This is a genomic window from Pseudomonas sp. H1_F01, assembly GCF_054681425.1.
The window spans coordinates 3,951,770-4,067,112 of the sequence record NZ_CP162823.1 but is presented as its reverse complement, the minus strand read 5'-3'; the positions used below and the strand labels follow the sequence as shown (position 1 = coordinate 4,067,112).

Below are 115,343 nucleotides of genomic sequence, written 5' to 3'. Positions count from 1 at the left end.
GTCGTGGGCTTCGACATTGATCGGTTCGAAGGCGGGTGCTTGGGGCAGGGCGTCGAGGGTCCAGGCTTGATGCCCGACCGGGAGGCGCGACAGCCACTGCGCTTGGGTCAAGGTGACCCGGGCATCGGCGTCTTCGATCAGGAACGCCAGGCGCGCGGCAGGCAACTCCGGGTCCAGCGGCAGCCACGCGGCGCCGGCATGGACGATGCCGAGCAAGGCCACGACCATCTCCACCGAACGCTCCATGCACACCGGCACGATGCTGTCGGTGCCCACGCCAGCGGCGCGCAGGGCGCGGGCGACGGTTTGCGCCCGCTGGTCCAGCTCGGCATAGCTCAGGCGCTGGCCTTCGAACACCAGCGCCGGGGCGTTGGGGCTCAGGGCTGCTTGCTGGCTCAGGGCGGTGTGCAGGTTGGTTGGGCCGCTGTAGTGGCGCTCGGTGGCGTTCCAGCGGTCCAGTTGCTGCTGATCCTGCTGTTGCGGGAACAGTTCGACCAGGGTACGTCCAGGAGTGGCCACCAAGGCGTCAAGCAGCGCGCACCACTGCGCGCTCCAGCGTTGCATCGTCGCTTCGTCGTACAAGGCCGATTGGTATTCCAGCGCCAGCGTCATGTCGCTGCCGTCGTCCTGGATTTCCCAGCTCTGTTCAAACTTGGCGTCGATCACCGGCAGCATCTGTTCTTCGACGTTTAGCCCCGGCCATTGGCTGCTGTCGATGCGGCCGTAGTTGAGGGAGAACAGCACTTGGAACAGCGGCGTACGGTTCAAGTCGCGGTTTTGTGCGATAGCGCCGACCAGGGTGGCGAAGGGCAGGTCAGCATGGGCTTGGGCTGCACGCAGATCGGCCTCGAGGCTGGCCAGCAGTTGCTCGGCCGGGGCCCGTTGGTCGACGTCGCTGCGGATCACCAGGGTATTGACCAGGCAGGCCAGCAACGTCTGGGTTTGCCCATGGTCACGCTGGTCCGCCGGGGTGCCGAGACGAATCTCCCGCTGACCGCTGTAGCGGGCCAGCAGCGCGCTCAGGGCCGTGGCCAGCACCACGTAGGTGGTCGTGCCGCGCTGACGGGCAAACTGCCGGATGGCTTCGGCGCGCTGGGTTCCGAGGCGCACGGTGAGTTGCCGGGCGCGGCGATCGGCTTCGGCGCCGCGTGGGTGGTCGATGGGCAGGTCGAGTTGGTAGTCGTCCTGGCCCAGGTGGTTTTTCCAGTAGTCCAGGCTGTCATTGCGCCGGGCCTGGGTGTCCGGGTGCTGTTGCCACAGGGCGAAATCGACGTAGTCGATTTCCAGCGGAGCCCAGGCGGGCGACTGCCCGTTCAGGCCGGCGGCGTAGGCCTGGGTCAGTTCGTCGATGAGCAACTGCATGGCCCAGCCGTCGGTGGCGCTGTGATGCAGGCATACCAGCAACAGGTTCTCGTCACTGCCTTGGCGTTGCAGCAGGTGCGCCCGCCAAGGCGCCGCGGCGGCCAGGTCGAACGGCGTCATCAGTGCGTTCTGGGCATTGGCACAGGTCGCTGCCCAGTCCTGGGTTGCAACGCCAGTGACCGCGAGCGCCAGGCCGTGGTCGTCGATCAGCAATTGCGGCTCGCCGTCGACTTCGACGATACGGCTGCGCAGCACCAGGTGGCGCTGGCTGACCTGCGCAAAGGCCTCGCGCAAGACCTCGACCTGCAACTCGCCGCGCAAGGTCAGGGCGAATGGCATGTGGTACTCGCGGGACTCCGGTACCAGGCGGCTGAGCATCCAGAACCGGCGTTGAGCCAGGCCCAGGGGCAATTGCGCCGGGCGCGGTTGTGCGCTGATCGACTCACCGGGCATGGCCGCGCGCAGATGCTCGGCCAGGGCCGCGACCGTCGGTTGGGCGAACACCAGCGGCAAGGGCAGGGAAAACCCCAGGCGTTCACGAACCCGGCTGACCAGGCGGGTGGCCAGCAAGGAATGGCCGCCGAGTTGGAAAAAGTTGTCTTCGATGCCGACTTCCGCACCACCCAGCACTTCGCTGAACAGTTCGCAGAGCACGCTTTCAGTGACCGTGCGCGGCGCGGTGCGCGGCTGCTCGCTTTGGCTTTGTGGCAGCGGCGTGGCGGCCAATGCCTTGCGGTCGAGCTTGCCGTTGCTGTTGAGCGGCAGGTTATCGAGCTGCACGAACAGGCTTGGCTGCATGTGCGCGGGCAGGCTGTCACTCAAGTCGGCACGCAGGGTGACCTCATCGGCGTCACCGCACCAGAAACTCACCAGACGCTGGTCCAGCAACAAGGTGGCGGCGTCGCGAACACCGGCCTGTGCCAGCAGCGCAGCGTCGATTTCCCCCAGCTCGATGCGTTGACCGTGCAGTTTCACCTGATGGTCGAGACGCCCCAGGTACTCGATGTTGCCATCGGCCAGGAAGCGGCAACGGTCGCCGGTGCGGTACAGGCGATCACCGGCCACGAACGGGCTGGCGAGGAAGCGTTCCTCGGTCAGGTCCGGGCGTTTCAAGTAACCCCGGGCCACACCGACGCCGCCGATGTACAGCTCGCCGATGCTGCCAATCGGCAGCGGTTGCAGGGCCTCGTCGAGGATGTACAAGCGCAGGTTGGCGATGGGTTTGCCGATCGGCACGATTGCATCGTCCGCCGAGCAACGCCAGACCGAGACGTCGATGGCCGCTTCGGTCGGACCATACAGGTTGACCAGCGCTGCCGGGTGTTGGCCCATGAAGCGTCGCACCAGGTCCACCGGCAGGGCTTCGCCACTGGCGAACACCTGGCGCAGGCTCTGGCAATTGACCAGGCTCGGTTCCTCGACAAAGGCCCGCAGCATCGACGGGACGAAGTGCAACGTCGTGACCCGTTCCTGCTGGATCAACTGGCTGAGATAGGCCGGGTCGCGATGACCGTCCGGCCGGGCAACCACCAGGGTCGCGCCGGTGATCAGCGGCCAGAAGAACTCCCACACCGACACGTCGAAGCTGTACGGGGTTTTCTGCAGAACACGGTCGTTCGGGCCAATCGGGAAGGCGTCCTGCATCCAGTACAGACGGTTCATCAAGGCGCCGTGTTCGTTCATCACGCCCTTGGGTTGGCCGGTGGAACCGGAGGTGTAGAGCACGTAGGCCAGGTCGTGGGCCTCGACGTTGATGGGTTCGAACGCCGAGGCCTGGGGCAGGGCGTCGAGGGTCCAGGCTTTATGCCCGACCGGCAGGCGCGACAGCCACTGCGCTTGGGTCAAGGTGACCTTGGCATTGGCGTCTTCGATCAGGAACGCCAGGCGCGCGGCAGGCAGTTCCGGATCCAGCGGCAGCCACGCGGCGCCGGCATGGACGATGCCGAGCAAGGCCACGACCATTTCCACCGAACGCTCCATGCACAGCGGCACGATGCTGTCGGTGCCTATACCGGCGGCGCGCAGGGCACGGGCGACGGCTTGCGCCCGCTGGTCCAGCTCGGCATAACTCAGGCGCTGGCCTTCGAACACCAGCGCAGGTGCGTTGGGGCTCAGGGCTGCTTGTTGGCTCAGGGCGGTGTGCAGGTTGGTCGGGCCGCTGTAGTGGCGGTCGGTGGCGTTCCACTCGATCAGTTGGCGGTGACGCTCTGCCGCCGGCAGCGGTGTCCAATCGCCGAGGCGGGTCCGTGGCGCTTCGAGCATCGCCTCCAGCAGTTGTTGCCATTGTTCCAGCCAAAGCCGGGCCGTGGTTTCGCTGAACAGCGCGGCGCGGTACTCCAGCAACACCGACAGCACCTCGCCGTCATGCACTTCCCAGTTCAGGTCGTACTTGGTGGCCTGGGCGGTCACGGCGCGTTCGCTGACCCGCAACTGCGGCCATGGCTGGCTCGACGAGTCGGCGTTCTGCATGGCGAACAACACTTGGAACAGCGGCGTCTGGCCGAGGCTGCGCGAAGGCTTCAAATGCTCGACAACCTGGTCGAAGGGCACGTCCTGATGCTGCTGGGCATCCAGCACACGGTTGCGCACCTGGTTGAGCAAACCTTCGAAGTCCAGCGCCGGATCAAGGTCGGCACGCATGACCACGGTGTTGACGAAGCAGCCGATCAGCGGCTGCAGCTCGGCGAATGGACGCTGGGCCACCGGGCTGCCAACCCGTACATCGCGCTGGTTGGCGTAGCGGCCCAACAGCAATTGCGCGGCGCCGAGCATGAGCATGTACAGGGTGGCACCGCGGTGCTGGGCGAACTGTCGCAGGCGTTCCACCAGGACGGGCGGCAATTGCAGTTGGACCGCGCCGGCCGCCGGGGCGAGCTGGGTTGGCCGGCCCTGTTCGGTTGGCAGGTCCAGTAGGTAGTCGCCGTCCTCCAGTTGGTTGCGCCAGTATTCCAGTTGGCTGCTGAACGCGGTCTGTTGACCGGGTTCGCGCTGCCAGAGGGCGTAATCGGGGTATTGCAGCGCCAGCCCTGGCAGTGCTGCCGGGGCGCCCTGGCACTGGGCGGTGTAGCACTGTCGCAGTTCATCCAGCAGGTTCTGGCTGGAGGCGTCGTCGGTGGCGCAGTGGTGCACGTTGAGCAACAGCAGCGACTGGGCTGCGCCGCTGCGTTGCAATAGCGTGGCACGGACCGGCACTTCGGCGGCGAGGTCGAAGCGGCGGCCGGTTTCGGCGTGGATCACCGCGTCGGTCAGTTGCTGCCATTGCTCGTCGCTGGTCGCTTGCAGTGCCGTCACCTGCAGGCTGATATCGACCTGGGGTTCGATCACCAGCGCCAACTCGCCATCGCTATCGCGCACGATGCGGCTGCGCAGGATCTCGTGGCGCTGGACCACGCTGTTCAAGGCCGTGTGCAGGGCCTGGACGTTGAGTTCGCCGTCCAGTTGCACGGCGCTGACCACGTTGTACTCGCCACCGCCGGTGCTCAGTTGTTCAAGGAACCACAAGCGTTGCTGTTCGAACGACAGCGGCAGGCGCGCCGGACGCGCTGCCGGGACAAAGGTCGCCGCCGGGGCTTGCAGGGGATCGCCCAGCAGCGCGGCCAAGGCGTCGAGGGTCGGGTGTTCGAACACCGCCCGCAACGGCGGCACGCTGGCGAACTGTTGGCGCAGGCGGGCAAACAACGTCGCCGCCAGCAGCGAGTGGCCGCCGAGGTAGAAGAAATGGCTGTCACGGCCGATCTGCGACGACGGCACCTTCAGCAACTCGGCCCACAGGGCAGCCAGTTGCTGTTCGGCGGCGCTGCGGGGTGGATCGAGGGCGTCTGGCGCGGCTTGGATGTCCGGGGCCGGCAAGGCCTTGCGGTTGAGTTTGCCGTTGTCAGTCAGCGGCAGTTCATCGAGCAGTACGAATGCCGAGGGCACCATGTAGTCGGGCAGGGCGGCGCCAATGGCTTTGCGCCAGGCATGGATGTCGGCCTGCTGGTCGCACGTCACATAGGCGACCAGGCGCTTGTCGCCGGGCACGTCTTCACGGGCCAGCACCACGGCCTGGCGCACGCCCGGTTGGGCGCCGATCAAGGTTTCTATTTCCCCCAGCTCGACACGGAAACCACGGATCTTCACTTGATGATCCATGCGTCCCAGGTATTCGAGCTGGCCGTCGGGCAACCAGCGCACCAGGTCACCGGACTTGTACATCCGTGCCCCGGCCACGGTGGAGAACGGGTCTTCGATGAACACCTTCGCGGTCTGCTCGGCGCGGTTGAGGTAGCCCAGGGTCACGCCGGCACCGCCGATGTGCAGTTCCCCCGGGACGCCCACCGGCATCGGGTTGAGGAAGGCATCGAGCACGTAGGTGCGCACGTTGGCGATGGGCCGGCCGATGATTGGCCGCAGCGGGAAGTCATCCACCGCGCAACCAGTGGCATCCACCGTGCATTCGGTTGGGCCGTAGGTGTTGAAGAAGCGGCTGCCGGCAATCGACGGCAGGCGTTGCCACAGTTGTGCGTCCACCGCATCGCCACCGAACAGCACGAAGCGCGGCAGGTACACCTCGCCACGCCGAACACCGTCGCTTTCGAGCAGGGCCTTGAGCTGTGCCGGGGTACATTCGAAGGCGTCCAGGCGGGTGTCGCGGAAGAATCCAGCCAGGGCCTCAGGGTCGTAGCGCACGTCTTCCGGGGTCAGGTACAGGCTGTGGCCGTCGAGCAACAGGATCAGCTCGGCCACCGAACTGTCGAAGGCGAACGAGTAGTTGAAGCTGGTACGCATCGGCTGGTCGGTGTAGCGGCGATACAAGCCATGGATACGCGCCCAGGCCAGGTTGACCACCGAACCGTTGGTCACCAGGGTGCCCTTGGGCTTACCGGTCGAACCGGAGGTGTACATGATGTAGGCCAGGTCTTGCGGCCCGGCGAGCGGGGCAGGGTTGCTGTCCGGCTGGTTGGCGAACAGGGCTGCGTCGCTGTCCAGGCGCAAGCGCGGCAGTTCGGCGCCCAACTGTTCCAACAGGCCTTGCTGGCCGAGCAACAATGCCGGTTGCGCGTCTTCGAGCATGTACGCCAGGCGATCCACCGGGTAGGTCGGGTCCAGCGGCACATAGGCGCCACCGGACTTGAGAATGCCCAGCAGGCCGACCAGCAGTTCCAGCGAGCGCTCGACACACAGCGCCACCGGGCTGTTGGCGCCGACGCCCCGGCTGCGCAGGTAATGCGCCACCTGGTTGGCGCGCCGGTTGAGTTCGCCGTAGCTCAGGCTGCGGCCTTCGAAGCACAGGGCGTCACGCTCCGGGGTGCGTTCGGCCTGTTGTTCGAACAACTGGGCGAAGGTCAGGTGCGTTGGCACCGCCATCTCGGTGCGGTTCCACTCGACCACGGTGCGTTGCCATTCGACGTCCATCAGCAACGGCAAGGCGGCGACCGGGCGTTGGGGCTCGGCGAGCATGTGTTCGAGCAGATGTTCCAGGCGCGCCAGGGTCTGGCGGGCGCTGTCGGCGACGAACAGATCGAGGGCGAACATCAACTCCAGCTGGATCGGCGCATTGGCCGGGCACAGCACGTGCAGGTCCAAGTCGCATTCGGAATGTCGCAGCGGCGTGTCCAGCGCTTCGAATTCCAGCCCGGGGAAGCGCAACCGCGACTCCATGGCCAGTTGCTGGGCGACCATCACCTGGTACAGCGGCGCATGGCTGAGGCTGCGTGGCAGTTGCAGGCTGTCCACCAGTTGCTCGAAGGGCAGGTCCTGGTGCCGCAGGCCACTGCGCAGACGTTCGGCCACCTGTTTGACCAGGGCGCTGAAACCGACTTGCGGTTCGAAGTCCGCGCGGATCGCCAGGTTGTTCAACAGTATGCCCAGCAGGCCTTCAGTGCCCGGCTGTTCACGGTGGGTGACCGGGGTGCCGACCAGCACCGTGGCATCGCCGCTCAAACGGTGCATCAGCACGGCGAAACCGGCGAACAGGACGGTGAACGGCGTGGTGCCGAGGCGACTGGCAAAGGCCTGTACCCGGGAGCTGAGGTCGGCGCTGAGTTCACGCTGCACGATCCCGGCGCGGTAGCTTTGCACCGACGGCCGTGGATGATCGGTGGGCAAGGCCAGCAGCGGGCTGGCGTCGCTGTCGCGCCGGTCGAGGGTGGTGGTCCAGTAGTCGAGTTGGCGCTTGAGTTCGGCGCCTTGCAGGTGTTCGCGCTGCCAGAGGGCGAAGTCGGCGTATTGCAGCGGCAGGGCCGGCAGTTTGGCAGGGGCGCCGTTGCAACGGGCTTCATAACCCAGGGCCAGTTCGCGCAGGGCGATGGTGGCCGACCAGGCGTCCGAGACCAGGTGATGCAGGGCGATGCCGAGCACGTGCTCGCCCGGCGCCAGGCGTAGCAAGCGCGCACGCAGCAGCGGTGGGCAGGTCAGGTCGAACGGCTGCTCGAAGGTGTCTTGCAGGGCATTGAACTGCGCGCCGGCGCGAGCGGTGGTGGTCAGCCCCGACAAGTCTTCGAAGGGCAGCGCGATGTCCAGCGCTGGGCTGATGCGCTGGCACGGCACGCCGTCGGTGCTGTGGATGCCGGTGCGCAGGATTTCGTGGCGCAGCAGCAGGTCGTTCAGGCTGGCGTGCAGCGCCTCGACATTGAGTTCACCCTTGAGGTGCAGGGCGAACGGGATGTTGAACAGGGTGGTGCCCGGCGTCAGTTGCTCGATGAACCACAAGCGTTGTTGCGAGAACGACAGCGGTAGCAGCGCCGGGCGTGGCTGGGCCTTGGGCACGCTGATCGCGCTGGCTTGCGGCGCGGCGGCCTGGGCCTGGCGGGCGGCGATGGCCACGGCCAGCAAGGCCACGGTCGGCTGTTCGAACAGCACCCGCAACGGCAGGTCGAGCTTGAACTGGGTGCGCAGGCGGGCAACGATCTGGGTCGCCAGCAGCGAGTGTCCGCCGAGGGTGAAAAAGTTGTCTTCCACGCCAACGGTGTCGCGCCCCAGGACCTCGGCCCAAATCGACGCGACGGTGGTTTCCAGCGCGTTGCGCGGGGCGATGCTTTGCTGGGTGTCGGCCTGCCAGTCCAGCTCCCGGGCGGCCAGGGCCTTGCGATCGACCTTGCCGTTATTGTTCAGGGGCAGTTTGTCCAGGCAGACAAAGGCCGCCGGCACCATGTACGGCGGCAGTTGCGTGCGCAGGTGTTCGCTCAGGCCGTCGCTGCCCAGGGTTTCGTCATGGGCCGACCAGTACGCCACCAGCCAGGCTTCGCCGACGGTGTTTTCCCGCAGCAGGACGGCGGCTTCGCGTACGTTGGGGTGCTGGGCGAGACGGTGTTCGATTTCCGTCAGTTCGATCCGGTGCCCGCGCAGTTTGACCTGCTGGTCGCGGCGGCCGAGGTATTCGATCACCCCGTCTGCACGCCAGCGTCCCAGGTCACCGGTGCGGTACAGGCGACCTTCGAGTTGAGGGTGGTCGATAAACGCCTCAACGGTGCGCTGCGGGTCGTGCAGGTAACCGCGGCCAACGCCGACGCCGCCGACACAGATTTCCCCGGCCACGCCCACCGGCACCGGGCGCAGGGATTCGTCCAGCACATACAGGCGGTTGTTGGCGGTCGGCTGGCCGATGGGCATGTGGCTGACCTCGGCCCCCGGTGCTTTGAGGATCGGCTGGAAGGCCACGTCGTCGGCGCACTCGGCCGGCCCGTAGGCGTTCATCAGGGCAATGTCGGGGAACCGTGCGAACCAGTCACGGGCCACGGTCGGCGGCAGGGCTTCGCCGGTAGGCAACACCCAGCGCAGGTCCGGCAGTTGCAAGTCGCACGGGCACAGCGCGAGCAAGGTGCGCATCAGGCTCGGGACGATTTCCAGCACGTTCAGGCGCTCGCTGGCGAGCACCTGCAACAGGCGTTGCGGGTCGTGGGCAACTTCATCCGCAAGGATGTGCACGGTGGCACCGAGCACCGGTGCGGCAAGGAACTGCCACACCGAAATGTCGAACGCCACCGAGGCAGTCTGGGGAATCCGGTCGGCGGCGCTGAGCCCCAGGGCCGGTACTTTGCCGAAGATGTTGTTGAGCATGCCGCGCTGTTCGATCATCACGCCCTTGGGCGTACCGGTCGAACCCGAGGTGAACAGCACGTAGGCCAGGCTGTCGGGGCTGGCGAGCACCGGCAGTGGCGCGTCGTTGCCGGACGTCCAGCAGGCTTCGGCGAACAGCGCCTCGGGTGCCTGGTCGAGGCCGCTGAGCAGTTGATCGAGCAGGCCGCTGCAGGCTTCGCTGGCGACCAGGAGCGGGGCGCGGGACAGCCCGAGGATTTCCCGCAGGCGCTCGGGCGGGTGATTGACCTCAAGGGGCAGCATCGCCGCACCGGCCTTGAACACCGCCAGCATCATGCTCAACAGCGCCAGGCCACGGGGGGCCACCAGCGCGACCAGTTGGTCTTCAACTGCGCCGGCCTCGCGCAGAGCGTGGGCCAGGCGCGTGGAGCGCAGGTCCAGCTCGGCGTAGGTCAGCGACTCCCCGTCGCAGGTCGCGGCGATCTGTTCGCCGCGCTGAGCGACCTGGGCGGCAAACAGCTCGGCGTAGCTTTGCTCCAGCGGAAAATCGTGGGGGTTGAGCGCCCACTCGCCCAGCAACTGCTGACGTTCGTCGGCGGCCAGCAGCTCAAAGCTGGCCAACGGCGCCTCGGGTGCGGCGAGCATGTTGCGCACCAGGCTGGCGATGTGGCCCAGCAGGCGTTGCACGGTGGCGGCTTCGAAACGTTCGCGGTCATAGGAGACGCGGATGCCCAGCTGTTCGCCCGGCAGGATCACCACGGTCAAGCCGTAGTGGGTGTGCACGCTGTGGTCCATGCCTTCGAGGCTGAACTGGAAGCCGCCTTCGAGGATCTGTTCGTCGATGGGTGCGTTTTCAAATACCAGGATGCTGTCGAACAGGGTCTCGCCCCGGGGGAAATCGCTCCAGCCCTGGATGTCGGTCAAGGGCGTGTGTTCGAAGTCGCGCATGTCGACGTTGAGCTTTTGCAAGTCGCCCAGCCAACTGCCGAGCGAGGCGCTCGGGTCCACCGAAACCCGCAGCGGCAAGGTGTTGATGAACAGGCCGATCATTTCCGCGACACCGGTCAGGTCGGCCGGGCGCCCGGCCACGGTGACGCCGAAGACCACGTCCTGTTGCCCGCTGTAGCGTGATAGCAGCAGCGACCAGACGCCCTGGAAGAACGTGTTCGGGGTGATCCGGCGACTGCGGCAGAACGCCGCCAGTGCCTGGGTTTCCTGTTCGTCGAGGTGAATCAGTTGGTCGTCCACCAGCACCGCATCGGTGTAGCGGTCGCGGGTCACGCCGTTGTCCACGGTCAGCGGCGTGGGGGCATTGAGACCTTGCAGCTGGCCGCGCCAGAACTGCTCGGCCTCGCTCGCGTCCTGGCGTTGCAGCCACTGGATGTAATCGCGAAACGGCCGAGGGCTTTTCAGCTCCGGCGTGCGGTCGTTGCACAGCGCTTCGTAGACTTTGAGGAAGTCCACGGTCACCAGGGAAATGCACCAGGCGTCCATCAGGATGTGGTGGAAGCTGCGAATGAACTCGTAGGACTCATCGCCCAGGCGTACCAGCCGGAAGCGAATCAGCGGTGGCTTCGACAGGTTGAAGCCGACTTTCTGCTCGTCTTCCAGCAACGTGCGGATTCGCGCTTCCTGCTCATGGGGGGCGAGCCCGCGCAGGTCGAGGGTGTCCAGCGGTACCTTGACCTGGCGATGGATCACCTGCACCGGTTGCTTCTGGCTTTTCCATTGGAAACTGGCGCGCAGGGAAGGGTGCAGCGCCACCACCTGGCGCCACGATTCGAGGAACGCCCCTTCATCGATAGCCCCGCCGATGCGGTAGCGATCCTGCATCAGGTACACACCGGAGTCTTCGTGCAGCAGGGAGTGGAACAGCATCCCTTGTTGCAGCGGCGACAGCGGGTAAATGTCTTCGATCGGGTTACCGGTGGTTTTTTCGGTGGTCATTGAAAGCGTCCTGCGTAAAAAGGGGCAACGGTGATGGCGGGGCGACGGGACGAGCCACTCACAGGTCGGCCTCGTCCAGTTCGGCCATCAGCGCTTGCATTTCGTCATCGGACAGGCCCGAGGCGCTGAACTCGGTGCTGTCGGCTTGCGGCTCGGCGGCGCTCGGTGCCAGCGGTTGCGCGACCTCGGCCATGGCCGCGATGGTCTGGCGTTCGAAGACTTGCTTGGCCGAAAGCGCGATGCCTTGCTCGTGGGCCTGGGCCACCACTTGCAGGCTCAGGATCGAGTCGCCGCCGATGGCGAAAAAGTTGTCGGTGACACTCACCGTCGAGAGCTTCAAGACCTTGGCGACGATGGCTTGCAGGGCGGTTTCCATGGCGTTGCGCGGCGCCACGTGGGCGCTTTCGTCGAACGAGTCGGGGTCGGGCAATTGGCGGGTGTCGAGCTTGCCGTTGGGCGTGCGCGGAAAGCTTGCCAGGGTCAGCACCAGGGCCGGCACCATGTACGACGGCAGGCGCTCGCCGAGGAAACGCTTGATCGCCTCGGAGTCCGGTGCGTAGCCGTGAGCGGCCAGGATGTAGGCCAGCAGGCGCTTGCCGGCGGCGTGTTCCTGGACGATCACCGCGGCTTCGCGCACGTCGCTGTGGCTGCACAACTGGCGTTCGATTTCACCCAGCTCGATGCGGTAGCCGCGCACCTTGACCTGATGGTCCTTGCGCCCCAGGAACGCCAGGTGCCCGTCGGCCAACCAGCACGCCAGGTCGCCCGTACGGTAGGCGCGAGTGCCGTCGGCCAGGGTGACGAAGGCCTTGGCGGTTTCTTCGGGTTTGTGGCGATAGCCGCGGGCCAGGGTCGGGCCGGCGAGGACTATTTCCCCTGGCTCGCCAATGCCGCAGGCAGTGTCGAACTCGTTCAGCAGGCGCAGGTCCATGCCGGCGATGGGGCGGCCAATGCTGACGTTGCGGTTTGGCTCCAACACCTCATAGGTGGCCCAGACGGTGGCTTCGGTGGGACCGTATTCGTTCACCAGCCGGGCGTGGGGCAGGGTCTTGCTGTGTTGCGCGATCAGCGATGGCGGGCAGGCTTCACCGGCGACGATCCAGCAGGCAAGGCTGTCGGTGCCTGTGCTGCGCTGCAGTTGATCGAGCAGGGCCTGGTACAGCGACGGCAGCGACAGACCGTGGCTGACCTGATGCTGGGCAATCAGTTGCGCCAGGCGGGACATTTCCAGCTCTTCACCCGGGGCGGGCAAGACCAGGCGTCCGCCTTGGGCCAGGGTCCAGAAAATCCCGGCGACCGAACTGTCGAAGGCGAACGACGACAGCAGCAAGTAGGCGCGCACCGGAGTCTCATAGGCGGCCATGCGCACCTGGGTCGAGAAGCTCAGTGCGCCGTGGCTGATTTCCACGGCCTTCGGCGCACCGGTAGAGCCCGAGGTGTAGATCAAGTAGGCGAGGTCGATCGCGTCCGGCAACGGCAGCGCCGGCCAATCGCCGAGGTCCGGCGCTACCAGGTCATCCAGCACGAAGCGTTGCAGGGTGGCCGGCACGCTGTCGGCCAGTTCGCTGCTGACCACGATGTGGGCAATGGCGCTGTCGGCGAGCATGTAGGCGCGGCGGTCGGCCGGGTAGGTCGGGTCGATCGGCACGTAGGCGCCGCCGGCTTTCAACACGGCGAGCATGGCGACAATGGCCGCGTTGCTGCGGGCGAACAGGATGCCGACGGGCACGCCAGGAGCGATTCCGGCCGCGACCAGTCGATGGGCCAGTTGCGTGGCGCAGGCGTCGAGGTGGCTGTAGCTCAGGTCACCGTTCTGGTCGCTGAGGGCAATGGCGTCTGGCTGTTGGCGAACCTGACGGGCAATCAATTCCACCAGCGTCACCGGTTCGATGGCCGGCACGCTCGCGCCGGTGCCGATCAACTGCGATTGCAGCGTTCCACCCAGGGGCAGTTGGGCCCAGGCCCGTTGCGGTTCAGCCAGGGCGCCTTGCAGCAGTTGCAGCCATTGCTCGGCGAGGCAACCCGCGGCTTCGGCGCTGAGGGCATGGCGGTCGTAGACCAGTTGCGCGTGCAGGCTGGCGGGCAACTGGCGTACGTTCAGGCAGGCCTTCAGCGGGTTCATCACCGCGCCGGCATGACGCTCCCGGGCATCGCCCGAACGCCAGGCAAAGGCATAGCCGGCGTTGAGGTGGCCGGTGTAATAGTCTTGCCAGCCGACTGCCCGTCCCAGGGTGGCGGCCACTTGCGTGCTTTGTTCCAGCAGGGTCGCCTGGGCATCCAGTTCGATGCTCACGGGCAGGCACTGCTCGAACAGGCCCAGGGTGTTTTCCAGCTCCGCGCCGCGACTTTCATGGATCAGGGTGAGCGGCACCTGTTGCTGGCCGGCCAATCGTCCCAGCACCGCTGCCCATGCCGCCAGCAGCAGGTCCGGGGTCAGGGCCGAGTGACGGGCGAGGTCGCTCGGCAGAGTCAGGTCCAGCCGGGTCGGCGCGAACCCGCCATCGAGGGCCACTTCGAGCGGCAGCTGCAAGGCGGCCTGTTCGGTTTCGCCCGAGGGTTTCCAGAAGCTCACGCCCGGATGGTCCGGCGCGTCTTCAACCAGGCTCCAGCGCCATTCGGCGTAGTCGGCGTACTGCAAGGTGTCGGACAGGTCCGTGGGGTTGTCTTGCAGCAGTGCGCCGGCCAGCCATTTCAGGCTGGCGAGGTCGAAGTGGCTGCTGGCCGCCGCCAGGTCCAGGACCGCTTGTTCATCGGACAGGCGCACCAGGGTCACGCACAGTGGGGTTGCCCAGTCGCGGGGCTGGTTGGCGAGCCGGGCCAACGCGGCGTCCTGGTCGACGCGGCTGTGCTGGCGCAAGTCCTGGAGGTTCACCGCCAGCGAGCCGGCTTCGTCGATCACCTGCACCGGGTGGCGCAGGCCGGGCACGGGCATCAGGCGCGTGCGCAGGATTTCACTGCCGGCCACCAGGGCTTGCAGGCGGTTGTCCAGTGCAGCGACGTCCAGCGGCTGCGACAACGACCATTGCAAATGGCAGCCGAACGGGTGCTCCGCCGCGCCGTTGATGTGGGGGTAAACCGATGCCTGTTGCGGCGAAATACGAAAACCTTGAAGTCCGCTCATGTTCATCTCGACTGGAAAAGGGCTTGAGCCTGGATCACCGCACAGACGTCGGGGCTTGCTGGACACGTGTCAGGCAAGCCTCCTGCGAACGGCGGGTGGACCCGTTGAATGTCAGACGGCAACGTCGCTCGACAGCAGGGCTTCAGCCATGCCGGTCATGATTGCGCGCTTGCCGGTAAAGGGTTCGCGACCGTGCACGGCGAGCATGTTGTCGATGAACAACACGTCCCCCTGTTGCCAACTGAATCGCACCAGCGAATCGAGGTAGGCCGCACGCAGCGATTGCAGTACGTGTGGCTCGATCGGTTCGCCATCGCCATAAAAGGTGTTGGTGGGCAGGTCGAGGTCGTTGAAGTTGCTTTGCAGCGAATCGCGGATTCGCTCAGGCAGGGTGCTGATGTGGAAGAACGTGGCGTGATTGAACCAGACCTCTTCGCCGGTGCGCGGGTGGCGCACCACGGCCGGCCCGCGTTGGCGGGTGCGCAGGCGATTGTTGTCTTTCCATTCCACTTCGATGCCGACGCTGGCGCAGTAGGCCTCCACTTCGCGGCGGTCTTCGGACTGGAACACGGTCTGCCATGGCAGGCCGAAACCGTCGCCGTAGTTGCGCACGTACAGCACGCCTTTTTCCCGGAATCGCGCTTCGATCTGCGGGCTGATCCCGGCCTTCACGGCGCGGGTCGAGCCAATCGGTGTTTCACCACCGGTCTCGGACGGCAGTTGGCAGTAGAAGAACAGCCGCAGTGGAAAGCGCGGCGAGTAGGAGTGCTCGTTGTGGGGGAAAATCATCTGGTCGGCCGGGTAGTCGGTCGAGGTGTAGATGTTGCCGCCGACCCGTGTCCGGGGCGAGGCGCGGAACATGTATTCCAGAGCGCCGGGGGAAAGGGCGGCGATCACTTGGTCGAACTGCTCGACGGACGCGACGTTGAAGCCGCGAAACAGCAGGGCGCCGTACTCCAGCAGTTTCTTTTCCAGCGACTCGCGTTCCCGGGTGGCCCAGGCGATCAGGTCGACGCCGCTGACCGCCGGCTCGATCACCAGGGGCAGGGCGTGGTCCGGGCTGAGCAGGCGCTCGGTGACCAACTGTTGTTCCGAGACGTTCATGGCTTTGCGACGCACGGCGCCGAGGGCGCGTGGCGATGGGGGCACGATAGACATAACGGCATCCGACTCGGTTAAAGGGACAAGGAGCGACGTTTGGCTTGCATCATCTGGCTGCGACCGGCCAGCGCCTGTGACTGTTGTCGCTCACGGGCAAAGGCCTGGTCCCAGTTATCGATGCGCTCGGCCAATGCCGGCAGCGGCTCGTCCAACAGGGTGTGTAGCTGTTCCAGCAGGCCCGTCCACAGGTGTTGCAGGCGCAGGGCACGCTGCTGGTCGAAGTATTCGCCGCGATACTTGAGGGTCGCGGCGAGGCCTTCGCTGCCGTGCACGAGGTCGAGCACCAGGTGGAAATCTCCCGGTGCCTGGGCCACGTCCAGCGCGGACAGCTGCGCGCCTGCGATGGCGGTCGGGGTCACCCGTGACGGTTGATAGTTGAGCTTGACCTGGAACAGCGGCGAGTGACCGGGGCGGCGTTGCGGCGCGAGGGCCGAGACCACCAGGTCGAAAGGCAGGCCTTGATGGGCATAGGCCAGGCGCGCTTCATCGCGAACCCGCTCAAGGAAACCGGCCAGGGTCGGTTCGCCACGCAAGTCGCAACGCAGGGTCAACTGGTTGACGAAGAAGCCGATGACGTCGCTGTGCTCGGCCAGTGGCCGGCCATTGACGTCGGTGCCCAGCAGGAATTGCTGCTGGCCGCCCAGTTGCTTGAGCACCAGTTGGTAGCTGGCCAGCAACAGCATGAACAAGGTCATGCCTTGCTCGCGGGCCAGTGCTGCCAGCCGTTCGCAGCGGGCCTGGGGCACGCTGAAGTCCAGGCTGTGTTCGCCCGGGGCCTGGCCGCTGCCACCGAGTTCCAATGTTTGCGGTATGCCGGCCAGGTGTGTGCGCCAGAAGTCCTGCTCGGTGGCGATCTGCTGTTCGCTCCAGTACCGGGCTTCCCATTGGGCGAAATCGAGGTATTGCCCCGGCAGCCCTACGTCCGTCGAACCAGCCAGCTCCGCCAGCAGCACTTGTGCCGAACGCCCGTCGAAGGCGATGTGGTGCAGGGTCAGCAGCAGGTCATGCTGTTGGCCATGTCGGCTAAGCAACTGCGCTCGCAGCAGCGGGCCGGCTTGCAAATCGACAGGGTTGGTGTGTTCGTGGGCCAGGTGCTCGCTCAGCGCCTGCTGTTGCTGCGCTTCATTCTGCTCGCGCAAATCATGATGGATCAGCGCTACCGCCGTGGCCGGCAACACCTGTTGTTGCGGGCCATCGACACCGTCGCGGTACACCGTGCGCAACACGCCATGCCGCTCGACCAGCGTGTTCAAGCGCAGGGCCAGGGCCTCGATGTCCAACGGCCCTTGCAGGCGCAGATGCAGCACCAGGTTGTGGCGGGTGTCGTCCGGGTTCAGTTGGCGCAGGAACCACAGGCGACGCTGGGCGAACGACTGATGGCCCTGGTTGAGGTTGGCTTGCTCGGTCGAGGCTTCGGCCGTGGGCGCCGGTTCATTCAGGAAACCTTGCAGGGCCAGCGCCCATTGTTCCAGGGTGATTTCCCCGAACAAGTCCTGGGTCTCGAGATTCCAGCCCAGGTCCCGGTGCAGGCGCGCAGCGAAGTCGGCCACGCCGATGGAGTCCAGGCCCTGGCCGATCAGGCTGCGTTCGAAATGGGCGGACAGATACGGGTTGACCGCGTGCAGCGTCTGTTCCAGCCATTGGCGGCAGGCGACCTGGGCCTGTTGCGGCGTCTCGGCCACCAGGCGCTTGAACTGGGCAAGGTCAAGGGTCTCGCCGTGCGAGGCATGCTGCCCACCGCTCTGGGCGATGATGCTCAATGTGCCGGCGGCCAGCTGCTTGCGTGCGCCTTGACGGGCGATCTTGCCGCTGGTGGTCATCGGGATGGTGCCGGCTTGCACCAGCACAATCTGGTCGATGCCACAGTCGGCGGCTTCGCGCACGGCGTTTTGCATCGACGCGAACAGCGCCGGATGATGCGCCGGGTCGACGAACTTGCGCTGCGGCTCGGCGACGATCACCAGTTTCTCGCGGCCCAGGGCCGGGTCCATTTCCGAGAAGGCGGCGATGCGTCCAGTGCGGATGCCCGGCTCGGCGTCGGTAATGGCGAATTCGATGTCGTGGGGATAGAGGTTGCGTCCGTTGAGAATCAGCAGGTCCTTGAGCCGTCCGCAGATCACCACCTGGCCTTCATGCATGAAGCCCAGGTCGCCGGAGCGCAGGTAATGCTCCGATGAGCCGGCAATCCGTGCTTCAAAGGCTTCGCGAGTGGCCTCGGGGTTCTTCCAATAGGACTCGGCGTTGCTCGGGCCCTTGAGCCAGACTTCGCCGATGCGGTCGGCGGCGCAGCGTTCGAAGGTGTGCGGGTCGACGATGGCGATGCCGTGCAAGGCTTGCGGGTAACCACAGGCGACGAACTCCACGGCGGCGGCATCGGCCGTCGCCAGGGCCACACGACCGGTCTCCAGCACGGTCTTGTCCAGGCGCAGCACCACTGGCAGCGCATCGGCCGGCGTGGCGCTGACGCACAGGGTCGCTTCGGCCTGGCCATACCCGGGGCTGATGGCCAACGGGTTCAGGCCACACGCGGCAAAGCGTTGGGCGAAGGCCTCCAGGGTGCCAGGGTGGATCGGTTCGGCGCCGTTGATCGCGTGTTTCCAGGCACTCAGGTCAAGCTGCGCGATCAGGTTGTCGCTGACCACGCGGTTGCACAGGGCATAGGCGAAGTTGGGGGCGAAACTGGCGGTGGCGCGGTAGCGGCTCAACGCCTGCAACCAGGTCGACGGCGCATTGACGAACGTCTGGGACGCCATCAGGTAGCAGGGCATGCCGCTGTAGAGCGGGGCCAGCATGCCGCCGATCAGGCCCATGTCGTGGTACAGCGGCAGCCAGTTGACCATGGCGCCGTGCTCGTCGAAAGCGTACGCCTGGCGCATCAGTTCGACGTTGGCGATCAGGTTGCGTTGACGCACCTCGACACCTTTTGGCGAACCGGTAGAGCCGGAGGTGTATTGCAGGAAGGCCACGGTAGAACCCTCGATGGCCGGGCGTTGCCACTGGCTGGCCGGTGGCGTGCCCAGGTCCTGGACGGTCAGCACATCGACGCGTCCTTCCACCAGTTCCAGCAAGCCTTCGCAATAATCTGCCGGTGCAAGAATCAGCGCCGGTTCGGCATCCACCACCACGTTACGGACGCGATCGAGGTGGCGCGGCTTGCGCGACGGCGGTGGAAACAACGGCACGGCAATCAGCCCCGCATACAGGCAGGCACAGAAAGTGCGGGCGTAGTCGAGGCTGCTGGGCAACATCAACAGCACCCGATCACCCGGTGCATAACGTGCTTGCAGCGCGGCCGCCAGGGATTGGGATTGCTCGTGCAGCTGGGCAAAGGTCAGGGTTTCGCCGATCTCTACGCCGTCCGGCAGAAAATGCAGGGCCGCACGATGAGGGAAGTGCTGGGCGTTGGCTTCCAGCACGTCGATCCAGTGTTCGAATGAAAACATGTGCAATTCACGCCATGGCCACGATGACTTTGCGGTCACCGGTGAAAGGATTGCGACCGTGTGCGACCAGTCGGTTATCGAGCATCAGGATATCGCCGGGCTGCCAGGGGAAACTGATGGCAGTCTCGCGGTAGACCTCGCGCACGGTGTCGAGCATGTCGTCGGCAATCGGCGAGCCGTCGCCGAAATAGACATGGCGCGGCAGGTTCTCTTCACCCACTGCCGCCAGCAGGCTGGCGCGTACGCTCGGTTCGATGGCCGAGACATGGAACAGGTGCGCCTGGTTGAACCAGACCCACTCACCGGTATCGGGATGCTGCTGCACAGCGGCGCAACGCTGGCGGGTGCGCAGGTCGCCATCGGCTTTCCATTCCCACTCGATGTCGTTGTCCTGGCAGTAGCGTTCGACCTGGGCGCGGTCCTGGGTGTTGAAGACTTTTTCCCAGGGCAGGTCCAGGGCGCCGCTGTAGTTGCGCACGTAGAGCAACTCGCGGCTGGCGAACAGCTCGCGAATCTCGGCAGGCATGCGCTGGTAGATCAGGCGGCTGTCGGCAATCGGGGTCTCGCCGCCGGTTTCACTGGCCTTGATGCAGTGGAACCAGATGCGCGAAGGCCAGGGGCGGGTGTAGGCCTGTTCGTTGTGCAGCGGGATGAATTGATGGGCCGGATACTCGGTGGAGCTATAGACCCCGGCGAAGACTTTGCTGCGCGGTGTGGAGCCGAACTCGTAACTGGCCAGCGGTGCACCAAAGCTGGCAGCGAAGCGCTTGAAATCAATGGGCGTGGCGACGGTGAAACCGCGAAACAACACGCCGCCAACGGTGCTCAGGACATGGGCCAGGCTGTCGCGGATCGAGGTGTCCAGATCGTGGATCGACTGCCCCGATGTCCCCTGCACCAGCACGGGGAGCGATTGGGCGCTTGCATCCGTGGGCGCCATTGAAAAAAGCTCGGAACGCCCGTTCAGGTGTTCGATTGAGGTCATCCTTGTGCATCCTCTTATAGCGTCTTCGACCAGTCACAAGACCTTGAAAGCAGGGCAGCGGTCAGCGATGTAGGACTCGTCTGTAATGTATGTAAGGCGATACAAGACGACATACTAGGTACAAATGAGATGGATTATCAATACTATTTATTTAATTTTTTTTTTGGATTAGACTCCGCTCCGCTGGCGCCAAACAGCCTTCGGCCAGCTCAAAAAACCTAAAAATATCTGTCGCAGGGGAGCGGGGCGTGAATTTCAAAAAGAACACAATTGCGTTGGCTGTAGGGTCGGCCATCGGCCTGAGCAACGGCGCATGGGCGGCCGAAGAAGCCGGCAAGATGGAGATCGCTCCGATCACCGTGACGGGTGAAAAAATCGACCGCCCCCTCGATAAGACCCAGTCCAGCGTCGTGGTCGTCACCGACAAGAACCTGCGTGAACACGGCGACAAGGACCTGGTGGATGTATTTGCCCGCACGCCCGGCGTCTATAGCCAGGCCGGCAATGAGAACTGGGGTATCCGTGGCGTGCCGGTGTCCGGTTTTGACGACCAGGGCCCGGCGGCCCTCAACGGGGCAGTATCGGTGTATGTCGACGGTGCCGTGCAGCCCAACCGCGCGCTGACCCTCAGCCCGGTCCCGCTCTGGGATGCCGAGCAGGTCGAGGTTTTTCTCGGGCCGCAATCCACCACCCAGGGCCGTAACTCCCTGGCCGGTGCGGTGGTTATCCGAACCAAGAACCCAACCTTCGAACCGAGCTTCTCGGCGCAGACCAGCGTGGGCAACTACGGTGAGCACGGTGCGGCCGTGGCGGGCGGCGGGGCCATCGTCGATGACAAGATCGCCGGGCGTATCGCCGTGGATTATTCCGACGGTGACGGCTACATCCGCAACACCACGCTCGATAAAGACGCCAACCCGCATCGCACCAGCAACGCCCGCGGTAAATTGCTGATCCTGCCCAATGACGACACTGACGTCTTGCTGACTTATGCCCATAACGAACATCGCCAGGGTGACCGCTCGACGATGCGCGGCGCCGATGGCAAACCGAGCTATTACGACATCGCGTCCAATACCGAGGCCTTCGACAACCTCAAGCAAGACACCCTCAGCGCCAAGGTGGATTATCGTCTGAACGATGCCTGGTCGCTGACGAGCATGACCGCCAATACCAATACGGACTACAGCAACCGTCTGGACTTTGACCAGAATGCCGTGGACAACGAGGTCGTTCTGCGTAAGCAGGACGGCAACCTGTTCAGTCAGGAACTGCGCCTGAATTACGACTCGGACACGGTGAAGAGTTTCGTCGGTGCCTACTATGGTCACAACACCAACAACTTCCACGACCGGTTGTTGTTCGATGATGTGCTGGTTCGTACCGTCAAAGGTGATACCAAGATTGAAAACAAGGCGGTGTTCGGTGAAGTCAACTGGACGTTCGCCCCGCGCTGGACCTTGATCACCGGCCTGCGTTACGACCACGAAACGAACGATACCGACATCGAAGCAGATGGCCGCTTCGTGCCCGAGAAAATCAAGAAGTCGTTTGATGCCGTGCTGCCGAAACTTGGCATCGACTACGAACTGGCAACGGACCAGTACCTCGGTTTCACGGTGCAGAAGGGCTATCGCGGTGGCGGTGTCAACCTGCGTTCCGGTAGCGGTCACCAAGCCTACGATCCGGAATACACCACCAACTACGAGCTGTCCTATCGCGGTTCGTTCTTCGACAAGACCCTGCGTACCCGCGCCAACCTGTACTACACCGACTGGAAAGATCAGCAGGTCAGCGTGCGGCAGCCCGGTAGCACCGTCATTGATATCTACAACGCTGGTCGCAGTGAGATCAAGGGCCTGGAAGTCTTCGTCGAAAAAGACATCACCGAGCAACTGACCCTGAACGTCGGCGGCGCCATTACCGATAGCAAATACAAGGACTTCGTCGCTGACAATGGTCAGGACAGGAGCGGTGAGGCGTTCCTCTACTCGCCTAAATACAAGGCCTCGGTGGGTGGTGTCTATCGTTTCGACGATCGCCTGATATTCGGTACGGACATTGTCTATCAGAGCACCGCGCCTTCGGAGTACGAGTTCGATTCAAACGGTAAAGTCACTGGTGAGCGTAAGAGCGACGCCTATGTGCTGGTGAATTTCAACACCGAGTACAAAGTCACCAAGAACGTCGCAGTGTCCGCCTACGTGAAGAATGCGTTCGACAAGGAGTACGTCACCAACAATCGCGACGACGACATCATCGACGTCGGCGCACCGCGCACGGTGGGGATGATCCTGCGCTACGACATGTAAACCCACGGGCGCGGGGAGGCAATCTCCTCGCGTCTGTCCTGCAACGTTTCGGATGTTTGTTTCCAGGCTGTTTGTTCCCTTCCAAACCCAGCCTCCATGGAGGAAATCATGAGTGCTTTTTCGAATGTCACAGCGGGTGGCGCGCAACAGCTACGCCTGTTGCACACCGGTCTGTCGAATCCTTACTGCCTCGATTCGACACCACTGCTGGAACGTCAGCAACAGCAGGAATCCAACGCCCGCAGTTACCCGCGACGCATTCCCCTGGTGCTTGAAAGGGCCCATGGCATTTATGTGCAGGACAGCCGAGGGCAAGTGTTCGTCGATTGCCTGGCCGGTGCCGGGACCCTCGCGCTGGGCCACAACCACCCGGTGATCATCGAAGCCATCACCCAGGTCATGGCGGCCGGTGTGCCGATGCATACCCTGGACCTCATGACGCCCGTGAAGGACGCATTCGTCCAAGAGATTTTCGCTTGCCTGCCCAGCGAGTTCGCTCGCCATGCACGCATCCAGTTCTGCGGCCCGAGTGGGGCCGATGCGGTCGAGGCCGCCCTCAAGTTGACCCGTACCGCCACGGGGCGGCATTCGGTCCTGGCGTTCGAAGGGGCCTATCACGGGATGACCCTGGGCACGCTGGCCATCAGCGGCAACCTGTCTCCGAAAAATGCCCTCGGTGCGTTGATGCCAGGCGTGCAGCGCCTGCCGTTCCCCCACGACTATCGTTGCCCGTTCGGGGTGGCCGGCGATCAGGCGGTCACGTTGAACGTTCGATACCTGGAACACTTGCTCAACGACCCGGAAAGCGGGGTGACAGCACCGGCGGCAATGATCCTGGAGCCGATCCAGGGCGAGGGTGGGGTGATCGCCGCGCCGGACCGCTGGCTGCAGGAGTTGCGCCGGTTGACCCAGGCCCACGGCATTCCGCTGATCGTCGACGAGATCCAGTGCGGCATTGCCCGCAGTGGACGGATGTTCGGCTTCGAGCAATCGGGCATCACGCCGGATGTCATCACCCTGTCCAAAGCCATCGGCGGCGGGTTGCCGCTATCGGTGATGGTCTACCACGAGTCGCTGGACGTCTGGCAGCCGGGTGCCCACGCCGGCACATTCCGCGGCAATCAACTGGCGATGGCGGCGGGTACCGCGACCTTGCGTTTTATCCGCGATCAAGGCCTGGTCCAGCACGCCGAAACGGTGGGCGTTCACCTGCAAAAACAATTGCAGGCGCTGCAAAACGAGTTCGCCTGGATCGGCGATGTGCGTGGACGCGGCCTGATGCTCGGCATGGAAATCGTCGACCCGCAAGGCACCCCAGACGTACAAGGCCATCCGCCGGTGGACACGGCCCGGGCCAAGGCGTTCCAGCAGGCTTGCCTGAAGCACGGCTTGATCGTTGAACTGGGCGGACGCCACGGCGCGACCGTACGCTTCCTGCCGCCGCTGATCATCACCGAACAGGAAATCGATTTCGTCGCGAAAATCCTGTTCCAGGCCGCGAGCACAATCAACGAGCGCCCCGCAGGCTGATCATCCAGGTTCGACCCCGGATCCAGATACAACACCCAACCCTGTGGGAGCGAGCTTGCTCGCGAAGGCGCCGGCACATTCAACATCACCACAAGCAGACCCACCGCTATCGCGAGCAGGCTCGCTCCCACAAGGGATTACGGGTGCCCACAGCATCCGGACCCAACACCAAACCCTGTGGGAGCGAGCTTGCTCGCGAAGGCGCCGGCACATTCAACATCACCACAAGCAGACCCACCGCTATCGCGAGCAAGCCCGCTCCCACAAAAGATTGCAGATGCCCACAGCACCTGGATTCAACACCAAACCCTGTGGGAGCGAGCTTGCTCGCGAAGACGCCGGCACATCCAACATCACCACAAGCAGACCCACCGCTATCGCGAGCAAGGGATTGCGGCTGCCCACAGCGTCCGGACTCAGCACCAAACCCTGTGGGAGCGAGCTTGCTCGCGAAGACGCCGGCACATCCAACATCACCACAAGCAGACCCACCGCTATCGCGAGCAAGGGATTACGGGTGCCCACAGCATCCGGACTCAACACCAAACCCTGTGGGAACGAGCCTGCTCGCGAAGACGCCGGCACATCCAACATCGATGCAAGCTGACCCACCGCTATCGCGAGCAGGCTCGCTCCCACAGGAGATTGCGGCTGCCCACAGCATCCGGATTCAACACCAAACCCTGCAACAGTTGCTCAAGCACTGGCGTGAGTCAGCCCCGTCAAGGTGTCCGCGATGGCCTTCGTGCGTTGTGCCGTACCTTCGGTGGTGCGGCTCGAGTCTTCCAGGGCATCGAGCATCTCGCGCAGGGCGCTGACGGCGACGGACTGGTCTTCGATCTGTTGGGCGACGCCTTGGATCTCCGTCGAGAGCAGGTCAATGTCCACGCCGATTTCCGCGGCATTCTTGCGGGTGATTTCCGCGAGCTTGCGGACCTCATCAGCCACCACCGCAAACCCTCTGCCCATCTCACCGGCGCGCGCTGCTTCGATGGCGGCGTTGAGGGCCAACAGGTTGGTCTGCCCGGCGATTTGCTGGATGACCTGTACGATCGACTGGATACGCAAGCTCGAACTGGCAAGCGCACGGGCGCCGACCACCGCTTCACCCGCTTGGGTGGCAAGCTGTTCGACGGTCGTGCCGGCCTGCTCGGCGACGCTGTTTTGCCGGTCGATCGTGCCCGTCAGGTCATCCATCGACAAGTGCAGTTCGCCAGAGTAGTGCTTGATTTGCGTCGCCATCAGCGCTTGTTGCTGGCTGGCCTGGGCCAATACCTGGCCCAGATCCGTCAGGCCGTCGAACACCGGCAGGATGGTGTTGTCCAGGCCGCGAGTGTCCAAGGCGCTGCTGAAGTCATTCATCTTGAACGCCATGATCTGCTTGACCACGACATGGTTCAGGCCCGCCAGCTTCTTGATCTGGCGGCGCAGGAAAAACGCCTTGAACTCGCCGTAGTGAGCAATGAAGTTATCGACGTACTCATCGACAAAACTGGCGCCCTTGGTGACTCTGAAGAAGAAAATCGCCGTGAGTGTCTGGTTGAGGTTCAAACCGAGGATTTCACCAAACGTCGAGAAGCCGGCCAGAGGCACATCCCCGAAAATACCGGCCATGCTGCCCAGGTCGCTGCTGTTGTTGAGCCGGCGCAGGATGCAGTCGTTGAGAATAGCGGCCACCGGACGGCCGCCTTTGCCCTTGAGGAATTTCTCGTAGTCGAGGCGGGTCGCCTCGCGAAGGGGCGTACGCTTGACCATCACCAGCTCTTCGCCGGGCGCCACGTCGCAGAACAGCTGGATGATCTGCTGCTGATAATCGATGCGGGCAATGGAGCGCACGAACAGCTCATCGCCCACACGGATGGCGAATGAATAATCGGCCAGCTTCTTTTCCAGTGCCTGGGCACTGCACTCGAATGCCTCGCACAGCGCCTGGACCATGCTCTTGATGTTGCCACGGCTGTCGATGACCTGATCGATGGTGCGGTCCTCGACCGACGCGGTCAGCACGCTGAACGTCAGCCCGGCCGGTTGGAAATTCTGGCTCTTGAACACCCCGAAGCGCACGTCCGCCGCGGTTTTCAGGAAGACAATCTGCGCGTGGTTCTGATAACTGCGTTGCCCGTCACTGATCAGGGTCTTCTTGAAGTCCGTCTTGCCACCGGCCGAGCCGCCGACGAACAGGCAAGGGAAACGTCCCGACTCATAGAGCGCCTCCATGAAGAACGACTCGGAAGCCGAAAGCCCATCGAACACCACGTAGGCCAAGGTATCGCGATGGTCAATCGGCGTGCTCACTTGCGCCTGCTTGATGTTACTCACCAACCGGGTGATTCGCTCACGCATGGCCAAGCGCTTGCCGCCACCGCGAATGTCCTCGCACTCCAGCGGCACCATCACCACCTCGGCCGACACAATTACACTGGCGTCAAACAGCTGCAGCACCACTCGATCCCAGGTTTCGCCGGTCTGGCAGTACAGCGTGTTCGCGCCGTTGCACAACTCACCTGACGTCGTGCACAGGCTGATGGCGCAGTGGGCAAAGCGCTTCTTGACCTTGGCGGCGACCTGGTCGATGTCCAGGTGCGGGGAGACGAACCCGGTGACCAACACTGGGGTGATACGTACGTTGGCCAGCGCCTGGTCAAGTTCAGCAGAGGTGCAGACCACGCTGACCGCGCCTTGAGTCTGGGCGCGGGCCTTGTTGAATAGATTCAGTAGGTTCATGGCTGGACTCGGTTGAGTGCGACGTGACGCGTATGAGGTATGCGTGCAGAGTTCTTTTTCTGTAGCGGTCACGGCTGGGTGTGCTGGTGAGGATTTGCTACGCAGGGGGGGCGGCGTTCAGGTAGTACAGGAAAGCAGTCTAGGACCATCTGCGTAGAACCCAGCCACAAAGTAGCTATTTCCAGCCTCAGTCCACAGGGGTTTTTGGTTTGGGTTTTCTACGTCTGTTGACCAGCGACTTTAGTATATGTCCAGGGATCCGGTGTATGACCCGGTGGGTGACGGATGTTGGCTCGCCGGATCCTTCAGTCAGGATTCAGGTGACACCATCCGATCAACAATCCCATAAATAGCCTTTTCCAGGTCCTGGTTTTCCAGCATGGTCTCAGCGACTTTTTTTGATATGTTGCCGAATTCGGGATGTTCCAGAATATTTTCACCAAATTCCCAGCGCAGGATTTCCTGCACCGTGATGACTGGGGCCGCCTCCTGGAAATCTTCTGTACTTTTCTTAAGATCTCGAAGACGACTTTGTAGATTTACACGCAGCACTTCGAGGTCTTTTTCGCCCTTTTTGACCTTGGCTGCACTGGTGTTGTTTGCTGCGCTCGATGTTACTCGCTCCTTGGGCTTGGCCAGCGCTGCCAGGACCTGGGAGAGGCGAGTCGAATCGATTTTACTCATCAGGAAGTCTCGAATGTGTTGCGGTAGGCGCCAAGAAACACTGCAGGTTCGGCAGTATCAGGACTTTGGGGGGCGGGCGAGTCCGAAAGACTTGCCAATACTCGCTCCATATCTGCCTTTAATGCCGGATTGGGGCAATCTGTCAGCCCCTGAGTGAGCCGGGTGATGGCGTTCGGTATGCGTTCGTCGAGCAGTTCCAGATAGGCACCGGAAAACTCCCTCAAGCTCATCTCCTGTGAAGTATTCAGCAGTGAGTTGAATGCATTGTGGGCGTCGTCCAATTTCGATAACTGAAGACTGAGCAAACCCAATTGAAAGCGCGCTATGTCCATCCCGGGATCCAGCTCAAGTGCCTCGATCATTTCCGCATGCGCACGCTCCAGCAGGCCGAGCTCGGCGTGTTCGGCGGCGCGAAAGTAATGGACCGCTGCGTTTTTCGGCTCTAGTTCAAGTGCTGCGTTCAGATAGTTCAGGGCGGCGTGATGGTCGCCGTTCTGACTGGCGTTGATCGCCAGGTGCAAATATTCCGATGCGTCCAGCATGTTGGGCTCCGTGTGCGATGGCTTAGTGTTGATCCGGATGACGGTCGGGGACTTTGTTCTGGTGTGTTTGCAACCAGTTCTCCATCAGGACCCTGCCGGTGTTGCTGCTATCGGGTCTCGTCCGGTCAAGCACCTGATCGATCAGTTGGGCTGCCTTTTCTGGATGTCCGGCTTGCCGAAGCAGGAGGGCTTCGGCGTAGTGAGCCGACAGGCCATCCGGTTTGAGTTTGAGTGCGCGACGAATACCTTTTTGGGCGCGTTCTGTCATCCCATCCATGACGTCGACGATTGCCAGCCCACCATGGGTTTCACCAAAGTTACGGTCCAGGGCATAAGAGCGGTCGAGCGCTTGGCGGGCTTGAATGCTGTCCCCGCGCAAAATGTAGATCCAGGCCAGAAGGTGCCAGGTGCCGATGTGGTCCGGCATGAACTGGACCGCTGTTTTGAGGTGTTCTTCAGCCGCGTCGAATTCCAGTTCGTTGAATTCCAGCCGAGCCAGCCCGGACCATGCCCGGCCGCATTCAGGATGCGTGGTGACGGTATGAAGCCAGGCGTTGCGTGATGCGCTGATGTTGTTTTGGTGGAAGTGGACCGAGGCGCAGGCGATCAATGCATCGAGTTGATCGGGGTTTTCCGCCAGCGTCTCGTGGGCAGTGATCAACGCCGGGGAATAGTTGTCATTTTCGTACTGCAGCAGGGCGAGCAGGCCGCGAATGTCGATGTTTTCCGGCTCTTGCAGCAATGCGCGCGCAACCAGCACCTCGGCCTCCTCGGTTTCTTCCAGTTGATGCAAGGCGCGTGCATGCATCATCAGCAGCGGCGCAGGGCTTTGCGGTTCATGGCTCAGGCGTGAAAGCAATGCATGGGCGGCAGCATAATCGCCGCTATAAAAATGGCCCTGGGCGGTGTTGAAGATAACGGCTGGATGCTTTATTCCACCTTCGATTGCCTTATCACCAAACGCGCCCGCTGCTGCATATTTGCCGGCCTGTAAGGAGACATGGGCCGCCAGCGCACAGACGTTGGGCTCTTCGATCGCCTGGGTCTTCATGTGATCGATCAATTGTTGGCCATGAATGACGTCGCCAAGATCGATGGCCAATGCCAACGCGTCGGCCAAAAGCGCCAGGTTGGTTGGATCATGCCCCAGGAAGGTGAGCAGGCGCGCCAAGCGATTCTGTTCAGCGGACGTATTATCAGTGGTCATGAATGGATTCTTTTCGGCGATCGGAAGAAGGGGGGAGCGGTTCTCCCGAGCGATTATTGCCTTGATGGCTGTGGCCTGTCATGCGCTAAACAGCCGATTTCAGTGCTTCATAAAATATTTTCCTTTCCCCCTAAACTTTTTTCAAAAACCAAGCATAAGCACTGACAGTAGCGCTGCTTGGTGGTCGGACGAGCAGCCGTTTTTTTGAGCCGCAGGTCGGCTGAGCTTCGTCGGGGGAGTTAGAAAAACATGGTCGCCATCGTCGCCGGTAATGGATTAGGGCTGTTCAACGCTTCGTTGAATTCGTTGGGGGGCAGCGGCCAAGGTAACCTGGGGCAGGCCGGGGGGCAGGCACTGGTCAACGTCAGCAACGGCAACCTGGTGCTGCGCTTTACCGACGAGCAACTGTCCGGCCTGGGCCAGGATTTGCTGCACACCCGCACCTATAACACCCAGGGCGGCTTGAGCGATGGCGATGCCGATGGCTGGCGCTGGGACGGCGAACGCAGCCTGGTGTTGACCGGCACCGTCAACACTGCCGGCAGCCAGGTAACCCGTACCACGGGCGACGGTCATCAGACGGTCTATCAATGGAACGGCAGTCGCTATCAATCGACCGAGGGCGATGGTGCCCATGACACCGTTACCTGGGACGCCGATGTCGGTCAGATGGTCTGGACGGACGGCTCTCGACGGACCGTCGAACGTTATGACGACAATGGCCGGTTGCTGTCGGTCACTGACGCCAACGGCACGCAGATCAGCTACGGCTACGATGCCAATGGGCGCTTGAACTCGGTCAAGGACAGCTCCGGCCAGGAATTGGTGCTGAGTTACAACGCGTCCGGCAAGCTGGAGCGCGTCGACACGCGTAACGCTGCGGGCGGTGCGTTGACCCAGCAGGTGTATTACGGCTACGACGCCCAAGGGCGGCTGATCAATGTCAGCACCGATCTGAGCCCGGAAGACAACAGTATTACCGATGGCAAGGTCTACCGTACCGACTATACCTACGACGGCGCCAGCTTCCGTATCGCCAGTGTCGCGCAAAGTGACGGCACTTCGGCCAGCTTCACTTACCAATTGCTGGATGGCGAGTACCGGGTCAAGACGGTGTCCGACAGTTCGGGGACCACCACCTTCAGCTATGACACAGCCAATAACCGTACGGATGTGCTCAATGGCTCAGGCCAGCAGTGGAGCTATTTCTACGATACCAACGACCGACTGATCGAAGTACAAACACCGGCGGTGAATGGACAGCGCCTGTCCACGCGTTATGCCTATGATTCGGACGGCAACGTGATCAGCGTCACGGACGGACGCGGCAACGCCGTCACCTACCAGTACGATGCGAACGGTAACGTGCTGTTGGAGCGCGATGCGACGGGGGCCACGGTTGCGCGTACTTACAGCGCTGACAACCAGTTGCTCAATGAGATCCGCTACACCGCGACAGCGACCCTGAACACCACCACCGGGGTTTGGACCGAGCCGTCGGCCAGCACCGCCCAGGTCACCCGATTGGCCTACGACAGTAACAATCGGGTGCGCTTCGTGGTCGATGGGCGTGGCCAGGTCACGGAGTATCGCTATAACGCCCAGGGGTTGAGAACCCAGGAAATCGCCTACGGTGATGCCTTGTTTGTGTTGACCGGGCTCACACCGGAGGATGTGTTGACCGAGTCGCAATTGGTGACTTGGGCCGGTTCGCGAGATCGCACCCGCTCGACCCTGACCGAGCTGAGTTATGACTACCGTGGCAATTTGAGTCGTCGGGTCGCTTACGGCTCAGTCGATGCCGCCGGTACAGGCGTCCAGGAGAGCAGCACCAGCGTCACCGAGTACGTTTATAGCCAGCATGGTCAGTTGCTGCAGACGCTCGTAGTCCGTGCGGCAGACCGTAGCCGGAAGATTACCCTCAGCTCGGTTGTCTACGATGGCCTGGGGCGCGTGATCAGCCAGACCGACTCGGCAGGCACACGAACGACCGCCTATAACGGTACCGGCCGGACGTTGGCGGTGACCAATAGCGCCGGCATGACCCTCACGCAAACCTATAACGACCGAGGCCAACTGCTTGGCCTGACGCAGACCGCTTCCGGCCTGGCATCGCGTTCCACTTCGTATGTCTATGATGATGCCGGTCGCCAGGTCATGGTCCAGGACGCGACAGGCGTTCGCAGTTACACGTTCTACGACGAGGCCGGGCGGATCAGTGCCCTGGTGGATGGCCTCGGTGCGGTGACCGAGTACAGCTACAACGCCGCCGGGCAGCGTGTGCAGGAAAAACGTTATGCGACGCTGGTTGATACTTCGGCCTGGTACAACGGCACTGTGGTGCTCAAGAAACAGGTTGATGAAGTCCGTCCGGCGAGTACCTCTGCGGATCGTCTTAGCGCTTTGTCTTACGACAATGCCGGCCGACTGAGTACCAGCACGGATGCCAGCGGTACGCTGACCACCTTCACTTATGATGGGAAAGGCCGGCTGATCCAGCAGCAGACCGGTGATCGCGCAACGCGATTTTTCTATGACGCCAGCGGACATCAGATCGGTCAGTTGGATGCTGAAGGCTATTTGCGTGAAGACCGTCACGACGCAACAGGTCGGCTGATACAGAGCATTCGTTATGCGAACGCGACAGTGCTCGCCAATCGGGCCACCGGCACTCTCGTTGGTTTGCGCCCACCTTCCGTGGGTGATCTGACGAGTTGGTATTTCTACGACACGGCCGGTCGCCAGATCGGCAGTGTCGATGAGAAACAGTTCGTCACTGAAACGGTGTACGACGAAGCGGGCAATACCCAGAAAACCATCCGTTATGCCACCGCATACACTGCCGCGATTTCCGCTGCGACCACCTTTGCAACGATCAAGAGCGGCGTGGTGGCGGGTGCGGTACAAACCGCGACCACGACGTTTGACGATCAAGGGCGTGTGGCCCTGCGTGTCGCCACCGATGGCACGGCCACTGCGTATGAATACGATTCGGCCGGGCGTTTGGTGCGTGAAACCCAAGCCCAGGGCACCACCGAAGAGCGCAGCACCCGCACCCGTTATGACGCCTTTGGGCAAACCATTGGCAAGCTGCTTGGTGAAGCGTCGGCTCGCATAACGACTGGCATGAGCGCCGCCGAAGTGGCTGCGATCTATGCGCAGTACGGTTTGACCTATCAATATGACGCGGCCGGACGGGTAGCCAGCGTCACTGACGCGTTGGGTAACCGGACGTTGTCCTACTATGACGCGGCAGGGCGCCTGTCTCATGTCGTCAATGCAATGGGCGAGGTCAGTGAGACGGTCTATAGCGCCTTCGGCGATGTGCGCGAGCGGACTGATTTCACTGGTCGGCTGGCGGCGGCGGACACTGCTGGCCTCTCGGGCGGTGTATTGAACGCTCAGTTGAAGACCCTGGTGCAAGCGATCCGTAACGCGGCCAATGACAATCGACGTGTGTATGACTATGACAACCGTGGCCTGCTGACTGCCACGACCGATGCCCTCGGTTACGTGACCCGCTATGGCTACAACGCTTTCGGCAATCAAACGTCTGTCACCCGCACCATCTCCACGGGGAACACGGTCGCCAGCAGCATCACCTACAACAAGCGTGGCGAGCAGATAAGCCGTATCGACGATGTCGGCGGTTTGGCACGCAGCAGCGCCACGGTCTATGACGCGTTCAGTCGGGTGATCAGCCAGACCGATGGTCGGGGTCTGGTCAGCACCACGACCTATGCCAGCAATGGCCGAGTCATCACGCTAAAGAATCCACTCAACCAGGGGCAGAGCAGCGAATACGACGCCTTCGGCCGGGTACTCAAACAAACCGATGCACTGGGCAAGGTCACCACCTACGCCTACAACGACAGTGCGCGCAGCCTGACCGTGACCACCCCCGACGGTGTCAGCGTGGTGACTATAAAGAACCGCCACGGCCAGACCCTGACGGTCACCAATGGCACCGGGGCGGTGACCCGCTATAGCTACAACAAGGAAGGTCAGCTCGTCACCACCCAGGATGCCTTGAACCGCTCCACTACCAATGCGTATGACGAGGCTGGGCGGCTGCTCACCGTGACCGACGCCTTGGGCCGGATCAGCCGCTATGGCTACGACGCCGCCAACCGTGTGCTGACCCGTACCGATGCCAACAACAGCGTGACCCGCTATAGCTTTGACGGCCAGGGGCGCCAGGTGCGGGTCGTTGATGCCGAAGGGAAAGCCGAACAACGCATCACCGACTACGCCTACGACCGCAAAGGCCAGTTGTTGCGGGTAACCCAGGACCCCAACGGCTTGAAGCTCACCACCAGCTACAGCTATGACGGCGTGGGCCAGCAAGTCCAGGTGATGCGCGGTACGGTGGCCAGTCCCAGCCAGCAAATCACCCTGTATGAATTCGACAAGCTGGGCCGGCGCATCAGTGAACGCCAAGACCCGACAGGGCTGAACCTGACCACCCGCTACAACTACAACGGCAACGATCAGGTCACGCGCAAGATCGATGCGGCGGGGAACAGCACCTGGTATGTCTATGATGCTGCCGGTCGTGTGAGTGCTACTGTCGACGCCCTTGGTTATGTCAGCGAGAACAAGTACGACGCCAATGGTCGGGTGGTGGAGACGGTACGTTATGCCAAGCCGGTTCAGGTGCCGACGGTGGGTAGTGGCGACGGCCGCACGCTGACCCTGACAGGTAACACTCGTGCAATGACCGCGCAGGGCAAAGTCGCCATTGATCCGGCCAAGACCTACACCGTGCGCATCAGGCTCCGTCAGGTGACGGGGGAAGGTCGCATCTACGCCGGCGTGGTGAGTTACGACAGTGCCGGGAACGCGCTCGCCAACCCCTACGGTGGTACTTACGTTTATAACGCAGCCGCAGCCGTGAAACTGACGCCGGAGATGGGGTGGCAGACCTTCGAAGGCACCATCAGCGGCACGAACCCGATCAATGCGAGCGCCAGCCGTAACAAGTTCTTCGAGGGCAGCGTCAGCGCGGTGCCCCTGTTGCTGTACAACTACGACGCTGACAGCAGCGGCGATCCCAGCCGCCTGGTTGAAGTCGATTCGCTGGAACTGATCGATACCGCGACCGGCCAAGTACTCAATGCCAATGCAAACGCTGGCGCCGATCAGGCGAACTGGTACTCAGCCGGCCTTGTTGGGGCAAATGCTGCCAGTGATAGCCTCAGCGCCGAACGTCTGCAAACGCTGCTGCGTCCAGACAGCGACGACCGGCGCACCCAATTCGCCTACGACGCGGTGGGTCGCCAGCGCTACGTGATCGATGCGCAGGGCGGTGTCACCGAAAATAAATACGATGCCAATGGGCGGCTTACCCAGACCATCCAGTATTCCACGCGTATTCAACTGCCGACCGATGGCAGCAGCGACGGCCGCACGCTGACCCTGTCAGGTAATACTCGTGCAATGACGGCACAGGGCAAAATCGCCATTGATCCGGCCAAGACCTACACCGTGCGCATCAAGCTGCGCCAAGTGACGGGAGAGGGGCAGGTTTATGCCGGTGTGGTTACTTACGACAGTGCCGGCAATCCGCTTTCCAATCCGTACGGAGGCTCCTACGCCTACAGCGCGGTGGGTGGGGTGAAGCTGACGCCGGAGATGGGTTGGCGGACCTTCGAAGGTACTATCAGTGGCACGAACCCGATCAATGCGAGCGCCAGCCCGAACAAGTTCTTTGAGGGCAGCGCCAGCGCGGTGCCTCTGTTGTTGTACAACTACGGCACTGACAGCAGCGGCGATCCCAGCCGCTTGATCGAAGTCGATTCGCTGGAACTGATCGATACCGCCACCGGCCAGGTACTCAATACCAATGCGAACGCTGGCGCCGGACTGGCGAATTGGGCCTCGGCGGGGCTTGTCGGTGCAAATACCGCGAGTGACGTCCTGAGCGTCGAACAACTGCAAACCCTACTGCGCCCCGAGAGCACCACTGACCGCACCACCACCTACACCTACGACGCCGTCGGTCAACAAAAAACCGTTACCGACGCAGCAGGCAAGATCGAGTCCTACACCTACGATGCGGTGGGCAACCGCAAGACCCTGACCAACAAAAACGGCCACGTCTGGACCTATAACTACGACGCGCTCAACCGTCTGGTGGAAGAGATCACGCCAGCGGTCGCGGTGGCCAGCATCACCGAGGCCGGCGTGGTATCGGCGGTGAACCGCTACCTGGTCACCAGCAATACCTACGATGCCCTGGGCAATGTCCTCAGCCGTACCGAGGGTCGCCTGCGAGCCAGCGTTGCCGCCGATCCCGCACTGGATGAGCTGACCGAGGCGCGCACCACCGCCTATGCCTACGACGCCGTCGGCCGGCAGATCCGCACCACCAGCCCGGGCTGGTACAACAAGCTCAGCGGCCGCTACCAACAGACCTCGGACGGCACCGCCAACACTTTCCAGGTCAACACCGAAGTCACCTACGACAGTCTCGGCAACGCGGTGCGCAACCGCGTGCGGGTCAACAACAGCGGGGTGGTCGGCACTGATTTTGTCGACAGCTACAAGGTCTACGATGTGCTGGGGCGAGTCAGTTACGACATCGATGGGCTCAAGGGTGTAACCGGCTATACCTATGATGGTATGGGCCAGACCACTCGTACCGTTCGCTATGCGAATGCGTTGACCCTGGCCGCGCCGGCCAGGGGTTATTACCTCACGACCGATGTCACCGCCACTACCCTGGTCCCCGATGCCACCCAGGACCGTACGCTGATCACCAGCTACGACGCCCTCGGGCGCAAGACCGCAGTGCAGAAGAATATCGTCAGCCTGTTCACCTTCACCGGTAACGTTGCGACCTCGACTCTGACTAACCTGGCGCCTACCACGCTTTACAGCTACGACGCCTTCGGGCAACTGGTGCGCGAGACCCAGGTGGCACGCAACGCCAGCGGCGCCACGGTGCAGACCGGCGCCAGCAGCGTGTATTACTACGACCTGGGCGGACAGCGCATCGGCAGTGTGGACGCCCTCGGTTACTACACCCGGATGGAGTACGACGCCCTCGGTCAGTTGACCCGACAGACCGACTACGCGACCAAGCTCGCCAGTTGGAACGAGAATGCTTTGCCAGCGGCCCCGACGGTCAGCGTTAACGACCGCCGCGTTCGTTTCAGCTATGACCCCATGGGGCGCCTCAGCCAGACCACCGTGGAAGGCGCGCGTTTCTGGCAGCAGAGCATCAACGCCACCACGGGAGCGGCCAGCGCCACGTTGGTGACCGCCGATCTGCTGCTCAGCCGCAGCACCTACGACGGCGTGGGTAACGTCAAGACCGTCACTGACGCCCAAGGCAACGTCGTCAGCACGGACTACAACGCCCTTGGCCAGGTGATCAAGGTCACCGAGCCCGCACGGGCCACCGCCAAGAACGGTGTTGTCGACCCTTTTGCCAATGCTGATGTCATCGCGTCCCCGACCACCACGCTCCTGCTCAACGCCTTCGGGCAGCAAATCCGCGAGATCCGCGCGGCCGGCACCGACAGCGCTGGCAACGTACAGGCCGGCCTGGGCCAGATCACCCGCACCCGTTACGACGCCGCCGGGCATGAGATCTTGGAGATCGATGCAGCGGGTTCTGCGCAGAACTACAAGGTCGATGTGGCGGGTCGGCGTATTGAGGAAACTCGGCAAATCAATGTCACGATGAGCGCCTGGATTACGGTGTTTGGCGTGCCGATGGCGATGAATCACACCACCCGCCGTACCTTCGAGTACGACGCGCTCGGCCAGCAGATCGCCACCGAGGATTGGTACACCGTGGGCTTGGACACCAAGGTGTCCGCGCGCGAAAGCGCACTCTATAACCGCTTCGGTGAAGTCGCCCGCAAGCAGGTCAATGGCGCCACTGTAGAAGTCTTCAACTATGACCAGGTCGGTCGGCTCGAATCCTACGGCAACGCGACCAATGTCACCGCGTTCAAGTATGACCTGTCCGAAAAAGTCAGCAAAAGCACGGTGCTGGGGGACTGGAGCATCACCACCGACGACCGCATCAACTACATGCGCAACGACTTGCTCGGTCGCACCTTCGAGCAACACCTGCCTGCGTTCGAGGCGAACCTCGGCGCCGACACCCTGAACAGCGCCACCCTGACCCTGAGCACGCCGATCATCCGGCAGACCATCGATCGCTGGGGCAACGTGCTCAGTCGTACCGATGCCCGGGGCTACGTCACCAGCTACACCTATAACCACGCGAATCAGGTGCTCACTGAAACCCTGCCGGTAACTGATATCTTGCGCGAGAACGGCACCGGCTACCGCGCCAGCCTGATCCACGAAAAGCGCTACGACATCCTCGGCCAACTGATCCAGGAAGCCGATCTGGTCGGGCCTTACACCGGCGTGGCCACCAACACCCTGCTGCGTACCCGTCAACACGTCTACAACCAGGTTGGTCAACTTACCCGTGATGTTGATGCTCTCGGCAACTCCCGGCGATACCGCTATGACGTCCATGGCAACCGCGTCGCCACTCAGGATGCCTTGGGCACTGTGTTGGTTGATGGTTACGATGCCATGGATCGGCAGATCAACCATGGCGTTATCCGTAGCGGGGCCAAGGTTACCTTGTTGACCAACAAGTACGACCAGGCTGGGCGTTTGTATGCCGAAATCAGTGGCACAGCGGAGACAGCGGAAACTCTGAAGAACGTGGAAGACGCTCGCCAAGGCGCGTCCTATTTGTCCGGTGTGGCGGGGAATACCCGATATACCGTTTATAACGAGCGCGGCAATATCACCCATAGCAATAACGAGTCAGGGGTGATGTTCAGCTATGAGTACGATGCCCTCAACCGTAAGACCCTTGAACAAGACGAGATGGGAAGCACCAAGACCTGGACATACTCGTCTGGGGATGTTTCTCGTCTGGTTGGGCATAAAGATTGGGGCGGACATACCTATACCTACACCTACAATGCTTTTGGTGAGGTGGCAAAAGAGCAGATCGCCGGAGGCCCTGACAAAATCTACCAATACTTTGCTAACGGCCTGACCAAGTTGGTGACCGAGGGTCCCACAGATAACTGGATGGCTACTGGGTCGGAATATGATCTGGCGGGGAATAAAGTACGTGAATTCAACTCCTCCAGCTTCACGGCGAACTCGAGTACCTTCAATACGCACTATGAAACGCTCTACAAATATGATGCGTTGGGAAGGCTGGCAGGGGTGAGAATGCCTGCCGGTATTGACCTTGCGAGCCCTGTAATCGCCCGTATTGATTATAGCTATGACGAGTTGGGCAATCGGCGTCGTGTCGTGCTGGATACCACCAATCAAGGCGGCGTACGCACGGTGATTGACAATTGGTTTAGATATGATCTGGAAGGGCGGGTGCTGGTCGAGGACGGCTTCCGGAACAGCGGCGGGCAAGTAGCCGCCGGTGTCGTTGGCGGCAAAGCCAAGGGTAAGGTCTATACCTACGATGCTGTGGGTAAACGGACATCTGCCGAAGAGTATGTAAAGACTATCGATTTCTTTGGTTATCCCAGTCATGAATATGTGCTGAATAACTACACCTATAATGACCTTGGTTCGCTGCTCACAACCACCAAGCGCGCTTCGATCCGTAATCTATCGACTAACCCCGATACCTCCTATGGGGCGCTGCTCGGCGAGGCCAGTCAGATCTTCAGTGCCCAATATGACGGGCGCAATAACCGCATCTTCCAAGAGGATGTCAACGGCAGTGAGCGCACCCGTACCACCTACACCTATCGTGGAGATGGGCAGCTCAATAATCAGTTGGTAACTCGCTGGAACGGCAGCAGCTGGTTGGCCTCTCAATACACGTTCTTCAACGAGACACGAAAGATCGGTGCTGATGGCGTGGAGCGTGATTCCCTTGTGGGATATAACGCTGCGGGACGTTCTGTTCACTATCGCTATAGCGTATACGACAAGAACGGTAGTCGGACCATGTGGGGGGAGAATTTCACGACTCTTGCAGGGTTCGAGACATGGAAGGAAAGCGAGGTCAAGGCAACTGTTAATAGAGGAACCAATGGCCTGACGATCATGTCCTACAGCGCTCGCGGCGAACTGCTTAGGGCAGAAGCGAGCGGGAAAGCGTATTTTTCTCGATATTTTACTGCGGACCGAAATGGTCAACTAACCACGCGCATGGACGGTTACGATTTCACCGCCCAGCGTTATGTCCTCCATAACGGCAACGTGCTAGCAAGCGTCGGCAATAACAGTGCACCGGAGATTTACGACACCATCGCATCTGTCTCACCCGATGAAGTACCGCGCACGCCTGGTAGTTACGTGATCGTTGAGGGCGACACTCTGCAGGGCATCGCCCAGAAAACTTGGGGCGACTCGAGCATGTGGTACCTCATCGCCGACGCTAATGGATTAGGCGTTGGTGATGCTTTGGATCGCGGCACAAGCTTGATCATCCCCAACGTTGCCGGCAGTAATGCCAACAACGCCGATACCTTCAAGGCCTACGATCCGAGCGAAGTGACCGGCGATTTGACCCCTGTTCCGATCTATCAGCCTCCTAAGCCTAAGAAAAAGAAAAGCAACGGGCTTGCCAGCGTCGTCATGGTGGTGGTGGCCGTGGTAGCAACGGTATTCACAGCGGGGGCCGCCACAGCGGTGATCAGCGGAGCAGCCACAACCTTTGGCGGTGCGGCCGCCGCGGGTACTGCTGCACTGTCTGCCGCCGCGGCAGGAACAGCTGCCACTATTAGTCTTGGCGGTGCAATCGTCGGGGCCGCCGTGGGTAGCGCGGCTTCCCAGTTGGTTGGCATGGGCATGGGCGCGGTGGATAAATTCTCTTGGGGGCAAGTAGCCGCCAGCGGGATTACCGGGGGGCTCACCTACGGAATCACCTCCGGCATTGGTACATTGGCACAAGGCACTCAGCCAGGTTCATGGGCTCAAACCGCGGCCAGTGCCGCCAAAACCTATTCGGCTCAAGGCGTTTTTAACTATGCCGCCAGCCAAGTGGCCAATCGCATCGCTGGCCTTGATACCTCCTTCAGTTGGAATCGCCTGGCATCCTCAGTGGTGGCTGCCAACGTCAGCGGCGAGTTGAATGGGCGCTTTGGCAGGCAACTGTCCGGTCAGATCGTGAGCGGCCAAATCGGCGCATACGCCTCGGCGGCGATAAGCGATAAGTGGTTAGGGGGCTCACGACCTGATCACGGTCAAATCGCGGCGGATGCTTTTGGTAATACGCTGGGCAACTTCTTTGTGGATCAATTCCGTGAATCTTCGGAGGAGGCAGTGCAGCGGACAATGAAGCTGGCTGGGCTGCCAGATGATGAGGTGTATAGGGACGACATCGGTCGGGGGCTGGCCAGTGGAGTCCCTCCTGAGCAACTGGGGGACTTCTATACTCATCCTGGAACGAGGCAGGTTGCGCTTCATCCAACGCGACCTGGCGAGAATGGCGGCTTCATGAGCTATGAAGGCGACGGTGTATGGGTAGGCGTCCCGCCTCCACAAGAGCCGATCACATACTCGGTGGGTGATCTGGAAGGTGTTCTGAGTCTCAACGGAAACAGCACGTTGGTAGATTGGGCGAACAACTTCACTCCGGTGGTCCATGAAAGGTTGGTCGGCTTTGGTAACTTCGCCGCTGAGCATGAGGGGGCAACCAAGCTGCTTGGCTATGCGGCACAGCTGGTCAGCTATGCGGTGATGGGGCCGTTCGCGGCTTCGCGCAGCATCGCGATCGAGGCGATCCTTGGGTCGGCGATCGGGCAGGTTCGAGATTATGCGATAGAGAAAGTCGGTGACTACTACCAGTCCAAGGGGGTGCGAGCCGATAATGCCGTTATTCTTGCTAATGGTACGGTGTTTGGTGGAGAGTTCGTCCTCGGCGAGGTGAGGTCCGCAGTGAATGGTGCCAAGCGGTATGCGATGCGGATGGATGGTGAAAATATTTCAGACGATGCATTGCGCGCCGAGATTCTGCGAGTTGGCCAGGAAGGCCATGCACTAGAGCGCCATGGTGGAGCGGTGACGGATGAGCAGCTATACATTCGTGCGACCACTGGTGTAGCTCCTGATGGATCGTCGGTCATCAGGAATGGACAAGTTGTGGTGCCTCCTTCGTCAACTGCATTTTATTCTGATGAGCTCCTAGCTCAGTCGGATGTTTTTATCAGACAGAACTATTTGGATCGAGCCGTAACTTTTAGCAACCCAGGGGCGCAACGGGTCATAATTGAGGGGGTTGATCTTAATGGTCCAGTCGGACGTGGTTATGATCGTGTATCCTCAACTCCTGGGACTGTCGGCCCGCTCCGTTTTCATCCGGAGCTGTCACGAGCTACAGGTGTTTATGAATACAATGTGTTAACCAATTCTTGGCATACAACAACTATCTATGTGGGAAAATAATGTACGAATACGTGGATTATGTATTGGCTAATTATTTAAATGTAGAGATTGGTCATTCTGAGGAGGAGGCAATTACAATTCTGTGCGCACACCTTGCCTCAAATGCTACTCTTTGTAGTGGAGTTAGAGCTCATATGAAAAATGCATTTTCGGATGAGAAATTTTCGTGGAAAGAGGCTCTCTCTAGCAACGGTGTGGCTACGTTTGAGAATGAGGCAGAGGCACGCGAGTATGCATATAACCTGCTTTGGAAACACTTGTTTAAGGAGTAAGCAGGAGGAAATGGGGGCAGACCCTGAGGGATCCCCCACAAATCTACTCCAATGCCTTTGCCGCTTAGATGAGGGAGAAACGGGGACAGACCACGTTTTCTTTGATGTATTTTGATTGACTGAAACAGCAGGAAATAGAAAGGGGTGATGTCTTTTCTTGAGTTGACTAAGCTTTGGTCCGACTTATATGAAAGGACTCTCCATATGCCACGCAGAGCACGCGTCTTGATACCGGGCGCACCCTTGCATTTAATTCAACGAGGAAATAATCGATCGGTTTGTTTTTTCTCGGATGATGATTATCTTTTTTATATGGAACTGCTTGCTGAACAAGCCAGCAAAAGCGGATGTGAAATTCACGCGTGGTGTTTAATGAGTAATCATGTTCATTTGTTAGTCAGCCCTCAAGAGTAAAGTAGTGCGGGTTCGCTTATGAAGGGGATAGGGCAGAGGTATGTGCAGTACGTGAATCGTACATATGGACGCAGTGGGACCCTGTGGGAGGGACGCTTTCGTTCATGCCTTGTTCAAAGTGAAAGCTATGTTTTAGCCTGCTATCGTTATATAGAAATGAATCCTGTCCGGGTAAAAATGGTAACGCATCCGGCGGAGTATCGTTGGTCGAGTTATCGTGCTAACGCACAATCAGAGCTTTCGTGTTTTATTACCCCGCATGCTCAGTACCTGTCGCTTGGAGGGCCAAATACATCGACTGCAGAAGCTTACAGGGAGCTTTTTAGAGACGAGCTGGGGGTAGGGTTGGTTGACCAAATTCGGGCCGCCACCAATGGTAACTATGTACTTGGTGGCTCGCGATTTGCTAATGAAATTGAAGCAATGATCGGACGGCGAGCTCAGCGAGGCCGCCCGGGGCGCCCGGGAAAACGATCGCTGTCTTAGTTAGAAAACGTGGTCTGTCCCCGTTTTCCCCCTGAGCGGTAATAGCACCTTCGTGGAGCGGGTAAACGACATCACGCCCGTGATCCATGACGGCCTGACCGGTGTTGCCAGCTTCGCCAAAGCGCACCCGGATGCAACGCTACTGGTTGGCTATGCAGCTCAAGCGGTCAGCTACGCGTGGATGGGGACGATGAAGGCCATGAGCAGCATCGCGACCGAGGCGATCCTTGGGACGGCGATCGAGCAGGCTCGTGATTACGCGATAGAGAAAATTGGCGACTACTATCAATCCAAAGGTATTAGCACCGATAATGCTGGCATTCTTGCCAATGGCACTGTGTTTGGTGTAGAGGTTGTTGCCGGTGAGGTCAGGTCCGCGGTGACTGGAGCCAAACATTATGCGATGCGGATGAGTGCCAAAGGTGCTCCAAGCAGTGTGGCTGGAACTGCGGCAAGTGGTGTCAGCGCAGTAAGTGACATTCCACAGTACACTTTCAGGGGGGATTCGAGGGGGCCTGATGTAATATTTAAAGAAGGTTTTCAACCGCGAGGGGATAGTACGGATCTAATGGCGCACGCACTGGATAATAAATCTCCACCAAGTATGTATGTTCCAACATCTAAATCGTTTGATATTGCAAATGATTTTGATAGTAATGTATATGTTGTAAGGCAGAAAGGTGGGATAGATGTAAATGCGGTTCTGGGTTCGAAAAGTCCATTTCCAGAGGAGTTAGAGATAGCTATGCCGGGCGGCGTCCATCCAAGCGATATTCGTGCCTTGACTCTTCCGAATCAAGGTGTTTCTATTCTTAATCCGAATTTCAAAAAATGAATGAAGTCAAGGAATTAGTAGTTCTTTTTAAAGATGGGTCGCTGCGAAAGTGCTTTGTAAAAGTCGCGGTGTCGGAGCCATGGGTGATTTCGTTCTCTCAATCGGATTTAGGCGAAATTCGCTATGAGTCTGACGACTTGTTTAAAGCGTTGCTTCTCTTGAGGTCTGCGCTTGAAGAGCAAGGCCATAGGTTGCTATGCAATGGCTCTCGTAAAAATGTAGTTGTATCAGGGATGTCGCGGCAAATGGGTGGTGGTCGTAAAGCTTATTTGGTAAGGCTTGGCAAGCCGGCGCGGCGAGATGATCTGGTGGATATATTTGATTGTATAGAACCTTCCTTCGTTGATACCGTTGGGCAACAGATCGAATTTTATAATGAATGGTTGAGGTCATTGTGTAATGAATGATGTAAAAATACTACCTGAGCCTCGCGAAGTTGAAGAGGCGGCGCGCAATCCAAATGGCTGGGTGTATCGAATATATGGTCACTATGGAGTAAATGATGCGGTCCCTCCGGAAGCTGTAGTCGGGGCTTGGAAAGTTAATGAGGAAGGACAGATTGTTGGTGATTTTATTTTGAATCCAAGGTTCTCTCCTGATGACAAAGTCACATAAGTAAACATGAAAACGGGGCCAGGCGCTGAGGGATCCCCCACAAATCTACCCCAATACCCGCGCCTGATAATGCACTTCGTCGCGCAGGGCATGCTCGAGTTTTTCGATGATCAGCCTGAACCTAACGACGAAATCGAGAAACCAGCAACTACGGCAACACCGGATCGGTCTTGTATGGCCCCATCACCTTGTTGATGTTCGGCCAGACCATATAGGCCTTCCAACTTTCATTGTCCCGAGAGCAGTAAACGAGGTATTCGCTATCGCTGCTGCGGCTGATGCGGTAACGATAGATCTCGCAACCTTTCACTTTGCCTGTGGGAAGGCGGGGGCAGGCCACGGTTATGGGGTGGGCAGATTACAGGTGAACTCAAATCGTGGTTTGTCCCCGGCTTCTCCCGGCGACAACACCATCTCCAATCCACGCATCCATTTCGTAACATTCTGTTGCATCCCCTAAACAGGCTTCGCTACCATAGTCAGGCAGATGGCCATCTGCTATGAGGTCCGGCCACGCGTGAGCTGTACGTGACGCTCGGCATGCAGCGAGCAAGTAACGCCAGGTAGATTTTAAACGTTCGATATCGTTTTAAATATTTTGATCCTCTGGATCATTAAAGGATTCGGAGTGTGCCTAGATAATCGCTGGTGATAATGCTGTGAAAAAATTCGTTCAGTTGCTTGACGCCGCACTCTCTATCGCCGAAAAAAATAAAATCGACACCAGGGATCCCTTTATTATTCAGGCTGCCGAAACGACGGTGAAAAACCTCAAGGGTTTTCGCAAGTTTGCACTTTCTGGCGGACTCCCAAGGCCATCAAGAGGTGAATTATCTCAGGGGGCAGACCTTGGGTTGAGCCGCGAAGTTGGCGAATGGGCGGTAAGTAGCAACTTGCGTGATGCTATTTTTAAGATCGAAGATCACTATAAAAACTCAATGTAAGTACGTTGGGCAACTCGCGCCCAATGCAGCATTGAGTTTCCTCGGGCGCCTCATCGCAGGCACGCGGCGCACGGGAAAGCCTGAGCTCTCCTGATTGGCGCAGGCCCTCCAGCAAGCCAACCACCACCATTCGTCCCCATCCCGTAACATCCTGTTGCATCTCCTGACACTATATCGCTACCATGGCAAAACAATGGCGAACTGCCATTCAGGCTGTGGCGCGCCCAAAGCGCACCTTAGGATCTAGTTCAGTTGGGGTTATGGATGACGCAGGACTTCATGCTCTACGCGCTCAAAGAAGCGCTTCTGACCTCCGCGATGGTGGCTGCTCCGCTGCTTCTGGCCATTTTGATCGTCGGCCTTCTGGTCAGCATCCTGCAAGTCGCGACCCAGATCCAGGAAATGACCCTGACCTTCATCCCCAAGCTGATCGTGACCGTCGTCATGCTGCTGGTTTTTGGTGGCTGGATGTTGACGGTCCTCAAACAATTCGCACTCAGTGCATTAACTCAGGCCGCTAGCTTCTAGCCGCGTTTTTTGGTGTGAGTGTGTGCTGACGTCCTTCTTCCTCAATGCGCTTCTCGTGTCGGTCAGGTTGATTCCGCTCGTGGTGGTTTCGCCGATCCTGTTTTTTTCGCGCATTCCATTGACCGTCCGGTTGATCCTGGCACTGGCGTTGTCCGGCGTGCTGGTGGGCAGCATGACGCTCACCCATGCCCCCGTCTTCACGCTGCCGGTGGTGTTGGGCGAGTTGCTGCTGGGTGTGCTGATGGCGTTCGGTTTTCATGCCGCCCATGCCGGTGTCGATATGGCCGGCAAGTTGATCGACACCCAGATCGGTTTGAATGCAGCCGGGGTGTTTGATCCGGGTACTTCGAACATGACGGGCCTGATGGCCGAGCTGTTGGTCTTGTCGTTGGGCGCGCTGTTTGTCGTGCTCAATTTGCATCACGACTTGCTCAGGGTGTTCGCTCAGTTGCTGGTGGCGGTTCCGCCCGGCAGTGTGTCGTTGAGCACGCTGTCCGTGTCTTTGGCAACGGTCATGACGCAACAGTTTTTACTGGCGTTCATGATTGTCGTGCCGGTGATCCTCGGGCTGTGGCTGATCGATGTGGCGTTTGCGTTCTTGTCCCGTTCCATGCCCCAGGCCAATGTCTATTTCCTGTCCTTGCCCCTCAAGTTGGGCGTGGGCATGTTTATTTTTATCCTGACCTTGCCAATGATCGTCCAGCGTTTGCCGCTGCTGATTGAAAGCGCCTTGCGGTTTGCCCTGTCACCGGCGGGTGTTCAATGAGCGATCAGCAGGACAAGAGCGAAGAGGCCACGCCCTACAAACTCGAAGAGGCCCGCAAGAAAGGGCAGGTGCCCCGCAGCCCGGACCTGTTGTCCTTCGTCATGCTGTTGACGTTCCTGATGGTTTTTTCGGCCATTGCTTATCCGTTGGCGAGCGTCATTGCCGCCCACACCCACTGGTGGTTGGGCAACGCCGGGCAATTGGGGCAAGGCTTTGGTTACCTGGGCGAGCAGGGCGGCTATAGCCTGCGGCAGGTGGTGTACGGGTTGTTGCCGTTGATTGGTGCGTTGGTGCTGATGGCGATCCTGACGAATCTGTTGTTCAGTGGCCCGGTGTTTTCAATGACGGCGCTGAAGCCTGACTTCAAGCGGCTCCATCCGATCCAGGGCCTCAAGAAGCTCTTTTCGCGACGCATGTTCGTTGAGCTGATCAAGGTGCTGGTCAAGGGCGCGTTGTTCTCGCTGGTTTTGTATTACCTGTTCCAAAGCGTGCTGCCGCAGTTGTTGGGCATGGCGACGATATCGCCCCTGGAGTTGCCGCAGGCCGGCAAGCAGTTGTTGATGCAGTTGGGCTTTACCGTGTTGGCGGTGATGGCCGCGGCCGCGCTGTTTGATATCTGGTATTCGCGGCGCGAGTTCGGCCGGCAGATGCGCATGAGTCGTCGGGAAACCAAGGACGAACATCGCCGCCGCGAGGGCGATCCTGAAGTGCGTGCCAAGCGCAAAGGCATCCAGCAGGCGCTGCTGAAAAAGGCCGCTGCGCTGGGTCAGGTCAAGGACGCCGACGTCATCATCACCAACCCGACCCATTACGCGGTGGCCTTGCAGTATCGGCCTTCCAGCATGCTCGCGCCCAAGGTGCTGGCCATGGGGCGCGGTCTGCACGCCCGGCGTATCTGTCATGTCGCCAGGAAGCACCAGGTACCGATTTTGCGTCGTCCGCCCTTGGCCCGGGCGCTGCATGCCCTGGCGCGGGTCGATTCAGCGATTCCGGATTCGACCCAGGCCGACGTGGCCCGCATTTATCGCTGGGTCATCGCACTGCCGGGCAATAAGGTGCTTGCGCCATGAAGCCATTGTTGTCGCGCATGCTGTCCGAGGGCAGTGACTTGCTGCTGGCCGTGGCGGTCATCGGCATTTTGCTGGTGTTGTTCACGCCGATTCCCACGTGGCTGTTGGACTTGCTGCTGCTGACCAACTTTGCCGTCGCGCTGATGGTGCTGCTGGTGACCTTCGACATCGATAAGCCGCTGAGCTTTTCGACCTTTCCGTCGCTGTTGTTGATGACCACGTTGTTTCGCCTGGCCCTGAATATCTCCGCAACGCGGCTGATCCTCACCGACGGCGATGCGGGGTTGGTCATCGCGGCGGTGGGCACCCACGTCGTGGGTGGCAACTACGTGATCGGTTTTGTGATTTTCCTGATCCTGGTGGTGGTGCAATACGTGGTCGTCACCAGCGGTGCCCAGCGCGTGGCCGAGGTTGCTGCGCGTTTTACCCTGGACTCCTTGCCGGGTAAGCAGATGAGCATCGACGCGGACCTGAACATGGGCATCATCGACCAGGAAGAAGCCAAGCGCCGCCGCAGCCAGTTGGAGCGTGAGTCGAACTTCTACGGGGCCATGGATGGCGCGTCCAAGTTCGTCAAGGGCGATGCGATTGCCGGCATTGTGATCATTGCGATCAACATCATTGGCGGCCTCTCGGTCGGCATCCTGCAGAAGGGCCAGAGCTGGGGCGATGCGTTGCATCACTACACGTTGCTGACGGTTGGCGACGGCATTGTGACGCAGATTCCGTCGCTGATTATCGCCGTGGCGGCGGGCATCATCATCACCCGCGCCGCGACCGATGCACGCCTGGGGCCGGAGCTGGGGCGGCAGGTGTCGGCTTATCCCAAGACTTTGGTGGTGGTGGCGCTCGTCACGCTGTTTCTGGCGACGATGCCAGGCTTGCCCTTGATTCCGTTGATGGTGCTGTTTTGCGCGTTTGCCGCGGCGGCGTGGTTTTCCTATCGCAAGTTGCGCGGCAAGACCAACGCAGACGAAGACTCGCAACAGGACTTGCTGAGCGGGCAAGACAGCGACTCCAACGACGTATACGCGTTGATGAACACCGATGCGTTTGAATTGCGTCTGAGCGCAGACCTTGCGGCTCACGTCCTGGCCGCCACCAGTACCTTGAGCCTGCGCATCGAAAACCTGCGCAAGCAGTTCGCCAAGGATTATGGCTTTGCCTTGCCCTCACTCAACGTGCACGCCGATAAGAAACTGGCCAGCGGCACCTACCAGGTCTGCGTACAGGGCGCGGTGATTGCCGCAGGGGAGTTGGAGTTCGACAAGTTACTGGCGATCAACCCCGGTGGCGCAACGCTGGTGCTCGAAGGGCGCGCCACCAAGGAACCTACCTACGGGCTCAAGGCGCTCTGGATCGAGGTGGCGCAACGGGCCCAGGCGCGCACGGCGGGCTACACCCTGGTCGAACCCGACACCGTGCTGCTGACCCATTTGTCCGAGCTGGCCCGCCGCTATGCGCCGGAGTTTCTGACCCGTGCCGAGACCGAGCGGTTGATCGAGAAAAAACGCGCCGGCTTGGGCAGCCTGGTGGATGAGCTGGTGCCTCAAGTCCTCAGCTACTCGGATATCCAGCGAGTGCTGCAACTGTTGCTGCGCGAGCAGGTGTCTATCCGCAACCTTGAGACCATTCTCGAAGTATTGGTGGACGCGGGACGTAGCAACAAGAACGCCGACGACCTCGTCGAGCGGGTACGCGAGCGCCTGGGTGCGGCCCTGTATGAGCGTCTGGTCGACAAGAACGGCGAGCTCAACGTGTTGACGATCGCACCGCAACTGGAAGGCTACATGCTGGCTGCCTCGCGTCCTCGCGAAGGCCTGCAATCAGCGTTGTTGCCGGCCCAGGAACTGGAGCGATTCGTCACCACCGTCGCCCGGGAAGCCGAACGGCAACTCAGTGGCAACAAGCAGCCGGTGCTGCTGTGCGCGGCACCGTTGCGCCGGGTCTTGCGGGCCTTTATGTCGCGCGCCGTGCCGCACATGGCGGTGCTGTCGGTCAATGAAGTGGGGCAGCACGCCCGCGTCACCTCGGCGGGCATGATTGACCTGCCCGGTTTCCCCAGCCTGGAGTCCCCATGAGCGACTTGATCATGCAACTGGCTGGGGTCATCCAGCGTGATATCGACAATCTAAAAGCGGTGTCGCAGAACGTCGCCAATGCCAATACCGTTGGCTATAAGGCCGAGCGCACTTTCAATGTCATGGCTTCCAACGTGGCCGGCCCTGGCGTAGCCGGCGGGCTGGATGACATCCAGGCGCAGACCTGGATCAGCACTGACGGTGGTGCATTGCAGCACACCGGGCGGGCTACGGACCTGGCGCTGTCGGGAGATGCCTGGTTTGCGATCAAGACACCGGGTGGTGTGTTGTTGAGTCGCGATGGTCGTTTCCAGGTCGACAAGAGCGGTTATCTGGTTAGCAGGGCGGGTTACCCAGTATTGGCCGACGACGGTCCGCTGCAGGTGGCGGATGGGGTACTCAAGATCGATGCGAGCGGGGAAGTCAGTGTCGATGATCGCCCGGTAGGGCGCCTGAGCATCGTGCGCGTCGACAATCCGCAGCAGTTACTTGCCGTTGGCGATGGGCTGTATGCGGCCAGTACCGGGATCACTCCCGCCAAAAGTTTCGTGGTGCATCAGGGGCTGCTGGAACGCTCGAATGCGGCCATGGGCACCGACATGGTGAAGATGATGGAAGTGTCGCGGCATGTCGAAACCATGCAGCGAGCGCTGTCGGCCTACGACGGCATGCTCAACAGCGGTATCAACCAAATTGGCAAGAACTGATCAAGGGATGTGCTTGTGATTGACTCATTAAGTATTGCCAGCTCCGGGCTGACCGCGAACCAGGCATGGATCGACAGTATTTCGAACAACGTCGCAAACATGCAGACCATTGGCTACAAGCGCAGCCAGGTGGACTTTCACGACATGGTTCGCGAAGTCGGGACACGCGACGATGGCGGTGGCATGACCGAGAGCCTGCTGACCGGTGCTGGCATCCAGGCTTCGCAGCCGAGCCAGGTCTTCAGCCCAGGCACGGTCCGAGAAAGCGGCAACGCGCTGGACCTGGCCATCCAGGGTGACGGGTTCTTTGAAGTGGCGTTGCCGACGGGCGAGCTGGCGTATACCCGCGCGGGGCGTTTTCATCTCGACAGCGAAGGTCAACTGGCGATGCCGGATGGGCAAACGCTGACGGCCGATCTGCGCGTACCGCCGGACGCACGCAACCTGGTGATCAAACAGAACGGGGAGGTCCAGGCGACCATCACCGAGACCGGAGAAATCATCAACGTCGGCCAGGTACAACTGGCCAAGTTCGCCAGTGCCGAGGCATTGACCAAACTCAGCGACGGCCTCTATCGACCGACGCAGGCCAGTGGCGAAGCGATCTATGCCGAGCCGGGTCGAGACGGTCAGGGTGTCCTGCTGCAAGGTTATGTCGAGATGTCCAACGTCAACCTGATCGACGAGATGAGCGGGCTGGTGCTGGCCCAACGTGCCTACCAGATGAATGCGCGATTGCTGCAAGCCAGCGATCAGATTCTGGAAACCATCAATAACCTGCGCCGTTGATCTTCATGAATATCCATCGGTTGGCCGGACTCGGGCTGTGGCTCGCCAGCGCGGGTTATGCCCAGGCGGCGCCCGATGCCGCTTGCGATACAGCGGCCAGTCATGCCTTGAACACGGCCACCCAACGTATCCAGGCACAGTTGGCCATGCCTGAGGTTGAGCTGCAGCTCACGCCCATAGGTGAGCTGCCGGCCATGGCGCATCCGCAGATCAGGCTGTTGAGCCAGGGCATTCGCAGCCGGGTGTCCGTTGCTTTGAGTGGCACGGTGTGCGGGCACGAGCGGCCTAGCGTGGTGACGGTGTGGTTCAAGATCCAGGCCTGGAAGCAGGCCTGGGTCTACGGTCGCAACGGGCGAGCGGACCAGGCCTTGGCCGATGCACAACCGCGCCTGGAGCGGGTGGACCTGGCGGCGGCGCAACTGTCGCCCGGCGATCTGCCCAATGACCTTGCAGGGCAATGGCTGACGCAATCGGTCAATGCCGGCATGCCGGTGCTCAAGCGTCATCTCAAGGCCGAGCCGTTGGTGTACCGCGACGCCCCGGTGACCGTGGTGGTCTATGGCCCGGGCCTGATGCTGCGCACCGAAGGCAAGGCACTGCGTCCGGGTGTGTTGGGAGAACGCGTACCGGTGATGCTGGACGGCGCCGAATCGAGCCTGTTGGCGGTGGTCGCCGGTAAAGGAGAGGTTCATGTGGACCAGTAACGTTCGCAAGGCAGGGCTGGTGATGCTGTTGCTGCCGGGGATGGCTTGCGCACAGAGCCTGATCAACCCCGATGGCTATCGCTCCCTGACGGGGGACCGTCGTGGTTACCATCTCGGCGACACCTTGACGGTGCTGGTGGTGGAGTCGACCTCGGCGCAGAGTGCGGCCGGCACCGGGGCCGAGAGCAATACCGACATTTCCGCGCGCACGGGCCTGGACAGCAATACCCATCAAGCGAACCTGGGCTTGCGAGGCGATACCAACGGCAATGGCCAGACCAACCGCAGCGGACAGATTCGTACCAACGTTTCGGTACGGATCATTGAACAACTGCCCGAGGGTTTGTTGCGCGTCAGCGGCGAGCAACGGGTGACGGTCAACGATGAAAAACAACAGGTGCGGATCACCGGTCTCGTTCGACCCGATGACATCGCCTACAACAACACGGTGCTTTCCTATCGCCTGGCAGACGCACAAATCGACATCGTCGGTGACGGTGTGGTGACCGACGCGCAAAAGCAGAACATCGTTTTTCGGGTGCTCAAGTGGCTGCGAGTCTTATGAAAAGTGTTGCTCGACTGCTCGCGGGCCTGCTGCTTGCCCTTTGGTTGCAGCCGACGTTGGCTGACGTGCGGATCAAGGAGCTGACGCGCATTCAGGGTGTGCGGGACTATTCCATCATCGGCTACGGCCTGGTGGTGGGTTTGGCCGGCACCGGGGATACCGACCGCAATCGGGCCACGCGCCAATCGTTGGTCAATACCTTGAAGAACTTCAACGTGAATGTCGCTGATGGAGACCTCAATACCCGCAACACGGCGGCGGTGATGGTCACTGGCAACCTGCGCTCGTTCAGCGAGTCGGGGGACAAGCTGGACGTCGAGGTTTCTTCCCTGGGCGATGCACGCAGTCTGCTCGGGGGCACCTTGTTGATGACCCCCCTGTATGGCCCGGATGAAAAGCTCTATGCCCTGGCCCAAGGGCCGATGTCAGTGGGTGGGTACGTCTTTGAGGCCAACCAAAATTCCGTGCAGAAGAACCATCCGACCGTCGGGCGTATACCACGGGGCGCCAGTGTCGAGCGTTCGGCCTTTTCGGAAAGTGATGAAGTATCGAGAAATCTGGTGCTGATTCTCAACGAGCCGGACTACACCACCGCGCAGCGTATCGCCGATGCCTTGAGTCGCGAGTTGGGCATACCCGGTGTGCGTGTCGTGCATGCCGCCAAAGTGGAGGTGCCTGTGACACCAGGCATGACCGTGCCTCGGTTGATTTCGCGGGTACAGAACGTTTCGGTCGCACCGGATTATGCCGCTCGGGTGGTGGTCAACGAACGCACCGGCACGGTAGTGGCGGGCGCCAATGTTCGATTGGGCGAGGTGAGCATTTCCCAGGGTTCGCTGAGTGTCGTGATCAGCACCAAGTTCCAGGTGTCGCAGCCCTCATGGGTTGCCCGCACCGGGCCGAGCGTCGGCACGGTGGTTGTCCCTGACACTGAGGTGACGGTGAATGAAGAAGAACACGGCCCGGTGAAATTGGCCGAAGGCGCGACGGTGGGCGATCTGGTGAAAGCCCTCAATCAGGTTCGATTGAGCACCCGAGAAGTCATCACTGTGTTGCAAGCCATCAAACAGGCGGGCGCTCTGCACGCCGAACTCATCGTTCAATAAGGAAGATTGATGTCAACCGATATGAATCTTGCAGTAGAGACCGTGCGCTTCGCCATGAGCCTGGAGCAATTGCGGGCGAAAGTCGCGGCGCACAATATCGCCATGGCCAACGTTCCGGGGGGCAAGGCGATGCGCCTCAACGGCTACGAGCCGATGGCTGCCTTGCGCGGCTTGCACAACGACCCTGAGTTGTTCGCCCAATCGTTGCGTTCGCTGCAGGACAGCGAGCTGACACCGTACTTGCAAAGCTATACCCCGAGCACACCCTTGGCACTCGACGGTGAAGTGGCGCAAATGTCCGCCGCCAGCGGTCGCTACCAGGCCTTGGCAGACGGTGTATCACGACAGTTCGCATTGATGCAGTTGGCTGTCCGGGGAGGTCGCTGAGAATGCCCTTGGACAACATCAGCGAGATCGTTCGCGGGAGCATGGCTTATGAGCGTTCGCGGGCAGAAGTCGCCAGCTACAACCTGGCTATCGCCAACGTGGCAATAGGGCCGGGTGAACGTTCACCGTTGCTCAGCGTATCGCCACCCACCAGTTTCGCCGGCCAGCTGGGGTTGCAGCAGCCCCGCGTTCACGCCCAGGCGCGTAGCGATAGCCGCTTGGTCCATGAACCGAGCCATCCCATGGCTGACCAGAATGGGATGGTGCATTACCCCAACATCGAAGCCGCCAGGGAGATGGCGACCTTGGTATCGGCTACCCGTGCCTATGAAGCCAATATCCGCTCCTACAACAGCTTGCGTGAAATGACGCTCAAAGCCTTTGAAATTGGAAAGTGACATGACCGCCGCCATTGCGCCTATCGCATTGACCCCCGACCTTACACCGGCCGCTGCCTTGGCGGACGGACCGATGGGGCCTCAGGGCACCGACTTTGTCGATTTGCTGAAATCGGGTGCCACCCAACTGAATGCACAAACCGGCCAGGCCAGCGAGATGCTGTCGGCGTATGCGCTGGGCGACAACATTGCGCCCCACGATCTGGTCATGGCCATGGAGCAAGCGAAGCTGTCGCTGCAACTGGCCGTGGAGGTGCGCAACCGTCTGGTAGACGCCTACCAGGAACTCACGCGGTTGCAGATCTAAGCCATGGAGAATCAACCGGTGTCCTCGTTCCTGGCGGGTCGTACTCGCGTCTTTCTGATTGGTGCCTTGCTGATTGTCGGCCTGCTGGCCGCGTCGGCGTGGTGGGTGCTCCGACCGCAATACGTGGCGTTGTACCGAAACGCCGACGAGGCGTCCCAGGCCCAGATCCTGGCTACATTAAGCCAACGTCATGTGCCCTATCGGATCAATACGCAGCAGGGTGCGATTGAAGTCCTGGCCGATCATGCCGCCTCTGCCCGTATGTATCTGGCTGAGGCGGGTATCCCGACCCGTGGTGGCACGGGGTTCGAGTTGTTCGACAAGGCCGACTACGGCATGTCGGAGTTCAGCCAGAAAATCAATTACCAGCGGGCCATGGAAGGAGAGCTGGCGCGCACGATCATGAGCATGTCCGAAGTCGAATATGCCCGTGTGCACCTGACGTTCAAGAAAACCAGCCTCTACCAACAGGCGGAAGAACCACCCAAGGCGTCGGTGATCGTGCGTCTGCGGTCGGCGGGGACGTTGATGCCGCAGCGAGTCAGGGGTATTCAGCAACTGGTGTCGTCAGCGGTGGAGGGCATGACGCTTGAGCGCGTATCGGTGCTCAACGAAGACGGGCAGGTACTCAGTGCCTCCGATGGCGCAGCGGCGGCGCCGGAGCATCTGCAGTTGACGGCCCAGGTCGAGCAGGCGCTCAAGCTGAAGGCCGAAGAATTGCTGGCGCGTCCACTCGGTCATCGTGGCGTCGATGTGTCTGTGCGGGTGCTGATGAACTTTGACCGTGTCAAATCCATCAGCGAGCAACCGCTGACGAACAAAATGCGTCGTGAAAAACGCACGGAGTCCACCGAAAACTCCAGTGGCGAGTCCACGAGCAAGCGTTCCCAGAACAACCGGGAAATCGATTACGAAGTGGGTAAGGCGCGTGCTGAAACCGAGCATGCGGCTGGCAAGATCGAGCGCATTACTGTTGGCGTAGTGCTCAGCACGCCGGTGTCGGACGCTCAAATGAAAGATATCCAGGCGTTGCTTGAAGCGGCGCTGGGGCTGGATCTCAAGCGGGGCGATCGCTTGGTGATGGTGTACATCCCCGATATGCCCGTGCCAGAAACAACGCCGGTAGCAGAGCCCTCGGTGCAGCCGGTGCCGGTGAGCAGCGCGCAGCTGCCTGCGCCCGTCGATGCTGAGCTGTCGTTGCCATGGGCGCGCTGGTTGGGTGTCGGCTCGATGGCTGCCTTGGCAATCGCTCTGTTGCTGCTTTGGGCAAAAGGACGACGCAAGTCTGTTTCGGTCCCTGCCACGGTGCCGCGATTAACATCAGTCGAGCGCGAGCAATTGTTGGTGGACTTGCGCCGCTGGCTGTTGGAGGGGCGTTAACGTCATGGAATTCTCAGCGCTTCGTAAAGCGGCTATCCGCCTTGCCTGTTCTCATGCCGAAGACCGTGAGTGGATTCTGGCGCGGCTGGAACCTGAGGAGCGTCGCCAGGTTGAGGTGCTGTTGGAGGAGATCAATCTTCTGGGATTGTCCAGCGACCCCTCCGTTGTCGCAGCGCTGATGAGCGAGCTGGCGGCAACGCCATCGGCAGCCCGCCCGGTGCCCGACAATGCACCACTCAAGGCCCGGCTTTCGAAAGCGACGCATCCGTTTTGGGGCGCGCTGGTCCTTCAACTGGAAACACCCACTGCACGCCGTGAAGTGTTGGGTGGCCTGGCCAACAGTGCCGAGATCCGTCGTTGGGATAGCAAGTTCGCCAAACAGGTATTGCCGCCGGCACTGATGAATAGTTTGAAAGCCCGGATGGATGCCCAGGAGGCGGGTGATGAGCGCACCTAAGCCGCCCCTGTCGTCGACGGTGTTGCGTCAACCTTCCCAGAACCTGGGGACTCGACGTCTGCCAACGCTTGACGCCAATGTCCAAACGAACACCTCGCCCAATGAAGAGCGTCAACCGGATGTGAAGCAGGCGTTGCGCGAGACCTTCGCGCTGGAGCTCGCGGAAATAGAGCGAGAGAGTCGCGAGAAGGGGCTATTGGAAGGCAGCAGGCAGGCCCGTACCCAACTGAGTGAGGCCCTGGCCCATCAGGAGCAGCAATGGCTTAAGAAGGAAGCCTCCCTGCGTACCGCGCTCGAAACGGAGCGCCTTCAACTTGCACGTTTGGTTGAGGCCTTGGGGGTGCAACAGAAACAGTTGATGGTGGCCATGGAACCCTCGGTAGGACGGCTCGCGCTGGCGGTGGTAACACGCCTTTTAGACCTGCATGCCGAAACGCGTCCGTTAATCGCCGACCTGGCGAGGCGGGCCATCGAAGAATATCAACTGGTTGGCCCAATGCGGATTCGTGTTGCCCGTGGGGATTACGAAACGTTGCTTCGGCTGGAGCCGGATGACGCGCTATTGGCATCGTTTCAGGTCGATCCGCAGGCCGCCCCCGGTAGCTGCCTGATTGACTTCGGTGGCGGTCTATTGGATGTCGGGGTACCAACCCAACTGGCCAATGTCGCAGCCGTGTTGACCGGGGGAGATGGCCGTGTGGCAGGGGCTTGAGAGTCGATTGATCACGCAGCTTTCCCAGGCCCGCCTGTGTCGGCGCCTGGGCCGTTTGAGTTCGATTCAGGGCATGGTGCTGCACGCCACCGGCCTGGATGTCCGGCTGGGTGAGTTGGTGGACATCCACCCGGCTCGTGGTGGTGAGGTCATCGCGGCTGAAGTGGTCGGCTTGCGCAGTGAATCCACCTTGTTGATGCCTTACGGCCCGGTGGATGGATTATGCCTGGCCAGCGAAGTCCACGCCCGTGGAACCCCTTATACGGTTCCCGTGGGGGCCAGTCTGTTGGGGCGTGTCCTGGATGCGACCTGCAACCCCCTGGATGATTTGCCGGCTCCAGAAGGGCTGACGCGGAAGCCTCGTTTCGTGGCGCCGATCAATCCTTTGCACCGTTCGCCGATCGACACCACGCTGCTCACAGGGGTAAAGGCCGTCGATGTCTTCACACCCCTTGGGCGCGGCCAGAGGATTGGCATCTTTGCCGGCAGTGGCGTGGGGAAAAGTACCTTGCTGGGAATGATGAGCAAGTATGCAGACGCTGATGTGATCGTGATTGCTTTGATCGGCGAGCGTGGCCGCGAGGTGGGGGATTTCATTCGCGACAGCCTGGGGCCGGAGGGTTTGAAAAAGGCCGTGGTGATCGCCGCGGCGGCTGAGCAACCGGCGGTCCTGCGGCGCCAGGCAGCCTATACGGCGACGACTATCGCCGAATGGTTCCGGGCCCAAGGCAAGCATGTGTTGCTGATCATGGACTCGATCACCCGTTTTGCCCTGGCCCAGCGTGAAATCGGACTCTCGACGGGCGAACCCATGGGTAGCCGAGGCTATACGCCGTCAGTATTTGCCCTGTTACCGCCGCTGATGGAGCGCGCTGGCGCGTTGAATGGGCAAGGTTCCATTACGGGGGTCTATACCGTACTGGTCGAGGGCGACGATATGAATGAGCCCGTGGCTGACCATATGCGTGCCATTCTCGACGGGCATATTGTCTTGAGTCGCAGCGTGGCCGCCCGTGGGCACTGGCCGGCCATTGATGTGTTGCACAGCATCAGTCGATTGGTGGGCGCCCTGCATACCCCAGAGCGCAAAACCCAAGTCGAGCGCCTGCGTTCAGCGCTTGGCAACTATCAGAACAGCGTGGACCTGATCGAGCTGGGCGCCTATGAAAAGGGCTCGCAGCCGCTGCTGGACACCATGATCGACTTGAAACCCGAGTTCGATGCGTTGTTGCAGCAAACCCCTCAAGAACATTTCTCTGCCTCAAGCACCTGGCAAACGGTTCAGCAGTTGGTCCAGCGGCTGGGCAAGGGGGTGAGCGATGCAAGATGAGTGGCGCAAGTCGCGGCAATTGAATGCGGCATCCCGTTTGCGTGCCATGCAGCGGGAAAGGGCGGAGCTCGTTTACAACCGCAGTCGCCATGAGCTGACCCAAGCCGAGCATCGTCTGAGTGCGGAGCAGGTTCGCTACGACAGCCTCCAGGCGACCCATGAGGCGTTGGGGCGCATTGGCGCCATGCTCGATCCTGCCCAGCATGAACAACGCTTACTGGCGCAGACGGCCGCATTTCAGCGACTTGAAGCGGCGCATCAACCTGTTATTGAAGCACGAAGCCTGTCGCATTCAGCCATGTCACAACTGCTCAAGTGCAAGGTGAACGAAGACCTGATCGACAAGGCCAAGGATCGGCTGCAGGTGCTGCTGGATAAGGCGGTGCGCGAGTATGAAGCCATCGATATTTTTGATGCACAGCAAGCTCAGGGGATGGGACATGGCCGTTAAGGTAGGAGTGTCGTTGTGGACCATGGCAGCGGATCAGCAGCGTCCTCCTGCTCGTGAAACGCAGGTCAAGGACTTCGAGCGCAAAATAGGCCTGCATGATCAATCACCGACTTCAAACGAAAGCGCGGGTCAGCAGCGCAACCCACAGGTGATGTCGGGGCAACGCCTCGCGCACTCCGCCGTTGCTGAAGCGGATCTGGCGCGGGTCGTGCTGTTGCGTTCCGGTAGTGCGTCAGCCATGACCGCCGAGGCGCTTGAACTGTATGCGCTGGGTGCACACGCCGGGCATCACCTGTCTTATCTCCCCGATGTATTCCTGGCGGAGCCGGATGTGCACGACGTTGCTTCAATCGGTGCTGAGCAAGCCTATTCAGCCCCTTCCGGTGCTTTGACGACGATTTCGGCGATGTCCTCCATGCCCTGTGCTGTCTCGACAATAGGCCCCGATAGACCCTGGAGCGAGCCCGTTGCCATTGAGCAGCAGGGCGTTGAGGACTCCACCGGTCGCTCGCTGTTGAGTTATTTGCACGGGAAATGGCCGGATCGACATTTTCAGTTCCTGCCTCGGGGTAAAGGTATTGAGTTGTTGATTCGAGACTACCGGCTCACCGCGCAAGAGCGTGATGAGTTGATAGACGAGCTCTCTCGCCGGGCTTCATCGATGCCTGAGCGGCCGCAGCAGATCTGGCTCAATGGTGAGCAGGTCTGGCGCGCATCGCCTCTTTCGAACAATTACAAAGGTGAACACGATGGCCGTTGAAGCGATCGGTAATGAGCTGAGTTCCACCACCTCGGAGTTGGCCCAGAGCCGTTTGGGGCAGGAAGATTTCATCAAGCTGTTTTTGACCGAGCTGACTTTTCAAGACCCGCTGGAACCGATCAACAATCGTGAGTTCCTGGCGCAGATGGCGCAGTTCGCCAACCTTGAGCAGACCCGGATCACCAACGAAAACACCGACAACCTGGTGTCCATGAATGCCACTTCGCAGTCCCTGGGTCTGCTGGGACGCCAAGTTGAAGTCAGCATTACCACGGGTGGAACGGCGATTGGCTCAGTGACGGCAATTGCGTTTTCGTCGACCGGGCCGGTGCTGTCCGTCAAACGAACCGACGGTACGGTCCTCACTGACGTGCGGTTGTCACAAATCAAACTGGTCAGGCAGGGGGCGTAATGCTGCAAGCTTTCTTTAATGGAATGAGTGGCCTGTTTTCCTTCGCCAAGGGCTTGGACAACGTCTCCAACAACGTGTCGAACATGAACACGCCCGGCTACAGGGGCAGCGATACTTTTTATCGCGCCGTCAACGGACAGGATGGCCAGAGCTTTGGTTCAGGCATCGCAGGTACCCAAGTCCGTATCAAGCCGGGTGAGAACCGCCAGACCGGCAATAACACCAACGTGGCGATCAACGGCGCCGGTTATTTCGTTCTGCGCGATGAGCAGGGCGCGCTGTCATACACCCGCGCCGGGCAATTCGAGGTGGATAAGGACGGCTATCTGGTCGATACCATCAGCCAGCAACGCATCGCGGGTATCGACTCGGCTGGAAATCTGCGCGATATCAATATCCAGGGACAGCGCACTTTGCCGCCGCAGGCGACCACCCGAGTCGAGATGGTGGGGGCTTTGGCTCGCACCGGTACTACGGAGGCGACCCATCAGATCAACGCCATCCAGGTGTTCGATTCGACCGGTGCGAGCCATACCCTGAGCGTGAAGTTCGAACCGAAAACGACGCCCGCCAATAGCTGGAGTGTCACGGTTTCCGACGCGAGCGGCGCTCAATTGCAGACCGGCACTATCGCCTTTGGCGTAGACGGCAGCCCTTCTGCCGGTTTCAACACGTTGTCGGTTCCGTTGACGGTTAATGGCCAGGTCCAGAGCATTGTGCTGGATTTCGGAACACCGGGTAGTTTCAACCTGGCCTCCCAGGTCGCCAGCGGACCGAGCCATACATTGGGCGCCCGAGTGGTCGACGGCAGCGCCGTTGCCGGCCTGAACTCTTTCGCATTCGATGAGAAGGGCATTCTTAAATTCACCTACGCCAACGGCGAGAAACGTGATGGCAGCCAGCTGGCGCTGGCGGATTTCGCGGATGAAAGTGCACTGATCGCCGGCGCCAATTCGCTTTACCACACGCCGTCTTCCATGAAGGCAGAATTTGGCCGAGCGGGGGAGAAGCAGTTTGGCCGTATCCAGGGCGGTTATCTGGAATTGTCCAACGTCGATCTGGCCCAGGAGTTCGGAGACATTTTGATCATCCAGCGCGGGTACCAGGCCAGCTCAAGGGTGATGACGGTCTCCAATGAAATGCTGGAACAGCTGTACAACGGCACGAGAGGGGGCTGAGCAATGAGGATGTTGGGATTTGTCGGCACGACTCGTCTGCGCATGGCCTGTGAGCGATTGCCGTCTGTGGCCAGGTACTGGTATGAGCAGTGGTGCATGCCTGATGCACGCCACACCTGCGAAGTGAACTGTACGGCCCTGGACGATTCAAGAGAGTGGCCATCGACACTGGCTTGGCAGAGTGCCAAATCCGCCCATGGCTCAATCAGCCTTGCGGGTGACGCAGCTTCGATGATCTTTGGTCCTTTCATGCATGACGCACCTGAGGATGAGACCGCCAGGCATCTGGTACGCGAAGCACAATTGGCGCTGATCAATGATGTGCTTGAGGTCCTCGGGCAAAGCGGCGTCTCCCATTTAACCGTCGAGTCGTCCCAGCCGTCCTCGGGTTTACTCAGTGCTCAGGTATTACTGCAACTGCGTGTCGGTCAATCGACGCTGCATCTTTCGCTGGATGCGGCACTGCTCAATGCGGCACTGGAGAAACCTGTTGCCCGCACGCCTTTGATCGAACGCAAGCAGGCACTGGGTAACGCTCGGGTGAAGTTGTCGGTGCGCCTCCCGTTGGCAAGCCTCTCCATCGGAGAGATGCGAGATTTGCGTCCAGGGGACACCTTGCGAGCCAGTGCATTGCTGGCCGATCCGGTCTCGGTACAGCTGGCCGAAGGCCCCGTGATCGCGGGTGGATATTTGGCCAAACAGCACGGTCAGGTAGCCGTGCAGTTGATTTCCCATGAATGAATCAGGAGTGGTGGTGTGACTGCAACAGTAGATGCAATTGAGCTGGAAGAGGCCCGGGTGGCGGTCAATGATGGGCAGTCACCGCTGATCAAGCGGGACATGAACTTGATCAAGCATGTGGTCGTGGAATTGGTGGTACAGCTCGGTCACGCCTCCATGAGCGTGGATGAGTTGTTCGCGCTCAAGGCTGGCGACGTTGTCAAACTGTTGGAGCAGGTGCATGAACCGGCGTCGTTGTGCCTGGACGGTAAACCGGTTGCCCGGGGCAATCTGGTGGCGGTCGATGACAACTTTGGCATTCAGTTGACGGAAATACTGTGACGTCTGAACCCGTAGCCCCACCGCTTGGATTAGCGTTGCGGCAGGACGATCCGCTGTCGTTCATGTTGATGATCAAAGTGATGCTGATCACCGCTGTTTTATTGGCGGTGGTCTACGGCGTGATGCGTTGGTATGCGCAACGTCACGCCAGCGCCGGCAGCACTTTAGCTGGCCCGATCGAGTTGCAGTGTGTGCGGGCCTTGCGCTTGTCAACGAAGACCAAGGTGTATCTGCTCAAGACAGAAACGTCGCAGATTCTGGTCACTGAGTCTTCGAACGGAGCAATCGTGACCCTCTTGCCTGAACAACCTTCATCCTCTGCGCAGGGTGCTCGCTCTTGAAGTATTCGATATGACTCGCCGCATGCTGTTCCTGGTGCTCAGCGGCTTTGCTCCCTTCGCGGCTGCTGCGGATGACTTCTCTGAATGGGGAAGTTTGCACATCAATCAGATCCAATCGCCGGTCAGCATTGTGGCTTTGCTGACGGCGCTGTCGTTCCTGCCCTTTTTGGTCATTTCCCTGACCACGTTCACCCGCAACATCGTGGTGTTGTCATTGGCAAGGCAGGCATTGGGGCTGCAACAGACGCCGCCGAATATCGTGTTGATCGTACTGTCGATGTTCTTGACGTTATTTGCCATGGCTCCAACCCTGGAAAAGGCCTATGACGCTGGCATCAAGCCATTCCTGGCGAACAAAGTAGGGCTTGACGGCGCTGCGTTGCAAGGGTGGGTGCCGATCCGCGATTTCATGATCAGGCAGACCCATGAAGAGGATTTGCGACTGATTTATGAGTTGGCCAAGGATCCGCTGCCGCAAGCGCCGGAAGGGCTGTCCCCGGTAAAGCTGGTGCCGGCATTCATGTTGAGTGAGCTGAAACTGGCCTTTCAGATCGGCTTCATGATCTTCCTGCCATTCTTGATCATCGATCTGGTGGTGGCGTCAATTCTGATGTCGTTGGGGATGATCATGGTGCCCCCCATCACGATTTCTTTGCCATTGAAGATCATGCTGTTTCTGTTGATCGACGGTTGGGGCCTGATTGCCCAGACGTTGATGCGCAATCTCGGCTAGGGCAAAGGTGCAGCCTTCCATGGTGACGGATGAGCCCCGCAATGAAGGCAATGACGAGCAGGCGTTGTGGCGCAATTGGCTGGACAGCAAAACAGAGGCGGCCAGGAGCCGGTTGTTCTTTTTTTATGGCCAATGGCTTCGGATGATTGTCGGGCTTTTGTATTCTCGCTACCCACATCCATTGGCTGAGTGGGGGGACTACGTGAATCTGGCCTCGATTGGCCTTTTGCAGGCCATTGACCGGTTCAATCCGGAATTGAATACGCGTTTCCAGTCCTATGCCGAACCTTATGTAAAAGGTAACGTGCTTAAGGGCTTGTCCTGTTATGTAGGCGATCGACGTCGCTATTACCGGGAACGGCTGGAGAGTATTTCCGGCATGCAGGAGGAGGGCCGAGCGGAGTCCGATCTGGAGCAGGTGGCGAACGTCGCTATCGGCTTGGCGTTCGGGTTGTTTCTGGAGTCTGGGATCGTTGACCCTGAGCCAAAGGACAATAATCCGCTAAGCCTCTACGAAGTGGAGCGTGAAAGCGACACACTGGAGGAGTGCGTGAAGCTTCTTTCGGCGAATGAACAGCGAGTCATCCAGGGGCACTATCACCAGCATTTAAGCTTCACCGAGATTAGCGAACTCATGGGCATCTCGAAGTCACGCGTTTCACAATTGCACGCCCAGGCGTTGAAAAACATTCGGATAAGCCATGCAAGATTAATGGCCGGGGATAGCTGGTAGCATCGGTGGGGCGAGGTGCTGGCTCTCCGGTGAAAAAGCCGGCTGCGGCGGCTGCCGTGGATCGGCGGATTGTTAAAAAACACTATAAAAAGAGTAAAGCAATTGACTCATCAGCACAGTACGCAAACTAGGCGCACTTGGACGCCACGACCACTTGTAAACCGAAATTTGATCGCTGTGTTGTATCGCGCCGCAGGCGAGGCAATGAAGCCGCTTGGCCAGGGCAGGGTATTGAACCTGCTGCCTTTGCTGATTGGCGCATTGGCATTTTTCATGGTCATTGGGCCGCGTGCGTTGGACCCGCAAAATATCGCGTGGTTGGGAAATGGCGATCCGGCCACTCATTATTTGGGCTGGTTGTTCTACAGGCAATCGCCGTGGTCGTTCCCTATCGGACTGAATCCATCCTACGGGCTTGAACTGAGCAACAGCATCATCTTTTCGGATTCCAATCCGCTCCTGGCCTTTGTATTCAAACCCTTCGCGTCGTTGCTGCCTGAACCTTTTCAGTATTTTGGTCTCTGGCTGCTGGCTTGTTTCATGCTTCAGGCATGGTTTGCCTGGAAACTGGTGGGATTGATTACGCCCAGTATTGCTATCCGAGCCCTCGGCGCGGCGCTGTTCCTCTTTGTGCCTCCCATGATCCTGCGCATGACCGTACACCTGTCTTTGGGCGGGCATTTTTTGGTCCTCGCGGCGTTGTACCTGAACCTGCACCCAGCCTTACGCAGAAGACGTATGGCCTGGGGGGCATTGTTGGCGGCGGCTGCGCTGATCCATGCCTACTTTCTGGCGATGATTGCACTGATCTGGCTGGCTGATCTTGCCGCCAAATACTTTAAGCGCCGGCTGTCCCTTGGCTCCGCGGCCATTGAGTTGGGGGTGTTGTTTTCCCTAGTCACCGCCTGTTGCTGGCAGGCCGGTTATTTCACCGTCGAGCGCGCAGGCGTTACTTCTGCCGGATTCGGTCTGTACCGGGCAAACGTCTTGACGCTGTTCAATCCCCAGAACTGGTCGTATGCGTTGAAAAATCTCCCGGGTGTACCGGGGGACAGTGACGGTTTCGCTTTCCTGGGGACGGGCCTGATTGTTTTATCGATTTGTGCCTTTGCAGGATGGTTGCGCGGTAATACAGGGCTTGGGTCCGCGCTGTATAAACGGCCGATGCTAGGGCTGGCGTTGATCGGTCTGACCATTTTCTCGTTCTCGAACCATGTCGCAATCGGTTCGTTCGAGCTTGGTTATTCCTTGCCCCCTCAAGTGATTTCCATTGCGAACATCTTTCGTGCCTCAGGGCGAATGTTCTGGCCGATTTACTACGTTGTGATCTTTGTCATTATTTTCCTGATCGTTCGCGCCAATACGTCAAGAACGGCCGCGTGTCTTTTGGGGATGGCGCTCTTGATACAAGTTTTCGACACTCACAGCGGTTGGTCGGACGTCAGAAAGAAATTCATGGTCAAGCCGGCATCCGAATGGGCGACGCCTTTTGTCGATCCGTTTTGGAAGAGCGCTGCATCTCATTACCAGAAAGTTCGATGGATAGTGCCGCAGAATCTCTCCCCGCATTGGCTTTCTGTTTCAGCTTTTGCAGGCCTCCATCATTTGTCAACGGATGCCCCCTACCTTGGGCGGATGAGTATGACGCAATGGCGACAGGCTGACGAAAAAGCCACCCAGGCCTTAGCATTGGGAAAGTATGAACCGGACTCGCTGTACTTGATGGACAGCCGGGCTATGTTGCGAGCGTTGGGCACCGTTGATACTTCCGCTGATCTTTTCGCCAGGATAGATGGGTTTACCGTGCTTGCGCCTGGTTGGAAGCGGTGCAGCGAATGCCCGCAGTTGACAAATGAACAGGCGCCGATGGCCGCCCCACTTGAGCTTGGCCATACCGTGCGATTCGATCAACGTGACTCAGGTACAGCGTATCTGGCAAAGGGGTGGCTTGACGCGGAGCAATGGGGCACCTGGTCCGAGGGAACCGATGCGGAAATAGTATTGCGAGCAACAAACCTCGTACATTCCATTCGCTTGGAGGCTTCAGCCTTTCTTGTGCCGGGTCATGCACAACAAAAAGTCACGGTTCTTATCAACGGCTTACAGGCATCGACCAACACGCTTGAAAAGTCAGAAGGCAACATCCTCGAAATACCCGTTACACCCTCGATGCAGCAACGCATTGCGGATCAGGGCTTCTTGAGGATGCAACTGCAATTTGCGGACGCGATAAGTCCGCAGCAGCTCGGCTTGGGCGAGGATGCCCGGATACTCGCGCTTGGTTTGAAGACTATGACCGTCAACTAACGGCGGACGACCCTGGCTCCCAGCAGGGGGCTGTGCAAGTCGAAAAGCCGAGGTTCACCACCATCCTGTGTGGGAGCGAGCTTGCTCGCGATAGCGGTGTATCAGGCGACTTCGATGTCGACGGTCATGACGCCTTCGCGAGCAAGCTCGCTCCCACAGTAGCCGCAGAACGATGTGCCTTATTTGCCCGCCGACCGTCCGTTGACATTCGGCCTTCCTCGACCATTATTAAGTGCCTCCAGAGTCATCACTCCTCCAGAGGCACGATCATGGCGCAAACGGACATTCTCATTGTGGGAGCCGGCCCTACTGGATTGGTCCTGGCTCTGTGGCTCACCCGGCAGGGGCTTGCTGTCAGGATTGTCGACAAGAGCAGCGGACCGGGGGAAACCTCGCGGGCCATGGCCGTCCAGGCCCGCACACTTGAGCTGTATCGCCAGCTCGACATGGCCGATGCGGTCATCGAAGCCGGGTACAAGACCCCGGCCATGAACATGTGGGCCCGGGGGAAACGCAAGGCGCGGATTCCCCTGGTGGACGCTGGCGGGGATGTATCGCCTTATCCTTTTGTCCTCATATACCCCCAGGATCGTCATGAGCGGCTGTTGGTCGAGCAGCTTCAGTCCCTGGGCGTCGAAGTCGAGCGGCAGACTGAACTGGTGTCCTTCGAGGACCGTGGCGACCACGTTACCGCGCGCTTGAAACACTCCGATGGTCGCGAAGAAACGCTGACGACCGCTTACCTCGCAGGATGCGATGGTGCGCGTTCGCTCGTGCGTCATCAGGTGGGGAGCGGCTTCGAGGGCGGCACCTACAAGCAGTTGTTCTACGTGGCGGACGTGTCTGCCAGCGGTTTCGAGCCTGCGGATGAGGCCCATATCGCCTTTGATAAATCCGAATTCGTGTTGGCGTTTTTCTATGGCGAAACTGGCCAATATCGCCTGATCGGTACGGTTCGCGATGAACGCGCAGAGCATCCAGAGACGCTCACGTTCGAGGACGTTGGCCATGACGCCATCAACGGCCTGAACATCAGGATCAATGGCGTGAACTGGTTCTCCACCTACCGGGTCCATCATCGCGTCACGGATCAGTTCCGCTGGGGCAGGGTGTTTTTGCTGGGAGACGCGGCGCACGTCCACAGCCCGGCCGGTGGCCAAGGCATGAACACCGGCATCCTCGACGCGATCAATCTGGCCTGGAAACTGGCGGCGGTCGTGAAGGGACAGGCGCCAGACGCGTTACTCGACAGCTATCAGGCCGAACGCCAGGCGTTTGCGCAAAAACTTGTGGAAACGACGGACCGGCTGTTTACCTTTGCTACTGCCCAAGGCAATTTTGCCGACTTCGTGCGCACGCGCATCGCACCGCTCTTCGCAAGTGTCGCCTACAAAAGCGAAAACGTGCGTGAGTACCTGTTCCGGATAGTGTCCCAAACCACCTTGAATTATCACCAGAGCCCGTTGAGTGCCGGCAAGGCGGGTGACGTACTGGGCGGTGACCGTTTGCCCTGGGTACCGGTGCCGGGCGCTGACAACTACGAACCGCTCGCATCCATCGGCTGGCAGGTGCACGTCTACGGCGAGGCCGGGGCGGAGCTGAAAGCCTGGAGCAGCCAGCACCAGATCCCCCTGCACACGTTCACCTGGCGGGATGAGCATCATAAAGCCGGGCTGTGCCGGGACGCCGCCTATCTGCTGCGTCCCGATACCTATGTCGCCCTGGCCGATCCCCAAGCGTCTGCGGCAACGTTGAGCCGGTATTTCAGCGACCGGGGCCTGACGCTGCCGGCTTGAGCGCGTCAGGTGTGGCGGTTGGCCCTCAGCCCAGATCCCCAGCCTCATGCCGCTCCGGCACCTGGCTCGCCTCATCCCCCCACGTGCGGTTGACCCGCTGTCCGCGCAGGACGGCCGGGCGCTTGGCAATCTCTTCTGCCCAGCGCTGCACATGGGTGTATTCGTGGGCACTCAGGAATTCGGCGGCGCCGTACACGTTGTTGCGCACCAGTTGGCCATACCAGGGCCAGACCGCGATGTCGGCGACGGTGTAGTCATCGCCTGCCAGGTATTGGCTTTCGCCGAGGCGGCGATCCAGGACGTCGAGTTGACGCTTGGCCTCCATGGTGAAGCGATTGATCGGGTATTCGAGTTTCTCCGGTGCATAGGCGTAGAAATGCCCGAAGCCGCCACCCAGGTATGGGGCAGAGCCCATCTGCCAGAACAGCCAGTTCAGTGTTTCGGTGCGGCCCGCCGGGTCGGTGGGCAGGAAGGCGCCGAATTTTTCCGCCAGGTACAGCAGGATCGAGCCGGACTCGAAGACACGGATGGCAGGTTCCACGCTGCGGTCCAGCAGGGCCGGGATCTTGGAGTTGGGGTTGACCTCGACAAAACCGCTGGAGAACTGGTCACCTTCGCTGATGCGGATCAGCCAGGCGTCGTATTCCGCGCCCGTATGACCCAGCGCCAGCAGTTCCTCCAGCAGGATGGTCACCTTCACGCCATTGGGCGTGGCCAGGGAATAGAGCTGCAACGGGTGCTTGCCAATCGGCAAGGTTTTTTCGTGAGTCGGCCCAGCGATAGGGCGGTTGATGCTGGCGAACTGGCCGCCAGACGGGGCGTCGTTTTTCCAGACCTTGGGCGGAACGTAGGACGCTTGGCTCATCGGGACATACCTCATCGTTTGCTTGTGGTGTGATCCCCCAGAGTCTACCGCTGTTCGTTCATGATTCGCGCCACTTCACCAGAAGCCTTGAGCTGCTCGAAAGCGCGCTGGGCCTTGGCGACGACTTCGTCAGGTGTGCTCAGGCTGAACGCCAGGTGGACCTTGTGGGGTTGCTCGTCGAGGGTATAGACCTCTTCCAGCGAAGTGAAATCCACTTGGGCATCCTTGCTCATCAGGCGCGCGGTGTTCTCCGGCATCGGCAGCATTTGGATCTGGTGATTCAGCAGCTTTTGAAAGTTGTCGTGGTTGTTGGCCGAGATGACCAGCCGGGTAAACCCACGCTGTTGCAGGTAAATCTGCTTGGCGTCATTTCGCACCACGCCGATGCTGTACTGCTTGGCATCCTCGAGATTGTTGACGGCGATGCCTTCACTGTCTCGCATCTTGTAGAGCCGGCTCGCCACCCGGTGTATCTCACCGACCCATTTGAACAATTGCTCGCGGGCCGGGGTGCGGTCCAGGGGGAAAATCAACACGTTAGGCTCGTGCAGCGCCTTTTCGTAGGCCCGGGCCCACGGGTATAGCGACAGGCTGTAGTCGGTGAGCTGCGCGTTCTTCAGCGTTTCTTCGGCGATGCGAATACCCGGCCCGACGACCTTGTTGTCACGCTGGTAGGCATAGAGGGAATCTTCGGTCACGACTTCGATCGTCTCGGCGTGGCTTTGCAGGCTGATCGAGGTGAGAAGCAGGCACGAGCAGAGTATCAGGCGATAGTGCATATACAGACCTCATGGCACGCGATGGTTTACAGGGCGACGCAATCGCGCCCCTTGTGTTTGGCCCGGTACAGCGCCTGGTCGGCGCGTTGCAGCAGTTGATCGAAATGGTCCATGGTCTCCGGGTCCAGCTCGGCGACGCCGATGCTCACGGTGACAAACGACGAGACCTTGGAACCGCTGTGGGGCAGTTCACGTTCCGCCAGGCTTGTACGGAAACGTTGGGCGGCCTCGCAGGCCTGGGCGGCATCGACGTTGGGCAGGACCACGACGAACTCTTCGCCGCCTACGCGCGCGGTCAGTTCGCCAGAGCGGCCGAACACGCTGCGCAGGGTCTCGGCGATCTCTTTCAAGCACAAGTCGCCCTGCATGTGGCCGTAGGTGTCGTTGTAGATCTTGAAGAAATCGACATCGCACATGAGCACCGCCAGCGGGGTCTTGTGGCGGATCGCCCGGCGAAACTCGATGTCCTTCAACTCGTCGAAATAGCGACGGTTGGCCAGCCCCGTCAAATCGTCGTGGCGTGACAGTGCTTCGAGGGCCTGGTTGGCCGCCTTCAATTCCGCGGTGCGGGCCTCGACCAGTTCGGCCATTTGGTCGCGGCTGGCGGCAAGGGCCAGTTCGTCCGAATGCTGGCGTTCCAAATGGGCGCGCAGGTTGTCCTGGAGTGTATTGACCTGGAATTCGAGCAGGCTCAGCTCGTCCTGGCGCTGCACCGCCCGTTGCAGCTTGAGGTGACGCTTGAGGGTTTGCGGCGCCAGTTCGCCCAGGTGCCGGGCGATGTGTACCACATGCACGGTCACCAGGCGGTTGAACACGGTCATGACCAACCCTGCCAGCAGCAAGGACTGGATGAGCTGGGTGATGACGATGCTGCGTGCTTCGCCCCAGAGGCGCTCCCACAGCAGGTTATTGTCGCCTTCGATGGTCAGCTCGCCGACTTTTTCATGGGCCCCGGCGTAAGGTTGTGCGATGAGCTGGCGATGCAGCACCGGCACCACGCCCGATTGACCGACGGGGTATCGATTGAGTTCGATGACTTCAGGCGCTTGCCCGGGGCGCAGGATGTTCAACACCAGGCGTCCCACGGGCGCTGCCATGGCGACGCTCGCGATTTGCTGGTCGAGGGATTCACGGTCCAGTTCCCAAATGGCATGGGCCAGGGTGTTCTGGAACACCTGGTCGATCAGGGCCAGCTCCGAATTCATTTCCGCCAGGTTGTTTTCCCAGGCCAACCAGGTACGCCAGGTGACCATCGCCAGGGTAAAGAGCAGGCAGAACAACAGCGTTGCCAGTACCAGGCGGCGCCCCAGGGAGCTGAACGCCTTGGTCTGTGGTTGTAAGGAGGACGCCATGCGGAAATTGGCATCCATGTCATAACCATTTGCGCAGGATGGCATCGTAGACGCCATTGCGCCGGATGGTCTCCAGGCCCACACGGAACTTCGCCACCATATCGGCTGGCGTATTGCGGCTGAATGCCATGCTCAAGCCGTCTGCGCTGCTCAGCTCGGGCAGTGCCAGCGAGCGGATCAGCAACTTGTCCGGGTCTTCGCCGTTCTGGCGCGTCAGATACAGCGCGTTGAGCTCATTGGAAATCCACAGCTCCACGTGATCGACCTTGAGCTTGCGGTAGTTGTGTTCGTACTTGGTGCTCGACTGCAATTCCTCGCCGATGCGAAAGCCCTTCGAGACCAGGTATTGCTCACCCACGTCCTGATTGACCGTGGCGATCTGGTGACCATGGGCATCGGCCAGCGAGTCGAGTTTCACCGGCCGGTCCGCCAGCGAGTAGAGGTACCACTGCGTCGGGCCGATGCTGCCGACCCACTGGAAAAGCGGTTCACGTGCAGGCGTGCGGACGATCGAGTAGATGAGCACGTTGCTTTCATTGAGCGCCAGTTCGTAGGCACGGGCCCACGGCATGGAATGGATAGGCGCGTCCATGCCGACCTCCTTGAGCACGGCCTGGACCACCTCGGTGCTCATGCCGGTCATTCGGCCGTTCTGCGTCATGTTGTAGGGCGGCAGTTCCTCGGTCACGATGCGCAGCGGCGCCTCTGCCGCGCCAGCGCTTGCAGCGAGGAACATCAGGACGCCCCACACCAGCAGGCGATTCAGCGGCAAACCCATTGATCATTACCCTATGCAACTGCAGAACCCGGAGGTCTGGAAGCTATTATTGATAGGGTTATCGGCTGGGCTGACGCCTGCTTGAATCCGGCCTGTCGAAACTGCCAGCCCAGCCGCAGGATCAACCGTTCAACAACGTCATCGTGTGCGCCTGGTATCGGTCGCCTGCCACGGCACCTTCGCCTGCGAAAATCCCATCCAGTTGGGCCAATTCGTCAGCGCTCAACATCACCGAAGCCGCTGCCACGTTGCTTTCCAGGTACTTGCGCTGCTTGGTGCCCGGGATCGGGATGACATGGTCACCCTGGGCCAATACCCAGGCCAAGGCCAATTGCGCAGCGCTGATGCCCTTGTCCAAGGCCAATGCCTTGACCCGCTCTACCAGCGCCAGGTTGCGATTGAAGTTGTCGGCCTGGAAGCGCGGGTTGAAGCGGCGATAGTCATCGGCGGCGAAGTCCTCCGGTGATTTCAGCTCACCGGTCAAAAAGCCCCGGCCCAAGGGGCTGTAGGCGACGAATGCAATGCCAAGGCGCCGGCAAGTATCGAGCACGTCATTGTGTTCTGGCTCACGGGACCACAGCGAATATTCGCTTTGTACCGCTGCCAGGGGATGCACGGCGTGGGCCCGCTGGATGGTCTCGGCGCTGGCTTCCGAGATCCCGATGTGGCGGACCTTGCCGGCCTTGACCAGCTCGGCCATGGCGCCGATGGTTTCTTCGACGGGCACCTCAGGATCGATGCGGTGCTGGTAGTAGAGGTCGAGGTAATCGGTATCGAGACGCTTGAGGCTGCCCTCGACAGATTGCCGGACATAGTCGGGGCGACCATTGACGCCGCGGGCATGGGGATCGCTGCTGCGCACCAGGCCGAACTTGCTCGCCAGGTAAAGGCTGTCACGCTTGCCGCGCAGGGCCCGTCCGAGCAGTTGTTCGTTGGTATGCGGCCCGTACATGTCGGCGGTGTCGAACAGCGTCACGCCCAATTCCACGGCGCGGTGCAGCGTGGCAATCGCTTCGCGCTCGTCCACGCCCGTGGTGTAGAAATCCGACATGCCCATGCAGCCCAGGCCGATGGAGGAAACGTGAGGGCCGCGATGGCCGAGTTGGCGAGTCTTCATGCTGATAGCTCCTGGAAATGAACGACCTGTGCAGTCTCTATCAAGGGGTTTCCTGGATAAATCCATGATTATTGGTTTAACTATTCGTGATATCTAAATAATGAGGCGCGAGATTGGACCGATTACAGGCCATGCAGGTGTTCCGGCGCATCGTTGAACTGGGCGGTTTTGGCAAGGCGGCCGATGACCTTGGGCTTCCGCGGGCCACCGTCAGCCTGCTGATCCAGCAGTTGGAAGCCCATCTGGGCGTGCAACTGTTGCAGCGCACCACCCGGCAGGTGCGCGCAACGCTTGATGGGCAAGCGTATTACCAGCGCAGCGGCCAGTTGCTGGACGACCTCGATGACCTCGAAAGTTCGTTGTCGGCGCAACGCAGCCAGCCGCGCGGCACCTTGAAAGTGGACATGCCCATTGCCTTTGGTTGCACCTGGATCGTGCCACGCCTGCCGGATTTCTATCGCCGCTACCCGGCGTTGCAACTGGACATCGGTTTTCATGACCGCCAGGTCCATCTGCAGCGCGAGGGCGTGGATTGTGCAATCCGCGCCGGCAACGTCGTCGACCAGGTGCTGGTGGCGCGTCCCATCGTGCGTCTGCATCAATTGACGTGCGCCAGCCCTGACTATCTGGCCCGCGCCGGCACGCCCGGGCGGTTGGAGGATTTGGCGGCGCACCGGGCCATCGGGTTTGCGTCCGGCAATGGGCGGTTCTTTCCGTTCGAATTCGAGGTGGCGGGGCGGGTGCGCGAAATGCAATTGCCCAGTGACTTGAACGTCAACAATGCCGACGCCTACGTGACGGCCTGTGAAGCGGGATTCGGCTTGATCCAGGTGCCGCGTTATCACGTGCAACAGCAGTTGGCCGAAGGCCGGCTGGTTCAAGTGCTCGACGACTACAGCGTGCCGTCGTGGCCGATCTCAGCGGTATACCCGCCCCATCGACAGTTGTCGCCCAGGGTGAGGGTCTTTATCGACTGGGTGATCGAGCTGTTGCAGGGAGAGGCGGATGCCCAGGGGGCGCTGATGGATAGGGTGTAGAGCAGCGCCGAATCGCTGTGGGAGCGAGCTTGCTCGCGATAGGGCCCTGTCAGTCAATAGGACCTCAAGCCTTGACCCAGCGTTGGCGACTCCAGCTGCTCAACGTATCGACCGCGAAAACCAGCAACAACATCGCCAGGATCACCGTGCTGCCCTGGGCTTCCTGGAACAGGCTGAGGCTGACGTAGAGCATTTGCCCCAAGCCCCCGGCGCCGACGAAGCCGAGCACGCTGGCCATGCGGATATTGTTTTCCCAGCGGTACAAGACATAGGCCAGTAGCTGGGGCAGGAGGTTGGGCAGCGTGCCGTAGCAGAAAGCCAATACCGCATTGCCACCTTGCAGGCGGATGGCGTCGGCCGGTTCGGACGGGGTATTTTCCAGGGCTTCGGCGAACAGCCGGCCGAGCACGCCGGTGGTGTGCAGGGCCAAGGCCAGGGTGCCGGCATTGGGGCCGAGCCCGGCGGCGAGGACCATCAGCGCCGCCCACACCAATTCTGGAACCGCGCGCAAGGCATTGAGCACCAGCCGCGAAGCGCTCTGCAGGGGCCAGCCGAAGCGCCCGGCCGCAGGCAAGGCCAATAGCAGGCCGAAGACTGCCGCGAGCAAGGTGCCAATGGCCGACATGGCGAGGGTTTCCAGGGCGCCGTGGCCGATCGCCTTCAGGTGGCCCAGGCTCAGGTCCGGGCTGAGAAAACGCTGCGCATAAGCGCCCATCTGGTGCAGATTGCCGCTGTCGCCGAGCTCGCCCAGGTCGATGCCCAGGTAGATGAACGAGGCGACGACTGCCGCACCGATGCCCAGGACAATGACCGCGTTGATCAGGCGATTCATGCCAGCCTCCAGCGCAGCAGGCGGCTGAGTTGATCGGCGAGCAGTACCAGCACCAGGAACGTCAGCAGCAGGCTGGCCACTTCACCGCCGGCGAACATTCGCAGCGACAGGTCCATTTGCTGGCCCAGGCCCCCGGCACCGACGAAGCCCATCACTACCGAGGCGCGGATGGCGCACTCCCAGCGATACACCGTGTACGACAACAGTTCCGCCGCGACATTGGGCAGGATCCCGTAGCAGAAAGCGGCGAACCGGCTGCTGCCGGATTGCAAGAGCGCATGGGCCGGACGCTGGTCGACCGACTCGTAGATTTCCGCGTAGACCTTGCCCAGCATGCCGCTGTAGGTAATGGCGATCGCCAGTACACCGGCCGTGGGGCCGAGGCCGACGGCACGCACGAAGAGCAAGGCCCAGACGATTTCCGGGACGCTGCGCAGGAAGATCAGCAGGCCGCGCACCGGCCAGCGCAGCAGTTGCCCCCAATAACCCGGGTGCCCGGCACGGGAGGCCGCCGACAGCGATAGGGCGCGGCTGGCCAGCAGGCTCGCGGGCACCGCCAACAGCAACGCCAGGGCCATGCCGGCAGTGGCGATCGCCAGCGTCTGCAAGGTGGCCTGCCACAGCAGCTCGACAAATTCGTCGCCATGGGCTGGAGGCCAGAAGGCCGCTACAAACCGGCCCATTTCACTCTGGCTGTCCCTCGCCACCAGCACGCGAAGGTCCAGTTCGCTGAACTGGATGCCCGGCCACAGCAGGACGAGGGCCAGCAGAGTGAGCAGCAGGCGCGGGCGGGTGGCGGGGTCTCGGGTATCGCGCGTCAGCATCGGGGGATCTGCACGCTCAAGGATGAAGGGGGTGTTGGCGAAGACTGAAGCTGTTCGTTGGCGTAGAGCGTGTCGAGCAACTGGCGGTCGACCGCGTCGGTTGGCAGGTCGAACAGGATCTGGCCATCACGCAGGCCAATGACCCGGGAAAAGTGTGCCAAGGCCAGTTCCACCGCATGCAGGCTGGCGACCAGGGTGACGTTGTGCTCCCGGGCATGGCGGCAAAGCACCGAAAGCGTGTGCTGGGCCAGTACCGGATCCATGGCCGAAACCGGTTCATCGGCCAGCAGCACCTCAGGCGCCTGGTACAACACCCGGGCAATGCCTACGCGTTGCAGCTGTCCGCCCGACAGCTGCTGGCATTGCGCGAACAATTTGTCGCCCAGGTCCAGTCGGGCCAACGCCGCCCTGGCGCCTGGAATATCCAGCGGATGCAGCAGGTTCAACAGGCTTTTGCCGATGCCCCACTGACCGAGCTTTCCGGCCAGGACCGCCGTGACCACGCGTTGACGCGGCGGCAGCGGCGGCGATTGGTGGATCAGGCCGATGCGCGCGCGCAGGCGTTGACGCTGGCGGGCAGACAACTGCCAGGCGCGTTCGCCGAGCAGTTGCAGCTCGCCGTTACCCGGGCGCAGGGCAGTGGCCAGCAGGTTGAGCAGGCTCGACTTGCCCGCGCCGGACGGGCCGATGATGGCGACCTGTTCACCGACGCCGATGTGCAGGTCGATGCCGCGCAGCGCCTGGACGCCATTGGCATGGGTAACGCTGACCTGGGTCAGTTGCAGGGTCATTTGAGCAGTTCGGCGGCGCGTGCGGCTTCCTCGATGCCCTTGTAGTTCTCAGGCTTGGTTTCGATGAAGCGGCTGGCGGCCTGCAGATCGAGGATTTCCTTGTCCTTCGGGTTGGCTGGATCGAGTGCCAGGAAAGCTGCCTTTATCTTGGCCGCCAACGCTGGGTCGAGGGTACCGCGCACCGTCCAGTTGTAGTCGAAATAGGCTGGGGTGGTGGCGAAAACCTTGACCTTGGTCGTGTCGACCTTGCCGGCAGCGACCAGTTTTTCCCAGACACTGGCGTTCAGCACGCCAGCGTCGACCTTGCCGGCCTGGACCCAGGCGACTGTGGCGTCATGGGCGCCCGAGTAGCCCACGCGACTGAAGTAGCTTTCCGGCTTGATGCCGTCCTTGAGCATGAAATAGCGCGGCATGAGGCTACCGGACGTCGACGACACCGAACCGAAGGCAAAGGTCTTGCCCTTGAGGTCGGCGAGGGATTTGACGGCCGGGTCGGCGGTGATGAATTTACTGGTGAACTGGGCGTCCTGTTCGCGTTGGACCAGGGGAATGGCGTTGCCGGTTTTCAGGCGTGCCTGCACGAAGGTGAAGCCGCCCAGCCAGGCCATGTCGATCCGGTCGGTGGCCAGCGCTTCGACTACGGCGGGGTAGTCGCTGACGGGTACGAACTCGACTTTCATGCCGGTTTGCTGCTCCAGATAAGCACCCAGCGGCTTGAACTTGCGTAGCAGCTCGGTCGGGGCCTCATCGGGAATCGCACTGACTTTCAAGGTGTCGGCGGCCTGGGTCAGCAGGCTGCAAAAAGACAGGGCAACGCCGACGGCCAATGCCAGGGAACGCTTGAGCATGGAGGATCTCCGGTACATGAAGGCAAGGAATGGTGAAGCATCACGCCCACGTGGAGGGCGGTACGCCGCTCTGTGAGGGTAGACGAAGGAGAGCGATATTAACCGTTTTCTGGCCTGCCAGATGAAGAAGATAGGACAGAGCAGCGATCTCAAGCTCACCCACAACCCTTGTGGGAGCGAGCAAGCTCGCTCCCACATTGGCAGGTGGCGGACAGGAGATTCAGCGCGAGGCCTCAGTCAGGTGAGGCCTCGGCGAACGAGAGGTCAGAACAGCTTGGTGAACAACCAGTAGAGGCTGCCCGAAAGGAGGATGGCAGCAGGCAGCGTCAGTACCCAGGCCATCACCAGGTTGCGGATGGTGCGCATCTGCAAGCCGGAACCGTTGGCGACCATGGTGCCGGCCACGCCGGAGGACAACACATGGGTCGTGGACACCGGCAAACCGAACATGTCGGCGGCGCCGATGGTCAGCATGGCGACGGTTTCGGCTGAGGCACCTTGGGCGTAGGTCAGGTGGGACTTGCCGATTTTCTCACCCACCGTCACCACGATGCGCTTCCAGCCGACCATGGTGCCCAGGCCGAGGGCGATGGCCACGGCGATTTTCACCCACAGTGGAATGAACCGCGTGGAATTGTCGATCTGCTGCTTGAACAGTTGCAGCTGGGCGCTGGTGTCGGCGTCGAAGTTGCCGACCTTGTTCTTGTCCATCAGGCGAATGGTTTCGCTGGTCAGGTACATGTCGTTGCGCACGTTGCCCACGGCTTCGGCGGGGACTTTGGCCAGCGAGCCGTAGCCCTTGACCTCGGCGCCGATGCTGCCGGTCATGGCGGCCAGGGCCGGTACCAATTGCGGCGTCGCCTCCTTGCTGCCCACGTAGGTGGAAAGGATCGCTCGCGGATTTGCCGGGGCCGGCAGCGGCGAGTGCTTGACCAGTGCTTGCTGGGTGACTTGCGCCACGGCGGCGAATTGCAGCGCCTGGTCGGCCGGCATGGTGCGGTTCAGCGCATACGCCATCGGCAGGGTGCCGACCAGAATCAGCATGATCAGGCCCATGCCTTTCTGGCCGTCATTGGAGCCGTGGGCGAATGACACGCCGGTGCAGGTCAGGATCAGCATGCCGCGAATCCACCAGGGCGGCGGCGTATTGCCTTCCGGGGCCTTGTACAGCGAGCGGTTCTTGACGAAGGCCCGCAGCGCCAGCAGCAGCAATGCAGCGCAACCGAAGCCCACCAGCGGCGACAACAGCAACGCATAGCCGATCTTGGTCGCCTGGGCCCAGTCCACACCGCTGGTGCCGTCACGCCCGTGCATCAGGGCATTGGCGACGCCCACGCCGATGATCGAGCCGATCAGCGTGTGGGACGACGACGCCGGCAAACCCAGCCACCAGGTGCCCAGGTTCCACAGGATGGCGGCAATCAGCAGGGCGAAGATCATCGCGAAGCCAGCGGAGGAGCCGACTTGCAGGATCAGTTCCACCGGCAGCAGGGCGATGATGCCGAAGGCCACGGCGCCGCTGGAGAGCAGCACCCCGAGGAAGTTGAAGAAGCCCGACCAGGCCACGGCGAAGTTCGGCGCCATGGAATTGGTATAAATGACCGTGGCCACGGCGTTGGCGGTGTCGTGGAAGCCATTGACGAATTCGAAGCCAAGGGCAATCAGCAGCGCCACGCCCAACAGCAGGAACGGCGTCCAGGTGGTCACTACGGTGCCGAGTTCGTTCATGTCGTGCATCAGGCTGTAGGCGGTAAACAGCAAACCGCTGCCCAGTACGGCGAAAAACACCACCAAGGTGATCACGCTCGGTTTGCCGGTGAGCTGCGGTCTTGAGCTGGGGGCGATGGAACTCGATGAGTCCATGACCAGGGTCTGGTTTGTCATGATGAAATCCGATTCAGTGAGCGGTGGAAGTGGGAGGCGCGGTGCCGGGCGTCCCTGCCTGGCTGGCCTTAATAGACCCGAGGCACGATGAGCTCCGGTGGCGTCGGACTGCGGGAGTAGTCTTCCTGTCGTACTCGCTGCGGCAGTTCGATGGCCGGCATTTCCACCTCTTCATAGGGCATTTGCCCAAGCAGGTGATGGATGCAATTGAGCCGGGCCTTTTTCTTGTCGTCGGCGTGCACCACCCACCAGGGAGCCTCGGCGATGTGGGTGCGTTCGAGCATGATTTCCTTGGCCTTGGTGTAGGCCTCCCAACGCCGGCGGGACTCCAGGTCCATGGGGCTGAGCTTCCATTGCTTGAGTGGGTCATGAATGCGACTGAGGAAGCGCAGGTGCTGTTCCTGGTCGGAAATGGAGAACCAGTACTTGATCAACTGGATACCGGAGCGAGCGAGCATCCGTTCGAATTCCGGCACGGTACGGAAGAACTCTTCGTACTGGTCGGCGGTGCAGAACCCCATGACTTGTTCGACCCCGGCGCGGTTGTACCAGCTGCGGTCGAACAGCACGATTTCACCCGCCGCAGGCAGGTGCGAGACGTAGCGCTGGAAGTACCATTGAGTCCGTTCACGGTCGTTGGGGGCGGGCAGGGCGGCGACGCGGCATACCCGTGGATTGAGTCGCTGGGTAATACGCTTGATCACGCCACCCTTGCCAGCGGCATCGCGTCCTTCGAACAGGATCACAACCTTGTGTCCGGTCTTGACCACCCAGCTTTGCAGCTTCACCAGTTCGCCTTGAAGGCGGAACAGTTCGCTGAAATACAGTCGTCGGATTTCCTTCTCGCTGCTATCCGGGGCATGTTCATCGAACAAGGCGTTCAGGTCATACCCGTCTTCGGATAACTCCAGCTCCAGCTCTTCGTCACTGTGGTCAAGCAGTTCGCGGTGGATGCGCTGTACCAAGGTGTCCTGGGTTGAAAGCATGATGGAAAACTCGGTCGTGGAGGCGCCATCCACGCTAGTTGCATTTTGTTACATGACGGTGACGGTCATCCGAGCTTCACGCGCTTTCCCATGGCTAAAACGTTTATCTCTGGAGGATGCCTGCACGATCGAGTTTTATCGATTACGCTCGAAGGCGCAGGGTTCGCCCGAAATTTCGTTGGTGCGCGTCTGTTTTCCATGGCCGAGCGCCAGGGGTGTCATCCAGGTGTCATCGAAGCCATGGCAGGATCTTCGCAAACCATCGTGGGAAGTCCGGCAGCGCCTGTGCCTGCTGGCTGATGAATCAAGGAACACCGCTATGAAAGGCGACGCCCCCCTGTTCGCGGCCATTGACTTGGGCTCTAACGCTTTCCGTTTGATGATCGGCCAGTCGGTCAAGCGCAATCGACAGTTGGTGATCCAGGAAGTGAAAACCCTGCGCGAGCCGGTCCGATTGGCTGAGGGCCTGCAGGCCGGGGCGTTGGACGAGCTGGCACTGGATCGGGGCTGGCAGGCGCTCGCCCGATTCGGCAAGAAACTGCGCGGCTTTGAAGCCGGACGGGTGCGGGCGGTGGCGACCAGTGCCGTGCGCGAGGCGGCGAATGCCCAGCTGTTCCTGGCCAGCGCCGAGCGCCACCTGGGGTTTCGGATCGACGTGCTCTCCGGGCACGAAGAAGCCCGACTGGTGTATGCCGGTGTTGCCCATACGGTGCCCGGTGTCGAGCGTACGCGGCTGGTGGTGGACATCGGCGGTGGCTCGACCGAACTGATTCTGGGGCAGGGTGCGCAGCCGCTGTTCACGGAAAGCATTGCCATTGGCAGCGGCACTTTTGGCGCGCGTTACTTTCCGGGCGGATGCATGACTGCTCAAGCGCTGTTGGAGGCGGAGCGAGTGGCCGTCCTGCAGTTTGAAAGAGTGGCGTCTCGTTATCGCGCGCTGGGCTGGCAGCAGGCTATCGGCTCTTCCGGTACCGCGCGGATGTTGGCCAAAGTGCTCAAGGCCAACGACCTCAACGACTTGGGTAAAGGCGGCATTACCTACAGTGGATTGTTGCGGTTGTCGTTGCGACTGTTGGAGGTCGGCCATGTCAACCAGCTCAGGTTGGCCGGCTTGCAAACCCACCGCCTGGGCATCCTGCCCGGTGGCCTGGCGATCATGCTGGCGGCATTCAAGGTCTTTGGTATCTCGCAAATGATTGCTTCCGAGCCGGGCCTGAGGTTCGGCGTTCTGCATGGTCTGATGCATCAGCACTGATCACGGACGGTTGTTACCCATTGCCGTCTATCAGCGATGGCTCAATTTCGAGCATCAGCGCCTCTTCGGTGACCCCTTCTTTACCAGATCATCCAGCATTTCATCGCCTGGGCAGTCGGTACGTCCGGTTATCGCAAAGCGTGGGCCCGGATCAGGGTGATTGCGTGAACGGGGCTTTTCGCTCTTTCGATATGCAGTCAGTGAAGGCACAATGCGCATCCTTTTTTGGCTCGCCTTGCCCGGAGGCCTCGAAAATGATCAAAACGCCGTACTACCTCATCGACAAACAAAAGCTGCTGGCGAACATGCAGAAGATCGCCTATGTGCGTGAGCAGTCCGGGGCCAAGGCCTTGTTGGCGCTCAAGTGCTTCGCCACCTGGTCGGTGTTCGACCTGATGCAGCAGTACATGGACGGCACGACTTCGTCGTCGCTCTATGAGCTCAAGCTCGGCCGGCAGAAGTTCGCTGGCGAGACCCATGCCTACAGCGTCGCCTGGGCCGACGATGAGATCGAGGAGATGCTCGCCAACTGCGACAAGATCATCTTCAACTCCATCGGCCAGTTGCAGCGCTACACCGAAGCGTCGGCCGGCAAGGTCCGCGGCCTGCGGGTCAATCCGCAAGTGAGCAGCTCCGATTACCTGCTGGCTGACCCGGCGCGCCCCTTCAGCCGCCTGGGCGAATGGGATCCGGTGAAAATCGAGCAAGTCATCGAGCATATCTCCGGCTTCATGTTCCACAACAACTGCGAGAACGGCGATTTCGGTTTGTTCGACCAGATGCTGGGCACTATCGAAGAGCGCTTTGGTCACTTGCTGCATAAGGTCGAGTGGGTCAGCCTCGGTGGCGGCATTCACTTCACCGGCGAGGGCTACGCCCTGGACGCCTTCTGCGCGCGGCTCAAGGCCTTCTCGCAAAAATATGGCGTGCAGGTCTACCTGGAGCCGGGCGAGGCCGCGATCACCCAGAGTGCGTCGCTGGAAGTCACCGTGCTCGACACGCTCTACAACGGCAAGCACCTGGCCGTGGTGGACAGTTCCATCGAGGCGCACATGCTCGATCTGCTGATCTATCGCCTGGACGCCAAAATGGCACCGAGCGAGGGCGAACACACCTACATGGTGTGCGGCAAATCCTGCCTGGCCGGAGACATTTTCGGCGAGTACCAATTCGATCGTCCGCTGTCCATCGGCGATCGGCTGTCGTTCATCGACGCAGCGGGTTACACCATGGTCAAGAAAAACTGGTTCAACGGCCTGAAAATGCCGTCCATCGTAGTGAAGCAGCTCGACGGCAGCGTCGAGGTGGTTCGCGAGTTTGTTTACGACGACTATCTGTCCAGCCTGTCTTGAGTTGGCGGAAGGAGAAATGAAGAAATTGAAGAAGAACGTACTTATCATTGGTGCAGGAGGTGTCGCCAAGGTGGTGGCCCACAAGTGCGCGCAGCACAACGACGAACTCGGTCGTATTGCTATCGCGTCGCGCAACATCTCCAAATGCCAGGCCATCATCGACAGCGTCAAGGCCAAGGGTAGCCTCAAGCAACCCGCCGACATCAAGGCTTTCGCACTGAACGCTCTGGATGTCGAAGCGACCAAGGCGCTGATTCTCGAAACCGAGTCCCAGATCGTCATCAATGTCGGCTCTGCCTTTCTCAACATGTCGGTGCTGCGTGCCTGCATCGATACCGGCGCGGCCTACCTGGACACCGCCATCCACGAAGAACCGGGCAAGGTCTGCGAGACGCCGCCCTGGTACGGCAACTACGAGTGGAACCACCTCCAGGAGTGCCAGGAAAAGAACATCACCGCCATTCTCGGCGTGGGCTTCGACCCGGGTGTGGTCAATGCCTATGCGGCACTGGCGCAGCAACAGCATTTCGACCGCATTGATTCGATCGATATTCTCGACGTCAATGCCGGCTCCCATGGCAAATATTTCGCCACCAATTTCGACCCGGAAATCAATTTCCGCGAATTCACCGGACAGGTGTGGAGCTGGCAGGACAGCCAGTGGACCAGCAACACCATGTTCGAGGTCAAGCGCACCGACGACCTGCCGGTCGTAGGCTCGCAGAACCTGTACCTGACCGGCCACGACGAAGTGCACTCGCTGTCGAAGAACCTCGACGTGCCCAACGTACGTTTCTGGATGAGCTTCGGTGAGCACTACATCAACGTGTTCACCGTACTGAAGAACCTCGGCCTGCTCTCCGAGCAACCGGTCAAGACCGCCGAAGGCCTGGAAGTCGTGCCGCTGAAAGTGGTCAAGGCCGTGCTGCCTGACCCGAGTTCGCTGGCGCCGGGCTACACCGGCAAGACCTGCATCGGCGACCTGGTCAAGGGCGTCAAGGACGGCCAGCCGCGCGAGATGTTCATCTACAACGTGGCCGACCACGAGGACGCCTACGCCGAAACCGACAGCCAGGGCATTTCCTATACCGCAGGCGTGCCACCCGTGGCCGCAGCCTTGCTGGTGGCCCGTGGCGAGTGGGACGTGCAGCGCATGGTCAACGTCGAGGAGCTGCCTGCCGAGGCGTTCCTCGAGGCGTTGGACGTGATGGGCTTGCCGACGCGCATCAAGGACGAGCATGGAGACCGTCCCTGGAACCAAAACGCCTAAGGATAGCGGCGGGTTGCGTTCCGGCTCCCACAATCCGCGGGAAGCCTTGAAAAAATGCTCCGTATCGAAAGGTACGGGGCATTTTTCGTTTATGACCCCATCAAACAGATAACCTGTGGCGAGGGAGTCCCCGCCACATCTTCGACGCCGCGCTGTCGCGCAGGGAACTAGAGCGACGTCCACGAGATATCTGTTTTTGATCGTTCCCGCGCTCTGCGTGGGAATGCATCCCGTGACGCTCTGCGTCACACTCCAGAAGCGGAACGCGGAGCGTCCCTGGCGACATTCCCACGCGGGAGCGTGGGAACGATCGATATGTATTTTCAGCCTTAAAAATCACATGGTTGCAATTTGTTCCATGAGAGCCTGTTCTCGCTGGGTCGAGCGTAGGAGCTGCCGAAGGCTGCGATCTCTTGATTTTTCGCTCACCACTCAATTGGCTGGCGCAACGTCCACGTTTCGTAGTCAGGCATTTCTACTCTCTTGCTCCTTAAGCAAATCCAGTGTCCTTGTGTCGACCTTCAGCCCACCCTCCAACGCTTGGGCATACACGGAATGCTCGCCTGCAGCCGCTGCAAAAAGCGTCATGCAGGACGCGAACTTCATGGCATCGATGGTCCCGAGGAGTTTCTCCAAAGCGACTCCCGAGTCCAGTACGGCACGGGTGGCGCGCTCGAGTCGCGGTCCCAGAAGCGGGTGCTGCAAATAGTTACGCGCTTCGTCAATGCCGCACAGGCCATAGTAGGTGGCGTTCTCACTGACGCCCAGGCCGCGTAATTGCGGAAAGATGAACCACATCCAATGGCCTTCCTTGCGGCCACGCCGCAGTTCCAGCAAGGCGTGCTCATAGGTAGACGCTTGCGCCTGGATAAAACGCTCCAGTGATTCGGTCATGCGAGCCTCCGTATGGTTTCAAGGCTGAAGAATGAACCAGACAAGGGCAAAGCCTATAGCACACTTGCGCTATAGCGCCGCTCGGCGCTCGTCCCTAACCTATGAGCGTTATCGGTTTTTCGATCGATCGCAACGAGCACATCGGGACAAGGATCTGTTTTTTGAAAAGTACATCTGCCAGAAAGTCCAACGTCAATCCGGCTTGGCGCAAACGCCTGGCAACGGCGTTCACCGCCTCGACCCTTGCCGTCAGTGGTTGGGGTTCTTTTATCGCCGATGCGTCGGCCTCGACCGCCAGTGCAACGTCTTCAGCCGCTTGCACCAACGAAGCGGACTTTCAGGCCGGGACAGTGGTGGAGTACGAAAGCCGCGACAACCTGTCGTCGACCATCAGTCGCGGCAGAACCGAGACGTTGGGGCGTGAGGCATTTGCCGACGCCAATCCGATGGCTTCGGCGCACACCTCGTTCTTGAACAATGTGCCGTTCTTCCTGACGACAACCTTCGCCGAGATCAAGGACGGTCGATTGATTCGTTACGGCGATCGCCATGGCGCCGGGGCATCGTTGGTGACCACCCTCTATCAGCCTCCTGCTTCCACACCGATTGAGCTGCAACCTGGGCAGACCGTCACCGTCAGCTACAAAAACAAAGCCGTGAGCGCCGGGGCAACCATCGAGTTCGATGTCGTCGAGAAGCTGACTTACAACGGTCGCGAAACGATCAAGACCGCCCTCGGCACGTTTGATACCTGCAAGTTCACCAATGAAATTTCTACCGGCTCGGCTTCGGCCACGCTGCCGAAAAACGTCGTCGTTGTCCAGAATTGGTTTCCTGCGGACGGACCCTACCGTGGGCAGTCGATCCGATCCGTCACGCCGCCGGCCAATGGCGTTGCGCAGAGAATCAGCGAAGTCATCAAGATGCAGTATGAGGCGCGATGAACGACGCGTTTCGGGCCAGAAGATTTGCCGGATCATCGTGGCAGACGAACACCCGCTGTTCCGAGAGGGGATGACGCTGTTACTGCAACGCCTGGTACCTGAGGCGATGATCGAACAAGCAGGGAGCCTGGAAGAAGTACGGACGCTCGTAACGAATGGACACGCTCTCGATACGCTGATTCTTGATATACGTCTTCCCGGCCTGGGTTCCGTCAGCGAGCTTGCGCAGTTGCGCCAGGCACTCAAGCACACTGTGATGATTGTGGTTTCGACCCTGGATGACGGCGATGTCATTGGGCGTGTCATGGAGACCGGTGTCGACGGCTTTGTCGGTAAGAGCCTTTCTCCCGAGCAGGTCGGCAAGGCTATCGGCGCTATTCGTCGTGGCGAAGTACTGGTCAAGTACGAGCCTTCGGACCCGCTGCCGCTTGGCTCCAACGATGACATGAACAAGCTCACGTCCCGGCAGCGAGAGGTCTGGCAATTGATTGCCGAAGGCAAGACCAACAAGGAGATCGCCGCAGCGCTTGAGATTTCTCCCTTCACTGTGCGCATTCATGTCTCTTCGTTGATCCGTGCGCTGAACGTCCCCAACCGGGCGGTGGCTGCGGCGCGTTTTGCCGGGCGCCAGGCGCCTGGCACTTTGCGTTAGACGAGATGAGAAATCGACGCCTGGCCAAGGCAAGGCGTCGATCCGGCTAGCGCTTACAGCCAGTACCGCAGGCCGAGCATCAAGGACTGGGCGTTGTATTCGGTTTTCACATCGGCTGGGACCAGGCCCTGGATTTTGCCGTAGTTCGCTTCGCCGGTCTTGAAGTAGCGGTAATCCAGGGACATGGACCAATGGTCGCTCAGCTCGTAAGCAACGCCTGCGCCGAGTTGCCAGGCCGAGACGGTGTCGCGATGGGTGCCGCCGAACTCGACGCCACCCGCTTCCAGGCCCTTGATGGTCAGCACCGCGTAGCCCAGGCCACCGCCTACATAAGGTGTGAAGCGGCTGAAGGGGGCCGGCAGGTTCGAGACGTCATACCAGAGGTTGGCCATGAGGCTGCTGGCTTCCTCTTCGCCTTTGCCCTCGATGCTGCTTCCGCCCTCGTAGACCCGGTTATTGAATTGGTCCATGGTGTTGCGGCGGTAGCTCAGCTCCACCTCGGGCCGCAGTCCGACCGGGAACCGCCAGCCCACTGCCAGCCCGGTGGCGTAGCCCGAGTGCAGCGGTTGATTGTATTCCATCTCGACGAAATCATTGCTGTTCTGGGTCAGGTCCTGTTTAGAGACCCAGTTCACGCCGCCCATGCCACTGACATAGGGGCCGAGGTTGTCGGCGAAACTCGATGCTGGGGCAATAGCCCCCAGGCCAACGATGGCCATGAGCAGATATTGGCTGTTTTTCTGTAGGTTCATGCTAGATCCGAAATGTGCTGTTATCGATAAGTAAGCAAAGCGAGTCCGGGAAGGTGCGTTCAGCACGCGTGCTTCCGGGAGGCATTCACACGAGGTGCAAAGGCGTCGCGGTTTTCTCGTGTCCTGGGGCGCCAATGGCCCGTTGTTCAGCCAGCCGGCACAGGTTGTCCAGTGCCGTGGTCATCGCTGCGGTCAACGCTTTGCGCAGCAGTCCGCGATACAGGAAACTCAACGGCCCGGAAATTTTCGCGCTATGGATGACATGGGTTTCATCGGGAGAAAGCCTGCGCAACTGATGATCGAACTCGAGGTCGATCCACAGCAGCCGTGCACTGTTGCGATAGCTTTCGTGCAGGCTCACGGCTTCCAGTTTCAGTGGCATGTTCAAGCCATTCTTGAGCACGCATTTGCCGCGTGTCCCCGCCTGGAAAGGGCCGTCGAGTTGACACTGGCGAACGTCGGTATCCCATAACGGCGCTTCTGCAAAATTGCTCCAGATCTTCCAGATTTCAGAAGGGGGCGATTTGACTATGACTTGCACTTTGACATCGTTCACGGCGACACCTTGGTTGTGGGGGGCACGGTCATGCTGGAGGGCAGATCCATTCAATGCTCAGGCCGCCGGCGCGGATTGACTGAGCACCTGGGCGGTAATGCTCGCTTGACCGATTTTTTCGCCCCGGTTGAACAGGTCGATATAGATGCGGTTGGTCTTGAATGCCTGGAGCGCCGCATCAAAGCCGGCTTGCGGCGCCAATGACAGCGGGCTGTTCCTGGGGATGGGGCGATCCAGGGTGAAGCTCAAGGCCAGCAGATTCATTGGCGTATTGAGTGGAATCCGCAGATGGCTGTGGGCGATCTGCATGTAGCACTGGCGAGCGACTTCGAGGAAATACACCATCGAATAGTGTTCGGGATCACCTGCCTGGAAGAAGTGTTCCTGCGGCAGTTTCACCGTGTCCACGCTCAGGCCCTGGGCGACGCCGCTCATGTCACTGACGATGACGTTCTCCTCCCTGGCCTTGTGCAACAAGGCCTTGTTACGGCAGGGCGTGGCGGTGAATTCGCCGGCTGGCGATGTCTCGAACGCCGAGCTGTAGGCCATCCCGAGGACGCAGGTGCACATCACTTTCCCGGCCTGCATGACCTTGGCATTGAACACCTGGGGATCCTGGCCTTGCTCGACGTGCAGATCGATCACGCCTTGCTTCTGTACGTATTGCTGGAACTTGATCGTCAGGCTCTTGATGTAGGCGACCCGTCCGCTCAGAGGCGGCATGGCCAGTTCGATCAGTTGCAGCACGCCCTCGAGCAGCAAAATGCCCGGGACGTGATCCAGGGGATGATCGAAGAAGTACGGGTGTGCTTCATCCACCACGAGCTGGGCGTGCAGCGACTGTGGGCTGCGCTGGGCGTTGGCGATCACGATATGTTCCGCGCTGCGCTGCCAGTGCGTCGGGCGCTGGGTTGTGTCGCCATGGTGCAGGGCGAACAGGCTTTCCATGGCGCGAACCCGCACCCGCAGCCCGGAGAGCAAGGTGCTGGTGAGCATGTCGCTGAGTTGCAGTACGTCGACGCCATCGTTCTGTGGTTCGCGGACCAGGCTGACAGGCCGGGCAGGCGTGATGACCTGCTGCAGTTCGTGGGATGACGAATGGGCAAAGCGCAACATGAAGGGATGCTTGATGGGCGAGCTGGCTTCGGCCGCCGTCGGGCTCCATTGGCGAAGCTTTTCGGTAAACAGCCACATCACCGTCTTGCCGGCGTCGCGCACCTCGATCACGGAATGGGTCGCGCCCTTCAACATCACCGCCAACAGGGTCTCGATGCCGCTGGCTTCAGCCAGGAAACCGGTCATCTCCTGCAGTGATCCGCTGGCAGGCGTCGCAGCAGGCTGCAACTCACAGACGTCAACGTTCGGATAGTCGCTCGGCGCTTTGTCCAGCCGTTGGCAAGCCTCTTCCAACGAGCCGGCAGCGTGGGCGAGGACCGCCGCGCGGATCACCAGCAAGGGTTTGTCAGCGGCATCCGGTTGGTAACGACGCAGCGCGATCAGTCCCAGTCCTTCACCTTGCGTGATTGCGCTACTCCGGGCGCGCTCGACCTCGATTTCACCGCTGACAAAACGCCCTGCGCCGAGCAGCAGCGTGGTGATGCCGTCGTTGAACCATTGCGGCGAGGCCAGCAAGGTTTGCCAGAACAGGCCCGCTGTGCCGACCAGGGTCTGATGGAAACCCTTGAAGTCAAAAATCTGCGCCGGATAGCCGGACAACATGTTCGGCAGCATGGTTGCCACGTCTGTCACTTCGACGCCCGGTGCCGCACCTTGCGCCCGGGAGTAGAAGTTGTGGGCGCTGCTGTAGGCATTGCTGAAGCGCTCGCCACCCATGTTGCAGCACATGACCATCGCTGTGCCGGGCGAACCGGCCACGCCTGGCAAACGCCGCAGCAAATGATTGACGCGATCGGTGATCAACAGCTTGAACGGATCGACATGAGCCAATGGCTTGGGCCCCATGCCATAGCCATCGATATCGATGACGTGGTCTTGTGCGAGGAATTTACCCAACAACGGTTGACCGGGCGCCGGGGTGTAATCAACGAAGCGCCCATAAGGGAACATGACGGAGGGGGCGGCGGGTTGATCGAGTTGCTGCTGGAATGACTGCAAGGAACGGTGGCTGCCCAGCGCTGCTTCAGCCTCGACAATGGCAAGGTCGAGCATGACCACGCCACTGGCGCTCGCCGGCGCGGTCAGGGGGGCGGCAGGGTGGTTGTCGGGAATGTATTCATCCACCACCAAGTGCGCGTTGGCACCGCCGAAACCAAAACTGGAGATGCCAATCCGGCGTGCAGATGGATGATCCTCCAGGGGATGTATCTGCTGGGTGGCGAGTCTCAGGCAGGTCTCGTCGACCTTGGTGCTGGGGCGGTAACCGGGCTGCGGGGGGATGCCTTTATGGCGCAGTATCATCAAGGCCTTGGCGAGCGAGGCACCGCCGGCAGCGGCCAGGGGATGGCCGATGACCGACTTGATCGAGCCGATGGTGATTTTCTTGCCGTCCGGACGATGGGGGGCAAAGAAGCTGTTCAGCGAGGCCAGCTCCGTTGCGTCCCCCAGCGGTGTCCCGGTGCCGTGGGTCTCGATGTAGTCGACATCGCGTGGATCGAGGCCGCGATAGGCTCGTTGGTAGGCCGAGTACTGGGCCTGTTTGCCTGGCGCAAACACCGAGCCTTCGGCGCCGTCGGCGGACATGCCCAAGGCGCGCAGCACGCCCAGGGGATGACGCTGCGCTGTCAGGGCCTGGGCGAGCGGTTCGACCAGAAAGGCCACGGCACATTCGCCCGGCACGATACCGTCGGCGTCCTGGCCGAACGCTTCCATCCGCGCGCGGGCGGAAAAAGCCGTCAACTGCGAGAAACCCAGGAACAGCGCGGGTGGCAGCACGGTGTTGAGGGCCATGACAATCGCGTTGTCAGCCTGGCCACTGTTGACCAGTGCCTGGGCCATATCCAGGGCATAGGGGAACGAACTGCACGCGGTGTCTACCGATAACGCCGGCCCACCCAAGGCAAAGGCCGCCGCCAGTTCTGCAACTTGTTCACCCGGTGTAAAGCCGGCCGGTGCGTCGGTTTTTCCGGACACGCCGGTGACGAAATAGCTCTCGTCACTCCAGGAGGTCGCGACCACCAGCGCGGTGCGCTCCCTGCTTAGCGCCGAGCCTTGTCCGGCGAGTTGGGTGAGCAGCGTCTGGAGCACTTTCTTGCCGATGGCGACCTGTCGTCCTTCGTGCCGTGACGGGGTTGAGACGTCATCGGTCAGGCAAAAAGCGCTGTCCAGGTACGTGCGATCCTTCTCGCCGGCCTTGGTTGAATAGATCGACGCCTTGTCCAATTCCCAGCGTGTCGGCATTGATTCGATCGGTGCGATCTGCCCTTGCGAGAGCAACTGCCAAAGCGCATCCGTGGACGGCGCCCCCGGAAACTCGCCCGCCATTGCGCTAAAGCAAAAATCGCCCTTTGTTGTGACTGCGCCACTCATACCTGTCTCCCTGATCGCCAAAATGCTGGGTGACCTGTTCGATCACCCGGATTCCATTCCTGTTGCTGCCGGGCTCAGCTCAGCCTGGCCAGCAGCGACAAGGCATCCTCAGGCGTGCGACGGGACATCAGCGCTTCACCGGCAAATTCGCTGGCAGAGCACTGTTGCGCCATGGATTGGCAGAGCGCCTCTCGGGCAAAGCCGTTGAGGCCCAGTTGTGCGAACGGCGTCTGGATGTCGATCGACTGCGCTGCGTCCGGGATCAGCGGGGACAAGGCGTTGAGCAGCAGGTTTTCTTCCTGCCCTTGAGTGTCCGTCGTGGCCGCTGAAGGTTCGTCGCCAGGCACCGCCTGCGGCTGGGGATCGGCCAGGGCGGCTTGAATCAGGGCGATGGTTGCCTGCGGGAACTTGGCGTTGGCCAGTTCGGAACTGTGGGCCTTGAGCTGCGGCCACATGGCGACTACCGACTCCAGGAAGTCCAGTTGCACCAGGGAATCCAGGCCCAGGCTTTCATAGCTTTGTGTCGGGTCGATCTGCTCGACCGTAAAGCCGGTGATGGTCGCGAGTTGGTCGAGTACCCACGCTTGGACATCCACCGTTGGTGCCTGCGGATCGGCTTCAAGCCGCGCCAGCAATGCGGTTGGGGTAGGGGCGTCGAAGAGCTGCGAGGTCAGGTCTTTCTTTTCCGGGAAGTGCTGGGCCAGGGATTCGAAAATATCGACCAGCCCCAGGGAGTCGATCCCCAGGCTCTCGAAGCTCTGATCGAAGTCGATCTGTTGAGCCTGGAAGCCGGTGACCGTACTGATTTCGGCACGCAACCATTGCCCGTAGCTGAGTGCATTTGTCTCTTCGACGGCTGCGGCGGCTTCGACGACAGGCGTCGGCGCCAGTATGGTCGGGTTTGAATGAACCGGCTCGAGTACGGGAACACTCGTGTTGACCGCCGCTTCGGTCCCATTGGCATAAACGCCTTCAAGGACTTGTTGATGAGCATTGAAGTAATGCGCAGTGACCGTTTCAGCCTGTTCCAAGAGTCGCAGCAATATTGATTCTTTGGCGATATTGGATTCGCAGAGTGAATCAATAATCTTTTCGGAAAGAGAGAAATAGCTATGGGCTATTCTCCCATTGGACACGATGAATTCCTGCACAACATCATTAAGTTGCAAGCGCATAAGATTCTCCTAACCAAGTCGGTCGATATTTCTATAAGTAAGAAAGATCAAAAATCATGGCCCAGGGCAGGGCCTTGTTTATATCAGTTCATCAAACTGGCAGTAGCCATGGAGCGACTTAAAGTTGGAGTTCCACTGCGTCGGTCTCGCAAGATATTGTTTTTCTGGCACCCTTGAGCAACCCGGACCTTACATTCAGATACGTCATCAGCGTTATTGCATCGGCACCGAGGAAAGCGATATAGCCGTCAGGACGAATCAGCATCATCGTGCCTTCCTTGGCGTGATAGCGCTTATGCAGTCGCCAATCGGGGTCCAGCAACGTCGAGTGCCAAGCCGGCAGGCCGGCGCTGCTCAGGGCGTCGATCACGCAGTAGGCCTTGATGCCTGGGAAGTCCTTTTCCACCGACTTGGCCAGCGCGTAGTAGCCTGGCAGCAACGGCGAAAACTGATCGGCCGCGCTGAAAATCAGCAGCGTGAATGTCCCGTGGAACAAGTCGATCAAGCGTTTTGCTGGCATCCCTTGCAGTTGCCACAGTTCGACATCGGGCGCCAGTTGCCCGGCGCGAGGCGCTGCGCTCTGGAACTCGGGTTTTTTCCCTTTCTTGCTCCAGTTCTTGCGCTGCTTCTTCGTCAGCGATTCTTGAATGTAGTCACTTTTCTCATAGTGATATTGATGACCGGAAATCATCGACGGCAGTTTGCGCTGGACCTTTTTGCGGTTGCTCAACAGCGGCAGGACATTGTCGCGCAGCCACACCAGGGCGCGACGCCGGACCGTAATCAGCCCCGTCAGCCGGTGTGCGGTGTTCTCGACTTCCAGGGCAACCGGGTAGCGCTCTTCGTTGTAACTGTCGAGCAAGGATGGATTCGCCAGGCCCTGATCGACATAGGCCATTTTCCAGGCCAGGTTGTAGGCCTCGGAAACCCCCAGGTTCATCCACTGCCCACCGATGGGGCTGCCGATATGCGCCGAGTCCCCCAGCAGAAACACGGAGCCTTGTTGCATCGATTGCACGCGGCGATGCTGGAAAGAGGCGATGGTGGTCGATGAAATGTTGGACAGCGTCATCTTTTGCCCGCGCCCTTCGCACAAGCGCTGGAAGTTCTCCAGGCTCAAGGACGGGCGCTCGCCTTCTGGCGGCAGGTTGTAGGGCATTTCGATGAACAACCGGTAACGCGATTGAGCGCTGATCGGTGCAACGGCCACATAACCGTCCTGCGCACCCAGGAAAAATGCGCCCTCGTCCTTGCTTCCGGACCACTCGATATCGGCATCGGCGAGCATGAAGAAGCGGTCGTAGGACGAGCCTTCGAAGGTCATGTCCAGGCGTTTTCTGATGTTGCTGCGAGCACCGTCGCACGCGGCCACCCAACGACTGGTGAAGTGTTCGTCGGTGCCGTCGGCATGCTTGAGCGTCATGCGCACCGAACCCGGCAGGTTTTCGATGTCCGTCAGTTCGGTATTCCACTCCACCTCGGCACCCAGCTCCCTGAGCCGCTCCAGGAGAATCTTCTCCGTTTGCGGCTGTGGCAGGCTCAGGAGCAGGGGATAGGGCGCGTCCAGGTAGGAGAAGTTGTAGTTCAGTACCCGCTTGGCATTCGACTGCACCGAAAACTGGTTGATCGTGAAGCCGTCGCTGATGGCTTGCTCGGCAACGCCCAGGTCCCGAAAGATTTCCAGGGTCCGGGAATGGATAGCCATCGCCTTGGTCGCCGTCGAGGGGCCGGCGTTCCTTTCAATGATGCGGAACGACACGCCCCATTTCTTCAACAGGATTGCCAGGGACAGGCCAACAGGACCGGCGCCGACGATCATGACCGTCGGGGCGCTGCCAGGTCGCTGGAAATGCTTGGGGGCCAACGTGCTCAGAGTGTTCATCGATCAGTACCAGTTTCTGTAGAAGGGAGAGTTGGCAATGCCGAGCAGGGCATCGTCGCCTGATGAATCGCCGTAGGCATAAATGTAAAAATCATCAAGGTTGCTCAAGCAGCCCTTGAGCCGCGTGACTTTCTCTCGCTCTACACAGTTGGTACCGGATATCCCGCCGGTCAGCTTGTTCTTTGCCGTTGCCAGGCGGGTACCGCACACATAGTCGAAACCCGCGGCCTGGCCCCAGGGGATCAGGTAGTTTTCCGGCGAATTGCTCACCAGCGCGGTGACGTGCCCCATGGACTGATGCCATTGCAGCCGTCGCAACGCCTCGGGCCTGAGCCAGAGCGGCAGCAGCTCGCTGATGAAATACTTGGCATGCTCGCGCTCTTGCTCCACCGACAGGCCGCCCAGGTAGCAGGCGATGAACGCCAGGCGCGCTTGCATCAGCGGGGTGATGCCGACGATCACGCTGAGCATCTTGGGCAGCAGGGGAATGATCCGCAGCCAGAACGAACGTGTGCCTACGATGAAGCGCATGTAGCGCCAGAACGTGTGCCGGTCGGTCAATGTGCCGTCGAAGTCGAAAACGGCCAGGACCGGTTGTGTGCTGTTAGCGTGCATGTGCCTCTTCCTTGAGAGAAGTAATCTCGATGGTCTTGGGCAGCTTGAAGCCCGATAGGTAGCGCGAAAGCAGGGTGGACAGCGCGTTCTGGGTCAGCTCGCCGGTCCCTTCGACGCACAGGTGCAGCACGTTGACTTCCTTGTGGTCCGGGACGATATAGGCCTTGGCGCGCACCACGTCGGGGTGCTTGAGGGCGACGGATTCGATTTCCACCAGGTCGACCATCTGCGCCTTGATCTTCGAGATTCGCAGGCGTTGGCAATAGAAAAACACATGCCCATCGTCGTCCTGCCAGACCAGGTCACCGCTGTGGAACCAACCATCGCGGAAGAACCGCGCATTGGTGTCCTCGGCATCGTTATAGCCGTCGATCACCATCGAGCCGCGTATCAGCAATTCGCCGATACGCCCAGGCGCTACGTCCTGGCCCTGGGCGTCGACGATGCGTAGCTGCACACCGCTGATCGGCTGGCCCATGGCGCCACGGTGGACCGTTCCAATCGAGCTCTGGACGATCACGGGCATGCTTTCGGTCAAGCCATAGCCCTGCAGCACCGGATTACATCCCAGCAGCCTTCCCAGCTTCTCGGCCTCGTCGGCCGGCAGGTGGCTGCCGCCCGAGTAAATCATCAACTGCGGGTGCAACGGCAGGAGCGCGCCTTTACGCTTGGCCAGGCGCGTATTGAAGTAGCGAATGACGTCGGGCACCAGGCAGGCAAAGGTGACCTGATGCTCGGACAGGACTTCAGCCAGGTCTCGATTGAGCAGGGTGTTGGTCATCAGCAGGGTGGCGCCGATGCTCAAGGGAAACACCATCATCACGGACAGGCCGAAGATGGCATACAGCGGCAGCGTCACCAGATGAACGGATCCGACGCCTTGCAGATGAAAATGCTCATGCAGCCCGTCGCTCGATTGCGTCAGGTCGAGATAACGGTGAGAAACAGCCAGGGGCCTGCCGATGCCACGATAGGTGAATTGTACCGAGACGATCGGATTGCCCTCGGGCAACAACAAGGCTTCGATCTGGCAAGGCAGTTGAGAGATGGCCGTTGCGTTGGCAGGCAGGGGCGCTGACGGTTCGCTCCCGCCGTCCAGCACCAGGGAGTGCCTGACACCGTTGTCAGCCTGGAATACCTCGCTGTGTTGCACCCATAGTGTTTCGGTCGTGACCACGAGCGTCGGCCTGGCGAGGCTGACGACACTGGCCATTTCGAAGGAGGTCAACTTGTAGTTGAGGATGACCGGAATGGCACCTCGCCCGATGATCGCCAAGTAGTAAGCGATGAACGCCACGCCATTGGGCAGTACCAGCGCTACTTTGTCGCCAGGCAATACACCGAGCGCTGTAAGAGCGCCATTGCATTGTTCAGCCTTGATGCGCAACTCGCGATAAGTAACGGTATCTTCTTCCGTGTCCAGATGCCGAATAGCAACTTGCTCGGGGAACGATTCCGAAAAACCGACAAAGCGATGCAGAAAACCTTCTTTATATGAAAGGCTTTTCATTTACCAACCTCTCTCAATCCTTGGATGTATGGCTAGTCAAAAAAAGTACTACAGAGGCAGGCTATATATGAATTGTTTCAATTAAGCATCTGTGTAGTTGTTATTCCGATACCAATCCAGGGTATCGGTCAGGGTTTCAGCAACAGGGCGGAACTTGCACTCCAACTCCCGTGAACTTTTGTTGTGGCTGAAATGAGTGCGGCCTTGTTCTTGCTCCATGAGCTTGACCGTGGAGGTACTGATGAGCACCGGTTTTTTGGTGATCCGATAATAACCTTCATAGATAAGCGCGATGATTCGCAGCATGAACAGGGGCACTTTTCGCTCTGGGGCTTTTATGCCACTGACGCTGGACAGCGCCTGGAAAATGCTCTTCATGTCCATGTGATTGCCGGCGGCCAGGTAACGCTCTCCGGACCTGCCGCGGGTGATGGCCGCGATTTGATGCTCGGCCACATCCCGGGCATCGACAACGGAAAAGCTTCCGGGCAGTACACCGGGCAATTTTTGTCCGACGAAGTCGAGCAGGAACTGGCCTGAGGAAGTAGGGCCGATATCGCCGGGGCCGAACATCCACCCTGGCAGGACCATGGCGATAAACATGTCCGGGTGCTGGGTCAGGAATTGCTGGACCTTCTGTTCGGACAATATTTTGCTCAAGTAGTAATCGTCAGCCTCCAATTCACTGCGAGACATGGTTTCATCGATCACTTGATCCCGGTTGCCCTTCAATACGGCAATGGAAGAGGTGTGGACTGCACGACGGATACCGGCGTCATAAGCGGCTTGCAGCAAGCGCTCGGTGCCGGTCACATTGGTGTCATACAGCTTTTGCCAATGTTTCCCACCTTTGTAACTGTCGCGGAAATAGGCCGCCGTATGAAACAGGGCATCACACCCTTGCAGGGCATGGGCGAAGGCCTCGACATTAAGCATGTCGCCTTCGACAAACTCCACAGGCAGGCTGCCGAACTGTTTCTTGGCTTTCTCTACGGAACGAACCAGCGCTTTTACTTTGATGTTCCGCTTTAACAGCGCACGAACGACATTATTCCCGAGCAGGCCAGTAGCGCCTGTAACGAAGGCATATTCCATTAAAATCCCGCTCCAGTGAGGTGACCTGGCATTGCATCGAGAGCGGTGTCACTGACTCGATGCGCTGATCAGGCGTTGGGCTCCACCAACGGCGCAAGTAAAAACCATTCGGTATCTGAAAATCAAGTGGTATTTCGTCGGATTGACGAGCTGATGGCTCTGCACCGGGCTTCATGGGCGTTTTTTCACGATCCAGCGTGGGGTGTCGGACAGGAAAATATCCGGTTTGAGCCGCTCAAAGGGATGTCAGGGACTCATCAAACGGGGCGAAATGAAGATTTTGATTGCTTCATATTCGAGCAAAACTGTGGCGGGTAGCCCATCTAGCGTGCCTTTCCGGCTGTTCCAACTACATGGCACATACATGGCACTTCTTGAAAGTTAAAATGTAAATGATTGAACAAGGCGCGTATAAGATATGATGGCGAAAACGGGTTACGTACAGTGAGTAATCGATTCGTTGCATCCAGTTACACATAGCTATCTTGTTTGGCCAAAGGAGCCGAGGGCGTGATTAAAAAGAGACTAGGTCGAGAAGAGAGCCAGCAAGTAACAAGAGACAGATTGTTCGACACAGCCACTGAGCTGATGATCCGAAAGGGCTTTCATGCCGCCAGCGTCAACGTTATCGCCGAAGAGGCGGGCTTTTCCAAAGGCGCCTTTTTCTCAAATTTTTCAAGTAAATCGGACTTGCTGCTGCAATTGACTCAACGCTTCAAGCGAGTTGAGATCGACCGACTGAGTACGACCCTGGCATCGGGATATTCGGCGGAGCAGTTGAGTCACGGCTTGAATGCCTATATCGACACGCTGAAGAACAATACCCGCTGTGCGATCCTCGATGCCGAGTTGCAATTGATCGCCTTGCGCGATGAAGAATTCTCGCCGCATTACTACGACTTGCATGAGGAAAACAGCGAGGCCTTGGGCAAGTTGATTACCATCATATTCAATCACGCTGGCAAGAAGCCGCCGCTGGCCTACGCCGCGCTTGCCAAGACCTTCACCGCCCTGGCGGAAGGCCTGATATTGCAAGGGCATAAAGACCCAGCTGTTGAAATCAAGCTGGTATTGAACTCGCTCATCCAGACCGCAGAGCCTCTATAAGCCCTTGGTTTATCGCTGATAGGCCAGCAAGCGGCGCTCAGACCATCGGAATACACCCACCAGCATGCACGCCAGCAACATGTAGAGCAGGGCGGCAATGCCATCGGCCTGGAAGGTCTTGAAGTTATCCTGGGATTCGGGCCGCGAAGCTTGACTGAACGCATTGATGAGTATTTAGTTGTGCGGTACAACTACTCAATCATTGCGTCCGAGGTCCCCCATGAACCATTGCCCACCAGATCTGATTGAGAACGTCCGTTCAGCGTCGCGCCTCATGGTGCGAGAGCTGGGGTTCATGCGCACCACGCTGGCGGCGACGGATTATCCGCCGTCGTCGGTGCACACAATAGTGGAGATCGGCAATCACGAATCCCTGACGGCGGGTGAGCTTGTCGAGTTGCTCGGCCTGGAAAAGTCCAGCGTAAGCCGGATGGTTCGCAAGCTCGTCGAGGCCGGCGAGATCGAAGAAATTCCCCATGAACAGGATGCGCGCGCCAAGCGATTGCGACTCACCGCGCAGGGGCAAAACACCCTTCGAGACATCGATGCTTTCGCCACGCAACAGGTTGTCGCGGCCATGTCTCACTTGTCCAGCGGGCAATGTCAGATCGTGAGCGAGGGGATTGCCAGCTATGCCGACGCCTTGCACGCTCATCGGCTCGGTGCAGAGCCACCTGCGCCGGCGCAGTTGGAGATTGCCCGGGGCTACCGTCCTGGCCTCATCGGTCGCATGGCGGAAATGCACGCAAACTATTACGCCAGGCGTTCAAACTTCGGTCAGCCGTTCGAAAGCCTGGTGGCATCGGACATGGCGGAACTGATGGGGCGTTTGCACAATCCGCGCAACGAGGTCTGGTCGGCCCTGGATGGCGAACGAGTGGTCGGTTCAATTGCCATCGACGGCGAAGGAGAGGACGGCAGTGCGGTGCTGCGTTGCTTCATCCTGGATGATTCGGCACGAGGCAAGGGCGCCGGTAGACGCTTGTTGGCTGAAGCGATGAAGTTCTGTGACGAGTGGGGCTTCAGTTCAACGAGTCTCTGGACGTTCCAGGGGCTCGATGCTGCCCGCAAGCTGTACGAGGATTTCGGTTTCAAGTTGGAACTGGAGCAAGAAGGGCAGCAATGGGGGCAGCGGGTCATGGAGCAGTGTTTTGTCAGGCCGGGTCCAGCCGCCTCATCACGTTGACGCGTAATCCGTCGAGATCAACTGGCCGACGTGGATTTGAAAACCCCACTGAGGATGAAGGCATAGCGTTCCGGGCGGATGAAAAACGTCGTGCGGTCGCAGCAGCGTCCGTCGGCAAAATAGGATGTGCGCTCCATGACCAGCAGCGCGGCGCCGCGTTTGACCTGCAGCGCGCTGGCCAGGCCTTTGTCGGCTTCCTGCGCACGGATGGCCAGGTCGGCACGGGTGACCGCCAGGCCGGTGATCGACTCGAGAATGGAATAGATCGGTTGATGTTCGACTTCAGCCCAGGCCACGCTGGCCAGCTCTGCCGGTAAGTGGCTGCGCCCCAACGCGATGGGTTCGTCATCGACGAAGTGCAAACGCTCCAGGAGCAGGCAGTCGTCTGCGTCCTCAAACAAACCACGCAGGATCTCTGGAACGGGCTGCAGGGCATGGCTGACCACCTGCATGCTCGGTTGCAGCCCTTGCAGCAACAACGCCTCATGAAAACTGCGCAACGCATCCAGGCCGTGGCGTACCTGCTTGGCTGCCACGAAGGTGCCTTTGCCTTGCTTGCGCTCCACCACGCCGTCGTCGCTGAGCTTGCCCACCGCCAGGCGAACCGTGACGCGGCTCACCCCGAACCGTTCGCCCAACTGTGCCTCGGACGGCAGCTTGCCGCTGGGTTCGTAGTCGCCGCGTTGGATTTCCTCCAACAGTTGATGGGCGATCTGTTCGTAGAGCGAGGTGGTGCTGTCGCGAAGAATGGGCGTGGACACAGTCAGTTTCCATGGCCTTGAGCGGGGCAGGGTGCCTTCACTTCTAAGGTTATAAAAATAGGTTATTGGGACTACTTGTATTAATACGTATTATGTCAGGTATTCCCATTGTAAACGACCTGACGACACTTGCCATGCTCAAAACCTTTCCTTACGCACAGCCGCAAGCCGATGCCCTGACGGTCGATGACATCAGCTTCAGTTACCCCAATGGGCACTCCGTATTTTCCGCTTTCAGCCTGAACGCCCAGCCTGGCGAGTTCGTCGCGATCCTGGGGCCATCCGGTTGTGGCAAGACCACGTTGCTGAACTTGTTGTCGGGGTTCATGCAACCGCAAAGCGGTCGTATCACGATCAACCAGACAGCGGTACGTCCGGAGCGTTCGGAATTGGGCTATGTGTTCCAGGCGCCGCAACTGTTTCCCTGGTTGAGCGCGTTGGAAAACGTCCGTTTCGGTCTGCGGATGAGCGCTCGAATCGACGAATCGCAGCAGCGCGCCCAGGCGTTGCAGTACCTGCGCCTGGTCGGGTTGGAGAATGCGGCGCATCGGCTGCCGCACCAGCTTTCCGGTGGCATGCAACAGCGTGTCTCCCTGGCCAGGACCCTGGCCCTCGAACCCAGCGTGTTGCTGATGGACGAGCCGTTCGCCGCGCTCGATGCCATCAGCCGCAACAGCATGAATGAAGAGACGTTGCGCATCTGGGCCGAACTGGGCCAGACGGTGTTGTTCATCACCCACGACATCGACGAAGCGGTATTCCTGGCCGATCGGGTCGTCGTGCTCAATATCGCGCCGGGCGGTATTCACAGCGAGCTGGAGATCCACCTGCCGCGCCCCCGCAGCAACCTGCAAACCCGCCGCCTGCCGGCCTTCCTGGATTACCGCAATGAACTGATGACGCGCATTGCCCAGGTGATGGACGCGCCCCAGGCCATTGCTCACTCCACTCCTCGACTTGAGCTGACAGCATGATCAAACGTTCGCTGCTTGCCCTTACATTGTCTGCTGCCACGTTGGCGGGCAGCGCATTCGCTGTGGCGGGTGAAGAGAAACCCTTGCGTGTGGGGTACGTCTTCGCCATGGCCAACGCCCCGGCGCTGATTGCTGACAAACAGGGTTACTACCGCGAGGAAGGCTTGAACGTCGACCTCAAGTCGTTGGGCGATGGCCCGGTGATCCAGCAGGCTCTGGCCGCGGGTGAACTGGATGTGGCCTACGTCGGCACGCCGCCGGTGTACCAGTGGTTTTCCCGCGGGCTGCAAAGCCGGATCCTGGCGAAGGTCAATTACGGTCAGGCTGCAGTGATTGTCGACGCCAAGAGTCCGATCACCAGCCTGGATGCGCTCAAGGGGAAGAAACTGGCCGGGGTCAAGAAGGGCAGTGGCATGGATGTGTTGCTGCGCGGTTATGTCCTGAAGGAAAAGGCCGGGCTCGACCCTGACAAGGACCTGGACATCATCGACATGCCGCCGGGCAACATGAACGCGGCCCTGGAGAGCGGCGTCGTCGATGCGGCATTTTCCTGGGAACCCTTCGTCAGCCAGTCGGTATTGCGCGGCTCGAGCCGGATCCTGCTGGACGTCAACCAGGCGTTGCCCCAGTACCCGTGGTATGTGGTGATCGCCTTGCCGAAAACCTTGCAGGAACGTCCGGATGATGTGGTGAAGCTGCTGCGTGCCCATCGCAAGGCCATCGCCTTCCTCAATGAGCATCCCGCCGAGTCGAACCGGCTCATCGCCGAGGCCTTCAAGCTTGAAGCGGTGCAAGGCACTGACGGCAAGACCATCGCCCCGGACGCCATCGTCGCCCAGGCCCGTACCCGACTGGGCTGGTCGGCGGATTTGCAGGCGTCGGACATCCAGTTCATCCAACGCCTGATGGATTATTCCCACGACCTGGGCTTTATCGAGACCACGCTCAAGACTGATCAGATCGTGGATACCTCCTACCTCGAAAAAACCGCGCACTGAGTCCGTCATGTCCTTGCCAAAACCGAACTGGGGATGGGCGTCGCTGCCATTCCTGCTGTTGATCTGGATCGCCCTGGCGAGCCGCTTTCCCACCTACATCCTGCCGCAGCCCTGGGACGTTGCCCGCGAGGCGCTGCGCTGGCTGGGCGACCGCTCGCTGTTGCAGCACCTGCAGGCCAGTGTGCTTGAAGAGGTGGGGGGCTTTTGCGCGGCGGTGATCGTTGCGATTGCGCTGGGCACTGGCGCTGGCCTGTCCTCGCGTTTTCGCGACTTTATCTCGCCACTCAACAGCCTGTTCATGGCCATCCCGCCGATTGCCTGGGCGCCGCTGATCATGATCATTTTCGGCCTGGGCTATGTGTCCATCGTGCTGGTGATTTTCATTGCCGCGATGTTCCCCATGGCGGTGACCATCCAGGAGGGCGTGCAGAGTATTCGCGGCGGTGAAGTCCGCGCGGCGCGCACCTTGGGTGCCAATGCCTGGCAACTGTTGGCCCACGTCTACCTGCCGGCCTCGTTGCCGTTCGTCACGGCCGCCTTGCGCATTGGCTTCAGCCAGGGCTGGCGGGCACTGGTCGCGGCGGAAATGATCGGCGCCTCCCAGGGCATCGGCTGGATGGTGTCCACGGGCGGCCAGATCGGCAACAGCAGCCAGGTGCTGCTGGGCATTGTCGTGATCGGCCTGATTGCCTGGCTGATGGAGAGTTTTGTATTCCGGCGCATCGAGCGTCACTACCAGAAATGGCGCGTGCAATAAGCGCTACCTGCTTGTCTTCGTCCCCCTTTCAAACCTTCAGTGGACCACTGCACGAGGTGTCATGTGAGTAACGTTTTCGATCCCCGCGAAGCCGGGCATTACATCGCCCCGCAAGGCTTGTACGAGCGCAACAAGAAACGTCCGTTCCTGGGCAGCGTCCACTGTGATCGTGACACGCTGGTCGCCGGTCAATGGGATGAAATCACCCTGGTCTACGAGGTCGGTGGCAGTGGCCTGGCCGATGGTGCCTGGCTCAAGCTGGCCTTCAAGTTCTACTCCGACTGGGCTTTGTTCCAGACTTCGAACCCGGCCGGCCCCAACTACGTCAGCGCCGAATACCAGGCCGGTGAACTGGTGCCCGGCCAGAGCCAGGCCACCGTGCAGCACTTGAAAGTGCGCTTCGACCAGAAGGGCCATGAACGGCCGTTCCAGAAAGCGATCATCATCGACATCATCGACGGTTACCTGAACCCGGGCGACAAAGTCATCATTCGTCTGGGTGACCGACGCCAGGGCGGGGCGGGGACGCGGGTGCAGAGTTTCGTCGAGAAGGACTTCCGTTTCCGTCTGTTCATCGACCCGTTGGGCAGCTCGAAATTTGCCGAGGTGCCGGGCGACCCCTTGCTGGACATCGTGCCGGGACCGGCGCGGAGCGTGCAGTTGATCGTGCCGCGACTGGTCAGCGCCGGTGAGGCGTTCGATGTCCTGTTGCGGGTGGATGATGCCTGGGGCAACACCTGCCGAAACTTGCCGCTCAACGGTGTCCTGACCCTCGTTGACCCGGAAGGTGGCGAGCGCCAACAGCCGTTCACGCTGGCCGCCGAAGGTTGGGCCACGGCCCGGCTCGAGGGGCTTGATCTCGGCGCCGTGGGCGAGTGGCGTTTGTCCGCCAAGGTGGCAGAGCCTTTTGTCGACGGCGCCCAGGCCTTTGTTACCGTCGACCCGGCCGGTACTGCGTTGCGTCCGCTCTACGCCGACCTGCATGTGCACTCCGATGACACGGTGGGCACCAACGACACCCTGTACAACCTCAGCTACGGTCGCGATGTCGCCGGGCTCGATGTACTCGGCTACACCGCCAACGACTTCAATATCACCGAGCAACGCTGGGACCAGGCGGTCAAGTTGATCCACGAACTCAACGAACCGGGGCGATTTGTTTGTTATCCCGGCACCGAGTGGTGTGGCAACTCTTGTGCGGGCGGCGACCGCAACGTGGTGTTCCTGCATGACCGCAAGCCCGAGTTCCCCTTCGACAACCAGGGGCGGCTGGTGCGCTCCTTCGAGTGGAACGAGTTCACCGCCGGCACCATCAAGCCGGGGGCCTGGCCGGTGGACGAGTTGTACGCCGCCTATGCCAAGGACCCCGAAGGGCATCTGATGATGCCCCACGTCGGCGGACGTCGTTGCAACCTCGACTGGCATCACCCGGAGCTCGAGCGGCTGATCGAGGTCGGTTCGGCCTGGGGCCAGTTCCATTGGGTCTACGCCGAAGCGTTGCAGCGCGGCTATCGGGTGGGAGCCGCGGCGAACAGCGATGAACACCAGGGCCGCTGCGGTGGCGGCGTGCCGGCCACGGCGGTGTTCGGCTCCCGTGGCGGGCTGACCGGCGTTGTCGCCGAGGCTTTCGACCGCGCCAGTGTGGGCAAGGCCCTGCGCGCTCGTCGCACCTTTGCTACGACGGGGGAGCGTTCGTTCGCCAGCTTGCGTCAGGGCAGGCACTTCATGGGTGAAGTCTTCACTGCTGATTCGAATGCCACCTTGGACTATCGACTGCTGGGCGAGGCGGGCTGGGAGCAGGTCGATCTGTTCGATGGCGACAAGCTGATCTGGTCGCGCAACCTGCATCAGGAACTGGGTTTTTGCACGCAACGCATTCGCTTGCGCCTGGGGGGCGCACGGATCAAGGACCGTTATCGCGGCGCCTACTGGACCGGCGAAATCCGCATCACGGGCGCGGTCATCAATGGCTTCCGCGCGTTGGGCCTCGATCATCCCGAGCAGACCGTATGGCGCAAGGATGCGACGGTCCTGGCGTTTCGCACCGACACCAACGGCGATACCGACAGCATCGAAATCGACCTGTCGCAACTGGCCGGCGCGACGCTGCAGGTCCACAGCCGTATCGACAACTACGTCAAGGTCGGCGACCCGTCCGAGCCGCAACCTTACGTACACGCGCCGACGGTGTTGATGACGCTGTCCGGCGAACAGTTGCTGGCGCAATCGCAAGTGGTCGAAGAGTTGCCGGGCGCGGAGTTGAAGGTGTCCCTGGAACGGGTGACCGCCGCAGCGCTGCCCCGTGAGCTGCAGGGGACAATCGAACTGGCCCGGTTGGGTCTTGAGCCAGGTCGTGAACACCCGCTGTTCATCTGCGCCCGCCAGCGGGATCAATCACGGGTCTGGACGTCCGCACTGTTTCTGACCCTGTAGGCGCTGTCGAGTGCAACGAGGCTGCGGTCTTTCCCCAGACACTTGAGTCTCAAGCGAGAGATCAAAAGATCGCAGGCTTCGCCAGCTCCTACAGGGCCCAGCGGGAGCCATCTCTGGCCACATTTTTCGCAAAACCCCGACAGTCCCGGCAAACCTGCGAAAGCTCGCTAGTCCCGGTTGCGAGAAAGTGAAGCCGTCGATAACGACAGCGCCCACGGGCGCCGGGCTGGCGAATGTCTCGTCGGCCCGCTCACGCAGGAGAGCGATCATGACCGATATCCAACATAGCATTCCCCACGAAGTCGAAGGCAAGGTCGCACTGGTCACCGGAGCCGCCAGTGGCATCGGCAAGGCCATCGCATTGCTGTTGCATGCCCGCGGCGCCAAGGTGGTCGCGGAAGACATCAACCCCGCCGTCCATGAGCTGGCCCGTCCCGGGTTGGTGCCGCTGGAGGCTGACATCACCGAGGATGGCGCTGCCGAGCGCGCCGTTGGCCTGGCCGTCGAACAGTTCGGCCGGTTGGACATCCTGGTCAACAACGCCGGGATCATCATCAACAAGCTGGTGATCGACATGACGCGCCAGGACTGGGAGCGCATCCAGGCAGTCAACGCCACCGCGGCCTTCCTGCATTCACGCGAAGCGATCAAGGCGATGATGCCCAACCAGTCGGGGGCCATCGTCAACATTGCCTCCTACGCGTCCTATTTTGCCTTCCCGACCATTGCCGCCTACACCGCCTCCAAGGGTGCCCTGGCTCAACTGACGCGGACCCTGGCGCTGGAAGTCATCGGGCATGGCATTCGCGTCAATGCGGTCGGAGTTGGCGATGTGGTCACCAACATCCTCAATGACGTGGTCGAGGACGGCCCGGCGTTCCTTGCCCAGCACGGTGAAGCCGCGCCTATCGGCCGAGCCGCACAGCCGGAAGAAATTGCCGAGGTGGTTGCGTTCCTGGCGTCGGACCGTGCCAGCTTTATCGTCGGTTCGGTGGTCATGGCGGACGGTGGCATGACGGTCACTGCTGGCTGAGTCAAGAAAAACGGCGCCTATCCCATGAAGGGTAAGCGCCGTTTTTTTGCCTGCGGCCTTGAGCGTTTGTTCAGAGTTGCACCCGACGAAGTCTGCCGTTTAACGGCACCACGCTTCCATCTGGCGCAGGCAGTGGCCGCCCGACCAGCCCCATGCCTTCGCTGACCAGTACCGCGTCGGGTAACAGGCATAGGTTGGAAGGGGTATCCAGGTCGCGGGCGAGAACCGTGATCTGGGCTGTCTGCAAGTCGCAGCTCAGCAGTCGCCCACTGAACCGGGTAAAGCCACCATGCAGGGGTTCGCCGTTCCAGTCGGGGAGCAGCGGTTGTTGCAGGCGCTCGCAGAGCTCCAGCACCAGCAACTGGCCGTTGGGGCGCAGCGCCAGCCCGGTGGGCAGTTGCAGGCCGCGAATCAGGATGTCGATCCTGGCGCTGGCGGGCCAGACCCGGATCACCTGGCCGGCCTTCTCGGCGAAGTCGATGCCCTTGCGGCTCGGGTCGCCGTGCAGTTCGCCCGAGAACAGGCTGATCAGCACGGCGTCTGTCGCCGGTTCGTACACCAGGGTCACGGGAACGGCCTCCTGGCCTTGATCCAGTTCGGGCAGTTGCGCCAGTACGCGCTCTTCCTGGCCTGTGACGAACTCCACCAACTGGTTGGTATCGGGCTTGACGGCCAGCCAACTGCGGCGGGTCGGGTGGTAGCACAGCGCATTCAGGTTGCCACGGCTATGAAAGACCGGTTCGGGCGGTGTGAATTGCAGGTCCAGCAGTTTGGAGCCGGCGACGTAATCGGTCTGGCTGACCAGGCAGCGTCCGTCACCACAGGCGATGTCCGACACCCCCATGATTTCATCGCGCAGCATGCGCGCCTGCATGTTCATGGCGCGAAACCCTTGCGCCAGGGTTTCGCGGGGCAGGTAGGCGTCGGGCCGCTGCGGATCCGGTCGCAGTCGGCTGATACGGCCGCTGAAGGGTTGGTCGGGCAACCCCGAGCCTGCTTCGGTCAGCAGCAGGCTGCCATCGGCTTGCAGGCAGAGGCCGCGAGGGTTCAGCAGGTCCTCGGCGACCAGGGTGCTGGGGCGCAGGTTTTCCCCGGGGTGTGCGGGGATCTGAAGGGGAACGGGCATAGGCTCTCTCCGTGAATGAGCAGGGGATACGGTCATTGCGGCGGCTGCCACGGTTCACCGGTGAGATAGGCCCGCAGCAACGCCCGTTGGCAGGGCGACATCGAGCGCACCACGGGCATGAACAGCGTGGTGCCTTTGTAGGCGTCCGAGGTACGGGCGAGGATGGGGTTCTTGGCGCCCATGATGGCGTCGGGCTGATTCAGCGGGATATAGCGCGACATGGCGGGGAAGGCCAGGTAGTGAAAGCGCAGCACGTTGGGATACATCAGCGGCCAGGTGATGGTGGTGCCCTTGGGAATGCCGAAGTCGGTCTGGGCGTATTTGCGAAAGTTGGTGAAGTAAGCGCTGCTGTCGAGGCCATTGGCCGTGCAGGTCAGGGCGACGAAACCGGCCTGGGCGGCGCTGCCCGGTTTGACGGTGACGGGGAAGCTGACTGAAAGCTGGCCGGCGCTGACCGTCAGCGAGTCAGGGTAGTCGAGGAAGTCCCAGTACTGCGGTTCTTTGTACGTGGGAGGATCAGCTGCCGGGATTGCCTGCAGGCCGATTTCGGTGGTGCTGGGGACCGCCCCGCCCAGGTACCTGACCTGCAGGGTGACCGACAGGCCGTTGGGGTAGTCCTCCAGGTAGACGTTGCGCTGGTCGGCATAGATCCGATAGGTCGACTCGGTGGCTTGCAACGTGGTGCCGGCGACCTTGCCCGGAGCGTTGATTGCCAAGGCAGAGGTCCGTACTGCCTGTAGCTGGTCGGCGGTCAGGGGCAGGTCGACGATGCCGCCATACACGTAGTAGTCGAATAAAAAGCGGCTGGTCGGCTCCAGGGTCGTCAGGGTCGTGGTGCCGGCGCTGATGGTCACGGTCCCGTAATCGGCGTTGGGGCCGATCGGGCTGGTGATGTCGTCCCTGACGGCCCGGAAGGTTTCCTTCGGAATGACGTTCACCATGTCGATGCTCAGGTAACCGGTGTCGCCCAGGTCGGCATAGCCGGCATTGCCGGTACTCTGGTTGACCAGTTGCCGGCCCGGCTGGCAGTTCAGCGGCTCGTCGGCGAAGGCCGGGGCCAAGGTGCCGATGACCCGGCCGATGCTCGGGTTGGGCGTGTATTTGCCGGCGGCGTAGTCGGCGTCCAGTTGTTCGGTGGTCATCGTCGGGCACATTTCGAACATGACGAAACGCAGGACGATGCCCGTCGCTCCTGGTGCCTGGATGATCGAGCGCAGGCCGCTGCTGTTCTGGTTCCAACTGACAATGCTGCTCAAGGGAAAGGTCAGTTGAAACGTGCCGCTGGCGTGGAAAGAACCCGGCGCGTCCATTTTCGCTGGCAGCAGCACACGTCCCGCCACGTCGAAACTGCTGCACACGGTGTTGCTGCGGATCAGCAGTTGGATGTTGTCGTTGCCACCGATTTGCAGGCCGCCGACGAAGATCTGGGTGGTCGTCGAGGAGGTGGGGTCCAGGTCCACCATCATCGGGCCGGAAACGGGGCCCTGGCCGGTCACCGGGTCCACCGAACCGAGCAAATAGACGGCCTGGCCCACCAGGTCGCCGGTGGTGTTGATGCTGCCGGGGATGCCCTGGGAGCTGATCAAGGCGTTCTGCATGTCGACGACATGCTGCCCGTAGTGATTCCAGCCACCGGCGGTGTAGTAGTTGCCGGCGGGGGCATTGATCATGTTGTTCAACTGGTCGTCGGTGTAGGGCTCGGCGCCCGGTGCCAGGGTCGAGGTGGTCAGGTCGAAGAGCGGCCAGTCATCGTTGCCATCGTAGGGAATGGTCGGGGAGTTGTTCGGCAGACTGACGTCGGTGCGGATGCCGCCCCAGAAGTTCAGCCGTGGTCCGTTCAGGATGCTCATGAGTTATTCCTCGTCCTTGATGGTTTTGCCGACAGGTGAATTGGCGAATTTGAACAGGTAGGAGTAGTCGGATTTGTAGGGACTCTTGACCGGTGTCGCCATGGAGTGGCAATTCATGCAGCTGCTGTTGGGCTGGATGTAGCTTTCCATGGTCACGTTGGCCGAAAGGGCGGGGGTCGGCTGGCCCAGCGGGTTGCTGGGGTTGTCCGGCATCAGCGGGCGCTGGGTGGTGATGAGTTGGTAGTACTTCAATACGCTGCGTTGCAGGCCCGGGTCGCTGCGGTAACGGGCGTTGACCTCGTTGGTGATCTCGGCGATCGGGGTGTACCGGTTCAACGGGTTCGGGGTCTGGAAGGTGGTGCCAGGCTTGGGCACGCAGACCAGGTGTGCGCCCTGGGTCTGCCAATCGCAGGGCGACTGGTTGAGCGTGGCTGCCGGGGCGCTGGCGTTGAAGTAGGAATAAGCCGTGCCGGAGGTCGGCTGGTCGACCCATGCACCGTTCACCAGCGTTTTGGGCGGAACGTTGTCGATCTGTTCGAAGGTCGACCAGATCCACTGCGGATAGCCGTTCACCTTGGTGATGACGTGCAGTCCTACCAGCCCCAGGTAGGCTTCGGTGACGCCGGTGCGCTGGCCTTGGTCGTCGAACGTGGCCACGCGCGCAAGCATGGTCAGGTAGCGGCTGGCATTGTCGTTGGGGGTGAGGATGCGCCAGCTCGATTTGACCTCGATGACCCCATAGGGGAAGTAGATGTTGTTGGCTTTGGAAACCACATCGGCGTTATAGAACTGGTTGGCGACGATGTAGTTGTAGGAGGTCTCGTTGGCCGAGATGTCGTAGTAGGTCGGGTTGCCGGCCTGGTCGATCAGCCAGCCGCCGACGGCCTGGTCGACGGCATTCACCTGGGAACTGTTCTTCAGCGCGGCGATGTTGATGATGCCCAGGCTCTTGGCAAGCTGCGGGGTGTTCCAGGGGCCTGGGTCGGCCCCCCGTGGCAGGAAGGTTTCTTCCACGGTCTTGTAGGTCTGCCAGACGGTGTAGCCGGGGTCCCCCGGCTGTTTGCTGCAGTCGGGATCACCGCGCTGTCCCGCCTGGGCGGGCCAGTTCACGGCGATGAACAGTTGCCAGCTGTATTGATCGAACAGGTCCTGGCTGGCACTGGCCGCTGGCGCTGTACTGGGGGGTTGGCAATTCAGGTTCGAGGCCTGCGTCCGTGGCATGGTTTGTTCCTGGGATTGCTCCAGGCCCAGGGCCGGAAGATTGGCCAGGCCCAGCAGTACCAGGATGAAACGGAGTGAAGTGTTCATGGCGATCCTTCGTCATTGGTCAGGGTTTGCGCTGCATGAGCTTGTTCCACTGCGCCTTTTGCCCGTTGCTCTGTGAAGCCGGTGGCTCGAACAGCTGGCAGGGCGGTGGATTCGCCGGGCACATCGCGGCCACCTGCGCCCAGGTCTGGGCAGGGTCCGGTTTGGCGATGCGGAAGTTGGTGTAGTTCTGGCTGACGATGGGGGCATTGGCGACGCTGCTGTCACCGGAGAAAAAGAACGATTGGGGCTGCCGGTAGGGCGGTTGCCCCGACATTTTCTTGTAGAAGGCATAGCCGAACAGGATCGGACCCTGCGGCGATTGAAGGTCCAGCGCGTAGGCCTGCACGCTGCCATTGAGGTTCTGGCTGCGCTCGGCGCTGTAGGGCAGGTGCTGGATGAAGTCTTGCCGCGGCGGATGATTCATCGGCGAAAACATGCAGCAGGCCGGCATGTCCTTGGGGCGATCCTGCGGGTAGGTCAGGAAGTACGCCTTGTTGCCCAGGGACACGAAGGAGCAGGTGTAGTTGTTGTTCTTGATCGGGAAGATCGGCAGGCAGTACTTCTCATAATGCTCCATCATCGCACCGAAACCGTCGCCATCGGCCGGGATATAGGCCGTGTCGTAGTAGCTGGTTCCTCGGGAGACGGTGTAGTCCGCCGGGGTCAGGGTGGAGGGCGGATTGCTGTAGGGCGGCGGGTTTTTCTCATAGTTGTGCATCACCCGGTACATGGTCCAATCGCTGATCCAGAACGCCGGGAAAAACGGATCGGAAGGCTCGCCTGGGAGGCGTTTGGCGATGCAGTTGCCGTTCTGTTCGTTGCAGCCCTCGGTGTTGTGCACGCCCATGGTGAAGTACACCGCGCCGCTGTCCTGGGCGAACAGAGGTGTGCTGAACAGCAGGATCAACAGCAACAACCGGTTCAAGATACTGGTTTTCATAGGTCATTCCTTTGAAAAGTACCGGGTGACACTGTGGGAGCCTGTGGGAGCAAAGCTTGCTCGCGATGAACGATAACGCGGTCATTCGAAAGACCGCGGTGCCTTCGTCGCGAGCAAGCTCAGCTCCCACACAAGCTCGCTCCCACAGTGGTTTATCCTCCTTGGGTGAACAGCGTCACGGTCAGAGGTTGTCGTAATCGCTCATCTTGAGTTGTTGTGGCGGATAGTTGCGCTTGACCAGCTTCTGGGCCCACAGCTCCAATACCGCGCGGCGGCTCTGGGACATGTCACGGGTGATAGGCATCGAGAGCGTGCTTTCCTCCTGGTAGGGCTTGCTGATCAGCACAATCAACTGGTCGATGGCGCCTTCGACGCGCGCCTGGGAGTTGAGCGGCATGTACTTGTTCATGATCGGGTACAGGTAATAGAAGGTCTGCAGGATGCGTGGGTAGAGGAAGCCCTCCCACAGCTGCGTCGCGGCGTTCTGATCCTTGTAGACGGTGTTCCAGTAGTTGATGAAGTCCTGTTGCAGCTGCACGTCCAAGGGCAGGACGCGGAGCGGGGCGAGGAAGTCGATGTAGGCTTGGGGCAGCGGGAAGCTGAAGGGAATGACCGGATCGCTGTCGCCTTCCTTGACGAAAAAACGCAAGGTCGGGAAGCCCGGGGCCACGGCCCTGAAGCTCACCTGGGCGATGCCGTTGGCGTCGGTGGTGGTCGCTACATAAGAGTAATCCACCGGAGTGGCGTGGACGTCGTCGCTCAGGGTTCCGGTGGCGTAGACGCCGGCATCGAATGCCAGGCAAGGGTGCAAGTCGATCGTGACCGGTTTGCCGTCGCCCTGCAGGAATTGCTGATAACCGATCGGGTTTCCACTGGACTGATCCGTACTCTGCAGCGCAGTCAGTCGGCGGCCGCTGCCTTTGGCCAGATAGTTTTGTACGGGCGGCGCGTTATTGAAATTCGGCAGATTGGCCTTGTTCTGGGTGGGGTCGTCTGGGTGGTCGAAGAACAGCGTGAAATTGGCCGCGTTGCTGGAGGCCAGGTAGTAGTCGCTGGTGGTCACCATGTAGGGGTTGCCATATTCCGCCACCCACAGCGTGGTATTGGCCGCCGGCTGACCATTTTTCTGCACCATGATGGTCAGCGTCTTGTGGTCGCCCACGTCGATGAAACTGCCGCTCTCCACCACTTCGGCGGTCCAGGTTTGCTGGGTGGCGGCGATCACGGGTGTCGGGGCGGCCGTGGCCTTGAGTCGCAGCTCCAATGGATGACCTGGTTGTAGTTTCGTCAGGTCCGCGTCGCTGAGCGGGAAGTCCTGCAGGCCGGAGCGTTTGTCGAAGGCTGCCTGGTCATACCGGTCGAAACCCAAGTCCACTACCGGCGTGAATTGATCACCCTCGCGTACACCCAGTTGATAGTCGCCGGCCTGGAATTTTTCGGCGGTCAGGATGGGCGCATTGGGCTCTACCGGATAGAACGGGAACGTGTTGGCCAGATCCAGCGACAGGGTGTTGCCGGTAATCTGCACTGAAGTCACGCCCAGTGTGGCGTTTTGGGGAGTCCCATTTGGTTGAACAACAGGTACGGCCTGCGCGGGCACCAGGCGCAGGCCGGCGGGGGCGGTCGGGTATTCGTCGGCGAACCAGAGGCCCAGGGTCGCAGCGGTGCGGCTGTAGGCGGGGTTGAAGAAAATACCGGAAACGTTGTCCAGGCCCTTCTGATACATCGCTTGCAGACGAGCCGTATCCGAGGGGGCATTGGAACGGGTGTTGACGTACGGGAAATCGTTGAAAACACCGTTCCTGTCGTAGCAGGTCAGGTAGGTGGAGAACCTGAACATCAGGCCCTTTGCCCCTTGCAGCTTCATCTGCTGCTGGAGGTTACTCAGCAGCGCCGAATCGCCGATGACCCATTCCAGGTTCTCCTGGGGAAAGCAGGTCTGCCAGGTGGTGGTGACATACACCAGGCCATGGAAGGTGCTCGCCCAATTGAAATTCAGGAAGCGATCCATCATTCGATACTGGCGATTGAGGGTCAGGCCACACGTGGCATCCCCCAGCATCAGCTTGTCGAAATACAACGCGGTGAAGGTGTTCTGCCACGGGCTGACGTCCACGAAGCGCGCGGCAGTCGGAGCGTTGCTGCCAAAGGGATTGCCGAGCAATTGGTAATCCCTGCCAACCAGCGCATCCTCGGTGATGTAGGTGTCGGCCTGCAGCTCGCCGCCAATGATCGTCGAGCGAGTACCTTTGTAGCTCACCGTGCCGCAGGCATTGTCGCCAAACAGATCCCATTCGGCGGGCATGTACGGGTAGGTTCCCGGGTTGGCATTGGTCGGTACCTGCAGCATATAGGCCGGCAGCTCCGCCATTGTCAGGGGCTTGATGGCCCAGGGCATCAGTAGGGTGGGGGCGTTCTTGGCGTTGATGTCGAAGTGGCTCATGAACGGCCAGTTTATGTCCGCGTTGACCGCGTCATACAGCGGATACACGTCGTTGTTGTTGGCCGTTGGCGGGTTCCAGAACATATGGCCGTTGAGGTAGATACGGGGGAAATTCAATACGCTCATGTCATGCTCCTTAGCGTTGCCACTGGGCGCGTTTCAGCGACCAGACAAAGTCCAGTTTTTTGTAGCCATCGAATGCCGAGGGCGGCAGCGGGGTGGTGGGATAGACAATGCCGCCCCCGTGGTTCAGAGCGAAATTGAAGTAGCCTTTGTCGTTCGAGTAGGCGGCGGTGCCGTGGCAGGCCAGGCAGGACGAGGTGTTCTGGAACGCCGATTCCAGCTGTGAGTTGGCCAGTACCTGGGTGATGGGTTGGAACTCGACCCCGATCAACTCGTACTTCGACAGGTTCCGGTTGTTGGCCTGGAAGCTGGTGTTCACCGGCTTGGCGGCCGGAGTCGGCCCCGTGGTGTTGGTCATCGGCGCAGGCGGGGCGGCATTGGTGACGGTGTACTTGCTGTTGTTGATGTTTTCGAAGGTGGTCCAGACCCAGTTGGCGTTCAGTTTGTTGACGACATGCAGACCGCTCAATGCCACATAGCCGACCTGGTAAGTACCGTCGTCCTGCTGGTAGTAGGCCTGGGCAATGTAGTAGCCGTCATTTACCAGGGTTTGTCGGTAGGTCGTGTCTGTGCCGATCCACAGCCACGCGGCTTTCAACTCCCAGGCGGTGGGGGAAAGTTCAGGTCGTTGGCCAGGGCGGCCTGGCCATTCACGTTGTAGACCTGCTTGTTCACGATGTAATCGAACGTGTCCTTGCCCAT

At 60.5% G+C, this 115,343-nt stretch carries 83 protein-coding genes and 2 pseudogenes (2 of these 85 running past the window's edge); 48 read left to right on the top strand and 37 right to left on the bottom strand.

From position 1 onward, the window contains the following. The 5 genes from AB4O09_RS18405 to AB4O09_RS18385 form a co-directional block, all read right to left on the bottom strand. A protein-coding gene (locus tag AB4O09_RS18405; protein WP_460107332.1) for a non-ribosomal peptide synthase/polyketide synthase crosses the window boundary here: on the bottom strand, window positions 1-11,325 show its 5' portion. It extends 2,622 nt beyond the left edge of the window; the window shows 11,325 of its 13,947 coding nt (coding positions 1-11,325); the start codon lies at window positions 11,323-11,325; its stop codon lies off the left edge, out of view. Window positions 11,326-11,383: 58 nt separating this feature from the next. Next, entirely contained in the window at window positions 11,384-14,446 is a 3,063-nt protein-coding gene (locus AB4O09_RS18400) for a non-ribosomal peptide synthetase (protein ID WP_053162403.1), read from the bottom strand. Between the two features lie 111 nt (window positions 14,447-14,557). After that, entirely contained in the window at window positions 14,558-15,604 is a 1,047-nt protein-coding gene (locus AB4O09_RS18395) for a TauD/TfdA family dioxygenase (RefSeq protein WP_053162404.1), read from the bottom strand. Window positions 15,605-15,621: 17 nt separating this feature from the next. Further along, window positions 15,622-19,050 (bottom strand): condensation domain-containing protein, encoded by a 3,429-nt coding sequence (locus AB4O09_RS18390; protein WP_460107330.1) that lies wholly within the window; start codon window positions 19,048-19,050, stop codon window positions 15,622-15,624. Between the two features lie 7 nt (window positions 19,051-19,057). After that, window positions 19,058-20,035, bottom strand: coding sequence for a TauD/TfdA family dioxygenase (locus tag AB4O09_RS18385; RefSeq protein ID WP_013693073.1), 978 nt, complete (start codon window positions 20,033-20,035; stop codon window positions 19,058-19,060). 248 nt (window positions 20,036-20,283) lie between these two features. Here AB4O09_RS18385 and AB4O09_RS18380 point away from each other — a divergent pair, with 248 nt between their 5' ends. Further along, complete coding sequence (locus tag AB4O09_RS18380; RefSeq protein ID WP_013693074.1) at window positions 20,284-22,347, top strand: TonB-dependent receptor; 2,064 nt, start codon at window positions 20,284-20,286, stop codon at window positions 22,345-22,347. 108 nt (window positions 22,348-22,455) lie between these two features. Continuing rightward, window positions 22,456-23,877: a diaminobutyrate--2-oxoglutarate transaminase gene (locus tag AB4O09_RS18375; protein WP_027912333.1), complete on the top strand. Its 1,422-nt coding sequence runs from the start codon at window positions 22,456-22,458 to the stop codon at window positions 23,875-23,877. 696 nt (window positions 23,878-24,573) lie between these two features. Here AB4O09_RS18375 and AB4O09_RS18370 read toward each other — a convergent pair. The 5 genes and pseudogenes from AB4O09_RS18370 to AB4O09_RS18350 form a co-directional block, all read right to left on the bottom strand. Next, window positions 24,574-25,074: a methyl-accepting chemotaxis protein gene (locus AB4O09_RS18370; protein WP_223471818.1), complete on the bottom strand. Its 501-nt coding sequence runs from the start codon at window positions 25,072-25,074 to the stop codon at window positions 24,574-24,576. A gap of 372 nt (window positions 25,075-25,446) precedes the next feature. After that, window positions 25,447-26,601 (bottom strand): annotated as a pseudogene (locus AB4O09_RS18365) (FIST signal transduction protein); the annotation flags it as partial. A 309-nt stretch (window positions 26,602-26,910) separates the two neighbouring features. Further along, complete coding sequence (locus AB4O09_RS18360) at window positions 26,911-27,285, bottom strand: hypothetical protein (protein ID WP_027912332.1); 375 nt, start codon at window positions 27,283-27,285, stop codon at window positions 26,911-26,913. Beyond that, window positions 27,285-27,827, bottom strand: a complete 543-nt coding sequence (locus tag AB4O09_RS18355) for a tetratricopeptide repeat protein (protein ID WP_053162409.1) — start codon at window positions 27,825-27,827, stop codon at window positions 27,285-27,287. Before AB4O09_RS18355 ends, AB4O09_RS18360 begins: the two co-directional genes overlap by 1 nt. Before the next feature lie 22 nt (window positions 27,828-27,849). After that, window positions 27,850-29,034, bottom strand: a complete 1,185-nt coding sequence (locus AB4O09_RS18350; protein ID WP_053162411.1) for a tetratricopeptide repeat protein — start codon at window positions 29,032-29,034, stop codon at window positions 27,850-27,852. Window positions 29,035-29,283: 249 nt separating this feature from the next. Here AB4O09_RS18350 and AB4O09_RS18345 point away from each other — a divergent pair, with 249 nt between their 5' ends. The 33 genes from AB4O09_RS18345 to AB4O09_RS18185 all read left to right on the top strand — a co-directional run bounded on the left by AB4O09_RS18345 (window position 29,284) and on the right by AB4O09_RS18185 (window position 68,071). After that, entirely contained in the window at window positions 29,284-41,445 is a 12,162-nt protein-coding gene (locus AB4O09_RS18345) for a hypothetical protein (protein ID WP_460107327.1), read from the top strand. 419 nt (window positions 41,446-41,864) lie between these two features. Further along, window positions 41,865-42,131, top strand: a complete 267-nt coding sequence (locus AB4O09_RS18340) for a transposase (protein ID WP_460107324.1) — start codon at window positions 41,865-41,867, stop codon at window positions 42,129-42,131. 538 nt (window positions 42,132-42,669) lie between these two features. Then, window positions 42,670-43,452: a scabin-related ADP-ribosyltransferase gene (locus AB4O09_RS18335; RefSeq protein WP_460107322.1), complete on the top strand. Its 783-nt coding sequence runs from the start codon at window positions 42,670-42,672 to the stop codon at window positions 43,450-43,452. Further along, window positions 43,449-43,859, top strand: a complete 411-nt coding sequence (locus AB4O09_RS18330; protein WP_460107320.1) for a hypothetical protein — start codon at window positions 43,449-43,451, stop codon at window positions 43,857-43,859. Before AB4O09_RS18335 ends, AB4O09_RS18330 begins: the two co-directional genes overlap by 4 nt. Then, on the top strand, window positions 43,852-44,067 hold the full coding sequence (locus AB4O09_RS18325) for a hypothetical protein (RefSeq protein ID WP_460107317.1): 216 nt from the start codon (window positions 43,852-43,854) through the stop codon (window positions 44,065-44,067). The genes AB4O09_RS18330 and AB4O09_RS18325 overlap by 8 nt, the downstream gene beginning before the upstream one ends. Window positions 44,068-44,726: 659 nt before the next feature. After that, on the top strand, window positions 44,727-45,011 hold the full coding sequence (locus AB4O09_RS18320; RefSeq protein WP_460107316.1) for a hypothetical protein: 285 nt from the start codon (window positions 44,727-44,729) through the stop codon (window positions 45,009-45,011). A gap of 264 nt (window positions 45,012-45,275) precedes the next feature. After that, complete coding sequence (locus tag AB4O09_RS18315; protein ID WP_013693081.1) at window positions 45,276-45,539, top strand: flagellar biosynthetic protein FliQ; 264 nt, start codon at window positions 45,276-45,278, stop codon at window positions 45,537-45,539. A 22-nt stretch (window positions 45,540-45,561) separates the two neighbouring features. Beyond that, on the top strand, window positions 45,562-46,305 hold the full coding sequence (locus AB4O09_RS18310) for a flagellar biosynthetic protein FliR (protein WP_460107314.1): 744 nt from the start codon (window positions 45,562-45,564) through the stop codon (window positions 46,303-46,305). Next, complete coding sequence (locus tag AB4O09_RS18305) at window positions 46,302-47,375, top strand: EscU/YscU/HrcU family type III secretion system export apparatus switch protein (RefSeq protein WP_460107311.1); 1,074 nt, start codon at window positions 46,302-46,304, stop codon at window positions 47,373-47,375. The genes AB4O09_RS18310 and AB4O09_RS18305 overlap by 4 nt, the downstream gene beginning before the upstream one ends. Continuing rightward, window positions 47,372-49,456, top strand: a complete 2,085-nt coding sequence (locus AB4O09_RS18300) for a flagellar biosynthesis protein FlhA (RefSeq protein ID WP_460107309.1) — start codon at window positions 47,372-47,374, stop codon at window positions 49,454-49,456. Before AB4O09_RS18305 ends, AB4O09_RS18300 begins: the two co-directional genes overlap by 4 nt. Continuing rightward, on the top strand, window positions 49,453-50,163 hold the full coding sequence (locus tag AB4O09_RS18295; RefSeq protein ID WP_013693085.1) for a flagellar hook-basal body protein: 711 nt from the start codon (window positions 49,453-49,455) through the stop codon (window positions 50,161-50,163). The genes AB4O09_RS18300 and AB4O09_RS18295 overlap by 4 nt, the downstream gene beginning before the upstream one ends. Window positions 50,164-50,178: 15 nt before the next feature. Beyond that, entirely contained in the window at window positions 50,179-50,952 is a 774-nt protein-coding gene (locus AB4O09_RS18290) for a flagellar hook-basal body protein (protein WP_013693086.1), read from the top strand. A gap of 5 nt (window positions 50,953-50,957) precedes the next feature. Beyond that, the gene (gene flgA / locus AB4O09_RS18285) at window positions 50,958-51,656 is read left to right on the top strand and encodes a flagellar basal body P-ring formation chaperone FlgA (protein ID WP_013693087.1); all 699 of its coding nucleotides are present in this window, start codon (window positions 50,958-50,960) and stop codon (window positions 51,654-51,656) included. Beyond that, window positions 51,643-52,221, top strand: a complete 579-nt coding sequence (locus tag AB4O09_RS18280) for a flagellar basal body L-ring protein FlgH (RefSeq protein ID WP_460107307.1) — start codon at window positions 51,643-51,645, stop codon at window positions 52,219-52,221. The genes flgA and AB4O09_RS18280 overlap by 14 nt, the downstream gene beginning before the upstream one ends. After that, complete coding sequence (locus AB4O09_RS18275) at window positions 52,218-53,327, top strand: flagellar basal body P-ring protein FlgI (RefSeq protein WP_027912327.1); 1,110 nt, start codon at window positions 52,218-52,220, stop codon at window positions 53,325-53,327. The genes AB4O09_RS18280 and AB4O09_RS18275 overlap by 4 nt, the downstream gene beginning before the upstream one ends. 9 nt (window positions 53,328-53,336) lie before the next feature. After that, window positions 53,337-53,714 carry a flagellar biosynthesis protein FlgB gene (locus AB4O09_RS18270; RefSeq protein WP_013693090.1) on the top strand — a complete coding sequence of 126 codons (378 nt, stop codon included), beginning with the start codon at window positions 53,337-53,339 and terminating at the stop codon, window positions 53,712-53,714. Between the two features lie 2 nt (window positions 53,715-53,716). Further along, a complete protein-coding gene (locus AB4O09_RS18265) occupies window positions 53,717-54,112 on the top strand; it encodes a flagellar basal body rod protein FlgC (RefSeq protein WP_013693091.1) in 396 nt (131 codons plus the stop codon). 1 nt (window position 54,113) lies between these two features. After that, window positions 54,114-54,419 carry a flagellar hook-basal body complex protein FliE gene (gene fliE, locus AB4O09_RS18260; RefSeq protein ID WP_013693092.1) on the top strand — a complete coding sequence of 102 codons (306 nt, stop codon included), beginning with the start codon at window positions 54,114-54,116 and terminating at the stop codon, window positions 54,417-54,419. Between the two features lie 3 nt (window positions 54,420-54,422). Continuing rightward, window positions 54,423-55,799, top strand: coding sequence for a flagellar basal-body MS-ring/collar protein FliF (gene fliF / locus AB4O09_RS18255; RefSeq protein ID WP_431495041.1), 1,377 nt, complete (start codon window positions 54,423-54,425; stop codon window positions 55,797-55,799). Window positions 55,800-55,803: 4 nt separating this feature from the next. Then, complete coding sequence (locus AB4O09_RS18250) at window positions 55,804-56,256, top strand: hypothetical protein (RefSeq protein ID WP_013693094.1); 453 nt, start codon at window positions 55,804-55,806, stop codon at window positions 56,254-56,256. Then, window positions 56,243-56,968: a FliH/SctL family protein gene (locus AB4O09_RS18245; RefSeq protein WP_013693095.1), complete on the top strand. Its 726-nt coding sequence runs from the start codon at window positions 56,243-56,245 to the stop codon at window positions 56,966-56,968. The genes AB4O09_RS18250 and AB4O09_RS18245 overlap by 14 nt, the downstream gene beginning before the upstream one ends. 7 nt (window positions 56,969-56,975) lie before the next feature. Continuing rightward, window positions 56,976-58,298 carry a FliI/YscN family ATPase gene (locus tag AB4O09_RS18240; protein ID WP_233839776.1) on the top strand — a complete coding sequence of 441 codons (1,323 nt, stop codon included), beginning with the start codon at window positions 56,976-56,978 and terminating at the stop codon, window positions 58,296-58,298. Continuing rightward, a complete protein-coding gene (locus AB4O09_RS18235; protein WP_013693097.1) occupies window positions 58,288-58,749 on the top strand; it encodes a hypothetical protein in 462 nt (153 codons plus the stop codon). Before AB4O09_RS18240 ends, AB4O09_RS18235 begins: the two co-directional genes overlap by 11 nt. Further along, window positions 58,739-59,509 (top strand): hypothetical protein, encoded by a 771-nt coding sequence (locus tag AB4O09_RS18230; protein WP_100264000.1) that lies wholly within the window; start codon window positions 58,739-58,741, stop codon window positions 59,507-59,509. The genes AB4O09_RS18235 and AB4O09_RS18230 overlap by 11 nt, the downstream gene beginning before the upstream one ends. Continuing rightward, window positions 59,499-59,921, top strand: coding sequence for a flagellar hook assembly protein FlgD (locus tag AB4O09_RS18225; RefSeq protein WP_013693099.1), 423 nt, complete (start codon window positions 59,499-59,501; stop codon window positions 59,919-59,921). The genes AB4O09_RS18230 and AB4O09_RS18225 overlap by 11 nt, the downstream gene beginning before the upstream one ends. Continuing rightward, a complete protein-coding gene (flgF, locus tag AB4O09_RS18220) occupies window positions 59,921-61,099 on the top strand; it encodes a flagellar basal-body rod protein FlgF (RefSeq protein ID WP_013693100.1) in 1,179 nt (392 codons plus the stop codon). The genes AB4O09_RS18225 and flgF overlap by 1 nt, the downstream gene beginning before the upstream one ends. A gap of 249 nt (window positions 61,100-61,348) precedes the next feature. Then, complete coding sequence (locus AB4O09_RS18215) at window positions 61,349-61,840, top strand: FliM/FliN family flagellar motor C-terminal domain-containing protein (protein WP_233839777.1); 492 nt, start codon at window positions 61,349-61,351, stop codon at window positions 61,838-61,840. 15 nt (window positions 61,841-61,855) lie between these two features. After that, on the top strand, window positions 61,856-62,161 hold the full coding sequence (locus tag AB4O09_RS18210; protein WP_013693102.1) for a FliM/FliN family flagellar motor switch protein: 306 nt from the start codon (window positions 61,856-61,858) through the stop codon (window positions 62,159-62,161). Further along, window positions 62,158-62,502 carry a hypothetical protein gene (locus AB4O09_RS18205; protein ID WP_100263957.1) on the top strand — a complete coding sequence of 115 codons (345 nt, stop codon included), beginning with the start codon at window positions 62,158-62,160 and terminating at the stop codon, window positions 62,500-62,502. The genes AB4O09_RS18210 and AB4O09_RS18205 overlap by 4 nt, the downstream gene beginning before the upstream one ends. A gap of 10 nt (window positions 62,503-62,512) precedes the next feature. Next, window positions 62,513-63,235, top strand: coding sequence for a flagellar type III secretion system pore protein FliP (gene fliP / locus AB4O09_RS18200; RefSeq protein WP_013693104.1), 723 nt, complete (start codon window positions 62,513-62,515; stop codon window positions 63,233-63,235). 19 nt (window positions 63,236-63,254) lie between these two features. After that, on the top strand, window positions 63,255-63,968 hold the full coding sequence (locus AB4O09_RS18195; protein ID WP_032833216.1) for a sigma-70 family RNA polymerase sigma factor: 714 nt from the start codon (window positions 63,255-63,257) through the stop codon (window positions 63,966-63,968). 204 nt (window positions 63,969-64,172) lie between these two features. Next, window positions 64,173-66,275, top strand: a complete 2,103-nt coding sequence (locus AB4O09_RS18190) for a DUF6311 domain-containing protein (protein ID WP_027912324.1) — start codon at window positions 64,173-64,175, stop codon at window positions 66,273-66,275. A gap of 269 nt (window positions 66,276-66,544) precedes the next feature. Continuing rightward, window positions 66,545-68,071 carry an FAD-dependent oxidoreductase gene (locus AB4O09_RS18185; RefSeq protein ID WP_460107304.1) on the top strand — a complete coding sequence of 509 codons (1,527 nt, stop codon included), beginning with the start codon at window positions 66,545-66,547 and terminating at the stop codon, window positions 68,069-68,071. A 25-nt stretch (window positions 68,072-68,096) separates the two neighbouring features. Here the strand turns inward: AB4O09_RS18185 and yghU are convergent, their stop codons facing one another. From yghU to AB4O09_RS18160, 5 genes are all read right to left on the bottom strand, one after another. Beyond that, the gene (gene yghU / locus AB4O09_RS18180; RefSeq protein ID WP_212795797.1) at window positions 68,097-68,936 is read right to left on the bottom strand and encodes a glutathione-dependent disulfide-bond oxidoreductase; all 840 of its coding nucleotides are present in this window, start codon (window positions 68,934-68,936) and stop codon (window positions 68,097-68,099) included. Window positions 68,937-68,980: 44 nt separating this feature from the next. Further along, the gene (locus tag AB4O09_RS18175) at window positions 68,981-69,715 is read right to left on the bottom strand and encodes a substrate-binding periplasmic protein (protein WP_460107301.1); all 735 of its coding nucleotides are present in this window, start codon (window positions 69,713-69,715) and stop codon (window positions 68,981-68,983) included. Window positions 69,716-69,741: 26 nt separating this feature from the next. Further along, window positions 69,742-71,085 carry a diguanylate cyclase domain-containing protein gene (locus tag AB4O09_RS18170; RefSeq protein ID WP_460107299.1) on the bottom strand — a complete coding sequence of 448 codons (1,344 nt, stop codon included), beginning with the start codon at window positions 71,083-71,085 and terminating at the stop codon, window positions 69,742-69,744. Between the two features lies 1 nt (window position 71,086). Then, window positions 71,087-71,845 carry a substrate-binding periplasmic protein gene (locus AB4O09_RS18165; RefSeq protein ID WP_003200978.1) on the bottom strand — a complete coding sequence of 253 codons (759 nt, stop codon included), beginning with the start codon at window positions 71,843-71,845 and terminating at the stop codon, window positions 71,087-71,089. A gap of 121 nt (window positions 71,846-71,966) precedes the next feature. After that, window positions 71,967-72,962, bottom strand: a complete 996-nt coding sequence (locus AB4O09_RS18160) for an aldo/keto reductase (RefSeq protein WP_013693112.1) — start codon at window positions 72,960-72,962, stop codon at window positions 71,967-71,969. Between the two features lie 113 nt (window positions 72,963-73,075). Here AB4O09_RS18160 and AB4O09_RS18155 point away from each other — a divergent pair, with 113 nt between their 5' ends. Beyond that, window positions 73,076-73,999 (top strand): LysR family transcriptional regulator, encoded by a 924-nt coding sequence (locus tag AB4O09_RS18155; protein ID WP_460107298.1) that lies wholly within the window; start codon window positions 73,076-73,078, stop codon window positions 73,997-73,999. 64 nt (window positions 74,000-74,063) lie between these two features. Here the strand turns inward: AB4O09_RS18155 and phnE (AB4O09_RS18150) are convergent, their stop codons facing one another. The 6 genes from phnE (AB4O09_RS18150) to ppk2 all read right to left on the bottom strand — a co-directional run bounded on the left by phnE (AB4O09_RS18150) (window position 74,064) and on the right by ppk2 (window position 80,164). Then, complete coding sequence (phnE, locus tag AB4O09_RS18150; RefSeq protein ID WP_013693114.1) at window positions 74,064-74,831, bottom strand: phosphonate ABC transporter, permease protein PhnE; 768 nt, start codon at window positions 74,829-74,831, stop codon at window positions 74,064-74,066. Then, on the bottom strand, window positions 74,828-75,679 hold the full coding sequence (gene phnE, locus AB4O09_RS18145) for a phosphonate ABC transporter, permease protein PhnE (protein ID WP_460108428.1): 852 nt from the start codon (window positions 75,677-75,679) through the stop codon (window positions 74,828-74,830). The genes phnE (AB4O09_RS18150) and phnE (AB4O09_RS18145) overlap by 4 nt, the downstream gene beginning before the upstream one ends. Continuing rightward, window positions 75,649-76,446, bottom strand: a complete 798-nt coding sequence (locus AB4O09_RS18140) for a phosphonate ABC transporter ATP-binding protein (RefSeq protein ID WP_460107295.1) — start codon at window positions 76,444-76,446, stop codon at window positions 75,649-75,651. The genes phnE (AB4O09_RS18145) and AB4O09_RS18140 overlap by 31 nt, the downstream gene beginning before the upstream one ends. Continuing rightward, the gene (locus AB4O09_RS18135) at window positions 76,443-77,294 is read right to left on the bottom strand and encodes a putative selenate ABC transporter substrate-binding protein (protein WP_003200995.1); all 852 of its coding nucleotides are present in this window, start codon (window positions 77,292-77,294) and stop codon (window positions 76,443-76,445) included. The genes AB4O09_RS18140 and AB4O09_RS18135 overlap by 4 nt, the downstream gene beginning before the upstream one ends. A gap of 264 nt (window positions 77,295-77,558) precedes the next feature. Then, on the bottom strand, window positions 77,559-79,178 hold the full coding sequence (locus AB4O09_RS18130; protein ID WP_003200997.1) for an inorganic phosphate transporter: 1,620 nt from the start codon (window positions 79,176-79,178) through the stop codon (window positions 77,559-77,561). 68 nt (window positions 79,179-79,246) lie between these two features. Beyond that, window positions 79,247-80,164: a polyphosphate kinase 2 gene (gene ppk2, locus AB4O09_RS18125; RefSeq protein ID WP_027912321.1), complete on the bottom strand. Its 918-nt coding sequence runs from the start codon at window positions 80,162-80,164 to the stop codon at window positions 79,247-79,249. Between the two features lie 319 nt (window positions 80,165-80,483). On the opposite strand from ppk2, the gene AB4O09_RS18120 reads away from it, so the two are divergent. The 3 genes from AB4O09_RS18120 (at window position 80,484) to AB4O09_RS18110 (ending at window position 84,041) form a co-directional block, all read left to right on the top strand. Further along, complete coding sequence (locus AB4O09_RS18120; protein WP_003200999.1) at window positions 80,484-81,419, top strand: Ppx/GppA family phosphatase; 936 nt, start codon at window positions 80,484-80,486, stop codon at window positions 81,417-81,419. 254 nt (window positions 81,420-81,673) lie between these two features. Next, a complete protein-coding gene (locus AB4O09_RS18115) occupies window positions 81,674-82,771 on the top strand; it encodes a carboxynorspermidine decarboxylase (protein ID WP_003201000.1) in 1,098 nt (365 codons plus the stop codon). 25 nt (window positions 82,772-82,796) lie between these two features. Beyond that, the gene (locus AB4O09_RS18110; RefSeq protein WP_411741696.1) at window positions 82,797-84,041 is read left to right on the top strand and encodes a saccharopine dehydrogenase family protein; all 1,245 of its coding nucleotides are present in this window, start codon (window positions 82,797-82,799) and stop codon (window positions 84,039-84,041) included. Window positions 84,042-84,506: 465 nt separating this feature from the next. Here AB4O09_RS18110 and AB4O09_RS18105 read toward each other — a convergent pair whose 3' ends face one another. After that, window positions 84,507-84,935, bottom strand: coding sequence for a DUF1810 domain-containing protein (locus AB4O09_RS18105; protein WP_460107293.1), 429 nt, complete (start codon window positions 84,933-84,935; stop codon window positions 84,507-84,509). Window positions 84,936-85,036: 101 nt separating this feature from the next. Between AB4O09_RS18105 and AB4O09_RS18100 the strand changes: the two genes are divergently transcribed. Next, window positions 85,037-85,879, top strand: a complete 843-nt coding sequence (locus AB4O09_RS18100) for a hypothetical protein (RefSeq protein WP_460107291.1) — start codon at window positions 85,037-85,039, stop codon at window positions 85,877-85,879. Then, a complete protein-coding gene (locus tag AB4O09_RS18095) occupies window positions 85,866-86,531 on the top strand; it encodes a LuxR C-terminal-related transcriptional regulator (RefSeq protein ID WP_013693119.1) in 666 nt (221 codons plus the stop codon). The genes AB4O09_RS18100 and AB4O09_RS18095 overlap by 14 nt, the downstream gene beginning before the upstream one ends. Window positions 86,532-86,584: 53 nt before the next feature. On the opposite strand, the gene AB4O09_RS18090 is transcribed toward AB4O09_RS18095, so the two are convergent. The 8 genes from AB4O09_RS18090 to AB4O09_RS18055 all read right to left on the bottom strand — a co-directional run bounded on the left by AB4O09_RS18090 (window position 86,585) and on the right by AB4O09_RS18055 (window position 97,602). Then, window positions 86,585-87,283 carry an outer membrane protein gene (locus tag AB4O09_RS18090; RefSeq protein WP_003201010.1) on the bottom strand — a complete coding sequence of 233 codons (699 nt, stop codon included), beginning with the start codon at window positions 87,281-87,283 and terminating at the stop codon, window positions 86,585-86,587. 85 nt (window positions 87,284-87,368) lie between these two features. After that, a complete protein-coding gene (locus AB4O09_RS18085) occupies window positions 87,369-87,839 on the bottom strand; it encodes an SRPBCC family protein (RefSeq protein WP_013693120.1) in 471 nt (156 codons plus the stop codon). A 57-nt stretch (window positions 87,840-87,896) separates the two neighbouring features. Further along, a complete protein-coding gene (locus tag AB4O09_RS18080) occupies window positions 87,897-91,325 on the bottom strand; it encodes a polyketide synthase family protein (protein WP_003201013.1) in 3,429 nt (1,142 codons plus the stop codon). Between the two features lie 74 nt (window positions 91,326-91,399). Next, window positions 91,400-92,500: an acyl carrier protein gene (locus AB4O09_RS18075; RefSeq protein WP_460107290.1), complete on the bottom strand. Its 1,101-nt coding sequence runs from the start codon at window positions 92,498-92,500 to the stop codon at window positions 91,400-91,402. Window positions 92,501-92,618: 118 nt separating this feature from the next. Then, complete coding sequence (locus AB4O09_RS18070; protein ID WP_003201017.1) at window positions 92,619-94,382, bottom strand: FAD-dependent monooxygenase; 1,764 nt, start codon at window positions 94,380-94,382, stop codon at window positions 92,619-92,621. Between the two features lie 3 nt (window positions 94,383-94,385). Then, complete coding sequence (locus AB4O09_RS18065; RefSeq protein WP_003201018.1) at window positions 94,386-94,997, bottom strand: HAD-IB family hydrolase; 612 nt, start codon at window positions 94,995-94,997, stop codon at window positions 94,386-94,388. After that, the gene (locus AB4O09_RS18060; protein WP_003201020.1) at window positions 94,987-96,507 is read right to left on the bottom strand and encodes a class I adenylate-forming enzyme family protein; all 1,521 of its coding nucleotides are present in this window, start codon (window positions 96,505-96,507) and stop codon (window positions 94,987-94,989) included. The genes AB4O09_RS18065 and AB4O09_RS18060 overlap by 11 nt, the downstream gene beginning before the upstream one ends. Window positions 96,508-96,588: 81 nt before the next feature. Next, on the bottom strand, window positions 96,589-97,602 hold the full coding sequence (locus AB4O09_RS18055; protein WP_003201022.1) for an SDR family oxidoreductase: 1,014 nt from the start codon (window positions 97,600-97,602) through the stop codon (window positions 96,589-96,591). A gap of 510 nt (window positions 97,603-98,112) precedes the next feature. Here AB4O09_RS18055 and AB4O09_RS18050 point away from each other — a divergent pair. Together AB4O09_RS18050 and AB4O09_RS18045 are read left to right on the top strand one after the other, a co-directional pair. Then, window positions 98,113-98,709 (top strand): TetR/AcrR family transcriptional regulator, encoded by a 597-nt coding sequence (locus AB4O09_RS18050; RefSeq protein ID WP_003201023.1) that lies wholly within the window; start codon window positions 98,113-98,115, stop codon window positions 98,707-98,709. Between the two features lie 220 nt (window positions 98,710-98,929). Next, entirely contained in the window at window positions 98,930-99,895 is a 966-nt protein-coding gene (locus AB4O09_RS18045; protein ID WP_003201025.1) for a bifunctional helix-turn-helix transcriptional regulator/GNAT family N-acetyltransferase, read from the top strand. A gap of 17 nt (window positions 99,896-99,912) precedes the next feature. Here AB4O09_RS18045 and AB4O09_RS18040 read toward each other — a convergent pair whose 3' ends face one another. Beyond that, window positions 99,913-100,656, bottom strand: a complete 744-nt coding sequence (locus AB4O09_RS18040) for a GntR family transcriptional regulator (RefSeq protein WP_003201027.1) — start codon at window positions 100,654-100,656, stop codon at window positions 99,913-99,915. A gap of 134 nt (window positions 100,657-100,790) precedes the next feature. Here AB4O09_RS18040 and AB4O09_RS18035 point away from each other — a divergent pair, with 134 nt between their 5' ends. From AB4O09_RS18035 to AB4O09_RS18015, 5 genes are all read left to right on the top strand, one after another. Next, window positions 100,791-101,630, top strand: coding sequence for an ABC transporter ATP-binding protein (locus tag AB4O09_RS18035; protein ID WP_003201029.1), 840 nt, complete (start codon window positions 100,791-100,793; stop codon window positions 101,628-101,630). Continuing rightward, entirely contained in the window at window positions 101,627-102,628 is a 1,002-nt protein-coding gene (locus tag AB4O09_RS18030) for an ABC transporter substrate-binding protein (protein WP_460107287.1), read from the top strand. Before AB4O09_RS18035 ends, AB4O09_RS18030 begins: the two co-directional genes overlap by 4 nt. A 7-nt stretch (window positions 102,629-102,635) precedes the next feature. After that, window positions 102,636-103,385, top strand: a complete 750-nt coding sequence (locus AB4O09_RS18025; protein WP_003201033.1) for an ABC transporter permease — start codon at window positions 102,636-102,638, stop codon at window positions 103,383-103,385. 63 nt (window positions 103,386-103,448) lie between these two features. Next, entirely contained in the window at window positions 103,449-105,818 is a 2,370-nt protein-coding gene (locus AB4O09_RS18020) for a CehA/McbA family metallohydrolase domain-containing protein (protein WP_028237137.1), read from the top strand. A gap of 268 nt (window positions 105,819-106,086) precedes the next feature. After that, window positions 106,087-106,851, top strand: coding sequence for an SDR family NAD(P)-dependent oxidoreductase (locus tag AB4O09_RS18015; protein WP_003201036.1), 765 nt, complete (start codon window positions 106,087-106,089; stop codon window positions 106,849-106,851). 70 nt (window positions 106,852-106,921) lie between these two features. Here the strand turns inward: AB4O09_RS18015 and AB4O09_RS18010 are convergent, their stop codons facing one another. The 6 genes and pseudogenes from AB4O09_RS18010 to AB4O09_RS17985 form a co-directional block, all read right to left on the bottom strand. After that, window positions 106,922-107,977, bottom strand: a complete 1,056-nt coding sequence (locus AB4O09_RS18010; protein ID WP_028237138.1) for a hypothetical protein — start codon at window positions 107,975-107,977, stop codon at window positions 106,922-106,924. A gap of 32 nt (window positions 107,978-108,009) precedes the next feature. Then, window positions 108,010-109,827: a hypothetical protein gene (locus tag AB4O09_RS18005; protein ID WP_013693127.1), complete on the bottom strand. Its 1,818-nt coding sequence runs from the start codon at window positions 109,825-109,827 to the stop codon at window positions 108,010-108,012. A gap of 3 nt (window positions 109,828-109,830) precedes the next feature. Then, complete coding sequence (locus AB4O09_RS18000) at window positions 109,831-111,135, bottom strand: hypothetical protein (RefSeq protein WP_013693128.1); 1,305 nt, start codon at window positions 111,133-111,135, stop codon at window positions 109,831-109,833. A 19-nt stretch (window positions 111,136-111,154) separates the two neighbouring features. Then, window positions 111,155-112,075 (bottom strand): hypothetical protein, encoded by a 921-nt coding sequence (locus tag AB4O09_RS17995; RefSeq protein ID WP_212795800.1) that lies wholly within the window; start codon window positions 112,073-112,075, stop codon window positions 111,155-111,157. A 181-nt stretch (window positions 112,076-112,256) separates the two neighbouring features. Beyond that, window positions 112,257-114,644 carry a hypothetical protein gene (locus AB4O09_RS17990; protein WP_460107284.1) on the bottom strand — a complete coding sequence of 796 codons (2,388 nt, stop codon included), beginning with the start codon at window positions 114,642-114,644 and terminating at the stop codon, window positions 112,257-112,259. A 10-nt stretch (window positions 114,645-114,654) separates the two neighbouring features. Then, window positions 114,655-115,343, bottom strand: a pseudogene (locus tag AB4O09_RS17985) (hypothetical protein); it runs 453 nt beyond the window's last position.

Coding starts and splice junctions, on each gene's coding strand:
- AB4O09_RS18400 (WP_053162403.1), bottom strand. CDS start 14,446: ATGAGCGGACTTCAAGGTTTTCGTATTTCGCCGCAACAGGCATCGGTT.
- AB4O09_RS18395 (WP_053162404.1), bottom strand. CDS start 15,604: ATGTCTATCGTGCCCCCATCGCCACGCGCCCTCGGCGCCGTGCGTCGC.
- AB4O09_RS18390 (WP_460107330.1), bottom strand. CDS start 19,050: ATGTTTTCATTCGAACACTGGATCGACGTGCTGGAAGCCAACGCCCAG.
- AB4O09_RS18385 (WP_013693073.1), bottom strand. CDS start 20,035: ATGACCTCAATCGAACACCTGAACGGGCGTTCCGAGCTTTTTTCAATG.
- AB4O09_RS18375 (WP_027912333.1), top strand. CDS start 22,456: ATGAGTGCTTTTTCGAATGTCACAGCGGGTGGCGCGCAACAGCTACGC.
- AB4O09_RS18370 (WP_223471818.1), bottom strand. CDS start 25,074: ATGGATGACCTGACGGGCACGATCGACCGGCAAAACAGCGTCGCCGAG.
- AB4O09_RS18360 (WP_027912332.1), bottom strand. CDS start 27,285: ATGAGTAAAATCGATTCGACTCGCCTCTCCCAGGTCCTGGCAGCGCTG.
- AB4O09_RS18355 (WP_053162409.1), bottom strand. CDS start 27,827: ATGCTGGACGCATCGGAATATTTGCACCTGGCGATCAACGCCAGTCAG.
- AB4O09_RS18350 (WP_053162411.1), bottom strand. CDS start 29,034: ATGACCACTGATAATACGTCCGCTGAACAGAATCGCTTGGCGCGCCTG.
- AB4O09_RS18345 (WP_460107327.1), top strand. CDS start 29,284: ATGGTCGCCATCGTCGCCGGTAATGGATTAGGGCTGTTCAACGCTTCG.
- AB4O09_RS18340 (WP_460107324.1), top strand. CDS start 41,865: ATGTCTTTTCTTGAGTTGACTAAGCTTTGGTCCGACTTATATGAAAGG.
- AB4O09_RS18330 (WP_460107320.1), top strand. CDS start 43,449: ATGAATGAAGTCAAGGAATTAGTAGTTCTTTTTAAAGATGGGTCGCTG.
- AB4O09_RS18325 (WP_460107317.1), top strand. CDS start 43,852: ATGAATGATGTAAAAATACTACCTGAGCCTCGCGAAGTTGAAGAGGCG.
- AB4O09_RS18315 (WP_013693081.1), top strand. CDS start 45,276: ATGACGCAGGACTTCATGCTCTACGCGCTCAAAGAAGCGCTTCTGACC.
- AB4O09_RS18305 (WP_460107311.1), top strand. CDS start 46,302: ATGAGCGATCAGCAGGACAAGAGCGAAGAGGCCACGCCCTACAAACTC.
- AB4O09_RS18300 (WP_460107309.1), top strand. CDS start 47,372: ATGAAGCCATTGTTGTCGCGCATGCTGTCCGAGGGCAGTGACTTGCTG.
- AB4O09_RS18295 (WP_013693085.1), top strand. CDS start 49,453: ATGAGCGACTTGATCATGCAACTGGCTGGGGTCATCCAGCGTGATATC.
- flgA (WP_013693087.1), top strand. CDS start 50,958: ATGAATATCCATCGGTTGGCCGGACTCGGGCTGTGGCTCGCCAGCGCG.
- AB4O09_RS18280 (WP_460107307.1), top strand. CDS start 51,643: ATGTGGACCAGTAACGTTCGCAAGGCAGGGCTGGTGATGCTGTTGCTG.
- AB4O09_RS18275 (WP_027912327.1), top strand. CDS start 52,218: ATGAAAAGTGTTGCTCGACTGCTCGCGGGCCTGCTGCTTGCCCTTTGG.
- AB4O09_RS18270 (WP_013693090.1), top strand. CDS start 53,337: ATGTCAACCGATATGAATCTTGCAGTAGAGACCGTGCGCTTCGCCATG.
- AB4O09_RS18265 (WP_013693091.1), top strand. CDS start 53,717: ATGCCCTTGGACAACATCAGCGAGATCGTTCGCGGGAGCATGGCTTAT.
- fliE (WP_013693092.1), top strand. CDS start 54,114: ATGACCGCCGCCATTGCGCCTATCGCATTGACCCCCGACCTTACACCG.
- fliF (WP_431495041.1), top strand. CDS start 54,423: ATGGAGAATCAACCGGTGTCCTCGTTCCTGGCGGGTCGTACTCGCGTC.
- AB4O09_RS18250 (WP_013693094.1), top strand. CDS start 55,804: ATGGAATTCTCAGCGCTTCGTAAAGCGGCTATCCGCCTTGCCTGTTCT.
- AB4O09_RS18245 (WP_013693095.1), top strand. CDS start 56,243: ATGAGCGCACCTAAGCCGCCCCTGTCGTCGACGGTGTTGCGTCAACCT.
- AB4O09_RS18235 (WP_013693097.1), top strand. CDS start 58,288: ATGCAAGATGAGTGGCGCAAGTCGCGGCAATTGAATGCGGCATCCCGT.
- AB4O09_RS18230 (WP_100264000.1), top strand. CDS start 58,739: ATGGCCGTTAAGGTAGGAGTGTCGTTGTGGACCATGGCAGCGGATCAG.
- AB4O09_RS18225 (WP_013693099.1), top strand. CDS start 59,499: ATGGCCGTTGAAGCGATCGGTAATGAGCTGAGTTCCACCACCTCGGAG.
- flgF (WP_013693100.1), top strand. CDS start 59,921: ATGCTGCAAGCTTTCTTTAATGGAATGAGTGGCCTGTTTTCCTTCGCC.
- AB4O09_RS18215 (WP_233839777.1), top strand. CDS start 61,349: ATGCATGACGCACCTGAGGATGAGACCGCCAGGCATCTGGTACGCGAA.
- fliP (WP_013693104.1), top strand. CDS start 62,513: ATGACTCGCCGCATGCTGTTCCTGGTGCTCAGCGGCTTTGCTCCCTTC.
- AB4O09_RS18195 (WP_032833216.1), top strand. CDS start 63,255: ATGGTGACGGATGAGCCCCGCAATGAAGGCAATGACGAGCAGGCGTTG.
- AB4O09_RS18190 (WP_027912324.1), top strand. CDS start 64,173: ATGAAGCCGCTTGGCCAGGGCAGGGTATTGAACCTGCTGCCTTTGCTG.
- AB4O09_RS18185 (WP_460107304.1), top strand. CDS start 66,545: ATGGCGCAAACGGACATTCTCATTGTGGGAGCCGGCCCTACTGGATTG.
- yghU (WP_212795797.1), bottom strand. CDS start 68,936: ATGAGCCAAGCGTCCTACGTTCCGCCCAAGGTCTGGAAAAACGACGCC.
- AB4O09_RS18175 (WP_460107301.1), bottom strand. CDS start 69,715: ATGCACTATCGCCTGATACTCTGCTCGTGCCTGCTTCTCACCTCGATC.
- AB4O09_RS18170 (WP_460107299.1), bottom strand. CDS start 71,085: ATGGATGCCAATTTCCGCATGGCGTCCTCCTTACAACCACAGACCAAG.
- AB4O09_RS18165 (WP_003200978.1), bottom strand. CDS start 71,845: ATGGGTTTGCCGCTGAATCGCCTGCTGGTGTGGGGCGTCCTGATGTTC.
- AB4O09_RS18160 (WP_013693112.1), bottom strand. CDS start 72,962: ATGAAGACTCGCCAACTCGGCCATCGCGGCCCTCACGTTTCCTCCATC.
- phnE (WP_013693114.1), bottom strand. CDS start 74,831: ATGAATCGCCTGATCAACGCGGTCATTGTCCTGGGCATCGGTGCGGCA.
- AB4O09_RS18140 (WP_460107295.1), bottom strand. CDS start 76,446: ATGACCCTGCAACTGACCCAGGTCAGCGTTACCCATGCCAATGGCGTC.
- AB4O09_RS18135 (WP_003200995.1), bottom strand. CDS start 77,294: ATGCTCAAGCGTTCCCTGGCATTGGCCGTCGGCGTTGCCCTGTCTTTT.
- AB4O09_RS18130 (WP_003200997.1), bottom strand. CDS start 79,178: ATGACAAACCAGACCCTGGTCATGGACTCATCGAGTTCCATCGCCCCC.
- ppk2 (WP_027912321.1), bottom strand. CDS start 80,164: ATGCTTTCAACCCAGGACACCTTGGTACAGCGCATCCACCGCGAACTG.
- AB4O09_RS18120 (WP_003200999.1), top strand. CDS start 80,484: ATGAAAGGCGACGCCCCCCTGTTCGCGGCCATTGACTTGGGCTCTAAC.
- AB4O09_RS18115 (WP_003201000.1), top strand. CDS start 81,674: ATGATCAAAACGCCGTACTACCTCATCGACAAACAAAAGCTGCTGGCG.
- AB4O09_RS18105 (WP_460107293.1), bottom strand. CDS start 84,935: ATGACCGAATCACTGGAGCGTTTTATCCAGGCGCAAGCGTCTACCTAT.
- AB4O09_RS18100 (WP_460107291.1), top strand. CDS start 85,037: ATGAGCGTTATCGGTTTTTCGATCGATCGCAACGAGCACATCGGGACA.
- AB4O09_RS18095 (WP_013693119.1), top strand. CDS start 85,866: ATGAGGCGCGATGAACGACGCGTTTCGGGCCAGAAGATTTGCCGGATC.
- AB4O09_RS18090 (WP_003201010.1), bottom strand. CDS start 87,283: ATGAACCTACAGAAAAACAGCCAATATCTGCTCATGGCCATCGTTGGC.
- AB4O09_RS18080 (WP_003201013.1), bottom strand. CDS start 91,325: ATGAGTGGCGCAGTCACAACAAAGGGCGATTTTTGCTTTAGCGCAATG.
- AB4O09_RS18075 (WP_460107290.1), bottom strand. CDS start 92,500: ATGCGCTTGCAACTTAATGATGTTGTGCAGGAATTCATCGTGTCCAAT.
- AB4O09_RS18070 (WP_003201017.1), bottom strand. CDS start 94,382: ATGAACACTCTGAGCACGTTGGCCCCCAAGCATTTCCAGCGACCTGGC.
- AB4O09_RS18065 (WP_003201018.1), bottom strand. CDS start 94,997: ATGCACGCTAACAGCACACAACCGGTCCTGGCCGTTTTCGACTTCGAC.
- AB4O09_RS18060 (WP_003201020.1), bottom strand. CDS start 96,507: ATGAAAAGCCTTTCATATAAAGAAGGTTTTCTGCATCGCTTTGTCGGT.
- AB4O09_RS18055 (WP_003201022.1), bottom strand. CDS start 97,602: ATGGAATATGCCTTCGTTACAGGCGCTACTGGCCTGCTCGGGAATAAT.
- AB4O09_RS18045 (WP_003201025.1), top strand. CDS start 98,930: ATGAACCATTGCCCACCAGATCTGATTGAGAACGTCCGTTCAGCGTCG.
- AB4O09_RS18035 (WP_003201029.1), top strand. CDS start 100,791: ATGCTCAAAACCTTTCCTTACGCACAGCCGCAAGCCGATGCCCTGACG.
- AB4O09_RS18030 (WP_460107287.1), top strand. CDS start 101,627: ATGATCAAACGTTCGCTGCTTGCCCTTACATTGTCTGCTGCCACGTTG.
- AB4O09_RS18025 (WP_003201033.1), top strand. CDS start 102,636: ATGTCCTTGCCAAAACCGAACTGGGGATGGGCGTCGCTGCCATTCCTG.
- AB4O09_RS18015 (WP_003201036.1), top strand. CDS start 106,087: ATGACCGATATCCAACATAGCATTCCCCACGAAGTCGAAGGCAAGGTC.
- AB4O09_RS18010 (WP_028237138.1), bottom strand. CDS start 107,977: ATGCCCGTTCCCCTTCAGATCCCCGCACACCCCGGGGAAAACCTGCGC.
- AB4O09_RS18005 (WP_013693127.1), bottom strand. CDS start 109,827: ATGAGCATCCTGAACGGACCACGGCTGAACTTCTGGGGCGGCATCCGC.
- AB4O09_RS18000 (WP_013693128.1), bottom strand. CDS start 111,135: ATGAACACTTCACTCCGTTTCATCCTGGTACTGCTGGGCCTGGCCAAT.
- AB4O09_RS17995 (WP_212795800.1), bottom strand. CDS start 112,075: ATGAAAACCAGTATCTTGAACCGGTTGTTGCTGTTGATCCTGCTGTTC.
- AB4O09_RS17990 (WP_460107284.1), bottom strand. CDS start 114,644: ATGAGCGTATTGAATTTCCCCCGTATCTACCTCAACGGCCATATGTTC.